General features: G+C 66.6%; 124 protein-coding genes (1 of these 124 only partly in view). 44 read left to right on the top strand and 80 right to left on the bottom strand.

Features of this window, described 5'->3' with window-relative positions; all coding sequences use genetic code 11:
* The 3 genes from recQ to VEA80_RS17185 all read left to right on the top strand — a co-directional run.
* Positions 1–1,601: the 3' portion of a DNA helicase RecQ gene (gene recQ, locus VEA80_RS17195; protein WP_325062007.1), read on the top strand. It extends 238 nt beyond the left edge of the window; 1,601 of the gene's 1,839 nt are visible here — the last part of the coding sequence; its start codon lies beyond the left edge, outside the window; the stop codon is at positions 1,599–1,601.
* 291 nt (positions 1,602–1,892) lie between these two features.
* A complete protein-coding gene (locus VEA80_RS17190) occupies positions 1,893–2,399 on the top strand; it encodes a hypothetical protein (RefSeq protein ID WP_325062006.1) in 507 nt (168 codons plus the stop codon).
* A 141-nt stretch (positions 2,400–2,540) separates the two neighbouring features.
* Positions 2,541–2,717: a hypothetical protein gene (locus tag VEA80_RS17185; protein WP_325062005.1), complete on the top strand. Its 177-nt coding sequence runs from the start codon at positions 2,541–2,543 to the stop codon at positions 2,715–2,717.
* A gap of 7 nt (positions 2,718–2,724) precedes the next feature.
* On the opposite strand, the gene VEA80_RS17180 is transcribed toward VEA80_RS17185, so the two are convergent.
* The 3 genes from VEA80_RS17180 to VEA80_RS17170 are packed head-to-tail and all read right to left on the bottom strand — an operon-like array spanning position 2,725 to position 5,326.
* Positions 2,725–4,014 (bottom strand): hypothetical protein, encoded by a 1,290-nt coding sequence (locus VEA80_RS17180; protein ID WP_325062004.1) that lies wholly within the window; start codon positions 4,012–4,014, stop codon positions 2,725–2,727.
* Complete coding sequence (locus tag VEA80_RS17175; RefSeq protein ID WP_325062003.1) at positions 4,011–5,147, bottom strand: OmpA family protein; 1,137 nt, start codon at positions 5,145–5,147, stop codon at positions 4,011–4,013. Before VEA80_RS17175 ends, VEA80_RS17180 begins: the two co-directional genes overlap by 4 nt.
* Positions 5,144–5,326: a hypothetical protein gene (locus VEA80_RS17170; RefSeq protein WP_325062002.1), complete on the bottom strand. Its 183-nt coding sequence runs from the start codon at positions 5,324–5,326 to the stop codon at positions 5,144–5,146. The genes VEA80_RS17175 and VEA80_RS17170 overlap by 4 nt, the downstream gene beginning before the upstream one ends.
* A gap of 108 nt (positions 5,327–5,434) precedes the next feature.
* Between VEA80_RS17170 and VEA80_RS17165 the strand changes: the two genes are divergently transcribed.
* Complete coding sequence (locus tag VEA80_RS17165) at positions 5,435–6,241, top strand: RNA methyltransferase (RefSeq protein WP_325062001.1); 807 nt, start codon at positions 5,435–5,437, stop codon at positions 6,239–6,241.
* Positions 6,222–7,130, top strand: coding sequence for a class I SAM-dependent methyltransferase (locus tag VEA80_RS17160; protein ID WP_325062000.1), 909 nt, complete (start codon positions 6,222–6,224; stop codon positions 7,128–7,130). Before VEA80_RS17165 ends, VEA80_RS17160 begins: the two co-directional genes overlap by 20 nt.
* 560 nt (positions 7,131–7,690) lie before the next feature.
* Here the strand turns inward: VEA80_RS17160 and VEA80_RS17155 are convergent.
* From VEA80_RS17155 to VEA80_RS17140, 4 genes are all read right to left on the bottom strand, one after another.
* The gene (locus VEA80_RS17155) at positions 7,691–11,035 is read right to left on the bottom strand and encodes an error-prone DNA polymerase (RefSeq protein ID WP_325061999.1); all 3,345 of its coding nucleotides are present in this window, start codon (positions 11,033–11,035) and stop codon (positions 7,691–7,693) included.
* Positions 11,036–11,109: 74 nt separating this feature from the next.
* A complete protein-coding gene (locus VEA80_RS17150; RefSeq protein WP_325061998.1) occupies positions 11,110–11,514 on the bottom strand; it encodes a four helix bundle protein in 405 nt (134 codons plus the stop codon).
* A complete protein-coding gene (locus VEA80_RS17145; RefSeq protein WP_325061997.1) occupies positions 11,511–13,058 on the bottom strand; it encodes a DNA polymerase Y family protein in 1,548 nt (515 codons plus the stop codon). The genes VEA80_RS17150 and VEA80_RS17145 overlap by 4 nt, the downstream gene beginning before the upstream one ends.
* Positions 12,964–13,722 carry a hypothetical protein gene (locus VEA80_RS17140; RefSeq protein WP_325061996.1) on the bottom strand — a complete coding sequence of 253 codons (759 nt, stop codon included), beginning with the start codon at positions 13,720–13,722 and terminating at the stop codon, positions 12,964–12,966. The genes VEA80_RS17145 and VEA80_RS17140 overlap by 95 nt, the downstream gene beginning before the upstream one ends.
* Before the next feature lie 48 nt (positions 13,723–13,770).
* Between VEA80_RS17140 and VEA80_RS17135 the strand changes: the two genes are divergently transcribed.
* Complete coding sequence (locus VEA80_RS17135; protein WP_325061995.1) at positions 13,771–14,313, top strand: methylated-DNA--[protein]-cysteine S-methyltransferase; 543 nt, start codon at positions 13,771–13,773, stop codon at positions 14,311–14,313.
* Between the two features lie 32 nt (positions 14,314–14,345).
* On the opposite strand, the gene VEA80_RS17130 is transcribed toward VEA80_RS17135, so the two are convergent.
* Positions 14,346–15,515, bottom strand: a complete 1,170-nt coding sequence (locus VEA80_RS17130) for a hypothetical protein (RefSeq protein WP_325061994.1) — start codon at positions 15,513–15,515, stop codon at positions 14,346–14,348.
* Positions 15,516–15,869: 354 nt separating this feature from the next.
* Here VEA80_RS17130 and VEA80_RS17125 point away from each other — a divergent pair, with 354 nt between their 5' ends.
* Together VEA80_RS17125 and VEA80_RS17120 are read left to right on the top strand one after the other, a co-directional pair.
* Positions 15,870–16,025, top strand: a complete 156-nt coding sequence (locus VEA80_RS17125; RefSeq protein ID WP_325061993.1) for a hypothetical protein — start codon at positions 15,870–15,872, stop codon at positions 16,023–16,025.
* 18 nt (positions 16,026–16,043) lie between these two features.
* Entirely contained in the window at positions 16,044–16,457 is a 414-nt protein-coding gene (locus tag VEA80_RS17120; RefSeq protein ID WP_325061992.1) for a DoxX family protein, read from the top strand.
* A 3-nt stretch (positions 16,458–16,460) separates the two neighbouring features.
* On the opposite strand, the gene VEA80_RS17115 is transcribed toward VEA80_RS17120, so the two are convergent.
* The 3 genes from VEA80_RS17115 to VEA80_RS17105 are packed head-to-tail and all read right to left on the bottom strand — an operon-like array spanning position 16,461 to position 19,184.
* The gene (locus VEA80_RS17115; RefSeq protein ID WP_325061991.1) at positions 16,461–17,696 is read right to left on the bottom strand and encodes an acyl-CoA dehydrogenase family protein; all 1,236 of its coding nucleotides are present in this window, start codon (positions 17,694–17,696) and stop codon (positions 16,461–16,463) included.
* A gap of 10 nt (positions 17,697–17,706) precedes the next feature.
* Positions 17,707–18,072 carry a hypothetical protein gene (locus VEA80_RS17110; RefSeq protein WP_325061990.1) on the bottom strand — a complete coding sequence of 122 codons (366 nt, stop codon included), beginning with the start codon at positions 18,070–18,072 and terminating at the stop codon, positions 17,707–17,709.
* Positions 18,069–19,184 (bottom strand): acyl-CoA dehydrogenase family protein, encoded by a 1,116-nt coding sequence (locus VEA80_RS17105; RefSeq protein ID WP_325061989.1) that lies wholly within the window; start codon positions 19,182–19,184, stop codon positions 18,069–18,071. The genes VEA80_RS17110 and VEA80_RS17105 overlap by 4 nt, the downstream gene beginning before the upstream one ends.
* Positions 19,185–19,326: 142 nt before the next feature.
* On the opposite strand from VEA80_RS17105, the gene VEA80_RS17100 reads away from it, so the two are divergent.
* From VEA80_RS17100 to VEA80_RS17090, 3 genes are all read left to right on the top strand, one after another.
* Entirely contained in the window at positions 19,327–19,896 is a 570-nt protein-coding gene (locus VEA80_RS17100) for a hypothetical protein (RefSeq protein WP_325061988.1), read from the top strand.
* Positions 19,897–19,955: 59 nt separating this feature from the next.
* Positions 19,956–22,559: an aminopeptidase N gene (pepN, locus tag VEA80_RS17095; RefSeq protein ID WP_325061987.1), complete on the top strand. Its 2,604-nt coding sequence runs from the start codon at positions 19,956–19,958 to the stop codon at positions 22,557–22,559.
* Positions 22,560–22,691: 132 nt separating this feature from the next.
* Positions 22,692–25,157 carry a PAS domain-containing sensor histidine kinase gene (locus VEA80_RS17090; RefSeq protein ID WP_325061986.1) on the top strand — a complete coding sequence of 822 codons (2,466 nt, stop codon included), beginning with the start codon at positions 22,692–22,694 and terminating at the stop codon, positions 25,155–25,157.
* 1 nt (position 25,158) lies between these two features.
* Here the strand turns inward: VEA80_RS17090 and VEA80_RS17085 are convergent, their stop codons facing one another.
* From VEA80_RS17085 to VEA80_RS16975, 23 genes are all read right to left on the bottom strand, one after another.
* Positions 25,159–25,767, bottom strand: coding sequence for a periplasmic heavy metal sensor (locus VEA80_RS17085; protein ID WP_325061985.1), 609 nt, complete (start codon positions 25,765–25,767; stop codon positions 25,159–25,161).
* A complete protein-coding gene (locus VEA80_RS17080; protein ID WP_325061984.1) occupies positions 25,764–26,165 on the bottom strand; it encodes a hypothetical protein in 402 nt (133 codons plus the stop codon). Before VEA80_RS17080 ends, VEA80_RS17085 begins: the two co-directional genes overlap by 4 nt.
* A gap of 16 nt (positions 26,166–26,181) precedes the next feature.
* A complete protein-coding gene (locus VEA80_RS17075) occupies positions 26,182–26,874 on the bottom strand; it encodes an RNA polymerase sigma factor (RefSeq protein WP_325061983.1) in 693 nt (230 codons plus the stop codon).
* A complete protein-coding gene (locus VEA80_RS17070) occupies positions 26,796–27,176 on the bottom strand; it encodes a hypothetical protein (RefSeq protein WP_325061982.1) in 381 nt (126 codons plus the stop codon). Before VEA80_RS17070 ends, VEA80_RS17075 begins: the two co-directional genes overlap by 79 nt.
* Positions 27,177–27,200: 24 nt before the next feature.
* On the bottom strand, positions 27,201–30,062 hold the full coding sequence (locus tag VEA80_RS17065; protein WP_325061981.1) for a bifunctional [glutamine synthetase] adenylyltransferase/[glutamine synthetase]-adenylyl-L-tyrosine phosphorylase: 2,862 nt from the start codon (positions 30,060–30,062) through the stop codon (positions 27,201–27,203).
* Position 30,063: 1 nt separating this feature from the next.
* Positions 30,064–31,455, bottom strand: coding sequence for a HAMP domain-containing sensor histidine kinase (locus tag VEA80_RS17060; RefSeq protein WP_325061980.1), 1,392 nt, complete (start codon positions 31,453–31,455; stop codon positions 30,064–30,066).
* On the bottom strand, positions 31,452–32,120 hold the full coding sequence (locus VEA80_RS17055; RefSeq protein ID WP_325061979.1) for a response regulator transcription factor: 669 nt from the start codon (positions 32,118–32,120) through the stop codon (positions 31,452–31,454). Before VEA80_RS17055 ends, VEA80_RS17060 begins: the two co-directional genes overlap by 4 nt.
* Positions 32,121–32,131: 11 nt before the next feature.
* The gene (locus VEA80_RS17050) at positions 32,132–33,643 is read right to left on the bottom strand and encodes a Do family serine endopeptidase (protein ID WP_325061978.1); all 1,512 of its coding nucleotides are present in this window, start codon (positions 33,641–33,643) and stop codon (positions 32,132–32,134) included.
* Positions 33,644–33,833: 190 nt separating this feature from the next.
* Positions 33,834–34,226 carry a cytochrome c-type biogenesis protein gene (locus tag VEA80_RS17045; RefSeq protein WP_325061977.1) on the bottom strand — a complete coding sequence of 131 codons (393 nt, stop codon included), beginning with the start codon at positions 34,224–34,226 and terminating at the stop codon, positions 33,834–33,836.
* Positions 34,223–36,154, bottom strand: a complete 1,932-nt coding sequence (locus VEA80_RS17040) for a heme lyase CcmF/NrfE family subunit (protein ID WP_325061976.1) — start codon at positions 36,152–36,154, stop codon at positions 34,223–34,225. Before VEA80_RS17040 ends, VEA80_RS17045 begins: the two co-directional genes overlap by 4 nt.
* 109 nt (positions 36,155–36,263) lie before the next feature.
* Complete coding sequence (gene ccmE, locus VEA80_RS17035) at positions 36,264–36,695, bottom strand: cytochrome c maturation protein CcmE (protein WP_325061975.1); 432 nt, start codon at positions 36,693–36,695, stop codon at positions 36,264–36,266.
* A 1-nt stretch (position 36,696) separates the two neighbouring features.
* A complete protein-coding gene (locus VEA80_RS17030; protein ID WP_325061974.1) occupies positions 36,697–37,365 on the bottom strand; it encodes a tetratricopeptide repeat protein in 669 nt (222 codons plus the stop codon).
* A 60-nt stretch (positions 37,366–37,425) separates the two neighbouring features.
* Positions 37,426–38,793: a sensor histidine kinase gene (locus VEA80_RS17025; protein WP_325061973.1), complete on the bottom strand. Its 1,368-nt coding sequence runs from the start codon at positions 38,791–38,793 to the stop codon at positions 37,426–37,428.
* A 197-nt stretch (positions 38,794–38,990) separates the two neighbouring features.
* Positions 38,991–39,662: a response regulator transcription factor gene (locus tag VEA80_RS17020; RefSeq protein WP_325061972.1), complete on the bottom strand. Its 672-nt coding sequence runs from the start codon at positions 39,660–39,662 to the stop codon at positions 38,991–38,993.
* A gap of 12 nt (positions 39,663–39,674) precedes the next feature.
* On the bottom strand, positions 39,675–39,980 hold the full coding sequence (locus VEA80_RS17015; protein WP_325061971.1) for a hypothetical protein: 306 nt from the start codon (positions 39,978–39,980) through the stop codon (positions 39,675–39,677).
* A 61-nt stretch (positions 39,981–40,041) separates the two neighbouring features.
* Complete coding sequence (locus tag VEA80_RS17010) at positions 40,042–40,950, bottom strand: DnaJ C-terminal domain-containing protein (RefSeq protein ID WP_325061970.1); 909 nt, start codon at positions 40,948–40,950, stop codon at positions 40,042–40,044.
* A gap of 96 nt (positions 40,951–41,046) precedes the next feature.
* Positions 41,047–41,700: a phage tail baseplate protein gene (locus VEA80_RS17005; protein ID WP_422665323.1), complete on the bottom strand. Its 654-nt coding sequence runs from the start codon at positions 41,698–41,700 to the stop codon at positions 41,047–41,049.
* On the bottom strand, positions 41,672–42,085 hold the full coding sequence (locus tag VEA80_RS17000) for an HK97 family phage prohead protease (RefSeq protein WP_325061968.1): 414 nt from the start codon (positions 42,083–42,085) through the stop codon (positions 41,672–41,674). Before VEA80_RS17000 ends, VEA80_RS17005 begins: the two co-directional genes overlap by 29 nt.
* The gene (locus VEA80_RS16995; RefSeq protein WP_325061967.1) at positions 42,082–42,312 is read right to left on the bottom strand and encodes a hypothetical protein; all 231 of its coding nucleotides are present in this window, start codon (positions 42,310–42,312) and stop codon (positions 42,082–42,084) included. Before VEA80_RS16995 ends, VEA80_RS17000 begins: the two co-directional genes overlap by 4 nt.
* Positions 42,309–43,457 carry a phage portal protein gene (locus tag VEA80_RS16990; RefSeq protein WP_325061966.1) on the bottom strand — a complete coding sequence of 383 codons (1,149 nt, stop codon included), beginning with the start codon at positions 43,455–43,457 and terminating at the stop codon, positions 42,309–42,311. Before VEA80_RS16990 ends, VEA80_RS16995 begins: the two co-directional genes overlap by 4 nt.
* 11 nt (positions 43,458–43,468) lie before the next feature.
* Complete coding sequence (locus VEA80_RS16985; protein WP_325061965.1) at positions 43,469–44,011, bottom strand: hypothetical protein; 543 nt, start codon at positions 44,009–44,011, stop codon at positions 43,469–43,471.
* The gene (locus VEA80_RS16980; RefSeq protein ID WP_325061964.1) at positions 44,008–44,706 is read right to left on the bottom strand and encodes a terminase large subunit domain-containing protein; all 699 of its coding nucleotides are present in this window, start codon (positions 44,704–44,706) and stop codon (positions 44,008–44,010) included. Before VEA80_RS16980 ends, VEA80_RS16985 begins: the two co-directional genes overlap by 4 nt.
* Positions 44,663–44,950, bottom strand: coding sequence for a hypothetical protein (locus tag VEA80_RS16975; RefSeq protein WP_325061963.1), 288 nt, complete (start codon positions 44,948–44,950; stop codon positions 44,663–44,665). Before VEA80_RS16975 ends, VEA80_RS16980 begins: the two co-directional genes overlap by 44 nt.
* Positions 44,951–45,152: 202 nt before the next feature.
* Here VEA80_RS16975 and VEA80_RS16970 point away from each other — a divergent pair, with 202 nt between their 5' ends.
* The 4 genes from VEA80_RS16970 (at position 45,153) to VEA80_RS16955 (ending at position 50,620) form a co-directional block, all read left to right on the top strand.
* On the top strand, positions 45,153–47,159 hold the full coding sequence (locus VEA80_RS16970) for a PBP1A family penicillin-binding protein (protein WP_325061962.1): 2,007 nt from the start codon (positions 45,153–45,155) through the stop codon (positions 47,157–47,159).
* 12 nt (positions 47,160–47,171) lie between these two features.
* Complete coding sequence (locus VEA80_RS16965) at positions 47,172–48,995, top strand: ABC-F family ATP-binding cassette domain-containing protein (RefSeq protein ID WP_325061961.1); 1,824 nt, start codon at positions 47,172–47,174, stop codon at positions 48,993–48,995.
* Between the two features lie 37 nt (positions 48,996–49,032).
* The gene (locus VEA80_RS16960) at positions 49,033–49,461 is read left to right on the top strand and encodes a hypothetical protein (RefSeq protein WP_325061960.1); all 429 of its coding nucleotides are present in this window, start codon (positions 49,033–49,035) and stop codon (positions 49,459–49,461) included.
* A gap of 67 nt (positions 49,462–49,528) precedes the next feature.
* Complete coding sequence (locus tag VEA80_RS16955) at positions 49,529–50,620, top strand: DUF2336 domain-containing protein (protein ID WP_325061959.1); 1,092 nt, start codon at positions 49,529–49,531, stop codon at positions 50,618–50,620.
* 58 nt (positions 50,621–50,678) lie between these two features.
* Here VEA80_RS16955 and VEA80_RS16950 read toward each other — a convergent pair whose 3' ends face one another.
* Together VEA80_RS16950 and VEA80_RS16945 are read right to left on the bottom strand one after the other, a co-directional pair.
* The gene (locus VEA80_RS16950; RefSeq protein ID WP_325061958.1) at positions 50,679–52,280 is read right to left on the bottom strand and encodes a peptide chain release factor 3; all 1,602 of its coding nucleotides are present in this window, start codon (positions 52,278–52,280) and stop codon (positions 50,679–50,681) included.
* 125 nt (positions 52,281–52,405) lie between these two features.
* Complete coding sequence (locus VEA80_RS16945; RefSeq protein ID WP_325061957.1) at positions 52,406–52,762, bottom strand: DUF1491 family protein; 357 nt, start codon at positions 52,760–52,762, stop codon at positions 52,406–52,408.
* 42 nt (positions 52,763–52,804) lie between these two features.
* On the opposite strand from VEA80_RS16945, the gene VEA80_RS16940 reads away from it, so the two are divergent.
* Positions 52,805–53,644: a hypothetical protein gene (locus VEA80_RS16940; protein ID WP_325061956.1), complete on the top strand. Its 840-nt coding sequence runs from the start codon at positions 52,805–52,807 to the stop codon at positions 53,642–53,644.
* Here VEA80_RS16940 and VEA80_RS16935 read toward each other — a convergent pair.
* Positions 53,628–54,797: a HAMP domain-containing sensor histidine kinase gene (locus tag VEA80_RS16935; RefSeq protein ID WP_325061955.1), complete on the bottom strand. Its 1,170-nt coding sequence runs from the start codon at positions 54,795–54,797 to the stop codon at positions 53,628–53,630. The two genes, VEA80_RS16940 and VEA80_RS16935, sit on opposite strands and share 17 nt — an antisense overlap.
* A gap of 160 nt (positions 54,798–54,957) precedes the next feature.
* Here VEA80_RS16935 and VEA80_RS16930 point away from each other — a divergent pair, with 160 nt between their 5' ends.
* Together VEA80_RS16930 and VEA80_RS16925 are read left to right on the top strand one after the other, a co-directional pair.
* Complete coding sequence (locus VEA80_RS16930) at positions 54,958–55,995, top strand: hypothetical protein (RefSeq protein WP_325061954.1); 1,038 nt, start codon at positions 54,958–54,960, stop codon at positions 55,993–55,995.
* Between the two features lie 77 nt (positions 55,996–56,072).
* Positions 56,073–56,504 (top strand): SufE family protein, encoded by a 432-nt coding sequence (locus VEA80_RS16925; protein ID WP_325061953.1) that lies wholly within the window; start codon positions 56,073–56,075, stop codon positions 56,502–56,504.
* Between the two features lie 68 nt (positions 56,505–56,572).
* Here VEA80_RS16925 and VEA80_RS16920 read toward each other — a convergent pair whose 3' ends face one another.
* Positions 56,573–57,310 (bottom strand): DUF6456 domain-containing protein, encoded by a 738-nt coding sequence (locus VEA80_RS16920; protein WP_325061952.1) that lies wholly within the window; start codon positions 57,308–57,310, stop codon positions 56,573–56,575.
* Positions 57,307–57,648: a helix-turn-helix domain-containing protein gene (locus tag VEA80_RS16915; RefSeq protein ID WP_325061951.1), complete on the bottom strand. Its 342-nt coding sequence runs from the start codon at positions 57,646–57,648 to the stop codon at positions 57,307–57,309. The genes VEA80_RS16920 and VEA80_RS16915 overlap by 4 nt, the downstream gene beginning before the upstream one ends.
* A gap of 145 nt (positions 57,649–57,793) precedes the next feature.
* Here VEA80_RS16915 and VEA80_RS16910 point away from each other — a divergent pair, with 145 nt between their 5' ends.
* From VEA80_RS16910 to VEA80_RS16895, 5 genes are all read left to right on the top strand, one after another.
* The gene (locus tag VEA80_RS16910; protein ID WP_325061950.1) at positions 57,794–58,741 is read left to right on the top strand and encodes an IS1595 family transposase; all 948 of its coding nucleotides are present in this window, start codon (positions 57,794–57,796) and stop codon (positions 58,739–58,741) included.
* A 268-nt stretch (positions 58,742–59,009) separates the two neighbouring features.
* Positions 59,010–59,252, top strand: coding sequence for an AbrB/MazE/SpoVT family DNA-binding domain-containing protein (locus tag VEA80_RS16905; protein ID WP_325061949.1), 243 nt, complete (start codon positions 59,010–59,012; stop codon positions 59,250–59,252).
* A 4-nt stretch (positions 59,253–59,256) separates the two neighbouring features.
* Positions 59,257–59,604: a type II toxin-antitoxin system PemK/MazF family toxin gene (locus tag VEA80_RS20500; protein ID WP_349257277.1), complete on the top strand. Its 348-nt coding sequence runs from the start codon at positions 59,257–59,259 to the stop codon at positions 59,602–59,604.
* A gap of 57 nt (positions 59,605–59,661) precedes the next feature.
* Positions 59,662–59,934, top strand: a complete 273-nt coding sequence (locus VEA80_RS16900; protein ID WP_325061948.1) for a hypothetical protein — start codon at positions 59,662–59,664, stop codon at positions 59,932–59,934.
* 147 nt (positions 59,935–60,081) lie between these two features.
* On the top strand, positions 60,082–60,723 hold the full coding sequence (locus tag VEA80_RS16895; protein WP_325061947.1) for a hypothetical protein: 642 nt from the start codon (positions 60,082–60,084) through the stop codon (positions 60,721–60,723).
* Positions 60,724–60,990: 267 nt separating this feature from the next.
* Here VEA80_RS16895 and VEA80_RS16890 read toward each other — a convergent pair whose 3' ends face one another.
* The 12 genes from VEA80_RS16890 to VEA80_RS16835 all read right to left on the bottom strand — a co-directional run bounded on the left by VEA80_RS16890 (position 60,991) and on the right by VEA80_RS16835 (position 69,973).
* Positions 60,991–61,395: a MucR family transcriptional regulator gene (locus VEA80_RS16890; RefSeq protein ID WP_325061946.1), complete on the bottom strand. Its 405-nt coding sequence runs from the start codon at positions 61,393–61,395 to the stop codon at positions 60,991–60,993.
* Positions 61,396–61,544: 149 nt separating this feature from the next.
* Positions 61,545–63,239 carry a proton-conducting transporter membrane subunit gene (locus tag VEA80_RS16885; RefSeq protein ID WP_325061945.1) on the bottom strand — a complete coding sequence of 565 codons (1,695 nt, stop codon included), beginning with the start codon at positions 63,237–63,239 and terminating at the stop codon, positions 61,545–61,547.
* The gene (locus VEA80_RS16880) at positions 63,232–63,465 is read right to left on the bottom strand and encodes a hypothetical protein (RefSeq protein WP_325061944.1); all 234 of its coding nucleotides are present in this window, start codon (positions 63,463–63,465) and stop codon (positions 63,232–63,234) included. The genes VEA80_RS16885 and VEA80_RS16880 overlap by 8 nt, the downstream gene beginning before the upstream one ends.
* Entirely contained in the window at positions 63,462–64,928 is a 1,467-nt protein-coding gene (locus VEA80_RS16875; protein WP_325061943.1) for a proton-conducting transporter membrane subunit, read from the bottom strand. Before VEA80_RS16875 ends, VEA80_RS16880 begins: the two co-directional genes overlap by 4 nt.
* On the bottom strand, positions 64,925–66,382 hold the full coding sequence (locus tag VEA80_RS16870) for a proton-conducting transporter membrane subunit (protein WP_325061942.1): 1,458 nt from the start codon (positions 66,380–66,382) through the stop codon (positions 64,925–64,927). The genes VEA80_RS16875 and VEA80_RS16870 overlap by 4 nt, the downstream gene beginning before the upstream one ends.
* Complete coding sequence (locus VEA80_RS16865) at positions 66,379–66,702, bottom strand: hypothetical protein (RefSeq protein WP_325061941.1); 324 nt, start codon at positions 66,700–66,702, stop codon at positions 66,379–66,381. Before VEA80_RS16865 ends, VEA80_RS16870 begins: the two co-directional genes overlap by 4 nt.
* Positions 66,702–67,088 carry a hypothetical protein gene (locus VEA80_RS16860; protein WP_325061940.1) on the bottom strand — a complete coding sequence of 129 codons (387 nt, stop codon included), beginning with the start codon at positions 67,086–67,088 and terminating at the stop codon, positions 66,702–66,704. The genes VEA80_RS16865 and VEA80_RS16860 overlap by 1 nt, the downstream gene beginning before the upstream one ends.
* The gene (locus VEA80_RS16855) at positions 67,085–67,570 is read right to left on the bottom strand and encodes a hypothetical protein (RefSeq protein WP_325061939.1); all 486 of its coding nucleotides are present in this window, start codon (positions 67,568–67,570) and stop codon (positions 67,085–67,087) included. The genes VEA80_RS16860 and VEA80_RS16855 overlap by 4 nt, the downstream gene beginning before the upstream one ends.
* Entirely contained in the window at positions 67,563–67,922 is a 360-nt protein-coding gene (gene mnhG, locus VEA80_RS16850) for a monovalent cation/H(+) antiporter subunit G (protein WP_325062094.1), read from the bottom strand. The genes VEA80_RS16855 and mnhG overlap by 8 nt, the downstream gene beginning before the upstream one ends.
* On the bottom strand, positions 67,922–68,209 hold the full coding sequence (locus tag VEA80_RS16845) for a hypothetical protein (RefSeq protein ID WP_325061938.1): 288 nt from the start codon (positions 68,207–68,209) through the stop codon (positions 67,922–67,924). The genes mnhG and VEA80_RS16845 overlap by 1 nt, the downstream gene beginning before the upstream one ends.
* A complete protein-coding gene (locus tag VEA80_RS16840) occupies positions 68,206–68,670 on the bottom strand; it encodes a Na+/H+ antiporter subunit E (RefSeq protein ID WP_325061937.1) in 465 nt (154 codons plus the stop codon). Before VEA80_RS16840 ends, VEA80_RS16845 begins: the two co-directional genes overlap by 4 nt.
* An 82-nt stretch (positions 68,671–68,752) precedes the next feature.
* On the bottom strand, positions 68,753–69,973 hold the full coding sequence (locus tag VEA80_RS16835; RefSeq protein WP_325061936.1) for a DUF2336 domain-containing protein: 1,221 nt from the start codon (positions 69,971–69,973) through the stop codon (positions 68,753–68,755).
* An 82-nt stretch (positions 69,974–70,055) separates the two neighbouring features.
* Here VEA80_RS16835 and VEA80_RS16830 point away from each other — a divergent pair, with 82 nt between their 5' ends.
* Positions 70,056–71,348 carry an MFS transporter gene (locus VEA80_RS16830; protein WP_325061935.1) on the top strand — a complete coding sequence of 431 codons (1,293 nt, stop codon included), beginning with the start codon at positions 70,056–70,058 and terminating at the stop codon, positions 71,346–71,348.
* Here the strand turns inward: VEA80_RS16830 and VEA80_RS16825 are convergent.
* From VEA80_RS16825 to VEA80_RS16795, 7 genes are all read right to left on the bottom strand, one after another.
* Positions 71,345–71,749: a hypothetical protein gene (locus VEA80_RS16825; protein ID WP_325061934.1), complete on the bottom strand. Its 405-nt coding sequence runs from the start codon at positions 71,747–71,749 to the stop codon at positions 71,345–71,347. The two genes, VEA80_RS16830 and VEA80_RS16825, sit on opposite strands and share 4 nt — an antisense overlap.
* Positions 71,750–71,848: 99 nt before the next feature.
* On the bottom strand, positions 71,849–72,445 hold the full coding sequence (locus VEA80_RS16820) for a TonB family protein (RefSeq protein WP_325061933.1): 597 nt from the start codon (positions 72,443–72,445) through the stop codon (positions 71,849–71,851).
* 140 nt (positions 72,446–72,585) lie between these two features.
* Entirely contained in the window at positions 72,586–73,053 is a 468-nt protein-coding gene (locus tag VEA80_RS16815; protein WP_325061932.1) for a biopolymer transporter ExbD, read from the bottom strand.
* Positions 73,054–73,409: 356 nt separating this feature from the next.
* Positions 73,410–74,003, bottom strand: coding sequence for an energy transducer TonB (locus VEA80_RS16810; protein ID WP_325061931.1), 594 nt, complete (start codon positions 74,001–74,003; stop codon positions 73,410–73,412).
* Positions 74,004–74,008: 5 nt separating this feature from the next.
* A complete protein-coding gene (locus VEA80_RS16805) occupies positions 74,009–74,488 on the bottom strand; it encodes a biopolymer transporter ExbD (RefSeq protein ID WP_325061930.1) in 480 nt (159 codons plus the stop codon).
* A 3-nt stretch (positions 74,489–74,491) separates the two neighbouring features.
* Positions 74,492–74,968 (bottom strand): biopolymer transporter ExbD, encoded by a 477-nt coding sequence (locus tag VEA80_RS16800; RefSeq protein WP_325061929.1) that lies wholly within the window; start codon positions 74,966–74,968, stop codon positions 74,492–74,494.
* A gap of 25 nt (positions 74,969–74,993) precedes the next feature.
* Positions 74,994–75,863, bottom strand: a complete 870-nt coding sequence (locus VEA80_RS16795; protein ID WP_325061928.1) for a MotA/TolQ/ExbB proton channel family protein — start codon at positions 75,861–75,863, stop codon at positions 74,994–74,996.
* A 403-nt stretch (positions 75,864–76,266) separates the two neighbouring features.
* Between VEA80_RS16795 and VEA80_RS16790 the strand changes: the two genes are divergently transcribed.
* Both VEA80_RS16790 and grxD read left to right on the top strand, forming a co-directional pair.
* Complete coding sequence (locus tag VEA80_RS16790) at positions 76,267–76,497, top strand: BolA family transcriptional regulator (protein WP_325061927.1); 231 nt, start codon at positions 76,267–76,269, stop codon at positions 76,495–76,497.
* A gap of 153 nt (positions 76,498–76,650) precedes the next feature.
* The gene (gene grxD / locus VEA80_RS16785; protein WP_325061926.1) at positions 76,651–76,977 is read left to right on the top strand and encodes a Grx4 family monothiol glutaredoxin; all 327 of its coding nucleotides are present in this window, start codon (positions 76,651–76,653) and stop codon (positions 76,975–76,977) included.
* 105 nt (positions 76,978–77,082) lie between these two features.
* Here the strand turns inward: grxD and VEA80_RS16780 are convergent, their stop codons facing one another.
* Entirely contained in the window at positions 77,083–78,069 is a 987-nt protein-coding gene (locus tag VEA80_RS16780; RefSeq protein WP_325061925.1) for a S1C family serine protease, read from the bottom strand.
* A gap of 338 nt (positions 78,070–78,407) precedes the next feature.
* Between VEA80_RS16780 and VEA80_RS16775 the strand changes: the two genes are divergently transcribed.
* From VEA80_RS16775 to VEA80_RS16765, 3 genes are read left to right on the top strand one after another with little or no spacing between them, the layout of a single operon-like run.
* Positions 78,408–79,046 (top strand): DUF502 domain-containing protein, encoded by a 639-nt coding sequence (locus VEA80_RS16775; RefSeq protein WP_325061924.1) that lies wholly within the window; start codon positions 78,408–78,410, stop codon positions 79,044–79,046.
* 58 nt (positions 79,047–79,104) lie between these two features.
* Positions 79,105–79,476: a TA system antitoxin ParD family protein gene (locus tag VEA80_RS16770; RefSeq protein ID WP_325061923.1), complete on the top strand. Its 372-nt coding sequence runs from the start codon at positions 79,105–79,107 to the stop codon at positions 79,474–79,476.
* Positions 79,473–80,069, top strand: coding sequence for a zeta toxin family protein (locus VEA80_RS16765; RefSeq protein WP_325061922.1), 597 nt, complete (start codon positions 79,473–79,475; stop codon positions 80,067–80,069). The genes VEA80_RS16770 and VEA80_RS16765 overlap by 4 nt, the downstream gene beginning before the upstream one ends.
* A gap of 19 nt (positions 80,070–80,088) precedes the next feature.
* Here VEA80_RS16765 and VEA80_RS16760 read toward each other — a convergent pair whose 3' ends face one another.
* The 5 genes from VEA80_RS16760 to VEA80_RS16740 form a co-directional block, all read right to left on the bottom strand.
* Complete coding sequence (locus VEA80_RS16760; RefSeq protein WP_325061921.1) at positions 80,089–80,913, bottom strand: polyphosphate kinase 2 family protein; 825 nt, start codon at positions 80,911–80,913, stop codon at positions 80,089–80,091.
* A gap of 254 nt (positions 80,914–81,167) precedes the next feature.
* Entirely contained in the window at positions 81,168–81,785 is a 618-nt protein-coding gene (rpsD, locus tag VEA80_RS16755) for a 30S ribosomal protein S4 (RefSeq protein ID WP_325061920.1), read from the bottom strand.
* A 209-nt stretch (positions 81,786–81,994) separates the two neighbouring features.
* On the bottom strand, positions 81,995–82,381 hold the full coding sequence (locus VEA80_RS16750) for a type II toxin-antitoxin system VapC family toxin (protein ID WP_325061919.1): 387 nt from the start codon (positions 82,379–82,381) through the stop codon (positions 81,995–81,997).
* Between the two features lie 26 nt (positions 82,382–82,407).
* Entirely contained in the window at positions 82,408–82,662 is a 255-nt protein-coding gene (locus tag VEA80_RS16745) for a type II toxin-antitoxin system Phd/YefM family antitoxin (RefSeq protein ID WP_325061918.1), read from the bottom strand.
* 46 nt (positions 82,663–82,708) lie between these two features.
* The gene (locus VEA80_RS16740; protein ID WP_325061917.1) at positions 82,709–83,596 is read right to left on the bottom strand and encodes a hypothetical protein; all 888 of its coding nucleotides are present in this window, start codon (positions 83,594–83,596) and stop codon (positions 82,709–82,711) included.
* Positions 83,597–83,741: 145 nt separating this feature from the next.
* On the opposite strand from VEA80_RS16740, the gene VEA80_RS16735 reads away from it, so the two are divergent.
* On the top strand, positions 83,742–84,227 hold the full coding sequence (locus VEA80_RS16735; protein ID WP_325061916.1) for a hypothetical protein: 486 nt from the start codon (positions 83,742–83,744) through the stop codon (positions 84,225–84,227).
* 2 nt (positions 84,228–84,229) lie between these two features.
* On the opposite strand, the gene bfr is transcribed toward VEA80_RS16735, so the two are convergent.
* Positions 84,230–84,718: a bacterioferritin gene (bfr, locus tag VEA80_RS16730; RefSeq protein ID WP_325061915.1), complete on the bottom strand. Its 489-nt coding sequence runs from the start codon at positions 84,716–84,718 to the stop codon at positions 84,230–84,232.
* 7 nt (positions 84,719–84,725) lie between these two features.
* Entirely contained in the window at positions 84,726–84,923 is a 198-nt protein-coding gene (locus tag VEA80_RS16725) for a (2Fe-2S)-binding protein (RefSeq protein WP_325061914.1), read from the bottom strand.
* Positions 84,924–85,167: 244 nt separating this feature from the next.
* Between VEA80_RS16725 and VEA80_RS16720 the strand changes: the two genes are divergently transcribed.
* Genes VEA80_RS16720 through VEA80_RS16710 form a run of 3 tightly spaced genes read left to right on the top strand, consistent with a single transcriptional unit; the run spans position 85,168 to position 87,177 of the window.
* The gene (locus tag VEA80_RS16720) at positions 85,168–85,932 is read left to right on the top strand and encodes a hypothetical protein (RefSeq protein WP_325061913.1); all 765 of its coding nucleotides are present in this window, start codon (positions 85,168–85,170) and stop codon (positions 85,930–85,932) included.
* On the top strand, positions 85,929–86,720 hold the full coding sequence (locus VEA80_RS16715; protein WP_325061912.1) for a glycosyltransferase family A protein: 792 nt from the start codon (positions 85,929–85,931) through the stop codon (positions 86,718–86,720). Before VEA80_RS16720 ends, VEA80_RS16715 begins: the two co-directional genes overlap by 4 nt.
* Positions 86,721–86,778: 58 nt before the next feature.
* On the top strand, positions 86,779–87,177 hold the full coding sequence (locus VEA80_RS16710; RefSeq protein WP_325061911.1) for a VOC family protein: 399 nt from the start codon (positions 86,779–86,781) through the stop codon (positions 87,175–87,177).
* Between the two features lie 6 nt (positions 87,178–87,183).
* Here VEA80_RS16710 and VEA80_RS16705 read toward each other — a convergent pair whose 3' ends face one another.
* Positions 87,184–87,573 (bottom strand): SRPBCC family protein, encoded by a 390-nt coding sequence (locus tag VEA80_RS16705; RefSeq protein ID WP_325061910.1) that lies wholly within the window; start codon positions 87,571–87,573, stop codon positions 87,184–87,186.
* A gap of 145 nt (positions 87,574–87,718) precedes the next feature.
* Here VEA80_RS16705 and rimO point away from each other — a divergent pair, with 145 nt between their 5' ends.
* A complete protein-coding gene (gene rimO / locus VEA80_RS16700; protein ID WP_325061909.1) occupies positions 87,719–89,041 on the top strand; it encodes a 30S ribosomal protein S12 methylthiotransferase RimO in 1,323 nt (440 codons plus the stop codon).
* A 13-nt stretch (positions 89,042–89,054) separates the two neighbouring features.
* On the opposite strand, the gene VEA80_RS16695 is transcribed toward rimO, so the two are convergent.
* A complete protein-coding gene (locus VEA80_RS16695) occupies positions 89,055–90,035 on the bottom strand; it encodes an ABC transporter substrate-binding protein (RefSeq protein ID WP_325061908.1) in 981 nt (326 codons plus the stop codon).
* A gap of 119 nt (positions 90,036–90,154) precedes the next feature.
* Complete coding sequence (locus VEA80_RS16690) at positions 90,155–90,523, bottom strand: VOC family protein (protein ID WP_325061907.1); 369 nt, start codon at positions 90,521–90,523, stop codon at positions 90,155–90,157.
* Between the two features lie 693 nt (positions 90,524–91,216).
* On the opposite strand from VEA80_RS16690, the gene VEA80_RS16685 reads away from it, so the two are divergent.
* The 5 genes from VEA80_RS16685 (at position 91,217) to VEA80_RS16665 (ending at position 94,818) form a co-directional block, all read left to right on the top strand.
* The gene (locus VEA80_RS16685) at positions 91,217–91,756 is read left to right on the top strand and encodes a hypothetical protein (protein ID WP_325061906.1); all 540 of its coding nucleotides are present in this window, start codon (positions 91,217–91,219) and stop codon (positions 91,754–91,756) included.
* Positions 91,753–92,121 carry a hypothetical protein gene (locus VEA80_RS16680; protein WP_325061905.1) on the top strand — a complete coding sequence of 123 codons (369 nt, stop codon included), beginning with the start codon at positions 91,753–91,755 and terminating at the stop codon, positions 92,119–92,121. Before VEA80_RS16685 ends, VEA80_RS16680 begins: the two co-directional genes overlap by 4 nt.
* An 82-nt stretch (positions 92,122–92,203) precedes the next feature.
* Positions 92,204–93,076, top strand: coding sequence for a class I SAM-dependent methyltransferase (locus VEA80_RS16675; RefSeq protein ID WP_325061904.1), 873 nt, complete (start codon positions 92,204–92,206; stop codon positions 93,074–93,076).
* Between the two features lie 597 nt (positions 93,077–93,673).
* The gene (locus VEA80_RS16670; protein WP_325061903.1) at positions 93,674–94,348 is read left to right on the top strand and encodes a hypothetical protein; all 675 of its coding nucleotides are present in this window, start codon (positions 93,674–93,676) and stop codon (positions 94,346–94,348) included.
* A 62-nt stretch (positions 94,349–94,410) separates the two neighbouring features.
* Positions 94,411–94,818: a four-helix bundle copper-binding protein gene (locus tag VEA80_RS16665; protein WP_325061902.1), complete on the top strand. Its 408-nt coding sequence runs from the start codon at positions 94,411–94,413 to the stop codon at positions 94,816–94,818.
* 10 nt (positions 94,819–94,828) lie between these two features.
* On the opposite strand, the gene VEA80_RS16660 is transcribed toward VEA80_RS16665, so the two are convergent.
* The 3 genes from VEA80_RS16660 to VEA80_RS16650 all read right to left on the bottom strand — a co-directional run bounded on the left by VEA80_RS16660 (position 94,829) and on the right by VEA80_RS16650 (position 97,138).
* On the bottom strand, positions 94,829–95,737 hold the full coding sequence (locus VEA80_RS16660) for a 2OG-Fe(II) oxygenase (protein ID WP_325061901.1): 909 nt from the start codon (positions 95,735–95,737) through the stop codon (positions 94,829–94,831).
* A gap of 9 nt (positions 95,738–95,746) precedes the next feature.
* Positions 95,747–96,283 carry a DUF6882 domain-containing protein gene (locus VEA80_RS16655; RefSeq protein WP_325061900.1) on the bottom strand — a complete coding sequence of 179 codons (537 nt, stop codon included), beginning with the start codon at positions 96,281–96,283 and terminating at the stop codon, positions 95,747–95,749.
* Between the two features lie 69 nt (positions 96,284–96,352).
* Positions 96,353–97,138, bottom strand: a complete 786-nt coding sequence (locus VEA80_RS16650) for an RNA methyltransferase (protein WP_325061899.1) — start codon at positions 97,136–97,138, stop codon at positions 96,353–96,355.
* A 20-nt stretch (positions 97,139–97,158) separates the two neighbouring features.
* On the opposite strand from VEA80_RS16650, the gene VEA80_RS16645 reads away from it, so the two are divergent.
* The 4 genes from VEA80_RS16645 (at position 97,159) to VEA80_RS16630 (ending at position 99,777) form a co-directional block, all read left to right on the top strand.
* Complete coding sequence (locus VEA80_RS16645; protein WP_325061898.1) at positions 97,159–97,536, top strand: hypothetical protein; 378 nt, start codon at positions 97,159–97,161, stop codon at positions 97,534–97,536.
* Positions 97,537–97,609: 73 nt separating this feature from the next.
* Positions 97,610–98,827, top strand: coding sequence for an NADP-dependent isocitrate dehydrogenase (locus tag VEA80_RS16640; RefSeq protein WP_325061897.1), 1,218 nt, complete (start codon positions 97,610–97,612; stop codon positions 98,825–98,827).
* 2 nt (positions 98,828–98,829) lie between these two features.
* Positions 98,830–99,246, top strand: coding sequence for a hypothetical protein (locus VEA80_RS16635; RefSeq protein ID WP_325061896.1), 417 nt, complete (start codon positions 98,830–98,832; stop codon positions 99,244–99,246).
* Positions 99,247–99,333: 87 nt separating this feature from the next.
* Positions 99,334–99,777, top strand: coding sequence for a GNAT family N-acetyltransferase (locus tag VEA80_RS16630; protein WP_325061895.1), 444 nt, complete (start codon positions 99,334–99,336; stop codon positions 99,775–99,777).
* A gap of 306 nt (positions 99,778–100,083) precedes the next feature.
* On the opposite strand, the gene VEA80_RS16625 is transcribed toward VEA80_RS16630, so the two are convergent.
* The 8 genes from VEA80_RS16625 to recA all read right to left on the bottom strand — a co-directional run bounded on the left by VEA80_RS16625 (position 100,084) and on the right by recA (position 107,952).
* Positions 100,084–100,965, bottom strand: coding sequence for a crotonase/enoyl-CoA hydratase family protein (locus VEA80_RS16625; RefSeq protein ID WP_325061894.1), 882 nt, complete (start codon positions 100,963–100,965; stop codon positions 100,084–100,086).
* Positions 100,966–101,050: 85 nt separating this feature from the next.
* Entirely contained in the window at positions 101,051–101,392 is a 342-nt protein-coding gene (locus VEA80_RS16620) for a hypothetical protein (protein WP_325061893.1), read from the bottom strand.
* A gap of 77 nt (positions 101,393–101,469) precedes the next feature.
* Positions 101,470–102,573, bottom strand: coding sequence for a sensor histidine kinase (locus VEA80_RS16615; protein WP_325061892.1), 1,104 nt, complete (start codon positions 102,571–102,573; stop codon positions 101,470–101,472).
* Positions 102,574–102,725: 152 nt separating this feature from the next.
* A complete protein-coding gene (locus tag VEA80_RS16610; protein WP_325061891.1) occupies positions 102,726–103,241 on the bottom strand; it encodes a GNAT family N-acetyltransferase in 516 nt (171 codons plus the stop codon).
* Positions 103,238–105,910, bottom strand: a complete 2,673-nt coding sequence (alaS, locus tag VEA80_RS16605; protein ID WP_349257280.1) for an alanine--tRNA ligase — start codon at positions 105,908–105,910, stop codon at positions 103,238–103,240. Before alaS ends, VEA80_RS16610 begins: the two co-directional genes overlap by 4 nt.
* Before the next feature lie 114 nt (positions 105,911–106,024).
* On the bottom strand, positions 106,025–106,450 hold the full coding sequence (locus VEA80_RS16600) for a VOC family protein (protein ID WP_325061889.1): 426 nt from the start codon (positions 106,448–106,450) through the stop codon (positions 106,025–106,027).
* Between the two features lie 4 nt (positions 106,451–106,454).
* On the bottom strand, positions 106,455–106,709 hold the full coding sequence (locus VEA80_RS16595) for a hypothetical protein (protein ID WP_325061888.1): 255 nt from the start codon (positions 106,707–106,709) through the stop codon (positions 106,455–106,457).
* Positions 106,710–106,869: 160 nt separating this feature from the next.
* The gene (gene recA / locus VEA80_RS16590) at positions 106,870–107,952 is read right to left on the bottom strand and encodes a recombinase RecA (protein WP_349257276.1); all 1,083 of its coding nucleotides are present in this window, start codon (positions 107,950–107,952) and stop codon (positions 106,870–106,872) included.
* A gap of 250 nt (positions 107,953–108,202) precedes the next feature.
* Here recA and VEA80_RS16585 point away from each other — a divergent pair, with 250 nt between their 5' ends.
* Positions 108,203–108,445 (top strand): hypothetical protein, encoded by a 243-nt coding sequence (locus VEA80_RS16585; RefSeq protein WP_325061887.1) that lies wholly within the window; start codon positions 108,203–108,205, stop codon positions 108,443–108,445.
* The last annotated feature ends 67 nt before the right edge of the window (positions 108,446–108,512 follow it).

Here is a 108,512-nt window from a genome sequence, read left to right as displayed (position 1 = left end):
CGCTCCGCGCCGCCGGCGTCGCCGCCGCTCGGCTCGATTCAACGCTCGACCGCGAGGCGCGCCACAATTGGCTCTCCGCCGCGCGCGAAGGCCAACTCGACCTCCTCTACGTTTCGCCGGAAGGGCTGATGGCGGGCGGCATGCTCGACTTTCTGCAGCAATGCCCGATCGCTTTGATCGCCATCGACGAAGCGCACTGCGTCAGCCAATGGGGTCACGACTTCCGGCCCGACTACCGCGCCCTCGGCGCGCTTGCGGACCGTTTCCCCAATACGCCGCGCATGGCGGTGACCGCGACGGCGGACCTCAAAACCCAAGCCGACATCCGCACCCAGCTGCGACTTGAACACGCCAAGAGCTTCATCGCTTCGTTCGACCGCCCGAATCTCGTGCTCGCCGCGGAGCGCAAGCCGGCGAAGACGCAAGATCGCATTCTCGACCTGGTCCGGGCGCGGCGCGGCAAGTCCGGCATCGTCTATGCGGCGACGCGCGACAATGTCGAGAAGACGGCCGAGAACCTGCAGCGCGCGAACATCCCCGCGCTCGCCTACCACGCCGGCCTCGACGCATCGCTTCGCGCCGAACGCCAGCACCGCTTTCAGGAAGAAGACGACGTCGTCATGGTCGCCACCATCGCCTTCGGCATGGGCGTCGACAAACCCGACGTGCGCTACGTCATCCACGCGGATTCGCCGAAGAGCATCGAAGCCTATTGGCAGGAAGTGGGCCGCGGCGGCCGCGACGGCGAAACCGCCGAAGGCTTCTGCATCTACAGCGCCGCCGATCTGCGGCGCGCCATCATGTTCGCCAACCAGTCGAACGCCGGCGAGCAAGTGCGCGCCGTGCAGATCAAGAAGGCGCGCCAGCTCTTCGCCTATCTCGACGGCCTCACCTGCCGCCGCGCCGGCGTGCGGCGCTATTTCGGCGAAGAGAACGCAGAACCGTGCGGCGTCTGCGACATCTGCACCGATCCGCCGGTCTCGATCGACGCCACCGAAATGGCGGCGAAAGCTATCTCGGCCGTGATGCGGATGGATCAGCGCTTCGGGCGTGGACGCGTGGTGAACCATTTGCTCGGCAAGGCGGCCGATCAGCTCGACGAGCAATATTCATCACGCACCACATTCGGCATCGGCGCCGATCAGCACGAGAGCGTCTGGCGCAACGTGATCGAGCATTTGTTGTTCGAAGGCGTGCTGAGCGAGGGCGACGGTGAGCGGCCGACGCTCTCCGTCGGCGACGACGAGGCGGTGCGCGCGATCTTCCGCAAGGAGCGCGTGATCCGCATGCGCGAAGCAGCGAAATCGACGCGCCGCAGCAAGGAAGAGCGGCGCGCCTCACGCGACGCGAAGAGCGCCGCCAAGCGGGATTTCCAAGGCGAAGAGGCCAAATTGTTCGAGGCGCTCCGCGCCTGGCGGCGCGAAACCGCGCACGCGAACGGCGTGCCGCCCTACGTCATCTTCCACGACGCCACCCTCGCCGCCATCGTCCGCGCCAAACCCGCCGACATGCCCGCGCTCGCCCGCGTCCCCGGCATCGGCGAAGCCAAACTGAAACGCCACGGCGCCGAACTGCTCGCGGTCGTGATCGCGGGGTGTTGACTGGACGCGCGCACCGGTAACGCGAGTTAGAGGCTTCGTCATTCCGGGGCTCAGCGCAGCTGAGAACGAACCCAGGGGCAACCAGCACAGCTCGTAGCCGTTGATTCCGGATCGCGCTCCGTGCGTCCGGAATCACGTACGTGCAGCGCCAACGCGTGCGGATGCGCTCCCAAGAGGAGGATAACACTCTCCTCTATCCATGCGTTTTCTCGCGCAAGCGCTTGAATTCAAACGAGCGGCGCAAAATCAATCCGACCGCGCCCTGGGCGCCGTATAATGGCGCCCATGCACATGTCCAAACGCCATCTCTCGCTTCATCGCCGCGCCAGGCTCATTGCCTGGGCGCTGGCGATGCTGACGTGGATGGCGCAAGTGCTGTTCGCCGACGCGCCGTTCACGCAGCGCCACGCGCGTCGGCGCGGCCCGCGCATGTCGCTCGCCGGGCTCACCCACATGGTCCGGCAGCTGATCATCGTGCGCGCCGCCGATCTCGCGCGCCAGAGGCCCAAGAGCCGTTTCAACTTTCACTATCGCGGCTACGACCGCACGCCTCGCGCCGTCATCCGCGCCGTGATCGGGGCGCGCGTGCGGCGGATGCTGAAGCGCGATGATCTTGCCGCCCGCATCGGCGTGCTGATCCATGCGCTAAATCACCTCGACCAGTACGCGTCGATCGTCGCCAGGCGCCTGCGCCGGCGCCTTACCCGGCTTTGGCCGATCCTCGCCGCGCCGGCGGCGTTCGCGGTTCAACTTATCGAACCCGCGTGCGCCGTCGCCGCCTTCGACGACAGCTCCTGATCTTGCGGTACGCACGTCCGCAAAACTCACCCTCAACGCCGCGCCGAACCCGTTCGTCCGCGGGCGCCGGCGCATGCCTGACGCAAACCGTAAGTTGACGCCGCCCTCGCCGCCCTCAACTCTCTCGCCAGGAGGAACCGCATGAGCCAAACGAGCCAGACCGTGAACGCCCTGCGCGAACGCGCCGAGCGCGAGATCGCGCTCGCCAAGGCGACGGGATCGAAGGCGACCGCCAGTCCCGATTACAGCAAAGTCTTCATTACCCGCCGCGACGGCACGCGCGAGACCGTGCGCATCACCCCGCCCGCTTTGCACTGAGCGCGGTTCAGGCTTCTTCGCTTTCGAACATGCGCCGCGCCGCGGCCGGGCCATCGCGGGCGAGATCGTCCGCCTGCTCGCGCCACTCTTCCCGCTCGATCCGTCCTTGCAAACGCAGATACTGATCGATCCAAGCGACGTGCTCGGCGGTCCAGGCCGCGATCTGATCGTAGTGATAGACGCCGAGCGCATAGAGCGTCGTCTGCTGCATCAGGCTGATGCTGTCGATCAGCGTCAGATCGTCCGGCGCGCCATTGCGCGCTGACGCGAGCACCGGCGGTTTCACGCGCCGCTGCGGCGCCGGCGCCGGCGCCGCAGGCGGGGGCGGTTCTGGCGCCGGTTCGGCTAGGGCTTCTGGCGCTTCGACCGGCGCCGCGATCATCTCCGCCGCCGGCGCGGCGGCGGCGCGTTCTTCGAGATGGCGCACGCGCGCTTCGAGATAACGCGCGCGCCATTTCCACAGGTCGGGATCGGGTCCCGCTTCTCGCGCCGGCGCCGACACTGGTTCGGCCTGCGCCGCCTGGGTTTGAAGATGCGCCACGCGCCGCTCGAGATAAAGCAGCCGCCAACGCAACAGCACGTCGACATCGACATCCGAAGCGAACGGCTCCGCTTCCGGTTCGGCCGCCGCTGCAGCCGGCGCAGCGCGCGCGCGCAACTCCTGCTCCAGATAAGCCGCCCGCGCCGCCGCTTCCCGCGCCCGCCACTCCGGCAGCGGCGAAGGCGCCAGCGGTTCAGCGACAGGCGCCTGGACGATAGGCGCCGGCGCGACATGGTTCGGCTGCGCTTCGAGATAACGCACGCGCTGTTCGAAATAGCGGAGGCGCCAGGCGAGCAGCGCGCCATCCTCCTCCTCCACCGGCTCGGCGTCCGCCTCGATCGCCGCGGCGCGCTCCGCCTCGTGCGCGGCCGCGAGTTCGCGCAGACGCGCCAACTCCTCGGCGTCCGCCTCGCGCCGCTCCGCCAGCCGCCGCAGTTCGGCCGCCTCGCCGCTGACTTCGTCGACCCGCGCCCGCGCGTTCTCGAGCGCGTGTTCGAGTTCGGCGATGCGGCTTTCGCGGATGCGGGCGAGACTGTCGGCCGCTTCGGCGCGCGCGCGCTCGGCCTCCAGATCGGCGGCCGCACTGTCGTCGCCCGCGGCGAGGCGCCCGAGATCGCGCACCAGCCGATCCCGTTCGCGCCGCAGCGCCAGCCGTTCCGGCGCGCCCCGCTGCGCGGCATAAATCCAGCCGGCCACGCCGGCCGAGAGCGCTGTCAGGAACAGCCAGATCGACAATTGCCCGATCAGATAGATCATGTCGGCGCTCCGCTGACGTAGAACTCGATCCGCCGGTTGATCGCCTGCCCGGTCGGCGTCGCATTGCTGACCCGCGGATTGTCCGGCCCATAGCCGCGCGCCGAGAGCCGCGCCTCCGCCACGCCCTGCGAGGCGAGATAATTGGCGACCGCGTCGGCGCGCGCGCGCGATAGCTCCATGTTCATCTCGCGCGCGCCCTGGTTGTCGGTGTGTCCCGCAACCTCGATCGCAAAGCGATCGCAGCGCAGCGCCACCGAGGCGAGCGAATCGAGCACGCGCCGGCTCGACGGATCGATGGTCGCCGAATTTGGTGCGAAATTGATGACGTTGCGCTCCATCAAGCGGTCAAACGCTCGCTCGCACGTTTCCGCATCGCCCGTGGCAAGATTGAGTCCTTGCAATTCCGGGTGTTCGACATCGAGCCCATCGATCGTCACGGCAAGCCGCGAACGGAACGGCGCCGGCGGCTCTTCGAACGCCGCGCGCAGCGCTTCGACGCTTTGCGGGTCGCCGTCGCCGATAAAGGCGATCTGTGTGTCGACGATGCGCACTTCGCCGGCGCTGAGCCGCGCGAGCATGCGCACGGAATCGCGCGCAACTTGCGCGAACGTGTGCGACGGCGCCCCGCCGGCGACGCGCATCTCGTTCACCGGATCGGCGTTAGTGAATACCGCGCGCGCGACCTGAACGAGATCGGCGCGCACGTTCTCGCTCGGCACGGCGCCCGAGAGCACGATACGGTTTCCATCGCGCCGCGCCGACCAGACATAAGGCCGCTCGATCGGCCCGACCGCCACGCCCGACGCATCGACGCTGGTGACCCCGCCCGCCCAAGCGCCGCCCGCGCCGGCCGCCGTCAGCGCCGCGCGCCGCGCCGCTTCGATGTCAGCTTCGCTCTCGACCATGCCGCGCAGGATCGCGCGCTGGCCGTCCATCTCGATGTCGAGCCCTGGAAAACCCGCATTCGTCAACGCGGCCGCCACGCGCTCTTCCAGCACGTGCGGCATGCGCCAGACCGAGCCGTCATGCGGCGCGGCCAAGCCCAGCACCATCGCAATGAAAGCGCAGCTGCCCGCGATCAGCAGGGCGATCGGCAGCCGTTCGTCGGTTTCAGGTTCCGGATAGTCCATCATGGGCCGCGGGCGCGCCGCACCTGAGCGTCGGTCAACAGATGGCGCAGTTCGTCGTTCTCGCGCTCCTCGGCCTTGGCGCGGGCGCCGGAAATCATGGCGAACGCGCGCCAGCCGACGGCGAAGCCGATCAGGCCGGCCGCGATGAACAGGATCACCTCCGACAAGAACAGGCCGATCATCTTTCCCGCGCCGCGTGCGCCCCTCAACCGCTTTAACGCCCTTCTAATGGCTCAAGAACTAGGCGAAAACCCGAAACACCCGCCAAGGCGAACGCGCGAAAGAGACGAATGGCGCACCAGATCACCAGCGCGTCCAATCCGCTGATCAAGACGCTGAAGAGCCTGCACATGAAGAAAGGCCGCGCCGAGAGCGGGCTCTTTCTGGCCGAAGGCGCGCGCCTTGCCGTCGAGGCGGCCGATCTCGGCGTCTGGCCGGAGATCCTGCTGTTCTCCCCAGCGGCGATGGCGCGCGAGCAGGTTCGCGCATTGATCGACGAGGCTGAGCGGCGGCGGGTGCGGACGATCGAGACCAACGAGACGCTGCTCGCCCAGATCAGCAAACGCGACAATCCGCAGACGGTGATCGGCGCCTACAAGCCGCACCTCGCGCCGCTGGAGTCGATCGAAGGCGAGACCGTCGTCGCTCTCGAGGGCGTCCGCGATCCCGGCAATCTCGGGACCATCCTGCGCACGGCCGATTCCACCGGCGCGGCCGGCGTCGTGCTGGTCGGCGAAGGCTGCGACCCGTTTTCGGTCGAAGCCGTGCGCGCCAGCATGGGCTCGCTATTTGCCGTCAAGCTCGCGCGCGCCTCCTTCGACGAGTTGGTGCGGCACAAGAAAGCCCGTGGCGCGGAGATGTTCGGCCTCTCGCTGAAAGGCGGGCCGCTCGACCCCGGAACGCCGGCGCCGGCGAAAGCGGTCGTGCTGATGGGCAACGAGCAATCCGGCTTGCCGGACTATATGGAAGCGGCCTGCGATCAATTGGTGAAGCTGCCGATGCGCGGGCGCGCCGACAGTTTGAATTTGGCGATCGCGACGGGCGTGATGCTTTACGATCTATGGCGGAGACGCGGATATGACGGCGCGCGCGCCTGAGATTTTGATCGCCGACGATTGGCGCGACTACACGCTGCTCGACAGCGGCAATGGCGGCAAGCTCGAGCAAGTTGGCCCCTATCGTTTCGTGCGTCCAGAGCCGCAAGCGCTGTGGGCGCCGGCCTTGCCCGCGCGCGCGTGGGACAGCGCCGATGCGATCTTCACCGGCTCGGGCGGCGAAGACGATGAAGGCGGCCGCTGGCGCTTCAATCGCGAGCTGCCGCAAAGCTGGACGCTGCAATGGGACGATCTGTCGTTCCTCTCGCGCCCGACGCCGTTTCGGCACCTCGCCTTCTTTCCCGAGCACTCGGTGCATTGGCGCTATGCGCGCGATTGCTTGAAGGCGCATCGCGGCGGCCAGCCTGAAGTGCTGAACCTGTTCGGCTACACCGGGCTTGCTTCGCTCGCCTGCGCCAAGGCCGGTGCGAAGGTGACGCACGTCGACGCGTCGAAGAAAGCGATCGGCTTGGCGCGCGACAACCAGCGCGAGGCCGACTTGGAGACCGCGCCGATCCGCTGGATCGCCGACGATGCGTTGGCCTTCGTCAAACGCGAAATCCGCCGCGGCCGGCGCTATGACGGCGTCATCCTCGATCCGCCAAAATTCGGCCGCGGCCCGAATGGCGAGACGTGGCGGCTGGAGGAGAACCTCCCCGAACTGCTCGACGCCTGCCAGACCTTGCTGCGCACCGATCCCAACGATCGCGCCAGCGCTAAAGGCTTCATGATCGCAACGGTCTACGCGGTGCGCCTCTCCTACCTCGCACTCGCGCAAACGGCGCAGCAGATGTTTAGCGACGGCGAATGGCAGACCGGCGAAATGGCGCTGCCGCACGCGGGACGTGATCTGCTGCTGCCGACGGCGATTTTCGCGCGCTGGCGCGGCTAGCGTTCGTGCCGAGTAGGATGTCCGATTTTTTGCCGGAGCGGAGACGAGGCCACTTGCTCACTGCCCGCATGTGGATATCGTTAGCGCCATGAATAGAGTAGCGATTATCGCGCTGAGCACACTCGCGTTGTCCACTCCCGCTTTCGCTGAGAAGACCACGAGCGCTTCGGACAGCGTGTGTTACCTGCGCTCGTCCTTTACTCCCTCGGACGATCCATCCTCGCTGAGTATCGATATCATGCGAGCCAGCGCAGGTGACCAAAGATCAATGCAAGGTCTCGTTTACTCAGCGCTAGGCGACATGTTGCGGCAAGGTACGATTTCGCCCGAAGCAATTGCCCTTCAGGTCAATGGCCCGTGCAGCGTAGCACTTCCCAGAGTTCGCGAGCGTCTGTCTGCACTGGCGTTGGAACACGCCAACACGGTGGGCGGCCATCAGCTTGTCGAAGCCAACGCAAATTGGTTGGAAATTTCCCGCCCCGAATTCGATCGAATAAATCCGACGCCTGTGCCCGCGCCTCGATAGGAATGTCCGCTTCGGGCCGACAGCAAACCTCTCCTCAATGAAAATTCCGCCCCTTCGGCATCACGTTCGCGGCGGCTGATGAGACATCCAAATTGATCCGCACATTGCGCGGGTGACGCTGGCGCGCATCCTCGGCGCCGCCGCGGCGCGGTTCGTCGGTAGGCCCCGCGGGGTCGATTCCCGCGCCGGATGCTGAAAGATTGGCCAGCAGCGGCGTCCAGTCGTGCACGCGCTCGGCGACGATGTGGATCACGTCGCCCTCCTTTTGCACGGGGCCGTCGACCGCCACCAAACGCCCGCCCAGAACTTCGCGGCGATATTGCTCGAACAATTTTGGCCAGACGATAATGTTGGAAATCCAGCTCTCGTCCTCCAGCGTCATGAAAATGACGCCGGACGCCGTGCCGGGCCGCTGACGCACAAGCACAAGTCCAGCCACACGCACGCGATCTCCGCTGCGCACATGTTTCAGATCCTCCGCCTTGATAGCGCCGCGCGCGGTCAGTTCGTCGCGGATCAAGGCGGCCGGGTGGGTTTTCAAAGACAAGCCAAGCGTTCGATAATCTTCCACGATGTGTTCGCCCAACAGCATCGGCGGAAGATCGAAATCCGGCTCGGTCGCTCTGGAGTCCTGAACCGCAAAAAGCGGCAAATCCTCTTGCCCGCCCGTACGATTGAGTGCGCGCACAATCCAAAGCGCCTCACGCCGATCGAGCCCCAGCGACCGGAACGCATCGAGATCGGCGAGACGTTCGATCGTGGAAACCGGGAGATCGCTACGCAGCCAGACATCTCGGATGGAGTCGTAGCCGGGACCACGTCGCGCCACGAGTTGCTTCAGCTCCTCCTCCCTCAGTCCCCGCGCTTGCCGAAAGCCGAGGCGCATTGCCATGACGCTACGAATGTCGCGCTGCATTTCCGCATGACGAAAATGCAGCCGCTCCGATGCTGCGGGCCCCGGCTCGAGCACATTGTCCCAATCCGAGTGGTTGATATCGATCGGACGAACCTCGACGCCGTGCTCGACAGCATCGCGCACGATCTGCGCCGGCGCGTAAAATCCCATTGGTTGGGCGTTGAGCAGCGCGGCCGCGAAGACGTCCGGGTAATAACACTTCAGCCAGGACGAAGCATAGACGAGGATCGCAAAGCTCGCCGCGTGGCTTTCCGGAAAGCCGTATTCGCCAAAGCCTTCGATTTGCGCGAACGAGGCTTCGGCGAACTCGCGCTCGTAGCCATTGGCGATCATGCCATCGATGCACTTGGCCTTGAGTGTGCCGATCGTCCCCACCCGCTTGAACGTCGCCATCGCGCGGCGGAGCTTGTCCGCCTCCGGCGGAGTAAAGCCGGCGGCCACGATTGCAATTTGCATGGCTTGCTCTTGGAAAAGCGGGACGCCGAGCGTGCGTTTCAGCACCTCCCAAAGCTCCGGCTTCGGCGCCGCAGCTTTCTCCAGCCCTTGTCTGCGCTTGAGATAAGGATGCACCATGCCGCCCTGGATCGGCCCCGGACGCACGATCGCGACTTCAATCACCAAATCGTAGAAATCTTTCGGCTTGAGCCTCGGCAGCATCGACATTTGCGCGCGGCTCTCGACCTGGAACACGCCGATAGAATCGGCGCGATGCAGCATCGCATAGACGCGTTCATCGTTGGTTTCGGTTGAATCGAGCGCGATGATCCTGTCGTCCGGATAGTGCTTTTTGCACAGATCGAACGCCTTCTTCAGGCAAGTCAGCATGCCTAATCCGAGCAGATCGACTTTGAGAATGCCGAGATCCTCCAGGTCGTCCTTATTCCATTCGACGACGGTGCGGTCGTCCATGGCTGCATTCTGGATCGGCACGACATCATGAAGTTTCTCGCGCGTGATCACGAAGCCGCCGACATGCTGCGAGAGGTGGCGCGGAAATCCTTGCAGCTGATTGGAAAGCTCGATGCATTGAACGAGGCGCTTATCGCTGAGGTCGAAACCATGCTCGCGCAGATCGCGCGCTTCCACGCCGCGCGACCACCAATGCAGCATCTTGGCCATGCCGCCGATGCTGTCTTCCGAATAGCCGAACGCTTTGGCGACTTCGCGCACGGCGCTGCGGCCGCGATAGCAGATCAGCGTCGCCGCGAGGCCCGCGCGATCGCGGCCGTACTTCTTGTAAACGTACTGGATCACCTCTTCGCGGCGCTCGTGTTCGAAATCGACGTCGATATCCGGCGGCTCGCCCCGTTCCTCCGAGACGAAACGATCGAAGAGAAGATCATTGTTGGCGGGATTGACCGCCGTGACGCCAAGACAATAGCAAATCGCGGAGTTCGCCGCCGAACCGCGCCCTTGGCAGAGGATCGGCTCCTTCGGATTGCCGTCTTTGTCGAATGGAGAGCGGGCGAAATCGACGATATCGGCCACCGTCAAAAAGTAAGGGGCGTAACGCATGCGGCCGACAATGCCGAGTTCGCGCTCGAGCGAGGCGCGCACCTTTTCCGGTATGCCGTCCGGATACCGCTTCCGCGCCCCCGCCCAGGCGCGCGCCACTAAAGCCTGCTGCGGATCGGCAAAGCCTTCGGAGGTTTCCTCCGGATATTCGTAGCGCAGCTGATCCATCGAAAACGTAACGCCATCTAGAAAGCGGATGCTCTCGGCCACTGCTTCCGGCGCATCTTGGTAAAGCCGCTCGATCTCTTGCGGCGGCTTCAGCTGGCGTTCGGCGTTTTTTGCGAGCAGATCGCCGGCGTCGTCGAGCTTCTTCTTTTCGCGGATGCAGGTGACGACGTCGAGCAAGGGACGGCGGTCGCCGTGGTGCATCAACGGTTGGGTGGTGGCGAGGAGACGCGCGCCGGCTTCGCCTGCAAGCGCTTTGAGCTGACGGATGCGGCGGCGATCTTCACCGTCGAATTGGAACGGCGCGGCGAGCCACGCTTCGCCCGTCGCGTTACGGATGTCTCGGAGATAGGGCCTTATTGCGTCCGGTTCGTCACCGAGCGCGAATTTCGGGACGAGGATCGTCTGCAATCCTTCTGCATGCGCGAGATAATCGGCGAAATCGAGCCAGCATTCGCCTTTCGGCGCGCGACGGTTGCCGATCGTGAGCAACCGCGTGAGATTGGAATAGGCGGCGCGATCTTTGGGATATACGATCAGATCAGGCGCGCCATCGCGGAATGCGAGCCGCGCGCCAACGATCACGCGGATCGCCGCGCCCCTCTCTTCGCGGATCGATTTCGCTTTCACGTGCGCGCGCACCACGCCCGCGAGCGTGTTGCGATCTGCAACGCCGATCCCGGCAAGCCCGATCGCCGCCGCCTGCTCCACCATCTCCTCCGGATGCGAGCCGCTGCGGAGGAAGGAGAAGTTCGTGGTGACGCAGAGTTCGGCGAAGCTCATGCGCGCGCTCCTTCGGAGCGCGCGCATGAGCGGAAGCCAGAAATCAGAAGACAGAAGTCAGAAGCGGGCATTGCTTACTTCCAACTATCCGACAGCGCTCGGAGCATTTTGGCGATTTCTACGTACTCACGCTTCCATTTCACGCCCTCCTGCTCGGTGAGACAGCCAAGATCCCACGCGTAGTGGGCCCATACCTGCATTTCGTCACATGAGCCGACTGCCATTCTGAGAAAGCGCCTGAATTCCGCACCTGAACCGCGCTGACGGCCGAAGCCTTCGGCAATATTGGCGCAGACGGATTTGCTTGCTCTGCGCACTTGATCCGCGAGTGCGAATTGCTCCATCTGTGGCCAACCCAGCGATGCTCGATGGACATCGAGCGATATTGCGTAGGCACGCTGGAACACGCGCAAGTCTTCGAAGGATTTGACGGGCGCGCCGTCTGACTTCTGATTTCTGTCGTCTGATTTCTGAATCATGCAAACAACCCGTGCACGAACCAGCGCGGCGTTTCTTCGCTCTCGCCGTAGAAGCCTTCGCGATAGAGCCAGTAGCGGCGGCCTTCCTTGTCTTCGACGCGGTAGTAATCGCGCGTCGGCAGACCGCCGAGCCAATCGCCGCTGATGCGCTCCGGTCCTTCCGCGCGCGCCACTTCGCGCAGCACGCGCCGCCAGCGGAAGCGGATCGGCGGGCCGTCCGGGACGGTGGCTAGCGTTTCGATCGGCTGCGGGCGCGTGAACAAGGTGAGCGGCCGGCGCATGACGCCGTCGCGCGGAGCGCGTGCTCCCCCGCTCCCCCTCGCGGGAGGATTGGAAAGCGCCGCGCACCAGGCGCCGGCTTTGTCCGGCTGATGCGTGTCGTTGAATTTCGGGCGCAGCACGCGGTGGGCGCCTAGACGCACGCTCAGCACGTCGACAAGCGAAGCGATCTTGTCTTCGTCCGCCTCCGCATCCTCCACGGCCGCCAGCGTGCGCGCCGCGCCTTCGATGCGTTCGAGTTGAACCACATCGAGCCGCGCCGCTTCGATGCCGAATTCGGCGTCGAGGTTCTCCGCCGCCCGATCGAGCTTCTCACGGAAGAGCCGGAGGAGCGGCTTCATTTCGCGCTCGGGCCGGCTGACGCCGATCTCGATCACACGGTCGCGGCCGTCGACGCCGAACAGATGCAAAGCCGCGCGCCGCGCGCCGGCGCCGCGACGGTCTAGCTTCGCGATCACGTCGCCGCAGAGGTGTTCAGTCGCGATCAGAATGGTCTCGACATTGAACAGCGGCTCCAGGAAACGCCGCAGCGCAAACACCGGCGGCGCCGGCCGACGCGGGCTCAAAGCTTCCGGCGCGCGGCCGAGCGCCTGGTCGAGCCGCAGCATCGCCCGTTCGCCGGCGCGCGCGGTGAAAGAAGAACGCGGCGCGGATAGGAGCGAGCCGATCGTCTTCAGCCCAAGCCGGCGCAGCAGTGCGGCGGACTCCTCTTGCAGACGCAACGCCTCCACAGGCAGCGGCGCCAACGTCTGCACGAGATCCGCCGACGCGCGAGCGACCCGGCTGTGGCGCGCCAGCGCCCAGGCGGCGCCCGGCGTCGGCGCGAGTGCGGCGCGGGCGGCGAAGCCTTGGGCGGCGAGACGGGTGACGATCTGGTCACGCAACGCCGCTTCGCTGCCGAACAGATGCGCGCAGCCGGTGATGTCGAGAAACAAACCGTCAGGCGCATCGACGACGACGATCGGGGTGAAGCGCTCGCACCAAGCGGCGATGTTGTCGAGCGTGCGCGCGTCTTCTTCGGGCTCGGCTTCGATCGCCGCCAAATGCGGCTGCATCGCCCGCGCATCGGCAAGCGACATCGCGAGCTTCAGCCCCAGCGCGGACGCGCGCGCGTCGACGCCCGTCAGCAGAAAGGCGTTCGCCTCCTTGGCATAGACCGCGAGCGGCTTGTTATCGGGCGCGCGCCCGGATCGGATCAGCCGGTCCGTCGAAAGACGCGGCAGAACGATCGCGAGCCACGTCGCGCTCTCTGAAAGCGCGGGCATGAGCGTTCCATTCGATGGTGAAGCGGGCCCCCGCCGGCCCCGCGCGGTTGCGTATGAGTTCGAGCTTATAGGCCGGTGGCCCGAGTTCGCGCTCTTCCGCTTCGCTCGGCGCCGGCGAAACGCGCCAGCGCGTCCAGGCCGCGCTCGCGTCCGCAAGCGGGCGCACCAGCAGGCATTTCGAGCCGTTGCGTTCGGCGAACAGCAAGAGCCGGCGCGTGGCTTTGAGATCGAGCGGCTTGCCGCGCGCCCCGAGCGCGCAGACGACGACGGCGCCGCGGGCCGAGAGCGCCTGCTCGGCCGCCCACAGACATTCCTCGCGCTTGCCGGCGCGGACGACGATGAGCCCGGCCGGATCGAGCCCGAATTGCGCAAGGCCGGGCGGGTAAGGCGCGCCGTCCTCGGCGAACACGCCCTCTTCGCCGGCCCAGATCGTGCCCGACTTGCCGGCCCAGGCGGCGGCGAGGCAGAGCGCAAAGCCGATCGCAGCCGGCTCGGCCCCTGGGTCCGCCGGCCCCAGCTCATGCAACGGCTGGCTGGCCATGGCGGCGAGATGAGCGGAAAACAGAGCCGCGCCAGCCGCTTGCCAACCTGTCTCCGGGGCGGCGCCGAAGTTGCCGGTAACGACTTGCGCCGGCGGAAGCGGAGGGACTAGACGCGGAGTCATGTTCTCTTTATGTTCTAGTCACTAGAGTCGGCCCGTTCAAGAGGCGCTATGCACGCTTACACCCTGTTCGACACCGCCATCGGCAGCTGCGGCATCGCCTGGGGGCCGCGCGGGGTGATCGGCGTGCAGCTGCCGGAGAAGAGCCAAAGCGCCACGCGCACGCGGCTGATGCGCCATTGCCCGAACGCCGACGAGGTCGAGCCGCCGAAAGCCATCGCCCGCGCGATCGAAGACATCGCGGCGCTGCTGCGCGGCGAAAAGAGATCGCTGCGCACCATTACGCTCGACATGAGCCGCACGCCCGCCTTTAACGCCCGCGTCTATGAAACCGCGCGCGCCATCGCCCCGGGCCGGACGCGCACCTATGGCGAGATCGCCCGCGCCATCGGCGACCCGAGCGCGGCGCGAGCCGTCGGCCAGGCGCTCGGGCGCAATCCGTTCGCGATCGTCGTGCCGTGCCATCGCGTCGTCGGCGCGAACATGAAGCTGGTCGGTTTTTCCGCCAATGGCGGCATCGCGACAAAGCTGAAGATGCTGGAGATCGAAGGCTGGCGCGCGGAAGAACAGATGCTGTTCGAGGAACTGATTTAGGGAGCGCCGGTCAACGGGCGCTCCCCTCCGCGTCATTGCCAGGTTGCGTACGTCAGCGCCAAGGTCCCGCCGCTGCCGAACGAGCCGGGCATGAGGCTGGTGATGCGCATTTCGCCGACGCGGCCGTCGCTGGTCAGATAGCATGCGTGCTGGCCCGCCGCGGGAACGGCGACAGCGGTCGCGACATAGTTCGCGGACAGGCGCTGCGCGTAACACGCCGCATAGCCGCGCGCGGCGCTGCCGCCGAGCCAAATTTTCGCGTTGCCGCGCGGCGCGAGCTGATACACTCCGCCGGTGCGCGCGAAGGCGAAATCGCCGCCGGTTGCAACGATCGAGCCGACGTCAAACTCGAACGCCTGGTTCAGCGCCGCAGTCAGCGCGCCGCTGCGATGGACGGGTTGATTGGCGCCATCCGGATCGGCGTCGAGCGCGGGACCTTCGCCGCCGTCATCGACGCGGGTGATGCGGAATGTGAACTCATAGGTGGTCAGACTATCGCGTGACTCCCGCGCTGTCTGCACGAGGCAGCGGCAGTTCGGATCGAGACGCTGTAGGATGTCCGAGACCTCGTATGCGAACTCATGACGAAACAGGATGTCGTTTTCGCCGGACTCGCCCTCGTCGGGACATCTCGCCAAATCTCCGCCCGTTCCATCGGCGTTTGAACCGCAAATGGTAAAACCGTGGGGAGGTAGCTCTGTGTCGTCGTCCCAAAGGGTGACCGAAAACCGCACCGGGCCCCGTGCGCCCTGGGGCGCGCAGACCCAACGGCCGTTCTCCTCGCCATCGGGATCGACGGCTGGCCAGATGCAGCTCTGATGAGCATCGAATTCCCTGAGATCGCCGGTGTTTACGTCCTCAAAATTGCGCGTCATCAGACGGCGATCGCTGGTCACGAAGGTCGCGAAGACCTCGTCGGACGTGCCCGGAATGTCGCGCCCGCTTTCGTCCACCGCTTTGAAACTCATCGCCTCAACGATGAAGCGCGGATAGCGGATCACGTCCTGTTCGCGGCCGACATTGGTGACCCCCTCGCGCAATGGCCGCGTTCTTGGTCGCGGGCGCGCCGGCGGTTCCGTTTGATATTCGCGTACGACGGGCGCCTGGTTGGCTTGCGCAAGCGCGGCGCCGCTGAGGGAAAAAGCGGTGGTGCTTAGCAGCGCGGCGAAAATCGTCGATGCAGTGCTGTGAAGACGGGCCATTGCGACCTCCAGGTTCGCGGACAAACCGGACGAAACCGAATTTTCAGAATACGCCCGGCCGGCCCCCAGCGCGATGACGCCAGTCACGCCCGCCGCGCGCCGAAAGATGCCGGGAACATTCTCACGCCAAGCGGCATTGCTCCCGCGCCCTGAAAAAACACGCGCAAGAGCCATGACCGGCTTCGTCGACAAGTATTGAAATGCTGGCCACCCAGAACTCCGATTTCCGCCGCGTGCTCTCCACTGGAGCCAGGTCAAGACATCGGGTCGGAAGTGCACGAGGACCACGACCAATTCTTCCCAAAGCGGCCGCAGCGCGGGTCGTCATTGACGGCGAGCGCACCGAGGTAAAGGATGATGACGGGATCATCGTTCCGCCCAGCGCGGAACACTACACAACCGCTCAGGCTCCACACGCCTTACGGCCCGCCCGAGTACGAAGACGGCGTCGTCGCCGCAGACAAGGACGCTGTCGAGCAAGAGCATTTCGACGGCCGCACGACAGAATAATTTCCGGGAGCAGCGCCGATGTTCGAGGGTCTCAGCAAATATTCCAACAACGCGCTCGGCGTTCTGCGCATCGTCAGCGGCCTCATCTTTGCCGAACACGGCACGCAAAAATTTCTGAGCTTCCCCGCCGGGGACGCCGCCGGCGCTGGATTGGCGCTGGCGAGTCCCGGCCACTATGCCGGGATCGTCGAACTCCTCGCTGGTTTCTTGATCACGATCGGACTGTTCACGCGACCAGCCGCCTTCCTCGCTTCCGGAACAATGGCTGTCGCCTACTGGATGGTCCACGCGCCGCAAAACTTCTTCCCCGTGAACAACGGCGGCGACGCGGCCATTCTCTACTGCTTCGTCTTCCTGCTGTTCGTCTTCACCGGCCCAGGCGCATGGAGTCTGGATGCCGCGATCAGCAAGCGCAAAGGAGCGCCAGCTTAACCCTCAGCTCCCTGTTGGCAGATCCTTGAACGCCACACCTTTATCCACCCGCACGTCTTGCGGCAGGCCGAGCACGCGTTCGGCGATGATGTTCTTCAGGATCTCGTCGGTGCCGCCGGCGATCCTGAGGCCCGGGGCGAACATGTAGCTCTGGTGGAAGGCGCCTTCGAGCGGGGCGAGATCGGGGTCATTGATGACGCCGTAATGATCCTGCGCCTCGATCGCGGTGTTGGCGATGTCCATCATCTGGTTGGCGTTGATCACCTTGCCGATCGAGCTTTCCGGACCGGGCGTCTGGCCCTTCGACAGCGCTGTCATGGTGCGAAATTTCGCCAGCTTGTAGCCTTCGGCGCGCACGATCCAATCCGCCAGCTTCTGGCGGAAGGCTTCGTCCTTGATCAGCGCCCCCTCGCCAGTTGGCGCATTGATGCTGCGCGCGAAGTCGAAGATCTCCTTGTAGTCGGGCCCGTAGGAGCCGCCGACGGCGAGGCGCTCATTCATCAGCGTCACCAGCGCGACGTTCCAGCCCATGCCCGGCTCGCCCAGCCGGCTTTTGTCGGGGATGCGCACGTCGGTGAAGTAGACTTCGTTGAACTCGCGCCCGCCATTGGCCTGGTGGATCGGGCGCACGTCGACGCCCTTGGCCTTCATGTCGACGATGAACATGGTGAGGCCCTTATGCTTCTCCACGTCCGGGTTCGTGCGCACGAGCAGGATGCCGAAGTCGGAGAATTGCGCCCCCGTCGTCCAGACCTTCTGCCCGTTGACGATCCAGTCGTCGCCGTCGCGCACGGCTTTCGTTTTCGAAGCCGCGACGTCCGAGCCGGCGCTTGGTTCGGAGAAGAGCTGGCACCATAGCTCTTCGCCGCGCAGCGCCTTGGCGACGTAGCGGTCCTTGGTGGCCTCATCGCTGAAGGCGATCACCGTCGGCACGCACATGCCGAGCCCGATCGAAAACGGGGCCGATGGCGCATCGAACTTCGCTTCCTCCTGGTTGAAGATGACGGCGTAGATCGGCGGCAAGCCGCGCCCGCCCTGCTCCTGGGCCCAGGTAATGCCGGCGAAACCGGCTTCCGCCTTCTTGCGCTGATACTCTTTCGCTGCCTTCAGATATTCGGCCGGCGACAGCTTGCGCGACATCCGCTCGCTCTCGGCGCTCTTCGGCTTCACGTTAGCTTCGAGAAACGCGCGCGCTTCAGCGCGGAATTTGGCTTCCTCCGGCGTATCGTTGAAATCCATCGTCATTTCCTCAATGCGTGTTTTTGAACGGCAGCGTCACGCTGCCGACGAAGCCTGCGATCGCGACAAGCAGCGTCAGACCGACGAATACGTTGAGCCGATTGAACGCTGCGCCGGGTCCCATCAAAACGGGTCCGACCACCTTGTCGAAAAAGCTGATATAGATGACGCCGACGCTGAAGCCCCAGGCGCCGGCGAACAGCGCTCGCCGAGCAAACGTCTCGTTCGTCAGCAACGCGCCAGTGGCGATGAGCGCAAGGCCGACGAGAATGTCGTCGATCCACCACGCCCAGGCGCGCTCGCCCCACGAGCGGAAGAGTTCGCCGCCGATGATGACGACGCCCAACACAATTGCGAGCGCGCGCAACGCTTTCACGCCGCGTTCCTCTGCTCCAGCCGCTTCACCAACTTTTCCTTCCACACCGCGGGGGCGCCCGCTTGCAGCGCGAGCAGCTTGGCGCGGCGGAAGAAGAGGTGGCAGTCGACTTCCCAAGTGAAGCCCATGCCGCCGTGCGTCTGGATGTTTTCCTTGGCGCAGAAATAATAGGCGTCGCTCGCCGCCGCGCGCGCGGCGGCGGCGGCGAACGGCAGCTCCGCCGCCTCGGTCGAAAGCGCCCAGGCGCCGTAATAGGCGTTCGAACGCGCCACCTCGATGTTCACGTACATATCGGCGAGCTTGTGCTTGATCGCCTGGAACGAGCCGATCGGACGCGAGAAGGCGTAGCGGCTCTTGGCGTACTCGGTCGCCATTTCGAGGCACGCCTGGCTGCCGCCGACTTGCTCGAACGCGAGCAGCACCGCGGCGCGGTCGAGCACGGCTTCCGCCAGATCCCAACCTTGGCCTGAGGCGCCGAGGCGTTCGGCCTTGGCGTTCTTAAACTCGAGCTTCGCATGGCCGCGCGAGGGATCGAGCGTCTTCAGCGTCGTGCGCATGACGCCGGGCTGATTGAGATCGACCAACGCCAGCGAGACGCCCGCGCCCTCCTTCGCGACGACAACTGCCCAGTCGGCGCAGTCGCCGTCCGTCACGGGAATCTTGGCGCCGTTCAGGGACGCGCCGTCGAACTTCGTCTGGATCGACGCCGCCGTCGGCGCGCCCGGACCCTCCGACAAAGCGAAGCAGCCGATCGTCTCGCCACCTGCGACTTTCGATAGGTGCGCCGCCTTCTGCGCGCCGTTACCAGCGAGCATCAAAGCTTCGGCGAAGAAGTAAACCGTGGATGAAAACGGGATCGGCGCGACGGCGCGGCCGACCTCTTCCGCCAAAACGCAGAGCTCCAGCCGGCCGAGCCCCAATCCGCCGTGCTCCTCTGGGATCGCCGCGCCCAGCCAGCCCATTTCGGCGACGGCGCGCCACAAATCCCTATCGTGGGATTTCGCCGCGTCATCCAGCACGCCGCGCGTCGCCTTCGTTCCCGCCTTCTCGGAGAGAAACTTGCGCGCCTGATCCTTCAGGCTCTTCTGGTCATCGGAAAAATCGAAATTCAACGCCGTCCTCCCGGCTTATGGTTGGCGCCACCTTAACGCGGCGGGCGGAGGACGCGAAAGACTGTCTTGGCGTCAACGCCTCTTCACGAAGGCTAAAGCGAGATGCGGTAGCCTCGCCGCTCGAAATTCGGGGTGCAAGTCCATGGCGAAGGCGGTCTTCCATAAGGGCCAGCGCGTCTACGTGAAGCCGGTGGCGACGTGGGCGGTGATCGAAAGCGTGAACCCGCAATGGGTCAAGGGCGTCGAGGAGCCGCTGCGCATCACCTATGACACCGGCCTCGGCCGCGACTTCCAGGCCCACGAACTGGCCGCCGAAGACCGCGAGCCGGAAAAGCCGGATCTGATCGAGATCGAGAATTGGCGCGTGTTGCGCGCAGTGAACCGCCTCTCCGCCGATGCGCGCGATCCGCGCCACCCGCATCCGGGCACGTTTCCGGTCGTCGTGACCGACGAGAAGGATTGGGGCGGCTGGCGCGTGCCGATGGCCGAGTACGACCGCGACCCGAACCGCGTGGAACACCAGGCGCGCGTCATCGCCAATGCGCTGCGCCTGATGCGCGTCGCGCGTGAGCTGATCGAGTTCGCGCAGGACAATCCGCACGAAACGCCGGGCCAGATGCTCGATCTCGCGAAACAGGCCGAAATGGTGCTGGCGGCGATCTACCACCAAGGCGCGCCGCGCGGCGAGACGGCGTTCGTCGCAGCTGAATAACGCGCATTGATTTTGCGCGGCTCGCGGCGCATGTCAGGGCTTCAGCCGGAGCCCAAAGTATGCGCGACGCCGAAACCGTCACTGTCCGTCTCGCCGACTATCAGCCGCCCGCTTATCTGATTGACGAGATCGCGCTCGTCTTCTCGCTCGAGCCGGAACAGACGCTGGTCGCCGCGAGCAGCCATGTTCGGCGTACGAGCGATGCGAGCGCGCCGCTCGAACTGAACGGCGAACGGCTCGAACTGCAGAGCGTCGCTATCGATGGCGAGCTGCTCGACCAGTCGCGCTACAGTGTCGAACCCGGCAAGCTCGTCATCCTCGATCCGCCAGCGTCGTTCAGGCTCGATATCGTCACCCGCATCTCGCCGGCGACGAACACGCACCTCGAAGGGCTCTATATGTCGGGCGGCCGCTTCTGCACGCAGTGCGAGGCGGAGGGCTTCCGCGCCATCACCTATTATCTCGACCGCCCGGACGTGCTGGCGCGTTTCGCCGTGCGCATCGAAGCCGACAAGACCGCCTACCCGACCCTGCTCGCTAACGGCAATCTGGTCGAAAGCGGCGATATGGAGGGCGGGCGCCACTTCGCCGTCTGGGTCGATCCCCACCCGAAGCCGGCTTATCTCTTCGCGCTCTGCGCCGGCAAATACGAGTCGATCCACGACAGCTTCAGCACCAGAAGCGGCCGCAATGTGGCGCTCGGCATCTATGTCGATCCGGGCGATTCAGCGCGTGCGCGCTACGCCATGGATGCGCTGAAGCGGGCGATGAAGTGGGACGAGGAAGCGTTCCAACGCGAGTACGATCTCGACGTCTTCAACATCGTCGCCGTGCGCGATTTCAATTTCGGCGCGATGGAGAACAAGGGCCTCAACATCTTCAATTCGTCGCTGATCCTGGCCGACGCCGAAACCGCGACCGACGCCGACTTCGAAGCGATCGAGGCGGTGGTCGGCCACGAATATTTCCACAACTGGACCGGCAACCGCATCACCTGCCGCGATTGGTTCCAGCTCTGCCTGAAGGAAGGCCTCACCGTCTATCGCGAGCAGGAATTCAGCGCCGATCAGCGTTCGCGTCCGGTACAGCGGATCAAGGACGTGAAACGCCTGCGCGGACGCCAGTTCGGCGAAGACGCCGGCCCGCTCGCGCACCCGGTGCGGCCGTCGAGCTATCAGAAAATCGACAATTTCTACACCGCCACCGTCTACGAAAAAGGCGGCGAAGTGATCCGCATGCTGAAGCGCATCATCGGCGCGGACGCATTCGACCGCGGCATGCAGCTCTATTTCGAGCGCCGCGACGGCACGGCTTCGACAGTGGAAGATTTCGTCGGCTGCTTCGAGGAAGCCGCCGGCCGCAAGCTCGACGACTTCATGCGCTGGTACGAACAGGCCGGCACGCCGGCGCTCCAAGTGCGCGGCGTCTATGACGCGAAAGCGAAAGCGTACGAGCTGAGCGTCAGCCAGCGCACGCCGCCGACGCCCGGACAGAGCGTGAAACAGCCCGCGCCGATCCCGCTCGAGATCGGCTTCATCGCTCCGGACGGCGCGATCATCGCGTCGAAACTCGAGGGCGACACGATCTCGCGCATCAAGCATCACGTCGTACTCGACGAAGCCGACACGAAGCTGCGCTTCAGCGACGTCACCGAAGAACCGATCCCCTCGGTGCTGCGCGGCTTCTCCGCGCCGGTGACGCTGGACGACGGACTCAGTGTGGATCAGCGCCTCGCGCAAATGGCGCACGATCCGGACGCCTTCACGCGCTGGGAAGCCGGCCAAAGCATCGCCCGCGCCATCCTGCTGGGCGAAGCCAAGGACGCCGCGCCCGCGCTGGCGAGGGCGCTCGGCCGCGAACTGGACCGCGCGCAGGAGGATCCCGCCTTCGCCGCGTTGGCGCTGCGGCTGCCCGACTTGAACGAATTGATCCTCGCCTCGCCGGCGCCGGATCCCGAGCAGCTCTACGCCGCGCGCGAAAAGCTTCGCAGCACTGTCGCGGAAACGTTGCGCGAACGGCTCGAGCCCATCGCCCGCGCGCCGAGCGAAACGCCGTTTTCACCGGGCGCCGAGGCCGCCGGCCGCCGCGCGCTCAAAGCTGCGGCGCTCGATCTGCTCGCGTCGCTTGGGCCCCAACAGACTGAGACGTTCACCGCGGCCTTCGACCAGGCCCACAGCATGACCGAGACGATTGCTGCATTGGAGGCGCTCGGCGCCTCGGGGAGCCAAAGCTTCGACGATGCGCTGAGCCGCTTCTACGACCGCTGGAAAGAGAACCCGCTCGTCATCGACAAGTGGTTCGCGGTGCAGGCCTCCTCGCCGCGCGGCGATGCGCTCGCGCGCGCGGAGCGGCTACGGCAGCATCCCGACTTCAATCTCAAAAACCCGAACCGGGTCCGTTCGCTCGCCGCGGCGTTCGCGATGCGCAACCCGCGCGCCTTCCACGCCGCCGACGGCGGCGGCTATCGCTTCCTTGCCGCGCTGGCCGAACAGATCGATCCGCTGAACCCGGCGCTCGCGGCGCGGTTACTCACACCTTTCGAATCGTGGAAACGATTCGACGCCGGTCGTCAAGCGCACGCGAAAGCGGCGCTGGAACAACTCGCGAGGCTGCCGAACCTGTCGAAGAACACACGCGAAATGGTCGAACGCACGCTCGCCTGAGTCTTTTCGGCGACACTTCGCAGCCGTGCGCGGGCATAAGTCGTGCGCGCGGCTCGACAGGGCGTTTACTCCCTCGTTACGATTTAGCTCATTCGAGATTCCGAACGGCGATTCGGGGCGGCCGGGGAAATCGTGTCGAACACTGCTGCATACGACGAACCCGGCGCCGCCGGGCCTGCGTCGCAGGATAAATCCGGCCGGCCGTTCATGGCTTTGGTCGCCGTGTTCGTGCTCGCCTTCGCCGCCGCGACCGGCGCGCAGATCAAGTCGCACATCGACGATGCGGCGGGCACGACCGCCGCGGCGCAAGCTTCGACCGCGGGGCTGATCGCCGAGCGGGTGAACGCCAATCTCGCGATCGCGGTCGGCGCGACATCCGGCGCGGCCGAACTTGCGCGCGCCGGCGGCAGCGATCTCGCGTCGCTCGCCAACGCCGCCGCGCATGCCTCGCCCGCGACCGCGGCGGCGGTGATTGGGCCAAGCGGCGCCATCGAAGCCATCACCAATCCGGAACTGTCCGCCGTTGCGACCGCGGCCGCCAACGCCGCGGGCGATGAGCCGCTTTGGGCCGGCGCCCCCGACATGGGCGAACTGGCGACCGCGCCGACGATCGTGCGCCGCCTCGGCGACCGGCGTATCGTCACAATCATCGATTCGGCGCGGCTGCTGCCGGAGCTCAACGCCAACGCCCGCGTGCTGATCGCCTCGCCGTCGGGCGAGATCTTCTACGCTTCGCCGGCGCTGCAGTCGGCCGGCGTGCGGGCGCAGCAGCAGGTGCTCGCCGCCACGCGGAGCAATCGCGCCGGCGCGCTGATCGACGACGGCGCCGGCTCGACCTGGGTGGCGGCCGAAGCGACCGCGCAGATCGGCGGCTTCCGCATCATGGCCGCTTCGCCGGCGCCAAGCTCGCTGGCGCTGCTGCTCGGCGCGCTGCTGCAATATGCGCTGGTGGCGGCGACGCCGCTGGCGGCGATGGGCGTGCTCTATCTGCTCATGCGTCAGAACGCGCAACGCGCGCGGCTCGCCGAAGCCGAAGCGGTGCGCGCCGAAGCGCATTTCCGCATCGCCGCCGATGGGGCGAAAGTCGGCGTGCTCGAATGGCGTCCGGGCGCGGACGAAGTGCAGCTCTCCGAACAGGCCGCCCGTCTGCTCGGCGCGCCGCGCGACACCATCAGCCTGCGCGACTTGCTGGAACTGGTCGTCAACGAGGACCGCTTCGGCGTCGACGAGGAATTCCGCCGCGCCCGCATGTCCGGCCTGCTCGACGCCCGTTTCCGCGTGACGCGGAGCGGCGGTCTTGCCTGGATCGAAGCGCGCGGCGCTGCGGTCGAGGACGCGAGCGGCCGCGCCGAGACGCGGCTTTTCGCGACCGTCATCGACGCCACCCAGCGCCACGAGGCCGAAGCGCGCGTGACGCGCCTCGAGCGCCAGCTGCGCGCGGCGATCGAGAACTTCTCCGGCCCGTTCGCGCTCTGGGATGCGAGGAAGCGTCTGCTGCTCTGGAACCAGAGCTTCGCCCGGGCCTTCAAGCTCGGCCCGGAAATCCTGCGCCCGCGCGCGTCCTACGAAGCGATCGCGGCGGCGGCGACGGCGGCGATTCGGCGCGAAAAGCACGACCCGACCAATCCGGACGTGCGCGTAATCGAACTCACGACGGGCGACTGGCTGCACATCGTCGAGCGCCGCGCCGCCGATGGCGGCGTCATCACAGTCGGCGTCGACATCACGCCGCTGAAGCGTAAGGAAGAAGAGCTGGCCCGCAACGAGCGGCGCCTCTCCGACGCGCTGACGCGCGCCGAAAGCCAGGAATACCGGATCAAGGCGCTGGCGCGCGAAGCGCACGAGGAGCGGCAAAAGGCCGAAGAAGCCAGCCGCGCCAAGTCGACTTTCCTCGCCAATATGAGCCACGAACTCCGGACGCCGCTCAACGCGGTGATCGGTTTCTCCGAGATCATGGCGAAGGAACTATTCGGCGCCATAGGCAACGATCAATACAAGCAATACGCCACCGACATTTTCGACAGTGGCAATCACCTGCTCGAACTGATCAACGACATTCTCGACATGGCCAAGATCGAGGCCGGCAAGCTGACGCTCAGCCCGCGCCCGCTCGATCCCAGCGTCGCCATCGAGCAGGCAGTGCGCCTCACCAAGCGCAAGGCGGAGGAGAAGGGTCTCTCCGTCGTCGTCGACGCCGAGGATCTGCCGGAGATCGAGGCCGACCATCGCGCGGTGAAGCAGATCTTGCTGAACCTCCTCTCCAACGCGGTGAAGTTCACCGATCAGGGCGCCATCATGGTGCACGCCCGCGCCAATGCGCAGACGCTGACGCTGCGCGTTGTCGACACCGGCTGCGGCATCCCGCCCGAACACCTGCCGCGCCTCGCGCGCCCGTTCGAGCAGGTCGAAGCCGAACTCACGCGCAACAATCACGGCACCGGCCTTGGCCTTGCGCTCACCAAGTCGCTGGCGGAGATGCACGGCGGCAAGCTCTCGATTCAGTCGGAAGTCGGCCGCGGCACCATCGTCACCATCACGCTGCCGCGCACGTTCGGCGGCCAGCGCGAACTGGCGCCGGAAGCCACCGCCGCAGAGTAGATCAGGGCGTCTGCCGCTCTTGCCGGCGCTGCTCGCGACGTTCGCGCCAACGCTCCCGCCGTTCCTCGCGCCGCTCGCGGATCGTCTCGCGGTCGACAGCCGGCGCGTCCGCGGGTCGTGCGCCGTCTTCAGCCGGCGCAAGGGATCGACGCGACGCCGCCGGCGCGCGGCGGAGCGCGGCCAAAGCGTGACGACGTTGCTCGGGGGAAAGCTCGCCGAAGGCGCGCGCCATGTTGTCGTGAAAGACGCCGACAGCCTGCTGATCCGCCGCGCGCAGCCGCGCGAACGCCGCCCGCACGCGCTCCACGTCATACGGCTCCTCGGCCGCCGCCGCGAACGCGTCCCGCCGCGCCTGCATCGCCGCGCGGCGGGCGGCGCGCGAGTCGTCCCAGCTTTCCGCCAACTCGGCACGCACCTTCGCGCGCGCGTCCTCCGGCAACGCCGCGACGAACGCGCGCGGCCCGGGCATCCGGTCGACAACAGCGCCCGGCGCTTGCCGCTCGAGCCGCACGCCTGCCGCGAGACCGCCCGCGACGGCGCCGATCACCAACAGGTTCGCCGCCACCGAAAGGAACAGCAGCGTGCGCCAGGGAAATCGCCGTTCGCTCATCCCTCTTCTCCGGACAGATCGACCGGCGCTTCGAACGCCATGGCGAAATACGCCTCGTCCGCGTCGGTCGCGACCGGCGCGAACCGACCGCCGCCATAGCCGATCACCACGCCGAGCAACGCACAAGCGGCGAGCGCCCAGCTAGCGCGGGCGCCGAAGCCCTGCGCCGGCCGGGGCGCCTGCGCGAGCACCCGCGCCGACAAGTCGGCAAGATCGCCTCTGGCGGCTGGCGCCGAAGACAGCGCCGCGTCCAGCGCGCCGGCGTCGCGCAGCCCAGCGGCGAGCGCGGCGGCGTGCTCTTCGGCGAACCGTTCACCAGCGACGCGCTCGGTGGCCGGCCAGCGCGCGAAATCCGCGCCGTACGCCTCCAGCAATTGTTCGAACCGAGCCCGGTCCATTGCCTATCCTTCCACTTCACCCGCGCGGCGCGCCGCCGGCTTCTCCGATCAAATCCTGGACGACGTCGGCAAGCGCCGCCTTCAGAGCGCGCCTGCCGCGCGCGAGAAGGGACTCGAGCGCTTCAACGCTGATTTCCAGCATTTCCGCCGCCGCTATGTTGCTGAGTTCCTGATAGTGCACCAGCACGATGGCCGCCCGCTGCCGCTCCGGCAGCTGCGACAACGCCGCCTCGACCTTCGCCGCGCGCTGTTGCGCCAGCCACGCTTCGCTCGCCAGGGGCGCAGGATCGGCGACCATCAAGCCGGCGTCGGGATCGGCCCTCTCGCGCCGGCGGCGCAAACGATCGTAGCAAAGATTGAGCGCGACCCGATGCATCCAGGTCTCGAACTTGGCCGCCCCGGGCTTCCAGCGAGGCGCCTCGCGCCAGACGCGCAGAAACACCTCCTGCGCCACGTCCTCGGCCTCCGCCGCATCGCTGAGCATGCGGCGCGCCAGCGCCACCATGCGCGGCAGGTGCCGGCGCACGAGCGCTTCGGCGGCGCGGCTGTCGCCCGCCCCGGCTTTCCGGACGTACTCTGCGTCCGGGTCGAACATGCGCCCCTCGGCCTCCTCGTCTCGCCGAGACTTGCTTAGCCTCCATTCGCCCGCGCGCGAACACTTTCCAGCTCGGCCGCGCTCACGACGCCGTCCCGATCCCGGTCGAGCCACGCAAAAGCGCGGTAAGGCTGCGCCATGACTTCCGCCCGGCTCGCCTGTCCGTCGCGATTGGCGTCCGCCCAAAACAGACCGCGCTCGATTCGCGCCGGCGCGGCGATGCGTTCGGCGCGGCTGAGAAGACCGTTTCCATCGTCATCGAGACGCGTGAAATACGCCGCCCGTGCGGCTTCCGCCTCGGCGCGGCTGATGGCGCCGTCGCCATTTGCGTCCATCCGCCGCCATCGGTCCTGCGCCCATGCGGGCGTGGCGGTCAGCAGGACCGCCGCTGCAACGAGAATTGCACGTTTTGGCACGTCGATTGCTCCGCTTTTGGAGCTTCAACGGCGCAGCGGCTGCGATCCGTCGCCAAGCGGGCCGATAATCTGCACGAAGGCGGCCCGCACGTCCGCCTGCACCTTTCGCACCTTGGCCTCCAGCGCCTCGAAGTCAGCGGCGCCGGCCAAAGCCGCCAGCCGCGGCGGCAGCGGCGGCGGCGCGTCGGCAGCATCGAACTCGCCGCCAATGCAAATGCGCAGCAGGTGCTGCAGATCGCTCCACAGCTTCCAAGCCGCGCCGAGGCGATCGGCGAGCGCCGGGTCGATCTTGCCTGCGGCCGACAGGCGCTGCAGCGCTTCGCCGGTGTTCGGCGACAAGGCGCCGGGCGCTTCGGCGGCATGAGCCAGTTGCAACGCCTGGGCGATGAACTCGATGTCGACGAAGCCGCCGGGCGCGAGCTTCAGATCCCAGATCGAGCGCGCGCTGCGTTCGCGCTCCATGCGCGCGCGCATGTCGGCGACTTCGGCGAGGACTGTCGCACCATCGCGCGGCTTGGCGAGCGTCGCGCCGGCGATCTCCGCGACTTTTCGCCCAAGCGCCGGATCGCCGGCGACGGCGCGGAGCCGCGTCAACGCCTGCAGCTCCCAGGTCCAGGCCTCTTCGTCGTAATAGCGCGCGAAGGAGGACAGTCGCACGGCCACGGGGCCCTTCGAGCCCGAAGGCCGAAGCTTGGTGTCGATCTCGTACAGCTCGCCTTCTTCTGTCGGCGCCGAGAGCGCGCTGATCAGGCGCTGGGTCACGCGCGCATAGAATTCCCCCGCGGTCGCATGCTCGGCCGCCGCCTCGTAGACCAGCATCAGATCGAGATCGGAGCCTTCGGCCAGTTCACGGCCGCCGAACTTGCCGAGCGCGAGCACGGTGAACGCGCCCGGCTGGGCGCCGTCGCGCCGCTCCACTTCCGCCAGCGCCGCATCCGCCATCGCGGCGACACAGGCTTCAGCGAGGTCCGCGTGCGCGGCGCCGGCTTCGGCCGCATTGGCTTGTCCCTCCAGCACCTGCACGTCGATGCGGAACGCTTCTTCACGCTGAAAACGCCGCGCCGCGTTCAAACGCTGTTCGAACGTTTCGGCGATGGAGAGCCGTTCCGCGAGTTCGGCGCGATATGCGCCCGGCGCATCCTGCGCCAGCGGCGCGGCGAAACGCGGCTCGATCAGCGCGTCGAGCAAGGCGGGGCGGCGCGCCAGATTGTCGGCAAGGCGCGGCGCCACGCTGAGGATGCGCGCGAGCAGATCGAGCAGCGCCGGCCGCGCGTCGAGCAGCGCCAACACCTGCACGCCGGCGGAAAGACCGGCGAAGAACGATGCGAAACGCACGAAGGCCTGGTCTGCGTCGCCTGCGCCGGCGAGGGCGCGCAGCAGCCTCGGCGTCAGCCGCGTCAACAATTCGCGCGCCCGTTCGGACCGCATCGCGCGGATGCGGCCGTGGTGCCAGCCGCGAACGGTCTGGCTCACGAACGCCGCCTGCTTGAAGCCGAGCTGCTCGATCGTGCGCAGCGTTTCCGGATGATCCTCGACGCCGGTGAAGATCAAGCTGCCGAGCGGATCGGCGAGGCTCTCGCCGCGACCGAACAATTGGTGATCGATGTCGGACACGATTTTGCGGCGCTCGACCAGAGCGGCGTCGAACGCGGCGAGATCGGGAAAGCCCGCGAGCGCTGCGACGCGCGCACGTGTCTCCGGATCGGGGGGCACGCGATGGGTCTGCGCGTCCTCCAGCATCTGGATGCGGTGTTCGATCTCGCGGAAGAAGATGTACGCCTCGCACAACGCCGAGCGCGCGTTCTCCGAGATCGCGCCGGCCGCGGCGAGCGCGTCGAGCGCGGCCAACGTGCGCTGCTCCCGCAGACGCCTGTTGCGGCCGCCCAGGATGAGCTGCTGCGTCTGCGCGAACAGTTCGATGTCGCGGATGCCGCCGCGCCCGAGCTTCACGTCGAACACAGGATCGCCGAGTTCGGCGCTCTTGTGCGCCGAGAGGATCTGCCGCTTGATCGAGTGCACGTCCTCGACCGCGGCGAAGTCCAGATGCTTGCGCCAGATGAACGGTTCGAGCGAGGCCAGAAACGCGCCGCCGCACACGCGATCACCGGCCGCTGCGCGCGCCTTGATGAACGCGGCTCGCTCCCAATTCTGGCCGAGCGTCTGATAATAGTGCTCCGCCGAGGCGATCGATACGGCGACGGGGGTCGAGCCCGGATCTGGCCTGAGGCGCAGATCGGTGCGGAAGACGTAGCCGTCGACCGTCACCTCTTCGAGTGCACGCACGATCGGCGCAACGAGGCGCACGGCCGCGACGCGCGGCTCGCGCGCGTTAGCTTCCGCCAAGCGTGCGGAGTCGAAGAACACCGAAAAATCGATGTCGCTCGAATAATTGAGTTCGCCAGCGCCCATCTTGCCCATGGCGATCAGCGTGAAGCCGGGGATCGGGCCTTCTTCGGCGGTTGCTGCAGCGGGCTCAATGTCGCCGCGCCTGACGCTCTCGCGCACGCCGAGCGAGAGCGCGGCGCGCAACGCGGCGTCGGCGAAATCGGTCAGAGCGCCGGTGACGCGCGGCAGCGGCCACTGGCGCGAAAGATCAGCAAGCGCAGTCGCCAAATGCACCGCATCCTTTGTCCGGCGCAGCGTGCGCATCGCCTCTTCGAGCGGCGGCGGATCGGCGGCGATGGCGTCAGCCGTTCGCAGCGCGTCGCCGAACAGGCGCTCGGCCCAATCGGCGCCCGCGTTTTCGAGAAGATCGGGTCGACGCTCGGTCAGCCGCTTCAGGTAAGGTGCGTTCTCGACCGCAGACGCTGCAGCGTCAGACCACGGACTGCCCGTGAACGCCGCCGGCGCGGCGCGGCGCGCGAGGGCGGGGCCGACGTCTTGCATCTCAAGCCGCCGCCGGCAGCACGAGCGCAGCGCCGAGGCCCTTGCCTTCGCCATTGCTCAAGCCGTCGCGCAGGTGAAGCCCGCCTTTGTGCAGACGCGCCACCGCGGCGACCAAGCTGAGGCCCAGGCCCGCACCGGGCGAAGAGCGCGCGCTTTCGAGACGCACGAAACGTTCCAACACGCGGTCGCGATCCGCCGGCGGGATGCCCGGGCCGTCGTCGAGCACGGCAATCTCGATGCGGCCATCGGCGCGGCGCACGGCGGAGAGATCGATATGTCCGCCTTCGGGCGTGTATTTCAGCGCGTTCTCGACCAGGTTCGACACCGCCTGCGTGAAGAGGCCCGGTTCGCCGTTCACAACGAGACCGGGCGCGACTTCGCCGCGCAAGGTGCGGCCCTGCTCTTCGGCGGCGGGCTCGTAGAACTCGACCAGCTCCTGCAGCACCTCGCTTGCGTCGATGCGCTCGAACCGCCAGTTCGGATTGCTCTCCACGCGCGCGAGCTTCAGCACCGCCGCGAACATGTCGAGCAGATTGTCGGCTTCCTCGAGCGCCTTGCGCAACGCTTCGCGGTCGTTGCGGCTGTCCTCCGGCGCTTCGAGCGCAGCTTCGAGCTTCTGCCGGAACCGCGTCAGCGGCGAGCGCAGATCGTGTGCGATCGCATCGCCCGCCGTGCGCGAGACGATCATCAGCCGCTCCAGCCGGTCGAGCATGGCGTTGATGGCTTCGGCCAGCTCGTCGAACTCGTCGCCCTCGCCGCGCACCGGCGCGCGGCGTTTGAGATCGCCGCCCATCACGTCGCGCGCGGTGTTGGCGAGCGCTTCGACGCGACGCGAGGCGAACCACGAGGCGGTGAGCCCGCTAGCGACGGAGAGGATCACGCCGAGGATCGCCACGGTCCACAAAACGCGGGTGATGCGGCCGGTGATGACGGCGCTGTCGCCAAGGTCGCGCGCGACCAAGAGGATCGGACCGTTGAGCAGGCGGCCGACTTGGCCGCGCGCGCGCGAACGCTGCGGCGAGCCTTCGCTGTTCGTGGTCTCGAAACTGAAATCGACCCGCTGCACCGCCTCGCCAGGCAGCGCCGGCAGTTGCGGAAAATCACCGGTGATGACGGCGCCGTTCGCTTCCGCCAACACGTAGAGCAGCGGCCCTTGGCTGGCCGAGCGCTCCACCACTTCCTGGTTCAGCCGGCGGATGCCGCCTTCAGCATAGGCGCGTTCGAGCGCGGCGTATTCTTGGTCCGCCAGAATGTCGGAATCCGCCACCAGCTGGCCGATGGTGGCGAAATAGACGTAGACGAGCAGCGCCACGACGAACAGCAACACGACGCCGGCCTGCGCCAGCGCAAGCCGGAACGTCGTGGTGCGAAGGAGCGCGAGGCTTGGCCTCATGCCTCCAGTCGATAACCCGATCCTCGGACCGTGTGCAGCAGGGATTGTGCAAAATCGCGGTCGATCTTCGAACGCAGGCGCGAGATGTGCACGTCGATCACGTTCGTTTGCGGATCGAAATGATAATCCCAGACGTTCTCGAGCAGCATCTTGCGCGTCACCGTCTGACCGGAATTGCGCATCAGATACTCCAGCAGCCGGAACTCACGCGGCTGCAGGTCGAGCTTTTTGCCGTTCCGCTTCACGGTGCGGGCGAGCAGATCCATTTCGAGATCGCCGACCTGAAGCCGCGTCTGCACGTCGCGGTCGCGCCCGTGCCAAAGCGCGCGCACGCGCGCGAGCAGCTCGCGCGTCGAGAACGGCTTGCCGAGATAGTCGTTGGCGCCGGCGTTGAGTCCTTCGACGCGGTGATCCTCGTCGTGCAGCGCCGAAAGGATCAGCACCGGCGTCGACACGCCTTGCTCGCGCAATTCCCGCACGACCGAGACGCCGAGCTTCTTCGGCAGCATCCGGTCGAGCACGATCACATCGTAGCCGCCGTTCGCCGCCATCGAATGGCCCTGCTCTCCGTCGCGCGCGATCTCGACTTCATGTTCATCCGCCGCCAACGAGGCGCGCAGGTTCTCCGCCATGTCGGCGTCGTCCTCCACCAAGAGCACGCGCATGCCGTCCCTCCTCAACGTTCTGCGACATCCACCGCAACGAAGCCCCGCCCGCCCCGAGTTGCAACCTGCAGCAGAATCGGCCGGTCGGCGCGCTGCGCCGCCTGAGCCGCATTGCTCAATTCCTGCACCGTGCGCAGCGCGCGCTGATCCGCTTGCAGGATCGCGTCGCCGACGCCGATGCCCTTTTGCGCCGCATCGCTGGTCGGCTCGACCGCGGTGACGACCAGACCCGCATCGTTCGCGGCAAGGCCGAGCCGCGTGCGGTCTTCCGCCGTCATCGGCCGCACTGAAAGCCCGAGCGAGCTCTGCGCCACGCCCGCGCCGCCGCTTTCGGGCGGCGTTTCTGGCGTTGCGCTCGGCGGCGGATTGGCGGCCGCGAGTTGCTGTTCGCTCGGACGCTCCTGCAGACGCATATTCAACGTGCGGCGCTGGCCATTACGCAGCACTTCTATGCGCGAATTGTTGCCGATCGGCGTCGCGCCCACGCGCTGGGTGAGATCGCGGCTGTCTTCGATGCGCTCACCGTTGAAAGTCAGGATGACATCGCCCTGCTGAATGCCGGCGCGCGCCGCGGGGCCGTCCGGAACCACCGTCGCGACGAGGGCGCCGCGCGGCTCATCGAGGCCGAGGCTGCGGGCGATGTCTCGATCGAGCGGTTGGATCGAGACGCCGATCCAGCCACGCGTCACACGGCCGCTTTCCAGCAGCTGCTGCACGATCTGGTTTGCGGTGTTGGCCGGAATGGCGAAGCCGATGCCGACATTGCCGCCGGTGGGCGAGAAGATCAGCGTGTTCACGCCGATCACGTTGCCATTGATATCGAAGGTCGGGCCGCCCGAGTTGCCGCGATTGATCGGCGCGTCGATCTGCATGTAGTCGACATAGGCCGACGTGCCGGCGTCGCGGCGCCCGATCGCCGAAACGATGCCCGCCGTCGCGGTGCCTTCAAGGCCGAACGGGTTGCCGACGGCGACGACCCAATCGCCGACGCGCACGTGGCGCGCATCGTCGAAGCGCACGAACGGGAAGCGGCCGGTGCGTTCGGTCACGCGGATCACGGCGATGTCGGTGGCTTCATCCGAGCCGACCAGTTCCGCCTGTAGCTCCCGGCCGTCGCTGGTGCGCACGGTGATTTCCTCGGCGCCTTCGATCACGTGGTGGTTGGTGACGATGGTGCCGTTCTGATCGATGAAGAAGCCGGAGCCGAGCGAGGTCGGCGCGGGGCCGGGACGGCCGGGCTGGCCGCGGAAGAATTCCTCGAAGCCGGGCGGCAGCCCTTCGGGCAGCTGCTGTTGCACCGAGCCCGGACGCTGGCGCACCGAGATCGAGACTACCGCCGGGCTCACCCGCTCGATCAGGTTGGCGAAGCTCATCGGCGCGCCGGATGGCGGCGCGACGGCGCCCGGATTGATTTCCTGGGCGCTCGTCATCGGCGCCAGAGCGAAACCGGTGAACAGAGCCAGCGCGGCGCCGCTGGCGATGGCGGTGCGGCGGAGGTACTTCATCGAAACTGCGTCAGTCATTGAGACCCTCGGAGACCCTGTGATTGGAAGCTGAGCCCGGCTGCGTTGCAAGCCCTTAAGATAATGAGCGCTGGGGGCCGGTTAAGGACCGTTTGGGGCGAAGTTGCGATTAATTGGGCCGGCGGCGGACGGCTTTTTTGCGGCGGTTCCCTGTCGGTTCCGACCAAACGACAGCGCGGCGCGACGGGTCCTAGCGTTCGCTCTCTTCCGGCTGAAGTCCGGCGCCGGCGCGGGTGCGGTCCCGAGCGGCGAAAATAGTCAGAAGTCCAATCAGCAACAGCGCCAGCGGTGCGAGCCAGAGCGCCCAGGTGCGGGCGTCCCACGGCGGACGGAACAAGACGAAGTCGCCATACCGTTGGCGGAAGTAGTCACGGATCTCGGCGTCGCTGTCGCCAGCCACGATCCGCTCGCGGACCAGCCGTCGCATATCCACAGCAATATCGGCGGTCGATTGCGCGATCGGCTCGTTCTCGCACTGGACGCAGCGGATCTCGGCGTCGAGCGCGCGGGCGCGCGCCTCCTGCGCCGGGTCGCCAAGAACGGCGGGCGCGGCGGCGGCGACCAGCATGGCGAGCAGGCTCATGGCCCCACCTTTCGCCGCCGCGCCAGCGCGATCAAGCTCAGCACGCCGCCGAGCGCCATCATGATGCCGCCGAGGAAGATCAGGTAGACGAGCGGATTGTGATAAAGCCGGACCGACCAGGCGCCCGGCGTATCGCGCACGGCTTCGCCGAGCGCGACGTAGAGATCGCCGTCGATGCGGCCGAGAATGCCGACTTCCGTCGTCGGCATCGGCGAGGTCGGAAAGAAGCGCCTTTCGGCCGAGAGCAGCTGCGAAGCCCCCCGGCGGTCGACGCGGAAGCTGGCGCGATTGGCCGAATAGTTGGGGCCTTCGATCTGGCCGACTTCGAGCAGCGTCACGCGCCCGCCCGCGAACGCGACGCCCTCGCCGGGCCGCAGCGCGACCGCGCGCTCGCTGCGAAACGAAGTTTCAGCGATCGCCCCGATGGTAAGCACGCCAGCGCCGATATGCGCCAAGCTCATCGACCACACCGCGAGCGGCAACAGCGCGAGTTTCGCGCTCACGTGTCCCTCGCCGCGCTGCAGCCGCGTCCAAAGATAGATGAGGCCGCCGGCGACCAGCCAAACGCCGAGCGCCAGTCCGATCGCCGGCGCTGCACGCCAGTTCGAGAGCGCAAGCGCGGCGATGAGCGTGACTGCTGCAAGGATCGCCGCCGGCGCGAGCTTCATCAAAGCCGCGCGCATGTCGCCGACGCGCCAAGTCAGCATTGGCCCTAGCGGGAGCAGCAAGAAGAGGACGCCGATCAGCGGCGCGACCGTCGCGTTGAAGAACGGGGGGCCGACTGAAATGAGACCGCCGCCCGCGGCTTCGACGATGAGCGGATAGAGCGTGCCGATCAGCACGACGCCCGCGGCAACGGCAAGCCCGAAATTATTCCAGACCAGCATGCTCTCGCGGCTGACGGCGGCGAAGCCCGAAGGCTGCCGCAGCTTCGGCGCGCGCCAAGCGTACATGCCAAAGCCTATGCCGAGCGCGATGAACAGCAGCACCAGCATGGCGATGCCGCGCGTCGGATCGACCGCGAAGGCGTGCACCGACGTGAGCACGCCCGAGCGCACCAGGAACGTGCCGAGAATGGCGAGGCCGAAGCCCATGATCGCGAGCAGAATGGTCCAACTCGCCAGCGAGCCGCGCCGCTCGGTGACGATGGCCGAGTGCACGAGCGCGGCGGCGACCAGCCACGGCATGAAGCTCGCGTTCTCGACTGGATCCCAGAACCACCAGCCGCCCCAACCGAGTTCGTAATAGGCCCAGTACGAACCGACGGCGATGCCGGTGGTCAGGAACGTCCACGCCGCGAGTGTCCAGGGCCGGAGCGCACGGGCCCAGGCTTGATCGGCGCGACCGCTGATCAACGCCGCGATCGCCAGCGAAAACGGCACGCTCAAGCCGACATAACCGAGATAAAGCAGCGGCGGATGCGCCACGAGCGCGGGATCCTGCAGCAGCGGGTTCAGCCCGGAGCCGATCATGGGCGCGGGATCGAGCCGCGCGAATGGGGGCGAGAGGAACAGCGTGTAGATCAGCGCGCCCGCCGTCACGAGCCCCTGCACGCCGACAGCGCGCGACCAGAGCGCCAAGCTCTGACGCCCCCGCGTCGAGGCCAAAATGGCGCCGAACAGCGCCGACACCGTGCACCACAGCAGCATCGAGCCTTCGTGGTTTCCCCACGCGCCGGCGATCTTATAGATCAGCGGTTTGTCGATGTGCGAGTTCGCCGAAACCACGGCGACCGAGAAGTCCGACTGCACGAAAAGCGCGATGAGGCATGCGAACGCGAAGGCGCAGAGCGCCGCCGCCGCTTGCGCGATTGCCGCCGTCGCCTCCGCGCGCGAGTCGCGTCGCGAGGCCATCAACCCCATCACGCCCTGCGCCAGGCTGAGCGCCAACGCCAGCGACGCCGCGAACGCGCCGATCTCTGCGATCATGGCGCGCAAGCGCCATGATCGGAAACCAGAAGCCAGAAGTCAGAAGGCAGAAGGCTTACGCGCGGCTCGGCCGCGCGATTCTGATTTCTGATTTCTGATTTCCGACTTCTCATTGCCCTTTCCATTCGCCGCGCTCCTTCAGCGCCTCGGCGACTTCGCGCGGCATGTAGGTTTCGTCGTGCTTGGCGAGCACGCGCTCGGCCTCGAACGCCGCGCCCGGCGCCCATGTGCCTTCGGCGACCACGCCTTGGCCTTCGCGGAAGAGGTCGGGCAGAAGCCCGTCATAGCGCACTTCGACCTGCGTCACGCCGTCGGTGACGGCGAAGCGATTGGCGCCGGTATCGTCGCGCCGCAATGTGCCCTCGACCACGAGCCCGCCCAGGCGCACGCGCTGGTTCGGCTCCGCCTTCTCCGCCAGCTCGGACGGCGCGACGAAATACACAACGGAATCGCGCAGGCCCGCGAACGTCAGCGTGGCGGCAAGCACCAGCACGGCGCCTGCGGCGCCGATCATCATCAGGCGTTGATCCCGGCGCCGCACGTCAGCCTCCCTGGCTCATTTGCCGCGCCATTTCGCGGCGCGGATCGTCCGGCGCCATGCGCTGAAGCGCCTCACCCCAGAGCCGGCGCGCGTCGGTTTCGCGGTTCTGCTCCATCGCCGCCATCGCCTGATAGATCCATGGCACGGGATCGTCGCTGATCTCGCCGGCCTGCACGAAATACGCCTGCGCCTCCGGCGTGACGCGTCCCTCGATCGCGACCAAAGCCCGGCCCATGCCGAGCAACGCTTCGACCGATTGCGGTTCGAGGCGAAGCGCGCGATCGAACTCGAGCGCCGCCTCGCGCCCGCGTCCCATCGACAGCAGCACTTTCGCAGCCTCGACATGAGGCACGGCGTCCTGCGGGTTCTCGCGCGAAAGATGCAGCCAGACAGCGAGATATTCCTCGCGCGTGATCGGCGGCGGCGTCGGGCTCTGTAGCCCGGCCAGCAGGGTTTCGAGCCGCTGCGCATACGCTGCGCCCGGCAGCTCGGGCCGGCCGATGGCGAGATAGACGCCAAGGCCTGCGATCGTCACCGCAAAGCAGGCCAACAGCGCCGGCCGCGCCGAACTCGCGCCGCCGCCCGCGCGGCGGTAGGCGCGCAGCACCCAGAACGCCGCGCCGGCCGCAAGCGCGGCGCCCGTGAGCAGCACTATAACAGCGGTCCACACCGTGAGGTCCCTAGCCTCGTTTGCAGCGCGGCGAAATCCGTTCGGACGCCGCAGGAGGCGCTAGTCGGTAGCAGGTAGGCGAAGCCGCGCTTTGAGCCCGCCCAATTCCCCGCGCTCGAACAGCAGTTCCCCCGCATAAAGATCGACCGTCTCTTTCAGGATCGAGAGGCCCAGCCCCTGTCCGGGCGCCGCCTCGTCGAGCCGCGCGCCGCGGGCCATGGCGCGGGCGATGTCGGCCTCGGACAGGCCCGGGCCATCGTCTTCGACAACGATCTCGAACAACCCGTTGCTTTCGAACGACGGCAACAGCCGCACCACCACCTGGCTCATGCCGTACTTGCAGGCATTGTCGATCAGATTGGCGGCCATTTCGAGCAGGTCTTCGCGCTCGCCGCGGAAGGTGACATCGGCTTCGGCCTCGATGGAAATGTCGATCGGCTTCTGCGCGTCGTACTTCTGCTCCATCATGAAGACGAGATCTTCGAGGTTCTGTAGCACCGGCGTCCGGTGCGCGATGGTCGCGTCCTGCGCATCGGCGCGGGCGGCGACGCGGGCGCGGCGGAGCTGGCGCTCGACGAAGCTTTCCATTTCGTCGATGGAGGCCTTCATCACCGCGTCCTGCTCGCCGGCGTGGGCGGCGTTCTTGAGCACCGCGATCGGCGTTTTCAAAGCATGCGCCAGATTGCCGACATGGCGGCGCGCCCGCTCGACCACTTCGCGGTTGTGATCCACCAGCGCATTCAGCTCCTGCGTCACCGGCAACAGTTCGGCCGGATATTCCCCGGCCAGACGTTCGGCGTCGCCGCGACGCACGCTGGCGATGTCGCGCCGCAATTCGCTGAGCGGCTCGAGGCCGATCCTGATCTGCAGCAGCGTCACCGCCGCCACCATCAGCGCGCAGAACGCGACGAACACGGCGAAGGCGAGCCCGACGAGGTTCGCCGCCGGCGCCAGAATGGAACGCGGCTCGACGCCGACGAGGAAGAGATAACGCCCCTCCAGTTCGGGAATCTCCACCACTTGCGCGATCACGCGCAGCGGCTCGTCGTCAGGGCCGTTGATGGTGAGGAAGCGGGGTTCAGGCGCCGCATTCGGCGCTGTGACGGATGCGAGCGTGCGCGGATCGAGTTCGATGCCGACATCGAACAGCGAGGGCGAGATCACCTGCACCAAAGCGGTGCCGTCGTCGTTGATGCGCGCGATCTGATAATAGCGGCCGCTCAGCGGCTGCAGATAGCGCGGATCGTACGGCAGATCGCGCAACACCAGCTCGCCGGTGAGCCCCGGCCCCGCATTGCCGATGAGATTGGTGGAGACCGACTGGATTTCCGGATCGATCAGCAGGCGCAGCATCTGCCGGTTGAACTGCTCGTGCGCGATGATGCCAACGGCGACGAGCCCGAACACGCTGACGGCGGCGATCGTCACCAGCCGCGCCGCGAGCGAGCGGCGGATCAGCTGCCGAAAGCGATCGAAGACGCCAACTGCTCCTCCGCTTGCGGGGGAGCTGTCAGCACGCGCAGCGTGATGACTGAGGGGGGCAGCGCTGCCATCGGCCGGACTTTCCCCCACCCCTCGCTCCGCTCGGACCTCCCCCGCGAGCGGGGGAGGAGTTGGGGCTCTGCTCACTGCTGGTCCGCGGGATCGACCAGCCGGTAGCCCAAGCCCTTTTCGGTGATGATGCGGTCCGAGCCGATCTTGCGACGCAGGATGCCGATGAACACTTCGATCGTGTTCGAATCCCGCTCGTGGTCCTGGCTGTAGATCTTCTCGGTCAGCTCCGCGCGCGAGACGATGCGGCCGGCGTGGTGCATCAGATAGTCGAGCACCTTGTATTGATAGGCCGTCAGCTTCACCGGCACGCCGTTCACCGTGACCTGCCCGGTCGCCGAGTTCAGCGAGAGATCGCCGACCTCCAGCACCGAGGATTGGTGTTCCGTCTGCCGCCGCACATTGGCGCGGACGCGCGCCAGCAGCTCGGCCATGTGGAACGGCTTGGTCACGTAATCATTGGCGCCGAGATCGAGGCCTTCGACCTTTTCGCTCCAGCGGTCGCGCGCCGAAAGGATCAGCACAGGCATCGACCGGCCTTCCTTGCGCCAAGCCTTCAGCACGGAGAGCCCGTCGACCTTGGGCAGGCCGAGATCAAGGATGGCCAGATCGTACGGCTCGGTCTCGCCAAGGAACTGGCCGTCCTCGCCGTTGTCGGCCGTGTCGACCGTGTAACCCGCATCGGCGAGCGCCCCGGAGAGCTGCTCGCGCAGGTTCTTATCGTCTTCGACCACCAAAACCCGCATGCGCGACCTTCCTTAACGTGCCGCGTCCACACGGAAATCCCGTACCTGGCCATCCGGCATACGCCAGCGGATCAGATAGACAGGGCGGCCCCCGTCCTCAAGGCGGGCCGAAATCAGGTCGCCGCCAAAGCGGGACCGAAGTTCCTCGACCACCTCGCGCAGCGGGCGGATGTCCGCGTTGCCGCGCTGCTGGGCCGGCATGATGAAATTGGGCTGGATCGTGAAGGCGTGCGCGCGCGGGTTCGCCTGCGCCGCTTCCGCGGCGGCGGCGGAACCGGCGAGCAGCACCGCAGAGAGGAGGAGAGACTTCGCCCACATCACGCGGAGGGGTTTACCTAGGCGCCACTGAACGTGCCCTGAATGTAACAGTCGCTTCGGCTTAACCACCCGGACGCGGCGGCGTGTAGTCCCGCTTCGGCCATTTCTTCACGAACTTCTTCAAGTCTTCGTCCGGCGTCTCCGGCAGCACCACCTGCAGCCGCACGAACTGATCGCCGTGGCCGGCGACGCCTTTACCCTTGAGCCGCAGCGTCTTGCCCGTGTTCGAGCCGGCTGGAATGGTCAGCGTCACCGGCCCCGTCGGCGTCGGCGCTTGGACCTTGCCGCCCTCGACCGCCTCCGTCAGCGAGACGTTGAGGTCCATGTGGATGTCCTGGCCTTCGCGCCGGAAGAAGGCGTGCGGCTTCACGTTGAGTTCGACCAGCGCATCGCCCGCCGGCCCGCCTTGCACGCCCGGCCCGCCCTGATTCTTCAGCCGCAGCACTTGGCCGGTCTCCACGCCCGCCGGAATGGCGACATCGAGCGTGCGGCCTTCGGCCAGCGAGATGCGTTTGCGCGCGCCGTTCACCGCGTCGAGAAATTCCACCTCCAATGTGAAGCGGATGTCGCGCCCGCGCATGCGGGTGTAGCCGCGGCTCGAGCCGAAGCCCGGCCCGAATAGGTCGGAGAAGATGTCGCCGAGATCGAACGGATCGGCGCCAGCGCCGCCGCCGCCTGGCCCGGCGCCCGCGCCGGCATGCGCGCGCGCGCCTTGCCTCGGCCGCGAGCCGTACGCCATCCGCTCATTGCCGTCGGCGTCGATCTCGCCGCGGTCAAAGCGCGTTTTGGTGGTGGGATCGGAGAGCAGGTTGAACGCCGCCGTCGCCTTCTTGAAGCGCTCTTCCGCCGCCTTGTCGCCGGGGCGCACGTCCGGGTGCAGCTCCTTGGCGAGCTGGCGATAGGCGCGGCGGATGTCGTCGGCGGTGGCCGAGCGGCTGACGCCGAGGGTCGCGTAAGGGTCCCAACTCACGATGTCAGACTGGCTCCGGCCTTTTGCGGATTTGCGGCAGCGTCGACCCGGTCCCGCGATGGAATCAGATCGGCACGGCCATTCTGGCCCGCCCGACTATAATGTTATGGTTAACTCGCTGTTCAACCCTATGGCGCCGCCATCGCCGATTTGCGCGACCCGGAAGCGCAACGAACTGGGCAAACCGCCGAAATCGGCGGTCTGATCGGCGGCGGAATAGACATAAGCCGGCGCGCCGACCGTGACCGTCCGCACCACCTCATCGCCATCGAGCAGCTCGAGGCGATAGGATTCGGCGCCCGCGCCCAGCGGCGGCTCGGCCGCGCCCCAGCTGTCGCCGCCGACCCGGGCGCAGCGGACCCAAGCGATCTCGACATCGCCGCCGCCCGTGCGTCGCGCCCGCAGATGCGCCGGCGCCCACGCCCGCGCGGCGGCGTTTGGGAGCGTCACGCTCGCCGTCGCCGCACGCGGATCGGCGGCGAGCTTTCCCGCCGGCGGCGCGGCGACGGCAAGCTCCTCGTTCCACTCGTGCGCGCCGATCTCCATCCGCGCGAGCCGCTGATCGAGCGCGACGATGCGCGCGCCGGCCGGATGCGGCGTCCTCATCGCGTGCGCCGAGCCTAGCCTACCGCGCAACATCCCGGAGAGTTCGTATTCGTTCGGCGCAACCAGCACGCAACTGCGGGCCTGCACGATCTCCCACTTCTCACGTTTTTCTCCTCTAAGCGGCGCGAGCCAAGTCTCGCGCAAAGTTGAGCCGCGCCAGCGGCTGCATCGGATGCGCCACGATGGACACTTCCAGAAGTTCGATCTCGCTCAGCACGCGCACGCCGCCGGCGCGATGCGCGACCAGCGGCACGAAGCCGATCGAGAGGCCGTCGACGCCGCGCGCCAACGCCTGCTTCGTTCGCGCTGCGCCCGGCAGATCGTCGCGGACCTCGCCGCGCAGCCAGAGCCCGCGGCCGTCCTCGCGGACATCGCTCCAAGAGCCGGCGAGCAGCCGCGGCTCGTGCTCCAGCAGCAGCGGCAGCGGCTCGGATCGGCGCTGCAAGCTCGCCGCGAACGCGCCGGCGCGGACGATGTCGCGCATCTGATCTTCGACGCCGAACAGAGCGGCGTAGCCTTCGACGATCACTGCTGGTCCAGCCGCTCTTCGATGCGCGCCAAGGCGCGCCGCGCTTCCGCCAGTTGTTCTTCCAGCCGCGCCAGGCGCACGGCCACTTCGGGCTGCGTCGCCACCGCGCGCTCGACCTCCTCCAAGCGCGCGGCGGCGCGGCCGGCCCAGATCAAGCCGCCCGCCGTCTGCAGGAAGAGCGCCAGAATGAGCGCGAAGGTGATGCGGGGATCGATGTTCAGCTTCATGTGCGCTCGGGCTCCTCCACGCCGGCGAGGCGGCGCTTCTCGTTCGTGTCCAGAAAATCCGCCGCGCCGATGCGCGCCCACAGCGCCTCGCGCTCGATCGCGAGCGCCGGCACGGCGTCGAGATCGACGCCCACCGCCGCTGGCCCAGCTTCCGGCCAGCGCTCGGCGAGCCAGGCTTCGACGCCGCGCGCCGCCTTCAGCGCCAGCGGCAAAGCCGTCTGCCGCCAGAAGGCGAGATTGGCTTCGCGATAGTTCGAGTAGGTGTTGTCGCCCGGAATGCCGAGCAGCATCGGCGGCACGCCGAACGCGAGCGCGATCTCACGCGCCGCCGCAAAGCGCGCTTCGATGAAATCCATGTCGGTGGGCGACAGCGACATCGGCCGCCATTCGAGCCCGCCTTCCAGCAGCATCGGCCGGCCCGCGTTCACGGCGCCCGCGTGCATCTCCATCAGCTCGGCCTTCAGCCGTCTGAACTGCTCCTCGTTCAAACGGTCGGCGCCGCCGAAGCCGCTGAACACGAGCGCGCCGCTCGGCCGCGCCGCATTGTCGATCAGCGCCTTGTTCCAGGCGCCGCCGGCGTTGTGGATGTCGATGGCGTAGCCCGCCGCCTCCATCGGCGAGAGCCCGTACCAATCGTCGCTCGGATTGAAGAGCTTGAGGTGCAGGATCGGGGCTTCGCCCGTCACCGGATCGCGCTCGAACCGGCGCACCTGCGCGCCGACGCGATGCTCCCAGCCCACGGGCCAGCCGTCCGCGCCCGGCACGACGCTCATGCGATCCGGCCGCAGCACGTAAATTTCGGAGGGCGCCGCTTCGCCGATGCTGGCCGCCTCCAGGTACGCGTTTCCGCTCACCTGCAGATGACCGTAGAACGCCTCCAGCAATTCGACGCCGCTCTGCTCCGGATTGGGCCGCGCGAGCAGCCGCGCCAACGGGTGATCGCCGGGGCCGACCTTGAGCGGCGCGCTCGCCGCCGCTTCGGCGATCATCCGTACGCAGCGATAGGCGACGGCATTGCGCCCGTAACCCTCGCGCGCGAACGCGCTCGGATCGCGCATCGGCCACGCTGGTCGGCTCGGCGTGTGCCAGGCCATGAGTTTTCGCTCCGCGCCGAAGCTGCGGAGTTTGCGTATCCAGTCGAACATGATCCCTTCCGCTAAAGCGCGCGAATGCGCGGACCTTCTCTGCCGAGCAGCAAGTCCGTCAGCGCCCACACCAAGGCGTCGACCCGGTCTGGGCTGGTCCTGCACTCGCCCGCGCCGAACGCGCACATCTCGTCTTCCAACTCCGGAAAAGCGGCTGCGTGCGTCACCTTTCCCTGCGCATAGAATGCAGCGATCGGCTCGGCCCGCGCGCTCTTGCCGACGCTCGCGTGCACCAGCTTCACCGCGCAGTGAGGCGCGGCCGTCTGCAGCACCGCGCGCACCATCTCGCCGCCATTGTTCGCTTCGGCGACGATCGCATTGGCGCCCAAACTCTCCGCCAGCGCGATCGCCTTCGCCGCCCATTCGTGCGGCTGCGCGCCGCGCACGGTTGCGTCGGCAAGCACCACGGCGCGGCGATTGAACCCCTCGCCCCCGCACCCCGCGGCGACGATCCCGCACGCGGCGTTGCCGACCCCGCCCATGGCCGGCGGATCGACCGCGACGACGATACGATCCAGCCGGATGTCGACCGGCCGTCGCGCCGCTTCGATCACCGCGCGCTCCACAACGCGCCGTCCAAATCCTCGATCAACTCGCCCAACAATTCCTGCCGATGCTGCGCCGTGCCGCCCCATCTCTGGTTCAGCGCGGCGATAAAATCCTGCGCAACATTGTGCGCGTTCTCCCAGGTCGACGAGCATGTGATCAACGTGTCCGGCGCCGCGATCAGCCGCTTCAGCGCCCTGATCGGCCGCGGCGTCGTCGTCACCATCATGCGCGGCCGCTCGCCCAGGCGCAGCCCGTGCTCAAGCGTCGCAAGCGTCTCCTCCGAATGCGCCCAGAAGCACAACTCGTCGCACCAGGCCGTATCGAACTGCGGCCCGCGCAAGCTCTCGGGGTCCTCCGCCGACAAGGCGAACGCCTGCGCCCCGTTCGGCCAGAGGACCCGCCTGCGGCTGGCTTCGTAGCGCGGCCGATCGCGCCCCAGCGCCCGCAAGCCAGACTGGCCCTCGATCATCACCTCGCGCACGTCATGGAAGGTCGGCCCCACCAGCGCGATGCGGCCGGAGCTTCCTTCCCGCGCCCGCGCCGCCACCCATTCGGCGCCGGCGCGCGTCTTGCCCGCGCCGCGCCCGCCCATGAACAGCCACGTGCGCCAATCCCCCGGCGGCGGAAGCTGCTGCTCTCTTCCCCAGAACGACCACTCAGTCTTGAGTTCGGTCCGCTGCGATTTGCTCGAGGACCTCAAGAGGCGCTCCTGCACTGTCGGCGGCAGCGAGGCGACGAATCCGGCCAAGGAGTTCGGCGATCTGACTTTCCTCATCTTCCTCCGGACGTTGCGCCTGGTTGGCGGCGTACTCCGCCACGTCCCGCTCTGCGCGGAGGATGGCGCTCACGGCCTTGGCGTAACGCTCCGCCTCCGCCGCCTCGCCTAGTCTCAACCGCTCTTGCGCCTCGGCCAGCAGGCCGCGCAGGGTCTCGGCGGCGCTCATCGCCCCGGCCTCCTTTTCGATCTGATTTTCCGACGATGCCTGAACACTACCACGAGTCCGGCGCGGTCGGATTGATTTTTCGGAAGTCGCTCGAATCCCTACATGTTTTGCTGGAAAAGCAGGGATACGCGGGCGCTCTATCCGCGTTCTCCGGCCAGAATTCGGCCATACGCCTGTTCCAGATACCCGTTCGGAGACCCCTTTGTCCGAAAAGAACGATTTTCAGCGTCACGTCGACTGGGCGCGCCTGCGCGCCGCGGCGGCGCAAAAGCAGCTGGACGACCTGCTGCGCGACCGCTCGCGCTGGAATTGGCGCACCGCCGCCAGCCTCGCCGCGGGCGGGGCGCTCTTCATGGTGCTCGCGGTGTGGGTATGGATCTACTGGGGCCTGCCCCGGGTGCCGGACGCGGACGCGCTCTGGGCGCTCAACCGCCAAGAGTCGGTGATGTTCGTCGACAGCGAAGGCGACATCCTCGGCAATCGCGGCGCCTATTACGGCCGCCGCGCCAATCTCGCCGATCTGCCCGACTACGTGCCGCAGGCTTTCCTCGCGATCGAGGACCGGCGCTTCTACGAGCATGGCGGCGTCGACCGCATGGCGGTGCTGCGCGCCGTGTTCGCCAACTTGCGCGCAGGCGAAACGGTGCAGGGCGGCTCCACCATCTCGCAGCAGCTCGCGCGCAACCTCTTCCTCACGCGCCGCCAGACCATCAACCGCAAGCTGCGCGAGATGGTGCTGGCCTCGCGCATCGAACGGCGCCTCACCAAGGACGAGATTCTCGAACTCTACCTCAACCGCGTTTATCTCGGCGAACAGGCTTACGGCATCGACGCGGCCGCGCGCCGCTATTTCGGCAAGCCCGCATCCGAGCTGACATTGGCCGAAGCAGCGATGCTGGCGGGCCTTCCCAAGGCGCCGTCCGATCTTTCGCCGTCTTCGCACTTCGAGGCCGCGACCGCGCGTCAGCACGTCGTGCTGGAGGCGATGGTCGCCGCCGGCTTCATCACGCCGGAGCAGCGCGATGAAGCGCGCGCCGAGGAGATCGAGGTGGCCGACCGCCCCGCGGTCGAGCGTTCGCTCGGCTACGCCTTCGATCTCGCCGTCGAACAGGCGCGCGCGCAGATCGGCGAGAACGCGCCAGACCTCGTCATCCAGCTCACCATCGACCGCGACGTGCAGCGCTCGGCGTCGGAGTCGATCCGCCGCCGGCTCGGCAACCGCGCCTTCGGCCGCCGGCCGCTGCAGGCCTCCTACATGGCCGTCGACCGCGAAGGCCGCATCGTCGCCCTCGTCGGCGGCACCGACTACAACACCTCGAAATTCAACCGCGTCACCCAAGCCGAACGTCAGCCCGGCTCCACGTTCAAGACCTTCGTCTACACCGCGGCGCTGGAATCCGGTCTCGACACCGAAGACGTGCGCTACGACGAGCCGATCGTCATCGACGGCTGGCGTCCGCGCAATTACGACGAGGGCCATCGCGGCGCGGTGACGCTGCGCACCGCCTTCGCGCTCTCGATCAACACCGTCGCCGCCGACGTCGCCAACCAGATCGGGCCCGAACGCGTCGCCGGCGTGGCCCGACGTCTCGGTGTGCGCAACATGCCTGAGCGCGGCGAGTTCGTGCCGCCCTCGATCGCGCTCGGTTCGATCGAAACGACGCTGTGGGACATGACGACCGGCTTCGCCACGTTCATGAACAACGGTTACCGCATCGAGCCCTACATCGTCGCCCGCGTCACCAATTCAGCCGGCCAGGAGCTCTACGTCCGCCCGCCCTATCAGGGCCAACGCGTGCTGAACGAAGACATCGTCGCGCGCATGAACTCGATGATGGGCGCGGTGGTGCTGCGCGGCACCGGCACGGGCGCGCGTTTGGGCGACCGCGACGTCGCCGGCAAGACCGGCACCAGCTCCGATTGGCGCGACGCCTGGTTCGTCGGCTACACCGCCGACTACACCGCCGGCGTCTGGGTCGGCCACGACGACTTCACTTCGATGGGCCGCACCACCGGCGGCACGCTGCCGGCGCAGATCTGGGCCGACACCATGCGCGTCGCCCACCAGGGCGTGGAGAGCCACCCGCTGCCCGGATACGAGCAGCCGGTGAAGTCGCCGGAAGAAGTCGAGATGGCGTCCTTCTTCGACAGCCTCGCCGAAGCATTTGGCGAGTCGCCGATCGAAGAACTCACCGAGATCTTCCAGTAGGCGCAACGCACCATGGCGGGACCAGCGCTGGCGCACGTCCAGGGGCTGAGGCTCAGCCTCGGCGCCGCGCCTTTGTTCGACGGCGCGGAATTCGTCCTGCACAAGGGCGAACGCTGCGCCTTCGTCGGCGCCAACGGCGCCGGCAAGTCGACCTTGATGCGCATGCTCGCGGGCTTCGTCGAACCTGACGCAGGCGACATCGCCTTCGCGTCCGGCGCCCGGGTGGCCTGGGCGCCGCAGGAAGACAGTTTCGAAGGCTTCGAGACGCTGCGCGATTATGCGAGCGCGCCTTCCGTCGCGCTGCCTGCAAGCGCCGCGCCGACGCCCGCTTACGCGGCCGAGGCGACGCTCGAAGCGTTCGGACTCGATCCCGATCGCGCGCCCGGCCGCATGTCCGGCGGCCAGATGCGGCGCGCCACGCTGGCGCGCGCCTTCGCCGCCGAGGCCGACATCCTGTTGCTCGACGAGCCCACCAACCATCTCGACATCACCGCCATCGAGGATCTCGAGCGGCGCCTCCAGAGCTTCCGCGGCGCCGCCCTCATCATCAGCCACGACCGCCGCTTCCTCGAACGCGTCTCCACCGCGACGCTGTGGCTGCGCCAGCGCCGGTTGGCGAAGCTCGATCGCGGTTTCGCGCAGTTCGAACAATGGGCCGAGGCGCTCGAACTGGAGGAGGCGCGCGCCTTCGCCCGTCTCGAGACCCAGCTGAAGACCGAAGAGCATTGGCTGCAGCGCGGCGTCACCGCGCGCCGCTCGCGCAACGAAGGCCGGCGCCGGAAACTGATGGCGATGCGCGCCGAACGCCGCGACCGCAAGGCGCTCTCCTCGCAACAGACCGCAGCGCTCCAGGCCGAGCGCGGCGGCGAGTCCGGCCGCCTCGTGATCGAGGCGAAGAACATCTCGAAAAGCTATGGTGGTAAGCCGCTCATCGCAAATCTTTCGCTCCGCATCATGCGCGGCGATCGCGTCGGCGTGGTCGGCGCCAACGGCGCCGGTAAGACGACGCTGCTGGAAATCCTGTTGCAGCGCCGCGATCCCGATCAAGGCGCGGTGCGCATGGGTGAGAACCTCGAGATCGCTTACGTCGATCAGTCGCGCGCCATCATCGACGAGAACGAGACGCTCTGGCGGACGCTCGCGCCGCAGGGCGGCGACCAGATCATCGTGCGCGGCAAACCGCGCCACGTCGCCGCCTACGCCAAGGACTTCCTGTTCGGCCCCGAGCAATTGCGCCAGCCGGTGTCGGCGCTCTCCGGCGGCGAGCGCAATCGTCTGGCCCTCGCCGTAGCGCTCGCCAAGCCCGCCAACCTACTCGTGCTAGACGAGCCCACCAACGATCTCGACATGGACACGCTCGATGCGCTCGAAGAGATGCTCGCGGCCTATGACGGCACCGTCATCCTCGTCAGCCACGACCGCGCCTTTCTCGATGGCGTCGCAACGCAAGTGATCGGCCCAGTCGGCGCCGGCAAATGGGTGGAGACGCCCGGCGGCTGGGCCGACTTCGAACGCGAGTACGGCGGCGTCTCAGCGTTGAAGCGCCAGCAGCCGCAGAAGCCGCCGCCCGCGGCGCCGCCGCCAAAGAAACAGAGCAAGCTCAGCTACAAAGATGAGCGCCGCAGCCTCGAACTCGACGCGCTGATGCCGAAGCTGGCGCAGGAAATCGAGACGCTCGAACACCAGCTCGCCGATCCCGGCATCTTCGCCCGTGACGCCGCCGCGTTCGACAAGATCGCCCGCCGCCTCGAAGCCGCCCGCGCCGAGCATGCCGCGGCCGAGGCCGAATGGCTGGACATCGAATTGAAGCGCGAGGCGCTTTCGGCCGAGGAGTGAATCCTCTGTTAACCGGATCGCACGACGATCCCGCGCCATGCGCATCCTCCTCGCAACGCTTCTGCTCAGTATCGCCGCCGCCCCCGCACACGCCGCCGGCGCTTACGCCTCCCGCGCCGCGGCGGACGCCGCCGCCTGCGCCCGCCTGTGCGCGGAGGACGGCCTCTGCATGCTCTGGAGCTACACGCCGCAGAACCAGTGCGAACTGCGCGCGACCGCGCCGGCCGCGCCGCCCGCGGGCGTCGTCGGCTTCAGCACGCGCGCGCCCCAGGCGCTGCGTCAATCTTTCGTCAACCCATCGCCAACGCCAGCAAGTGCGGCGCCTCTTGCTTCGGTCGCGACGCCGGAAACGCCGGCGCTTCCCGAAACCACGGCGCGCACCCAAGAAGAGGCCGACTCCGACCTCCTCGGCGGCCCCGAGCCGCAGTCGGCTGCGCTTCGTCCGCGCCTGGACCTGCGAAATTGAGGCGGCGGCAAGGTTTGTTTACGGGCGGCGCATAAGCTCCCGCGCCAGATTAAGGAGCCGCCAGGCCATGTCCCACGGCCGTTTCGCGAAACTGGTTGAACTTGCAAAGCTCTCCGACAGCGAGCGCCGGCGCGATCTCTTGCGCGAAGTCACCGACCTCTTCTTCGAGACCTCGAAAACACGCAACGCGCGCGAGTCCGCACTGTTCGACGAGGTCCTGCAGATGGTCGCCGCCGAGATGCAGGACGAAGTGCTGGCCGAACTCTCGGCCACATTCTGCGACGCCGCCGACGCGCCAGTCGGTCTGCTGCGCGACCTCGCCAATCACTCCTTCGAGATCGCCGGGCCGATCCTGCGCCGCAGCAAGGTCCTCGACGAGCAGACCCTGGTGCAGGTCGTCAACTACCAGAGCCAGGCTCACATCAAGGCCGTCGCCCAGCGCGAGGACGTCAGCGAGACGCTCTCCGACGCGATCGTGAAATTCGGCGACGACCACGCGCTCGACGCGCTGCTCCGCAACGACGGCGCAAAAATGAGCCGGGCCGGCATGGAAACCGCCGTCGACCGCGCCCGCCGCAACGCCATGCTGCACGAAGGCGTCGTCACCCGCGCCGACATGCCGCTCGATCTTCTGAACGAAATGTATTTCGTGGTCGAAACCCGGCTGCGCAACCAGATCATGGAGCGCAACGCCGGCGTCGATCCGGCGACGCTCGACGCCGCCTTGAACAAGGCGCGCGACCGCATGAAGAAGTCCGCCGTCGACCTCAGCGCCGAAGCCAAAAACGCGATGGCGTTCATCCAATCGAAGAAGAACGCCGGCGAACTCAGCGCGCGTCTCCTGGTTTCGCTCTGGCGCGAAGCCAAGCAGGCCTACTTCCTCTACGGCCTCGCCGAGCTCACCCATGTCGACCACCAGACCGTCGCCGCGCTCTTAGAGCGAGGCGACATCGAGGGGCTCGCCATGATCTGCCGCGCCGCCAACATCGAGCGCCCGCTCTTCGTCACCATGGCCGTGCTGATCGGCGGCGGCGACGCCGCGATGGCCCGGGCCGAAGAGTTCGGCAAAATGTACAACGCCGTCCCCGTCGAAGCCGCCCAACGCGCCGTCCGCTTCTTCAAAGTGCGCAAGAACGCCGAAGACACACGCGCGGCTTAGAAGAACCGCGGGCCTTCAGGCCCGCATTCAGATAGGCCGTGCGCAGCGACGGTGCATCCTAAGCCGCCCGCTCCTTCACGGCGCTGAACCGCACTTTCGGGTTCTTGTCCTGCACATAGCCGATCTCCCAGGCGCTCTTGCCCAGGAACACCGGCGCGTTGTCGACATCTTCCGCCATCTGCGCGGCCGATTTCTCGACGAACGCCTCCAAATCGGCGCGGCTCTCTGCGCTCACCCAGCGCGCCGCTTGGTACGGCGAGGTTTCGAAGATCACTTCGAGCCCGTATTCGGCCTTCATCCGTTCGTCCAAAACGTCGAACTGCAGCGCGCCCACCGCGCCCACGACGAGATCGCCGCCATGCACCGGCTTGAACACTTGCGTCACGCCCTCTTCGCCGAGCGACTCCAGCGCCTTGCGCAAATGCTTCTGCTTCAGCGGGTCCTTCACCCGCACCCGCTTCAGAATTTCCGGCGCAAAATTCGGAATGCCCTGAAACACGACATCGCCGCTCTGCGACAGCGAATCCCCGACGCGCAAGCCGCCATGGCTCGGAATGCCGATCACGTCGCCCGGAAACGCTTCGTCAGCGATCTCGCGCTCCTGGGCCATGAACATCATCGGATTGTGGACGTTGAAGCCCTTTCCCGCCGCCGTCTTCAGCGTCATGCCGCGCTGGAAGCGCCCGGACGAGATGCGGAAGAAGCCGACGCGGTCGCGGTGCTTGGGATCCATATTCGCCTGGATCTTGAATACAAAGCCGGTCACCTCGTTGCGAGACGGCGCGACTTCGGTCTCCGCGCCCTTCACCACAGCCTTCTGCGCGTGCGGCGATGGCGCGTGCGCCCGCAAGCCCGCCAGCAGTTCGAGCACGCCGAAGCGGCGCAACGCCGAGCCGAAATAGACCGGCGTCAAATGTCCTTCGCGGAACGCGGCGAGATCGAACTTCGGCAGCCCTTCGCGCGCCAGTTCCGCCGTTTCCTCCAGCTCCGCGCGCACGTCGTCGGCGACGCCGAGCAGAAAATCGTTGCCGCTGCGCTTTTGCCGTTCTTCGCTGGCGAAGCCCTGCTCGCCCGCTTCCAAGCGCCGGAACGGCACGAACTCGTCCGTCGTCAGATCGAGCATGCCGGCAAAACGCTGCCCCGAAGCGGCGGGCCAATACATCGGCGCCGTATCCATCGCGAGCTTCGAATGAATTTCGTCCAGCAACGCGAACGGGTCCTGCGCTTCGCGGTCCATTTTGTTGATGAAGGTGGTGATCGGAATGTCGCGCAGACGGCAGACTTCGAACAGCTTCAATGTCTGCGGCTCGATGCCCTTGGCCGCATCGAGCACCATGATTGCCGAATCCGCCGCCGTCAGCGTCCGATAAGTGTCTTCCGAGAAGTCTTCGTGCCCTGGCGTGTCGAGCAGATTGAACACGCACCCCGCGTGCTCGAACATCATCACCGAGGACGACACCGAGATGCCGCGCTCGCGCTCGATCTTCATCCAGTCGGACTTCGTCCGCCGCGCCTGCCCCCGCGCCGCCACCGCGCCCGCCAAGTGGATCGCGCCGCCCGCAAGCAGCAGACTCTCCGTCAAGGTCGTCTTGCCCGCATCCGGGTGCGAGATAATCGCGAACGTTCTGCGGCGCGCGGCCTCGGTAGCGGGGTCGGACATTTCAGGTGTCGGGTTCAGACTTGAGGTGTCAGGGACGGATCGGTCCGGCGTGTTAGCAGGCCGCAAGCGCAGGTGGCGAGGGAGATAGGTGCGACATCTGCCCCTGACACCTGAAACCTGGCGCCTCAACCCACATCCACCGGCTCCAGCAAAAAATGCCGCCCACGCCGGTCCTCCACCTCTATGACCCACAAATCCGGGTCTTTCTCCGTCCGTCTACGGATCGCGGCATCCACCTCCGCCTCGTCATCGCCCAGCGTCCCGGCCGAGAGATCGAGCCAAATCCGTTCCCCCTCGCCGTTCCGCGCCGGCGCATAGAGCCGCGCGCGCCGATCCAGCGTCGCTACCTTGACCAACACCGCCCCCGCGTCCGCGTCGCCCTTCTTCACCACCGCTGCGAACGCGCCGGCGATCTGAGCGCGGCGGATCAGCGCGCTGGCCCAGAAATCCGTCTTCAATTCGTCCACCGGCGCGGCCTCCATTCACCGGAACGCAACCACGTTCTCTTAACCTGTTAGGCGCGCATGCGCTTGCTTCTTCTCACCGTCGCGCTTTTGGCCGTTCCGGCCTCCGCCGCCGCCCAAAGCGGCCCGAACGCGCGCGAAGCCTATGTCGAGCGCCGCGGCCTGCTCGAAGCCGACGCGCAATGCCGCCTGCTCTCACCCTCCATCCGCGACGCGCTTCAGGTCAGCGCCGCGCAGACCCGCGGCGCCTTGTTGCGCGCCGGCTGGTCGAACGCACAGATGCGAGAGTTGGAAAACGCCGTCGTCACCGCAGCGCGCCAGCGTGCTTGCAACGATCAGCGGACCGCCGCTTCGGTCGGCTCCGTCAGCCGCATTGTCGCGCAATGGGTGAACGCGGGCTCAATGGAGTTTCCCGGCTGGGAGCGGCTCTGGATCGCCCGCCGCATCAGCGAGGGCTGGCGCCTGAGCCAAGCCATCGAGGGGCCGACGCCGGCGATCTTCGGCGTGCGCCAAGCCGGCGGCGCTCAACGCCTCACCCTCGCCGTGCCGATCTCGGGCAACGCCGCGGCGCCTGCGTCCGCCCGGCTCATCCTGCGCGATCGCGCCCAGCCCCGTTCGGAAGTGAGCCTCAATCAGCGGGTGGCGCGCGGCCTCGAAGCCGGCGCGCCGCCGCCCGGCGTTTCGGTAATGGCGCCCTCGACCCGAAGTATCGAGCGCCTCGGCGGCGGCCGCAGCCAAGCGCTGTTCATCTTCCCCGACAGCGCCTTCCGCGATCTGATAGCGCTCGATCCGCGTGAAACCGTCGTCATCGAACTGCAGACCGGCCGCGCCACCCAGCGCCTTCTGGTCGAAGTCGGCGACGTCGACGCCGCCCGCGCCTTCCTCACGATCCGCCGCTGACCAGCACCGGCAACGTCACGCGCACCAAAGCGCCGCCGCCCGGCGCATCATGAAAGCTCAAACTCCCGCCATGCAGCGCCGCCAGCGCGCGCACCAGCGACAAGCCCAGTCCCGTCCCCTCCGCGCGCGCGCCGCCTGAGCCGCGCTCATAGGCCTGCCCGAGCGTTGCGCGCTCCGCTTCCGGTATGCCGGGGCCGCTGTCGATCGTCTCCAGCACGATGACGCCGTCGCGCACCGCCGCGGCCACCATCACGCGGCCGTCTTCGGGCGTGAACTTGATCGCATTGCTGACGGTGTTGATCAGGATTCGCTTCAGCGCCCGCGCATCCGCATGCGCCAGCAGCGGCGCCTCCGGCGTCACCATACTCAGCGCGATGCGCTTCTTCTCGGCGCTGTCTGCCGAGAGCCGCACCACCTCCTCAACCACGCCGCGCACGTCGAAGGTCTCGAGCTCGAGGTCGAACCGCCCCGCCTCGATCTTGGAGAGATCGAGCAGGTCGTTCACCAGCCCGAGCAGATGCGTGCCGCTGCGCCGGATCAGCCCCGCATACTCGACATAGCGCGCGCCGACTTCGCCGAAGATCTGGCGTTCGATCATTTCCGCAAAGCCCAGAATGTGCGTCAGCGGTGTCCGCAATTCGTGCGAGACTTCGGCGACCCGCCGCTCCATCGCGCCTTCGCGCGCCGCCGCCGGCATCGCTTGCGCAATCGCCATCAGCCCCGCCGCAAAGGCGATCGACACCGCCGCCAGCGCTTCGGCGAATCCGCCGAGCGCGGCCTCCTCCTCCACCAGCGCCAGCGCCGCGGCGAGCGCATATCCCAAAGCGGCCGCAGCGCCGGCTTCCGGCGCCCAGCGCCGGCCGAGCGCCAACGCCATCGCCGGCGCGAGGATCAGCATCGCCGCGAGCGGCGATCCGGCGCCGCCGGAACCTGCCGCGAGTCCCACGCCGGAGATTAACCAGACGGCAACCATTGCCGTATCGACGGGTTTTCTCCCGAGGTAAGGCAGCATGATGAAGCCAGCCAAAGCCGGCGCCAAAGCGAGCGCCACTGCGCCGCCGAGCAGCCTCATTTCGGCGCCGGTTATCCACGACAAAGCTGCAGCGACCGTGACGCCCGCCAGCCAAAACCAAAACGCCAACGCCAAACGCAAGCGTGGCGCTGCTTTTGCAGGCTTCGTTACTGCTGATTTCGTTGACACCGTCACTCGGCCCGCGAGTAAAAGAGTTCTTAACGCGCTGGGGGACACGATGCCCGCTTCGAGTCGCGGTCGAAAGCGGACTCACCATTCTAGTTCAGAGGGAGTAGAGCCGATGCGGACCCTTGCGGCCTGGACAACCACTGCGGCAGTCGCCCTTCTCGGCGGCGCAGCCCACGCGCAAACCCCGTCGCAGAACACCGATCTGCAGACGGCCATCACTGCTTACGCGGCCTATCACAGCGATGTCTCCGAGCTGCGCGCCAACACGCCCAGCAACGCCAATGCGCTGGAGACCGCGCTCGATCGCGTCGGTCGTCACAACCGCGATGCGCTGACCCGCGGCTGGATCGCCTACGGCGCCCAAACCGCCGCGCAATCGCCGGCCTTCGTGCAAGGCGTACGCGACGCCGCCGCCTATTACGGCCGCGACGCCGTCATCTGGGCCGTCACGGTCGATCCGTCCTACGCGCGCGGTCTGCGCGGCGGCCAGGAAGCGACCCGCATGCTGCTCGAATCCGCGCAAGCGGACTCGCAGCGCATCATCAGCGTCGCCGACCGCTATCAAGAACTCGCCTATTCGATCCAGCGTCAGCGTTGGGCCAACGCCGTCGCGCCGGGTCAGAACGCGCGTGTGCAGCGCATCCGCAGTCTCGGCCGCGAAGGCGCGCCGGCGGAAGCGCTGCCCTCCAGCGTCGCCCCGCGCCTCACCGTGGCGACGCTCAGCGTGCAACCCGCCAACGATCCGACCGCCTATGGCGGGCGCCGCTTCTGGGACTCGGTGCGCGGCGGCGACCAGGTCGTCGAAGTCGCCTCGACGCCGGCGGTGGCGACTCGCGCCAACGTCACCCGCGCCGAAGCGCTCGACCGCATGGCCGCGGTCGCCGCGCTGCAAGCGCTCGACGCGATCGACACCAACCAGAGCGCCGTCACGCGCCTCATCAGCGATCCGCGCTCGCGCGATTGCATCGAGATGGCGCAGCTGCAGCTCTATCAATGCATGTCGGCGGCGCGCTTCCGTTATGAGAACGCGTTCTGCCTCGGCCAGCACGGCCTGCGCGACATCGGCACCTGCATCGGCGCCGTCGGCCAGCCCGACGCGCAAGCGATGACGCCGATCCCCGCCGCAGCGCGCGGCGGCGGCCGCGACTAAAGCGTCTTGGACCGCCGGCGAGCAACATCGGCGGTCCAAGCCTTGCTCTCGCGCCTTCAAAGGCGCATCTCCGGCCCATGGCCGCGATAGACGACACCATCGCCGAAATCGCCGACGACTTCGCGCTCCTGCCCGACTGGGAGGAGCGCATCGCGCATGTGATCGAACTCGCGCGCGAACTCGAGCCGCTGCCCGAGCATGCGCGCGTCGAAGCCAACAAGGTCCGCGGTTGCGCCAGTCAGGTCTGGCTCGTTTCCGAGCGCCGCCCCGAAGCGCCGGAAAAGCTCTATTTCCGCGGCGATTCCGACGCCCATCTCGTGCGCGGCGAAGTCGCCATGCTGATGCGCATCTTCTCCGGCCGCACGCCGCAAGAAATCCTCTCGGTCGATCCGCGCGCCGTGTTCGAACGCCTCGGCCTCCAGGACGCCCTCACCCAGCAACGCTCCAACGGTCTCTTCGCCATGATGAAGCGCATGCAGGACGAGGCGAAGAAGGCAGTAGGTGAGTAGGGCAGTAAGGGAGTAGGGGAATAGAAACGGCGTGTGCGATACGCGCTCCCCCCTACTGCCCTACTCCCTTACTCCCCTAACCCCCGCGCCATCTGCGCCAGCCCGATCTTAAGCACCAATTTCCCCGACCGCGCCGGCCAGCCCTCGGCGCGCTCCAGCGCTTCGAGCCCGTCCTCGTGCAGACACACGCGCTCGACCACGCGCCGCAGCGGCGCCGCCAGCGCGTCCAGCGCTTCGCCGACGCGCCGCCGCGCATCGCAGCGCGCCGCCATCGCCCGCTCCTGCGCGTTGCTGACGCCGCGCGCGCCCGCGCCCATCGGCGGCGCCGACCAGTCGGAGCCGCGCACCAGTCCCGCTTGGCTCGCGTCCCAGTCGGCGCGCAAGCGCCGCGCCGCCTCGAGTTCGGCCTCGCTCAGCCACGGCAGATCTTGCGCATCGCGCAAAGCCGCGAGCCTGCGCAGCACGTCGCCGCGCCTGACGCCCCGCACCTTGCGCTCGTCGCCGTCGCGATCGATCACCGTGCGCGGTTCGATTGGCGCGTGCTGGATCAGATACGCCTCGTCCTCGCGCGCCAGCGAGCGGGCGACGCGCGCCTTGCCGGCTTCGCTCAACACATAAGCGCCGTCGCCGCGCTGCTCGATCGCGCCGCACGCTTCGAGATCGCGCACCTCAACCGGCGCAAGCCGCACGATCGGACGGCGCCTGCGATCGCCGCCCGGATAAACGCCATAGTTCTCGCCCGCCGGCGCCAGCACCGCCGCCGATGACGCGAGCCGCGCCAGCGCCTCGTCGACCGCCGCCGTCATAGCGTCCTCGCTGTCGGCTGCGGCGCGCGCCGCATCATCGCTTCGAGCCCGCTGATCCAGCGGTCGAAGCGCGGCTCTTCGCGGCGGTCTTCGATGATGTGGCACGCATGCGCCACGGTCGAACGGTCGCGGTCGAACGCGTTAGCGACACGGGTCAGGCTGATCTCGAACCCGACATAGCAGAGGTACATCGCCACCTGCCGCGCGAACGACGCCCGGGCCGAACCCCGCTTCGGCCGCAAGATCTCTTCAGCCGGCACCCCGCAGCCATAGCTCGCGACATGCGCCGCCAGCTCCGCGCCGGCCATGTCGGCCAGACGCCTTTCCGAAACTTCCATCCTTCAGCACTCCAACGCAGCGATCCCATGCCGATCCAGAGGATACGGCCGCCGCAGCGCTGTAGGATAGATTTTTTCCTAATTTGCGGATTTTTTTCCTATTTATATACTTGACGCCACAAGCTTGAATAGCTAGATTACCGCCATGAAGTTCGACGCCCCCCAGTTCCGCTCCGAAGCCGAAGCCCGCAAGTATATCGAAGCCCTGCGTTGGCCGGGCGGTCGGGTTTGCCCGAAGTGCGGCTCGATCGGCTCTGAATACGAGACGAAGCGTGAGGGCCGCTACCGCTGCGGCGCGAAGGAATGCCGCAAGGACTTCACCGTCATGACCGGCACGGTGATGGAAGCCAGCCACGTCAAACTGACGGTGTGGCTGATGGCCTTCTACCTGATGGCGTCGAGCAAGAAAGGCATGTCCGCCCATCAGCTCCACCGCACGTTGGACGTGACCTACAAAACCGCGTGGTTTCTTGCGCATCGCATCCGCGCCGCGATGGCGAACGGCGGTCTGACCGGCCCGCTGGGCGGCCCCGGCCAAATCGTTGAAGCCGACGAAACCTACTTCGGCAAAGTCGAAAACCCGCGCACCGTCAGCACGACCGGCCGCGCGTTCGTGAAGCGCGGTTCTGGCCCGGCCAACAAGCGCGCCGTTGTGGCCTTGATCGAACGTGGCGGCCAAGCCCGCGTCTTTCACGTTGCCGAAGCCAACCGCGAAACGGTCGAAAAGATCGTCCGCGAAAACGTCCATCCCAAATCCCGTCTCCACTCTGACGAAAGCCGCCTCTACACGAAGGTCGGTGCCGAACTCGGATCACACGAAACGGTCAAGCACAGCGCCGGCGAATACGCGCGCGGCGACGTTCACACGAACTCGGCCGAAGGCTTCTTCGGCGTGTTCAAGAAGGGCATGACCGGCGTTTATCAGCATTGCGCCGAGAAGCACCTGCACCGCTATGTTGGCGAATACGAGTTTCGCCACAACACCCGCACGAAGCTTGGCTTCACCGACGCCATGCGCGCGCAACGCGCCGTTGAAGGCATCGAAGGCAAGCGCCTGACCTATCGGCGGACTAACGGGGCCGCCGTCGCCTGAATACACGCTGGCGCGCATTAAGCGCGCAGCGCGCGGGCGCAAGGCGCTCATGCGTAGGCTTCGTGCAAAAGCGAAGCGCCTCAAGGGCGCGACGGAGCGTTCGGCGAACCTCGACTTATTCGAGGATTAGGGGCGTTGCTCTCTTGCGACATCACCGACTTTTGACAGACGGTAACCATAGAAAGGATTTGGAAAGGAGAAACCTTTGGGGTATATACAATGTTATTACGGCCTAGCGTTGCGGGGAATCGGGCCGTAGGAGGTGTATATGCAGACCTTCGTTTTCCGGTCAGGCAACAGTCTAGCTGTTCGCCTGCCGAAGCACGTTGTCGAAGCTGTGCGGCTTAGCGAAGGAGCATCGGTCAATCTCTTTGTGGAGGATGAAACTCTCTGTATTCGCCCAGCGCGAAAGAAGTTCAAGTTGGCCGACCTGCTCGCATCGCATAACCCGACAGACGGCAATCACGCCGAAACAGACTGGGGCGAGCCGGTAGGCAAAGAAGAGTGGTGAACACTTGCCAGCCTACCAGCCCGACCGTGGTCATTTCGTCTTTGTGAACTTCACCCCTCAGGCGGGGACGGAGCAGGCCGGTCAACGGCCTGCTCTGGTGCTTTCACCAAAGGACTTCAACATCAGGACAGGCCTATGCATGGTCTGCCCCGTGACCAGTAAGGGCAAAGGAAGTGCGTTTGAGGTTGCCGTCCCGGCAACAGCAAAAGTGACTGGCTTCATCCTTAGTGACCAATTGCGCTCGGTCGACTGGATCGCGCGTGACATGAGGTACCACAGTGACTGCCCCCAAGACACGATGTGGGAAGTCCTGGGGAGGATCGAAGCAATTCTCGCAATTGATTGCAGCTGATTTCCGAACACTACTGAGTCGATCGGATCGTCTGATCGAGTTCTGGAACGGCAAACGATGGCATTCTTTCTCGTTTCTTATGACGCACACAAGGTGCGTGATTATAGCCGCTTCTACGAAGCGGCAGAAAAGAACAACGGCGTTGCGCTGCTCGAAAGCCTATGGGGTTTCGAGTTTAACAGCACAGCTGCACAAGTCCGCGATTGGGCGAAGTCGCTCTTCGACGCAGACGATTCAGTCGTAGTGATTGAACTAAAGCCTGGATCAGGCTGGGGCACGTCCAAAGCGGCGGAAGCCGCCGCGTGGCTGAAGGCGAAAATCTCCCCCTAGGTGGACTCGTCGGCGCCGTCTTCTTTACGTTGGGCCGGCGCCGGCGGCACCTTACGGCCCTGGATTGGCGGTGTTTTGAACGCGCCGCGCAACGCTTCCTCAGCGCGCCGCTTCGTTTCTTCTTCGCTGAATTGATCAGAGGACCTTTTGTCAGACGACATGCCGCAACCCTATCGCAAAAAAATTCTCACACTTGCAGGCATCGACATGGGCCCCATGGCCGTATTGAAACGGCATGAACCAGCGCTTGGAATTGCCGCGGTTGCCGCCGCGTGGGGCAATGTAGAGCGCTCCATGGAATTCTTGACGTTGGTGATGCTCGGAGTCGATGCAAAGATCGGCCACGCCATCTACAGCGCCCTGATAGGTAGCGCCGCCCAGAAGGCAGCGTTCAACGCCATCGCGAAACTCAAACTCACAGGAGATGAGCAAACGCACTTGGCCGAGCTGCTTGCTGAGTTCGCAGCGCGCGGCGGGGAGCGGAACCGCGTGGTTCATGGCGTTTGGGCCGCGCTTCCTGATGTGCCGGATGGTTTAGTGTTATTGGACATGGACGCGCACCTGCCGACCCTCGTTGCGTTTGAGGCCGGAGAAAGAACATCCGACGACGCCCAAGAGATGAAAGGCAAGCATCTCGTCTATAAGGCCCGAGATTTCCAAGACGTCTTGGATCGGATGCTGACGCTCCAAAATCGCTTATTCATTTTCGGCGTACTCATCAGAAACCGAGGGATCATCAAGCGTGCGAAGAATAATGAGGGCGATGGCGGCAGCGTCGATGGCACCTAGGTTTGCCTCATAGCCGTTACTGGTGGTGAACCAGTTTCGCAGGCAGGCCTCCACTGCGGTTTGCGCCCTCGCGCGCTTAGGGTCCGACCAGCTACACTTAGCCGAGTGTCAAGCGTTCGCTAGGAATAGCTACCTACCCTCGCACCACAAGCCGTATTAAATTTCGCGCAGGATTCCATAGCCTTGCGAATATGCTTACGGTGTGACCGGCGCTAAGTGTTTGATTTTAGGGTGTGTGGCGCGAAGTATATAAATATGATTTTTTTCCTAGCCACCCTTGCGCGACTGGCCCAAGCCCATGCGCTTGGCCAGGTTCGAGCGTTCCTTGGCGTAGTTCGGGGCGACCATCGGATAGTCGTGCGGCAGGCCCCACTTGGCCCGGTACTCGTCCGGATTCATGCCGTAGCGAGTGCGCAGGTGGCGCTTCAAGGATTTGAATTTCTTACCGTCTTCGAGACAGATGATGTAATCCGGGGTGATCGACTTCTTCACCGACACCGCCGGCTCCAGGGCCGGCTCGTGCGCCGTCCCCTTGGAATCCGAAATCTCGAGCAGGGCCGAATGCACCGTCCGGATCAGCGCTGGGATCTCCTGTGGGGCGACTTGGTTCGCCGACACGAAGGCCGAAACGATCTCCGCAGCCATTCCCACGAGGTCCTGCTGCTTTTCCATCGTACTCTCATCGGCTTCAAATACTAAAGCGCCACAGTATAGATGGCGGACTGGGTAATGCCAAGCCGGAGCCTAGACTAATAGTGGATTTGCCTTAGCCATATTTGTCTAAGGGCGAGCGATTACTAACACTATACCTGAAGGTGCGCTCACCTGAAGAGCAACATGAGCAACAGGAAGGCGCCGATGGCAAGGAACTGCGCCGCCGCGGCGCTGCGTGCGGGGGCGAAGGGGCGATCCCACAGCTGCGACAGCCGGTCGAACATGCGCATGGCGCCATAGCCCGCGCGCGCCGCCCCGGCCTGCCATGCGCCGTAGGCGCGCAACAACAGCACGCCCGCCCAGCGGCCGGCGCCCGCCACAGGCCCGCGATAGAAGGCGTCGACATCGAGTGTGCGCGACGGCAACGCCGCCGGCGCCAAGCCAACGCCGCGCGATGCGAGATAAGCGACGCCCGCCGCGCCGATCAGCGCGAGCTGCGGCGCGAGCCTCTCGATCTCGTACGGCTGAAACGCGAGTTCTGTCGGCATCAACGCGTAGAGCCATTGCGGCGCGACACCGATCGAGAAGCACAAGAACGTCGCCAGCGACGCGCCGAGCATCATCGGAAACGGCGACTCCCGGAACGGACGCGGCGCCGTCGCGCGATGCGCTTCGAGCGTCGGCCGCAGCGCAAGCACGACGAACAGCACCGCGGACGTTAGCGCGACCAGCAGCCAGAGCCAGCGCAGCTCCCACCGCGCCATCGCATCGAGCGCCACGGTTTGCGTCGCATAGAGCGCAAAGCCCGGAACCGCCGAACACGCAAGCGCCGCGGCAAGGTGCAGGAACGACGTGATCGGCATCGCCCGCGCAACGCCTTTCATTTCGCTCAGCCGCCGCACGCCGCCGCGCTCGAGCAGCGCGCCTAGAACCATCTGCAGCGCCGCGAAGCCGAGCAACGCCGCGAACGCATGTCCCTCGGCGGCGGCGAGGGAAAGCCGCGACCCTTCGCCGATCAGGGCGACGCAGACGCCCGTCTGCGCCGTCAGCGCGTAGGCCGCGGCGCGGCGCAAGTCGTCCGTGATCACCGCGAACACCAGCCCCACCACGATCATCGCCCCGCCGATCGGCGCCAGCAGCGGCTCGGCCGGAAACAGCCGCGCCAACGCGTAAACGCCGAGCATCGTGCTGAACGCGGTGAGCGCCGCCCCGCCCGCCGCCGACGCATGCGACACGACATCCTTCAGCCAGACATGTGCGAACGGCGCGCCAATGCGCAGCAACAGCGCCGCAAAGATGCAGGCGCCTGAAATGCTGCCGGCGTCGAGGCGCACGAACTTCGAGATGCCGGCGGTCGCGGTGAGATGCAGCGCCACGCCAATCAAGAAGAGCAATCCCTCGAGCCCGTGCCAGATCAGCAGCCTGACGCCGGCGAAGCGCGCGCCGTCCAGCGGCGAGGCGAACACGATCCACGCCGCCGCCAATCCGGAGAGCGCGACTGCGGCCACCAGAAACACCAGATCGCCGACGAACAGCGCCGACACCGCCCCGCCGGCCAGCATCAGGATCGCGGCGTCCTCGTAGCGGTTGCGCCGCGCGCCGGTGTAGATCGCGATCGCGATCAGCAGGATCAGCATGACGATGCCGAAGATGCGGTTGAGCGCGTCGAGGTCGAGTGGGACGGTCTCGACGCCCATTTGACGCATCGTCGCCGCCGCGCCGAATTCGTTGCCCAGCACCAGCCACAGGGCCGCCAGCGCCGCGAGCGCCATGATCGGCGCGCGCGCGATGCGCGGCGCGGCGAGCACGATGAGACCGGCCAGGATCGGCACGAAGCCCGGGTTGAGGGTGAACTCAAACATCGCCGTCCCGCTTGCCGAACACGAGGTGCGCGAGCCGGGCGACGAGCGCGCACGCGATCGCCGCGCCGGCGCCGATGATCGCCGAAGCGCCGGGCTGGGCGCCGATCCAGAAGCCGCCCGGCGCGCGCGCGCTAAAATCGAACGCGAGCCCCACGCCCAGAGCCGTCAGGCAAAACAACAGCGCAAGACCAGCGACGCCGCCGCGCGGAGGGGGCGCTTTGCTCATTGTCCGTCGCTCCAGATCGGCGCCAGGAACGACGACAACGGGTCCGCCAGCACCAGCAGCCACAGCGTCGCCGCGGCCGAGAGGATCACCGGCGCGGCAAGAAGTATCGAGGCGCCGTCGGGCCGCTTGAACGCGTCGGTCGGCGCCTTGCCCGCGAGCGTGTTGGCCGCGAGCGGCGCCAGGTGCGCGAACGTGAGCACCGCCGCCGCACCGACGAGCGCGGCCGCCCAGACAAGCCCCGCCCCCGCCGCGGCCGTGATCAGCCAGAGCTTGGCCCACGCGCCCGAAAACGGCGGCATGCCGATCATGCTCGCCGACGCGAGCGCGAAGCCCGCGAACGTCCACGGCATCACCCGGCCGAGGCCGGCATAGTCGGCGACTGTCCGCCGCGCCGTGATCGCTCCGGTCGTGCCGACCGCCATCGTCAGCGTCGCCGCCGAACAGGCGAACGCGACGATCTGCAGCGCCGCCGCAAACAGTCCCATCGGCAGCGCGACCAGCGCGCCCACCGCCACCGCGAGCGACTGCGCGATGCACGAATAAGCCAGCCGTTCGCGCACGTCCTGGCGCGACAGCGCAATCAGCGCCGCCACGCACATGCCAACGCCCGCAAGCAAGATCAGGCCGTAGGCGGCGAAGCGCGCGGTCGCGAGCGCCGGCCCGAACACGAAGGCGGCGATCTTGATCAGCCCCACGCCGCCAGCTGGCAGGATCGCCACGCCCTGGATCGTCACCAGCGCCGGATCTGGCGCGCGGCTCGAAGCCGGCAGCCATCGGTGCAGCGGCGGCATCGCCGCCATCGCCAGCCCCAGCACGAACAGCACCAAGAGGATGTTCGCCGTCAGCGCGTCGACACGGCCGGCCAGAACGCCGCCCGGCTGGAAATCGAGCGCGCCGGCGATCGCGTAGGTCCAGATCATCGCTGGCAGGAACAACCCCATCGACGCCGTCAGCAGCGTCGCGAGAAACGTGCGCCCTGCCCGCCGCGCTTCTTCGTCGCCCCGATGCGCCACCAGCGGAAACACGCACAATGTCAGCGCCTGGTAGGCGACGAAGAACGTGAACAGATTGGCGGAGAACGCCACCGCCATCGTCGCGCCTGACGCCAGCGCCATGAACGCCATCAGCCGCGCCGGCGCTTTCTCCTGCGTCGCGCGCACGACGCCGGCGGAGTGTGCGGCGTGCAGGAACCCCAATCCGCCGATCGTCGCCGCCACCAACGCCCCGAGCGGCTCCACCACGAAGGCGAGCGCGACGTTCGGCAAAGGCTGCGCCAGCGCGATGCGCACTGTCTCTCCATCGGCCGCCGCGCCGACGAGACGCGCCGCGCAGATCGCCGTCGCCAGCGCAAAGCCGATGTGCACGACGTCGCGAAGGCCGGGCGGCTTCTGCAGCGCGAGCACGAACAGCGCCTGCAGCACCGGCGCGACCAGCACGCCGAAGAGGGCGAACGACGCGCTCATGCGGCCGCGCCCAGAATCTGCGCCGCCGCCGCGTCGGCTGCATCGAGCAGAAGCCCGGGCGCGACGCCGAGCGCCGTCATCACGATAGCCGCGAGCAGCAGCGGCGCCGCGGCGAAGCGCCAGGCGCCGGCGCCGCCGAGATAGATTTCGCCGGCGCGCCGGAAATAGAGCCGCTCGATCAGGCGCCCGCCGTAGAACACGCCGGCGAGCGAAGCGAAGATCACCGCGCCCGCGGCCCACCACCAGCCGGCGCCGACGCCCGCTTCCACGAGACGCCAGCGGCCGAGGAAGCCCAGCGTCAACGGCGCGCCCATCAGGCTGATCGCGCCCGCCATCATCGCCGCGCCCGCGAGCGGCGCGCGTCGGCCCAATCCATCCAATCCCTCGAGCGTGCGCACGCCGCCGGCCGCCGCGCCGCCGAACAGCGCAAGCGCCGTCGCCGCCAAAGCCGTCAGCTGCACCAACGCCGCGGCGACGCCGGCCGGCGATCCCAGCGCCACGCAAAGCAGCACGCCGCCGGCTTGAGCCGCGCCCGCGTACGCAGCGAGCCGGCGCACATTGGTCGCGCCCACCGCTTGCAGCGAGCCGATGACGACGCTCGCCCCGCCGAGAACGGCGAGCGCGATGGAAACGCCCTCGCCGATCGCCGGCGCCTGAACGAAATACGCCGCGACCCGCACCAGCACCGTCAGCGCGCCGACGACAGCCGCAGCGCCGACGATCATGGCGGCGGCGCCGTTAGCGCGGCTGAAGCCGGCCCCGAGCCAATCGTGCAGCGGCGCAACGCCCGCTTTCAAAGCAAGGCTCAAGACGATCAGCCCGGCGCCCAACGCGGCGGCGTCCGCCGCCTCGATGTGCGCCTCCGCGATCGCGGGCAGATCAAGCGTGCCGGCGCTGCGATGGATCAGTGCTGCGCCGACGAGAAACAACGCCGCGCCGACGCCGCCGGCGCTCAGCATTCTCAGCGCGCCGTTGAGCGCGCCGCGCTCGGCGCTCAGCGCCAGCAGCGCCGCGGCCGCAAGCCAGGCGGTCTCCGCCGCGACGAAAACGCCGATCAAATCGCGCGCCGCGAGCGCGCCGATCCACGCCGTCTGCACCGCAAGCCCAAGCGCCGTCGCCACCGACGCTGTTCGCCGCTCGAAATCGCCGAGCTGCGCGCCGGCGGCCAAGAGAGCCAGCACGCCCGTCAAACTCACCAGCGCGGCGCCGAACACGCTGACGCCATCCGTCTCGAGCGCAACGCCTTCGAGCAGAAACGCGAACGCGCCGCCGCCTGCCAACAGCCTCCACGCCAGGTCGAACGCGAACACCGCGCTCACCAACGCGCCGGCGCAAGCGATGAACCAGCTCAGCCGCGGCGGCGACAACATCGCCAGCGCCGCCGCGCCGAACGCGACGCTCACCATCAGCAACGGCGCATGCGCGCGCGCCAGCTCCACATAGGCGCCGATCACGGCGTCGGCTCCGCAGTCTCGTCCGCGCTGTCGGCTCGATCGAGCTCCGGCGCCTCGACCGCGCCGTAGCTTTCCTGAAGCCGCACGGCAAGCGCCGCGCCGAACGCGACGTGCGCGAACAGCACCGCCGCGCCCGCGATCGAGAGCGCCGCTGGCGCCCCCAGCGCCGCCAACGCCGAGAGCGCGCCGAGCGCCGCGACGACACCGCCGGCGATACGCTTCAGCGCATTGTCGCTCACCCACGCCGCCGCCGCGCCGCCGATCAGCAGCGCCAGCGAGAGGCCGAACGCGATGCGCAGGATCAGGACGTCAGCCGCCATCACCCCTCCACATCGCCCAAAGCCGCGGCGCGTCCGAACAGCACCGCCACGATCAGCGACGCGCCCGCCGCGCTCGAAGCGAACAGCCCCGCCTCCATCGCCATCGGCGCATAAATCCATTCCGGCGCGCCCGCCGCCGCGAGAGTTGCGATGAGCCCGAGCGCGAGAATCCAGCGCATCACGAGCGGCGGAAACGCCGCCATGAACGCGGCTGCGCCGAACACGAGCGCGTGCAGCGCGAGCGCCAGCGCGAACGCGAGCGCCGCGATTAGCCCGACGCCCTCGCCGGGCGCGCGCGCTGTCACCAGCGTCAGCGCAAACAGCGCCAGCAGCGGCGTGAACGTGCGCGCCGCCCGTGCGACGACGATCTGCGCGCTGGGCCTCACAGCTCGCGCTCCTTGTTGGCGCGCAGCGCGCCGCGTTCGCCGAAGCCGAGCAAGCCCACGCACGCCGCCGCCGCCACGAACAGCAGCGGCGCGAGCCAGAACGCTGCGCCTTCGAGCCGCAGCGGAGCAGCCGGCGCAGCGGGGCCGAGATCCGGCGCCGCCATCGCCAGCATCGCCGCGGCGAACAAAGCCGCCAGCAGCGCCAGCCAAGGCGGCGCCTTGCGGAGCGTCTTCGCCGCCGGCGCGCTCAAAAGCATGGCGCTCAGCATCAACAGCGGCGCCCACACCGCGACGACGAGCGCAATCACAACCGCGCCATCGCCGCCGCCCAAGCTCAGCACCGCCGCAGCCGCCAGCGCGCCGGCTGCGGCCAAGTACATGCACGCCGCGATCAGCGCCCGCGCCGTCAACGCCGCGAGCGCCGCCGCCAATGCGCCGGCGAGCAGAACCAGAGCGAAGCCGTGCAGCGCCAGCTCAGTCATGCGTCCGCTCCGCACGCGCGCCCGGCCGCGGCGCCGCGTACTTGCCGGCGATGGGGGCAACGCCGCCCGCGTGCGCGGCGCTGCCGGCGAGGTGCGCGAACACCGGCCCCAGCGCGACGATCAAAAGCGCCAGCAAGACGAGCCGCCCCGCCATCGCGAGATCAGGCGCCATCACCGCCAAGCCGAACACGACCAACGCCGCGCCGGGCCCGTCCGACGCCGTCGCCGCATGCAGGCGCGTGTAGACGTCGGGAAACCGCAACAGCCCAAGCCCGCCGCCGAACACAAAAATAAGCCCGATGAACGCAATGACCGCGCCCGCCGCCTCGCGCACCAGCGTCAGCGTCTCCATCACGCGTCCTCCCCGGTCCGCGCCAGCGGCGCCTGGAACGTGCGCGCGCGAAACACCTTCATCACTGCCGTCGTCAGCACCAAGGCGGCGAACACGAGCGCAAACGCCGCGTCCAGCCACGCGCTCTCTCCCATCGCGACCGCGACCGCAGCGCAGATCAGCGCCACGCGGATCAGCACCATCCTCGCCGCCAAGGCGCGATCGTGCAGCGTCGGGCCGGAGAAAAGACGCGGCGCCGCCAGCGCCAGCGCAACGCCCGCGCCGATGGCGATCGCCAGCGCGCTCATCGCCCCTCCTGCGCGCCGACGATGCGTTCGAGCTCACCCAATGCGCTGGCGTCGACGCCCTCTTCATCGAGCACATGGACGAGAAAGCCGTCGCTGTCGGTCTCGACGACGACCATGCCCGGCGCCGAGCTCAACACGTTGGCGAACGCCGCGCGCGCGGCGCCGCCGCCGCGGCTTTTGATCCGCACCAGCGCAGGCCGCAAAGTGACGTCGGCCGAGATCGCCGCGCGCAACGTCGCCAGCGCGCCGCCGAACACCACCGGCAAACGCGACAGAGTCACAAGCGCCGCCCTGGGCGCGCGTGCGAAGCTCGCGCCGGCGCCGCCCGCGCGCGCCGCCAGTAAAGTGCACGCCAGCGCCGCGCCCGCGGCGGCCGCGATATCCACAAGGTTAGGCGCGCCCGCGGTCGCCACGAACCAGATCAGCGTGAGTCCCAGCAGCATGGCTGCGGCGTGAAGCATCCATCCGCCTCCCCGCGCCGTCGCGCGCGCGTTCAGCCTTAGCCTCGCGGCCCGGGATTCGCCAGCGCGGCGGCGCGCTTGCTCAGACGTTGCGGTTGAACAACAGCGCGGCGTTCCGCCGCGCGAGCGGCAGCTCCAGCGCGTCGTCGTCGAAACTCACGCGTTCGAGATTGGCCGCGTCGGCGGTGAACGACCAGTTCCAGTAACGCAGCACCGTCTGCGCCTTCGCTGTCGCCAAAGTGTCGAATACGTAAACCGCGCGTCCGAGCGGATTGTTGGTGGCGTCCGGATCGCCGGCGGGACGGCGCAGCGCACGCCAGAACGCCAACATCAGCGGCCGCTTCAAGCCGACCGCTTTACAGAACACGCCGATGGCCTCCCCGCCGGGATCGGCGAAGATCTGCGAGGCGGTGGTCGGCTTAATCCCGGCCAGATGCGCAATCTCGTGAACCAGCGCGCGGTCGACGCCTCGCTCGGCCGCCGCCAACGCGCCTTCGAGTGAGCCGTACGGGCTCTGCGCCGCCGCCGCGCGATTGCGCTGGCGCCGTTCGATCACCTGCAGCGTCTTGCGCGTATCGGCGTCGGACCAGCCTTCCGCCGCGGCCAGTTTGAACACGTCGCCAAGTTCCTGGATCAGCACGTTCCTGTCGACAGCGAAACGACGCAGAATTTGCAAGCGCGCCTCGAAGCTCGCCCACCAGAACAGCACCAGCGCCTGCGTCGGCCGAATCTCGGTGCGCGAGACCAGAAGCGACGGCAGCGACGCGGCCTGACGCGAGCGGGCGACGACGAGATCGACGCCCTGGGTCGACAGCCGCGTCCCCTGATTGCGCAGCACCGCTTCGATCGTCGGCGTGTCGCCGGTCTGGATCAGCGCGTCGGTCACCGTCTCGCTGAGATGGCGCCGGCGCGCGATCGCGATCCAGTGCGCGGACACGCCGGCGCGCACAGTCGCCACCAGATCGGAATCGTCGAAGCCGGCCCCTGCCTCCAGCAACGGCAGCGCGACGTTAATCTCGTCCCGCGCCAGGTACCGCAGCAGCCCCTTCGGCGCGTCGGTCACCCGGGCCAGCCCTTGGGCGCAGCGTCGGCGCAGCTCGATATTGCTCGTGCGCAACAGCCCGACCAGGATGTCCGCCGCCAGCTGGCGCTCGTAGGCGGGGAGCCGGCTTTCCGGCCACGAAACGATCTCGCAGAGCCGCGCCACCAGCGCGCCCCGCGCCTGCGGCGCATGCGGCTCGCTCAGCTCCAGCGGCGCCGGCGGATCGGCGGCGTCAAGCCGAGGTTGATTCGTGAGCGCCATATCGCCCAAGGTCAGCACGCGCCGCGTTAAGCTCTCGTCAACGGGAGCGCGTGTGAACGTGGCGGGGCTTCAAGGCGGGCGGATGAGTTCTGAGCAAAAGCCACAGCGCGGAAACCTGCTCGGCTTCGTGCCCGAGCTCAGCCTCTATTATCTGCTCGTCGCGCTCTACTTCTTCGCCTTCGGGATGCAGTTCGTGCTGTTCCCGTCGCTGGTGGCGTTCTTTCTCGATGCGACGCCCGAGGGCGTCGGCCTCGCCCAATCCGCGCTCTCGGCGCCGCTCTTTTGCTTGCTTCTCTTCGGCGGCCTGTTGGCGGAGCGCTCGCAAGCGGGGCCCACGCTCGCCAAGCTCCACCTCATCTTCGCCTTCGCCTCGATCGCGCTCGCTGGCGTCGTCGCCGCAGGCTACCTGACCTACGAGACGCTGATCGCCTACGCGATGCTGGTTGGCGCGTGCGCCGCCTTCATGATGCCGGTGCGCGACGCGGCGTTGAACGGCGTCGTCCTGCGCGAGACAGCGCGCGGCCGCTACACGCCGATCGCCACCGCCGCCGCCGCCACCACGGCCGTGCAAATCGGCGCGCAGATCGCCGGCATCCTCGTCGCGCGCCTCGCCGGCGCGACCCCGGCGCCTTACCTCGCGCTGCAGGCGATCGTCCTGAGCTTCGGCGCCGCCATATCGCTGGGCTTGCAAGATCCGAAGCCTACCGGCCACGAACGCACGCTCAAGGGCGCGATCCGTGACCTGCGCGAAGGCATCGCCTACTCCTTCCGCAACCCGATCATGTCGCCGATGCTGATCTCGGCGCTCTATGTCGGCGTGTTCGTCGTCGGCTCGTTCCAGGTGCTGTTTCCGCTGATCGTGCGCGATCATTACGGCGGCACGGATCAGGCGCAACAAGGGCAGCTCGGCGCGTTGTTCGCCGTGTTCTGGGGCGCGTCCTTCGTCTCGGCGGTGATCCTCAGCCGCCTCAAACCGCTGAAGCATCCCGGCCGGGCGTTGATCGTCTCGCACCTCGTCAGCGCCGTGATGCTGTTCACCTTCGCATTCGACAAGAGCTTCCCGGCGTTCATCGCCGTGGTGTCGCTGTGGGGGCTCGCCGCCGGCGTCGCCATTTCGATGAGCCGCACCATCACCCAGGGCGCGGCCGAGCCGCGCTATCTCGGGCGCGTGCTCGCCGTCTACTCGATGGGTTTCATGGGCGGGGCGCCGATCGGCTCGGCCATCATGGGCTTCGCCGCCAGCGAACTCGACCCGCGCACAGCAGCGCTAATCCCCGCCGGGGGATTAGCGCTGGCCGCTTTGGCTTTGGCTTTGACGACGCCGATCTGGCGCTATGCGCAAGACCACGCGCCGGAAGTCGCCCTCGGCGATTAGTCGTCGCGGCGGCTGACGCCGAGCGCCGAGCGGCGCTCGCGCGTGTCGGCGGTTTCGCCGCGGCCGTTGAACTCGGTGACTTCCGTATTCCACGCCGACAGCGTCTGCGACGCGCTCTGGGCCGATGCATTGTACGCCGCGACGGCCGCTTCGAGCTGCGCGCGCAGCGCCGCGATGTCGGTCTGGCAGGCGGCGCGCTTGGTCTCGATCGCGGCGCGCCAGGTTTCGACGCTCTGGCTCGTGGTGTTCATCTGCGCGCGCGTCGCGTTCGCGCCGTCCACCAACGTCGGCGCGGCGTCGAAATTGGCGCAGCTGGCCGGGATAGCCGGCGTCGCGGTTTGCGCCATCGCCGGCGTGGCGAGCAGCAGGGCCGCAGCGGCGGCGCCGATCATCAGCTTCATAAAGTCCATCTCCTGTCCCAGTGCCGGACGTATCCCCTCGCCCGGCATGTGCTTTTCAATCGCGGCCAAAATGCGGTTGGCCGGGGCGGCCTTATAGGGTCATTGCAGGCGGAAGGGGATCACCATCCGGTGACGAGCTGCAATTGCCGTCCCGTCGCGGGTGGCCGGAACCATCTGATAGTCGCGCGAGATGCGAAGCGCCGCCTGGGCGAATCCCCAATTGGCAGGCGTCTCGGACACGACGTCGCAATGGAGCGCCCCGCCCGTGTCGACGAGGCAGTTCAGCGTGACGCTGCCCTCGACGCCGCGCTCGAGCGCACGCGTCGGATAGTAGCGGGCTAGGTCGCGCGGCCTACGCACCCATTCGGGATCAATCACGGTCGGCGGCCCCGCGCCGGCGCCCTCGCCGACCGGAAAGACCGTCAGCTCCGGCAGCGTCTGCAGATCGCTGACCAAACGCTCGAACGAGAAATCGCCGAGTGGCGCAAGCGGCTGCACTTCCTCGAGCTGGCGCGGCGTATCGTCGACCGGCGGAGGCGGCGGCGGCACGAAGACCTCGAACGGCCCCGGCTCCGGCGGCAGCGTCACGATCTCCTGCCGCACCAATGTCATCGTAAACGCGGCGATCACCGCCGCGCCGAGCAATGCCGACGATGCGACGAACGACGTCGCGCGCACTCCAAGCGCTTGCGCCATGATGCTTCCTCCCTATCGCGCATCGATCGTTCGCCGATGCTTGAGAGAAGCGTGCGCGCGCGGCTCTCGTGCGGCAATTCACACGCGCGAGAGCGCCATCACGCTTGCGAGAGAAGAGTTTACGCGTTGCAAACGCAAGTTCACGCGGCGCTCTGCGCAAACACGCCGACTTTCGCGAAGCCTGCTTGTTTCAGCTCATCCAGCACCGCGACCACTGCGCCATACGCAACGCCCTGATCGCGCGCCCGCACCGCAACGTGCGCTTCGGCGAACACATCTTCTTCCGTCAGCACGGAATCGACCGCCAATCCGCGCGCCATCACCGTCGCCGACACGTCCGCCAAGGCGATCTCCTCCTCGCCAATGAAGATGCGATAGCCGTCTGCGGACGCATCGACATCGATGATCGTCGGCGGGATGATCACCTCGACCGGCACGGGCCGCGTCGGCAATTGCAGCTGCAGATCGACCGTCGGCTTCGGCGCCGTGACCATGAAGATGATCAACAGCACCAGCAGCACGTCGATGAACGGAATGACGTTCGGCTCCGCCGCCGGCGCCAGATCGCGCGCACGCTTGCGCAGCGCAAAAGCTGCAGCTGTCGTCATGATGAGCCTCCCTCGCGCGATCGTTCGCGTCTCGCGAAAGGCTGCGCCCGAAGCAGCCGCGCGATCCACTCACGTGCGCTTGAGCGCAATCACGTCTCCGGGAGTGGGCGAAGCCGGCAAATCGGCAAGTCGGCAAATCGGCAGGTCGGCAAGTAGGCAAGTCGGCAATCGGCAATGGCGATTGGCAGAGATCGTTTCGCCCCGCACGTCCCCTTGGCGATTTCACAGATTTACGACTTGCCGATCTGCCGATCTGCCGACTTGCCGACCTGCCGGCTTGCCGATTTGCCGAAACAAACAAAAACCGCGGGACGCTTTCGCATCCCGCGGCTTCTGTTGTTCAGGACCAGCCCGGATCAGCCGGCGGTGCGCCAGACGATCGTGCGGCGGATGCGGCCGCCCGACGTGGGCGCCCCATCGACCGTCGCCGGCGCGAGCCGGAAGTGACGCGCCACGCGGAGCGACGCTTCACCGAAGCCCCAGCCTTGCGGGTCTTCCGAAGTGACCGTGCAGTTGATCCGGCCGCTCGCGTCGACGATGCAGTCGAGCTGCACGCGCCCTTCCTGGCCGCGCTCGAGCGCGCGGGGCGGATAGTAGCGCTCGTAGTCGCGCGCGTTCGGCTGTTCGAGCCAACGGACGCCGGTGAGCACCGAAGGCGTCGGCGGCGCCGGCGGCGGATCGACGGCGACCGGGATCGGCGTCGGCGTCGGCGGAGCCGAAAGGTCCGGCGGCGGCACACGCTGTTCAGGCGGGGGCGGCGGCGGCGGACGATCCGGCGGCGGCGGCGGCGGTGGCGGCGGCTTTTCCTTCTGTTCGATTTCGACTTTGACCGCGTCTTGGTCTTCGAACAGATCGGTGATCGCGCTGAAGCGTTGGGTCAGCGCCATCCACACCAGCAAGGTGCAGATGAGGGCCGCCACGCCCATGGAGAGGAGACGAAGGCCAACCATAGTGCTTACCCTTCGCTCGCTAGCTCAGCGAAGATGCCCACCTTGGCGAAGCCTTCTTCCTGCAGCTGACTCATGACGCTGACGACGTTCCCGTAGGCCGTGCTCTGGTCAGCGCGGACGAAGATGCGGGCTTCCGCATAGACATCCTCCTGATTGAGCGCCGGATTGTTGCGTACCGCATGCTGCCAGGTCGCTTCTCCCAACGTGGACAGTGTCACCACTTCCTCGTCGACATAAACCGCGAGACCGGCTGAGGTTTCACGGATGCCGACGACGGTCGGGTTGAGCCCCTCCAGCCGGATCGGAACCGGGTTCGGCGGCGGCAGATCGACCCGGATATCGACGGTCGGGATCGGCGCCGTCACCATGAAGATGATTAGCAGCACGAGCAGAATGTCGATGAACGGGATGACGTTCGGATCGGAATTCGGCGGCATTTCCCGCCGTTTTCCGCCGCCGCCGCTAGCGGCTACTTTCGCTCCCATGGCCTACCTCCGCCGATCTTCGGCGACGAGGCCGATCTTGGTGAAGCCCTTGTCCTGCAGACGGTTCATCACCCGCACCACGTTGCGATACTCGAGGTTCTGGTCGGCGCGGATGTAGATGCGCTGATCCTTGATCTCGTAATCGTCGTTGGCGATCAGCGGTGAGTTGATCTTCACCGCATCGTACGTGCGTTCGCCGAGTTCGCCGATCGGCACGAGATCGTTCATGACGTACGTCTCGATGCCGCCCGGGCCTTGGCTGACCGAGATCCAGGTCGGCCGTGGCGGCCGCTTGGAGGGCTCGATCTTCGAGGTCGGCATATCGACCTCGATATCGACGCTGGAGATCGGCGCGGCGATCATGAAGATGATCAGCAGCACGAGCATGACGTCGATGAACGGGATCACGTTCGGATCCGCGGTCACCTCGGCACGATTGCGCTTACCGCCGCCGCCCCCGGTGGATACTTTAGCGCCCATTGGGCTGCCTCCAATCGGTTAGAGCTCAACCAGCGCGGCGGTCCATGTCGCGCGAAACCAGCGCGATGAACTCAGCAGCGAAGTCGTCGAGCTTCTGACCTTGCTTGGAGATTTGCTTGGCGGCGAAGTTGTAGATCAGCACCGCCGGGATAGCGGCGGCGAGACCGGCGGCGGTCGCGAGCAGAGCGCCGGCGATGCCAGGCGCGACGACCGCGAGCGAGGTGGTTTGCGTCTTCGCGATGCCGACGAACGCCACCATGATGCCCCACACCGTGCCGAACAGACCGATGAACGGCGCGTTCGCGCCGATCGAGGCCAAGAACGTCATCGACGAGCCGAGGTCGTCGAGGTGCTCGTTCTGACGGGTCGACATCGCCGAGGAAACGCGCTGCATCGTGTGGTCGCGGGCGTCGCGCATCGTGTAGAGGCCGAGGTCCTGGGTGCGGCGGACTTCCGCCATGCCGGCGTCGAACATGGACTTGATGCCCGAGTTCGGCAGCTTGCGGACGATCGCTTCCGCTTCTTCGACCGAGTTGGCCTTGCGGAACGCGGCGAGGAAGTCCTTGGTTTGCTTCGCCGCCTTGCGCATGACGTAGATCTTCTCGAACAGCAGCGCGACGGCGTACACGGCGCAGAGGCCGAGAATGATCATGACGCCCAGCTCGACCGCGTTCAGTTCGCGGACCAGCTCCATCAGGCTCACTTCCGAGTGGCCGGCCGCTTCTTGCTGCGCCGCCTCACCGGCTTGGCGCGCAGCTTCGCGATCGGCGGCGCTGACGGCCGGTGCGGCCGGAGTCGCCGGCGGCGTCGCGCCCGGAGCGGGCGTCGCGCCCGGTTGAGCCGCAGGAGCGGCGCCTTGCTGCGCGAACGTCAGCAGCGAATTCATCAACGTCATGGTCTGCCCTTCTGCCTGCCCTGTTCTCGGCTCGCCGACACGCGCTGTGCGCCGCGAAACCGCGGGTTGTAAAAACTCTCTGTACTTAGTGGCGATCGGAAGCGGCTGACCGAGGTCCGGCCCATCACGCATCCTCCCACCGACACCGACGGATCGCCGCTTCGCGGTCTTTGTTCCGACGGTTGGAACGCCTAGCCTAAATTTTAGGAAACGAAGTGCTTGTCAACGTCTCCCACGCAGTAAGCGATCCGGACGGATCGCCTGCCCCCGATCGTGCGTACTGCACTGATGGTGACCGGGGCGGCAATCAAAACTTTCGTGATCGTCATCCGTTCCTCTACGGCGCCTTGACTATGCTACCGCGTCTGGCGCAGCGCGCTGGTCACGAAAACAGGAGCAGCCCATGGCGATGGCCGCCGAAGAGCTCGAAGCCTTGCTGCGGCAGGCTTTTTCCGATGCCGACATTCGCATCGAGGATCTCGCCGGCGATGGCGACCACTATCGCGCCGTGATCCGCTCTGCCGCTTTCGCGGGCAAATCCCGCGTGGCGCAGCATCAAATGGTTTACGCCGCCTTGAAGGGCCGCATGGGCGGCGAACTCCATGCTCTAGCGCTCGACACCGGACCCAAGTGAGGGACTAGGGGCTCGGGACTGGGGACTAGGGAGTTGTGCGGCACAACCGCGCTCCCGTTCTCTCGTCCCTCACCTAGTCCCGAGCCCCTAGTCCCGAGCCCCTAGCCCTCTCGCCGCATTGCAACCGCCCCCACGCGCGCCTATCTCCGCGCCATGTCCGATCCCATCGAAACCATCCGCCGCACCGTCTCGGAAAACGACGTCGTCCTGTTCATGAAGGGCACGGCGGACCAGCCGCAGTGCGGCTTCTCCAACCAGGTCGTGCGCATCCTCGACCACATGGGCGTCGACTATAAGGACGTGAACGTCCTCGCCGACGAAGGCGTCCGCCAAGGCGTCAAGGATTTCGCCAACTGGCCGACCATCCCGCAGCTCTACGTCAAGGGCGAGTTCATCGGCGGCTGCGACATCGTCCGCGAGATGTTCCAGACCGGCGAGCTCAAGACGCTGCTCGACGAAAAGCTCGGCGCGACGGCTTAGGGCCGCTTTGGCCCGCGTCTCCTTCGACAAGCTCCTGCTGACGCTCGCAAGCGCGAAAATGGCGTCACCCTGAGCCTGTCGAAGGGCGACGCCACGCACCGAAGTTCAGGCGGACTTCAGCTCATCCGGCCGCTCGGTAACGACGAGATTCATCTTCACCACCGCGCCATTGCGCAGCACGTCCAGCGCAACCTTCCGTCCGATCCGCTCGCGTGTCAGCAGCTTGTGCACAGCATCCACCGTCGGCGTCGCCGCCCCATCGAGCTTCAGCACGACATCTCCAACTTCCAGCTTCGCCGCATCCGCCGGTCCGCCGCTCGACACCGCCACCACCAGCACGCCGCTCTCGACATCGAGCCCGAGCCTTCGCACCAAAGCGCGCGACAATTCCTGCGACTGCCCGGCGATGCCGAACCAGCCGCGCGCCACGCGCCCGTCGCGCATCAGATCGGGAATGATCGATTTCGCCGTATTGCTCGGCACTGCAAAGCACAGCCCCTGCGCGCCGCCGATGATCGCGGTATTGATGCCGACCACGGCGCCCTCCGCGTCCACCAGCGCGCCGCCCGAATTGCCGGGGTTCAAAGCCGCATCCGTCTGAATCACATCTTCGATCAGCCGTCCGCTTTCGCCGCGCAGCGTGCGCCGCAAAGCCGAAATCACGCCCACCGTCACCGTCGCCTGCAGGCCCAGCGGGTTGCCGATCGCAATCGACAATTCGCCCACTTTCAGCGCATCGGAATCGCCGAGTTCGGCGGTGTGATGGCCGCGCCCGTTCAAGCGCAGCAGCGCCAAATCCGTATCCGGATCGGTGCCGACGATCTCCGCCGCAACGACGCTGCCGTCGTGCAGCACGCCTTCGACGCGCCCCGCGCCGCGCACGACGTGATTGTTGGTGAGCGCATAGCCGTCCGGCGAGATGATCACGCCCGATCCCGCGCCGTCATAGAGATCGCGCATGCGACTGGTGCGCCGCACTCCGATCACCGCCGGGCCGATCTCGTCGACCACCCGAACCACTGTTTGCGAAAACCCGTCCCGCGGTCCACGCCGCCGCGGCGCCGAGACGAACGTCTGCTTGCGACCGAACATGGCGAGCAACTTAGGAACACCGCGACGTTTGCGCCAGATCGGGCTCGGTGATCGGTTATCGGTTTTCGGTATTAGGGCGCGCGCTGCACCCATCCCCGGATTGGCGCGCAGCGCCAAGTCAGGGGTCCATAAACACGACTGTGCAAAAGGATGTCCGGATCACGACGCGCTTTTCACGCTGAACGTTGTATCTATGGATCCCAGGCTCGCCGCTTCGCCGCGCCCCCGAGAATGGGTGAGTTTCCTCTTCCCCAATCCCGACAACCGATCCCCGATAACCGATAACCGAGCCCCTAGTCCCTAGTCCCCAGTCCCCACCCCCGCTAAACCCGCGCCCAATGGATTCTCCCTCCCCAATCCGCCGCTTCCTCGCCTGGCTCCGAAATTCCTTCCTCACCGGCGTTGCGCTGGTGCTGCCGTTCGTCGTCACGGTTGCGGTCATCTGGCTGTTCGTCAGCTTTATCGACAACAACGTCGAGCCGCTCGTCCCGAACACGCTGTCCTTCCTGAAGACATTCCCAGGCGGCGGCCTTCTGCTCGCGCTCGTGACGCTGACCCTCGTCGGCGCGCTCGCCGGCAATCTCGTCGGCCGCTGGATCGTCGAGACCGGCGACAAGGTCATCGCCAACCTGCCGCTGGTGCGCTCGATCTATGGCGGCGCCAAGCAAGTGTTCAAACAGGTCGCCGCGCCCGAACGCACCTCGTTCCAGCAAGCCGTGCTGGTCGAATTTCCGCTGCCCGGCTCCTACGCCATCGGCTTCATCACCAACGAGAACACCGCCGAAATCGTCAGCGATATCGGCGCGGAGCTCATCGCCGTCTACGTGCCGCAAGCGCCGATCCCGACCTCCGGCTTCCTGCTCTACCTGCCCCGCACCGCCTTCAAGCCGCTCTCGATCAGTCCCGACGAAGCGCTAAAGCGCGTCATCTCCCTCGGCATCATCCGCAAGGAAGACGGCCTGCCGGCGGGCAAGTAGCCGCCTCGGCCTTGAATTTCCGCGTTTCGGGTGGCATATTGCCACCAAGGAGACGGCCATGGCCCAGTCGATCAAAATTTCCGACGCGGACATGGAGATCATCCGCAAGGAGGCGGACCGCGCCAGCCGCTCCATCGCCGGACAAGTGGCGCACTGGATGCGGATCGGCCGCTCGATCGAGCGCGCGCCGGAGTTCAGCCATGCCCGCATCCGCCAGGCGCTCGACGGCAAACGCAGCCCCGACGCGCTGAGCGGCGAAGAACAGATCGTCTATGCCGACGAAGTGCTGTTTGCAGCCTCGGCCGAGACCCCTGAGCAAGCGGCCTTCTTCGAAGAGCGCCGGCAGTCCGGACGCGGCGTCGGCGCGAACGCGGACGGCGCCATTGTCCGGCAGTCGAAGCGAAAGCAGCCTAAGCGCAAATCGGCGTGACGGCGCCTGCGCCGCGGCCGACGCTGTTTCTCATCGCCGGCCCGAACGGCGCCGGCAAAACCACCTTCTACGAAACGGTGCTGAAGCAGCGCGTGCAAGCGCCGTTCATCAACGCCGACATCATTCAGCGTGACGAACTGAAGACGACTTCGTTGAAGGCCGCCTACAAGGCCGCCGAGATCGCCGAGGATCGACGGCGCGAACTGATCGCCGCCGGGCAGAGCTTCGTCACCGAAACCGTCTTCTCGCATCCGTCGAAGCTGGCGATGCTCCAGCGGGCGCGCGAAGCCGGCTTTCGGCTCGTCGTCTTTCACCTTCAGCTCAGTTCGCCAGACCTGTCCGTCGCGCGCGTCGAAGCCCGCGTTGAAGAAGGCGGGCATGCCGTCCCGGCGCAGAAAGTCAGAGAGCGGTTCGAGCGCAATCAAGCTCTGATCAAGGCCGCCGTGCTGCTGGCCGACCGCGGCGCCGTCTATGACGCTTCGGCGCTGAACAAGCCGCCCCGCCTACTCGCGCAATCGACCCTGGGGCATCTCGACATCGTCGCCCAGAACCTGCCCGCCTGGTTCGAACGGATCTATGGCGGCAAGTCATGAGCGCCGCACACTTGGCGCCTCAAACGATTTCGAAATCCTCCGCCTTCCAGTCCATCGCCGGATAGCGCGGATCCATCTCTTCCAGCGTCCCGCGCACGATCGAGGCGACAATCGCGTTGCGCCGCCACTTCTTGTCCGCGGGCACGACACGCCACGGCGCATGCGCGGTCGAACACCGATCCAGCATCGTCTCGTAGGCGGCCTGAAACTCCTCCCAGCGCGCGCGATCATCGAGATCGCCCGGATTGAACTTCCAGTGCTTGTTCGGATCGTCCAGCCGCTCCTGCAGCCGCTCGCGCTGCTCGTCCTTCGAGATGTGCAGCATGAATTTCAGGATGGTCACGCCGTTCTCGGTCAAATGCTTCTCGAACGCGTTGATCTGTTCGTAGCGCCGCTCGATCACGTCGGCCGGCGCCAGCCCCTTCACCTTGACCACCAGCACGTCCTCGTAGTGCGAGCGGTTGAAGATGCCGATCATCCCCGTGCGCGGCGCCGCCTGATGCACGCGCCAGAGATAATCGTGCCGCAGCTCGAGCTCGTTCGGCTTGCCGAACGCCTTCACGTTGACGCCGAGCGGTCCGCACGCATTGAACACGCCGCGCACCGTCCCGTCCTTCCCCGACGTGTCGATCCCCTGCAAAATGACGAGCAGCGCGCGCTTCTGCTCCGCATAAAGCCGATCCTGCAGCGCATCGATCGCCTCGGCATGCTCCTTCACCAGCGCCTTGGCTTCGGCTTTGACAGGAAAGAGGTTGGCGCACCGCGTATCGCGTTTCGACAGCAACGAGGCTTGGCCGGGTTCGACGCGCACTTCGGCGTCGAGCTTTTTCCAATCGGAGGTCATGCACGCATTGGCGACGGCTAGCGCGCAATAGGCAAATGGAATCGCGCCGACATAACTGCTCCCCCGCGTGCGGGGAGCTGTCAGCGCGCGAAAGCGCGATGACTGAGGGGGCACGGCGCCTTAGCGGACCGTCCCCCTCCGGCTCGCTCCGCTCGCCACCTCCCCCGCTCGCGGGGGAGGATTTGTCCGAGCCAAAGCAAAGGCCGGCGCGTTTCCGCGCCGGCCCCTATTGCCTATTGCCGACTGCCTACTGCTTACGACGCGTAGTACTCGACCACCAAATTCGGCTCCATTTGCACCGGATACGGCACGTCTGAGAGCACCGGCACGCGCTGGTAGCGCGCAGCCATCGCCTTGGCGTCGACCTCGATATAGTCTGGCGTGTCGCGCTCGCCGCTTTGCAGCGCCTCGAGCACCATCGCCATCGTCTTGGCCTTGTCGCGCAGCTCGATCACGTCGCCGACCTTCACCAGGTACGAGGCGATGGTCACGCGCCGGCCGTTCACCTTGACGTGGCCATGGTTCACGATCTGACGCGCCGCGAACGGCGTCGGCGCGAACTTCGCGCGGTACACCACCGCATCGAGCCGGCTCTCCAGCAGACCGACCAGGTTTTCAGCCGTGTTGCCCTTGCGGCGCGCGGCTTCTTCGTAGGTCTTGCGGAACTGCTTTTCGGTGATGTTGCCGTAATAGAGGCGCAGCTTCTGCTTCGCCACGAGCTGCAGGCCGAAGTCGGAGGTCTTGCCCTTGCGGCGCTGGCCGTGCTGGCCCGGGCCGTACTGACGCTTGTTCACCGGCGACTTCGGACGGCCCCAGAGGTTCTGGCCGAAACGGCGGTCGGATTTGTATTTGGCTTGGATACGCTTCGTCATGCGCTGATCGCGCCTTCTTCCGATGACGGGGCCCGGCTGCCTCACAATGAGGCCGCGACTTCCCTGGCGGTTCGCCCGTCGTCCAGTATGGTCCGCGCCCGGAACGAGCCGGCCGCTGGAAAGCGGGGCTTTTGGCGGAAGCGCCAACCAAAGTCAAACGGCCCAAGGACCGCGGACGTCCCCGTCCGCCTGCACGGCAGGCAGACAGCCTAGCTGATGACCCGGAGACCCGTGACTCTCGTAAGGTCCCGGTCATGCGTCACCAACGCGTGAGCGTTGATGGCGAGTGCGCTCGCAACCTGTATGGCGTCCGGCAATTTCAGCTTTAGCGGCCCGCGCAGACGCGCCGCGCCTTCGGCCAAGTCGGCGTCCAATTCCACCACCCGCCAGGACTCGAGCACCGCGCGATAACGGCGCGCGCGCTCATCATCACGACGCTTGAAAGGCCCAGAAAGCACTTCGGCGATTGTGATGGTCGTCACGGCTAAGGTGACACCGCCTGCTGCCTGAAGGGCAAAAACGGGCTCGAAACGCTCAGCGAAGCCCGGCGTGTCTTCGAACCAGTAAATGATTGGCGCGCTGTCGAGCAGCAGCAATGCCCCAGCTGGGAGATCGGAAAGGTCTATCGCTCCCATTCATCCCGCATTTCGTCGATTGTTTTCGCCGGGTCCGGCCCCCAAAGACCGCGGCCTGACCCTCTGAGCGGGAGCAGGCTCATTTGCTTGGTCGTCTGCTTGAATTCCTCGATTGGCACGAGCGCAGCGACAGGCTTGCCGTGCTTGGTGATCACGGTCGTCTCACCGCGCTCGGCGGCCTCCAACAGGCTGGGAAGCTGATTGCGCGCTTCCTCCGCGCCCTTCTTCACAATCTCTGCCATGCCAGACCGTACAGCCCCGTACGGTTCTCGTCAAGAAGTGATCTGTTTAGTGCTCAATCACGAGGTGCTCTGGCGGAGGCGGCACGGGCTCGTACTCCGGGGGCAGCACCCGCAGCAGCACCTGGTCGTAACCGATCTTCCAGCCGGCCGAAGTCAGCACCCAAATTCGGCAGTAATACCCCGCGCCGCCCTCCCAGCGCGCTTCACCCAAAGTGAACACCATGTCGCCCGCCGCTCCGGCTTCCGCCACGGACGGCGGCGAATACCGAATAGCGCCCGCGCCCGCGAGCTGCGCCGCCGCTTCCGGCGTGTTCGCGCTCGGCTGATCGTCGCGATTCATCCGGCCCTGTGGGGCCATCGCCGCCGCGAACGCCGCGCCTGCATCCCGCGCCGCCGCTTCGGCGAACTCGGCTTCGCGCCGCCGCACCGCCTCGGTCGCCGCTTCGGCCGAGCCCGCGCCCCGCGCGCCGAGCGCCAGCTGCGTCACCTCCCCCGTCGGGTTCACGACGGTCGGCGTCCTCTGATTGGTGCCGCCGTCATAGATCCACTTCCACGATCCGTCGGCCCCGCGCCGCCACACCGTGAAATACTGCCCGAACGCGGCGCCGCCGCCATTGTAGGGCCCGGTGGTGAAGCCGAAATCGCCGCCGCGCGAAATGCCGGCGAAGTCCGGCCCCCAGGTCAAAGAGGTGTCGCCGCGATTGGCCGGATCGATCCCGGACAAGGACTCGTGCGCGTTCTCCGGCGCCCGCGCCAACACGATCGCATCGTCGGTCGAATGCGCCAGGAACGCCTCGACCCAACCGGTGCGCCCGGCCTCCGCCGCGAACGCGCGCTCGGCCGCGATCACCGGCGCAGCGTCGGGCGCAGTGTCGGCTTGCGAAGAACAGGCGCCGAGCATGGCGATGGCGAACAGGAAGGACAGAACACGCATGCGATGAAGCCGCCCGCCGGCGCGGCGCGTGTCAAGCGCCGGGCGTTTGGTTAGCAGCGATTTGCGGCCAGCGCCGCCTGCAGCAGCTTTAACCGTTCTTCAACTGCGCCTGAGGTCAGGTTACCGGTCCCAGGAGTGGACTTCAGTGCCGGTCGTTCTGCGACACAGCCCCGAGCTTGACCTGAACGTCGTCGAATATCACGGCGCGATGACGCTTGCGGAGTTGAAGGCGCTCGCCGCCTTCCAAGCGCAAAATCCGGTGCATCTGCAGCGTGACGCCCTCACCATCGTGCTGCCCGACGCCGATTTCGGCGCCGTAGATCTCGATGCGCTCGACGCCCTGTTTGCCCGCTATCGCGCCATGTTCGCGCCGCTCGCTTTCCAGTTTCTGCGCCGCTCGGCCTGGCTCTGCTTCAGTGAAAACGCAAGAGCGCACGTCGATTACTGGGTCAACGGCCGCGACACCCGCTCCAGCATGTCGAGCGCAGTGCGCAGTTTCGACAGCTTCGCCGAAGCCGCCGATTGGCTGGTGCTGACGAAAGAAGAAGCGGCGCTGCTCGAGAGCCGCGAAAGCTTCGAGGAAGTTGTCCGCTACGAAATCCCGATCCGCCTCGTCCGCGCCGCGCTCTAGCGTCAGTCGCCCGGCGCGCTGTCGAGTTCGTATTGGCTCTGCAGATAATTCTGCAGCCCCATCTCGTTCAAATTCTTCAGCTGCGTCTCGAGGAAATCGATGTGATCCTCGGTGTCGTCGAGCAATTCGGTCAGCAGATCGCGCGTCACGTAGTCCTGCTTCGTCTCGGCGAGAGCGACGCCCTCTTTGATCGCTTGATGGCCGCTGCGCTCGGCGTTCAAATCCGCCTGCAGCCGCTCCGGCACCGCCTCGCCGATCTGCAGCTTGTTCAGGTTTTGAAGGTTCGGGAATCCTTCCAGCAACAGGATCCGGTTTATGATCCGGTCCGCGTGTTTCATCTCTTCGATGGATTCGTCGTACGTCTTTTTGCCGAGCTTGCCGTAGCCGTCGCTCTGATACATCCGCGCGTGCAGGAAGTACTGGTTTATCGAGGTCAGCTCGTTGGTCAGAATCTTGTTGAGCTGCTTGATGACGTCCGCATCGCCCTTCATCGCGCGCTTACTCCGCCGCGACGAGGCTCCGGGGCTTTCCGGCCATCCCGCCGCATGAAATGCCGTCGGCGATCTCGGGCAGGCAGCGGCCGCAGCAGGGCTCGCAGCCATGATGGGCGAGCACGTCCTCCGGACCCTGCGCGCCGGCCGCGATGGCTTCGTCCACCTCGGCCCGAGTCACGCCGTTACAGTTGCACACGTACATCCGGCACTTCTCTGAAATCAAACGCGAAACCGGCGACTGCTTCGCAGCCGCACGAATAACTAGCGCGGGAACCACGGTCCTGCAAGTCATTCGCAGCAGCAACAGTGCCGCAGGTCACGCGCGCGCGCCTTGATCCAAGTCAAGCGGGCTGCAAGGGGGCTGCGATCTGGCGCAACTGGGTTCCAACCAGCGCTTTCGGCTTTGAGGCGAGGCTGCGATAAGAGTTCGCCTGGGGGGACCAGCAATGCCGTTTGACGGAACACGGAAGGCTGCGCTGATCATGGCGCACCCCGGCCACGAAACCCTGCTCCATCATTGGCTCGAGACCGAGCGCCCCACCGTGTTCGCGCTCACGGACGGGTCCGGCGGCGCCGGCCGCTCGCGTCTCGATTGCAGCCGCGAGCTGATCGAAGGCGCCGGCGCCAGCTGTGGCGGCGCGTTCGGATGGGCGCCCGACCGCCTCTGGTATCAGGCGGTCTTGAACCACCACGCCGCACCCTTCCTCGACGCGCTCGCCAGCATCGAAGCCGAGTGCGCCGCCTGCGATGTCGCGACGCTGGTCTGTGATCCGGTCGAGCTGTTCAATCCGATCCACGATCTCGCCAACGCGCTGACGCATGCGCTGGCGGCGCGGCTCGAGCGCCGCTACGGGCGATCGGTCGGCGTGTCGATCTATCCGATCGAGGACGCAAGCCGCTTCCGCCGCGACGCACGCCGCCTTCCGCTCGACACCGCGGCGGCGGCGCGCAAGCGCGCGGCGATCAGACGCTACACGCCGCTCGCGCATGAGTATCCGCGCTACGAGAACCTCGCCACGCAGGACCATGAAATCCTGGCGCCGGACGCGCCCGCCTTTGCGTGGCCGCCGGTTCTGCAGGAGGTCCCGTATTACGAGCGCTTCGGCCAAGCGCGCCTCGCGGAACGCCGCTACGACGCGCTCATCACCTATGCCGATCACGTGCGCCCGCTCGCACTCGAAATCCTGCAAGCGGCCTTGGTGGCGGCATGAGAGTCGCCGCGGCCATGGTGGTGCGAAACGAGCGGCCCTATCTGGGCAATTGCCTGCGCCACCTGATCGATAACGGGATCGACTTTTACATCATCGACAACGCATCGACCGACGAGACGCGCGCGCTGCTCGCGGCCGATCCGTTTCGCCGCGCGCTCATTGGTGTCGAGACCTATCCATTCGACGGCGCCTTCGATTGGAAAGGGCTCGTGCAGGTGCGCGAGCGCGCCGCCGGCCGGCTCGACGCCGATTGGGTGCTGTTCGTTTCCGCCGACGAGATGATGCACTCCTATCGTGCCGGAGAACGCCTGTGCGACGCCATCGCGCGCATCGGCCGTGAAGGCTGGGACGCTATCGACTTCAACGAGTTCGTCTTCCTGCCGATCGAGCGCGATTACGCGCCAGATGCGCAGGGCTTCCCCGATCTTCGTCACTATTATTTCTTCGAGCCGCACAAGCCGCGCCTGATGCGGGCGCGCCGCGCCGATCTTCCCGTGTCGCACGTCGAAGCCGCGGGGCATTTCTTCGCCGGCGAGTTCAAGCTCGCGCCCGAGACGTTCGCCCTGCGGCACTACATCGTCCGCAACCAGGATCACGCCTATCGCAAGTACCAAGAGCGCGTGTTCAAGGCGGACGAGTTGTCGGCCGGCTGGCACGCCAACCGCCACCAGCAGGAACGAACTGCGTTCGCGTTTCCGGACACGCGGCTGCTCCATCGCCTCGGCCACCCCGCCGATCGCGCGCTCGATCGCGCGCGCCCGCACGACAAGCACTATTGGCAATGGTGACCGCGGGCGGCCGCGCCCTATGTCCCACCTTGGCCTCGAGCCTTTGGTGGAGACTGCAATGGCCAAATCCGTCAGCCCGTTCCTGATGTTCCAAGGCGCCAAGGCCGAAGCAGCGATCAACTTTTATGTCTCGCTCTTCCCCGCCGCCAAGATCGAACAGCTCGACCGCTTCGTCACCGGCGAGCCAGGGCCCGAGGGCACAGTTAAGCGCGCGGTGATCAGCATCACAGGCCAGCGCGTGATGGTCCACGACAGCTTCGTCAAACACGCGTTCGACTTCACGCCCTCGTTCTCGTTCTTCATCGAATGCGACAGCGAAGAAGAACTCCGCCGCCTCGCCGCCGCCCTGCTCGAGGGCGGCAACGAATACATGCCGATCGCCAGCTACGGCTGGAGCAAGCTCTTCACCTGGGTCGGCGACCGCTTCGGCGTCACCTGGCAGCTCAATCTCAGCTGAGCGCCCTCAACCGAGCGTCGTCCGCATCGCCGCCGCGCCCGCTTCCATCATCGGCTCGATCACCGCGGCGGCGGCGTCGGGGAGAATGTCCGCGATCCAGACGATGCGGGCGCCCGCGCCGTCCTCGAACACTTGGAACGACGCATTGTGGTGGCTGAGCCGCTCGCTGCCGGTCACCGCATAGACCAGCCGCCGCGCCGGCTCGTCCATCGTCACCAGCCGCTCGGTGGCGACGAGGCCGTTCGCGAACGTCACCACCCGCGCCCCCTCTTCGAGCCGGGTGTCGGTGACGAACCCGCGCGCCAACTTGGCATGCACCGCGCCGAAATCCCGGAACGCCGCCCACACCTCTGCGGCCGGCCGGTTGACACGCAGCTCTTTGCGGATCGTGGCCATGGCTCACCTCCTTGCCACCCCAATTTCGCCGGAAGCGGACGTTAGGCCTCGCCGCTTCCGGACGTCCTCATTTTTCAGGCGCCGGCTTGGGATAAGCGGACTGCTGCGCTACAAGCCCGCGCTTCACGGCAACACGGGAACAGACATGGCCGCCAAGGCCCCCACCATCGGCGTGGTCAGCCTCGGCTGCCCCAAGGCGCTCGTCGACAGCGAGCGCATCATCACGCGCCTGCGCTCCGAGGGCTACCAGCTCTCCGGCAGCTACGAAGGCGCCGACCTCGTCGTCGTCAACACCTGCGGCTTCCTCGACAGCGCCAAGGCCGAAAGCCTCGAGGCTATCGGCGAAGCCATCAGCGAGAACGGCAAGGTCATCGTCACCGGCTGCCTCGGCAAGGAAGAGTCGCTGATCCGCGACACGCATCCCAAAGTGCTCGAAGTCACCGGCCCGCACCAATACGAAGCCGTCGTCGGCGCCGTGCACACGCATCTGCCGAAGCTGCACGATCCCAAGATCGACCTCGTGCCCGAAGGCGGCTTCCGCCTCACCCCGCGCCACTACGCCTATTTGAAAATTTCCGAAGGCTGCAACAATCGCTGCACCTTCTGCATCATCCCGAGCATCCGCGGCGACCTCGTCTCGCGCCCCGCCAACGCGGTGCTGAAGGAAGCCGAGCAGCTAGTGAAAGCCGGCGTCAAAGAACTGCTCGTCATCAGCCAAGACACGTCGGCCTACGGCGTCGACGTCAAATACGCCGAAAGCAAATGGAAGGACCGCCAGGTCCGCGCCAAATTCTACGATCTCTGCAAAGAGCTCGGCGACTTGGGCGCCTGGGTGCGCCTGCATTACGTCTATCCCTACCCGCACGTCGACGAAGTCGTCGGGCTCATGGCCGAAGGCAAAATTCTTCCCTATCTCGACATCCCGTTCCAGCACGCTTCGCCGAACGTGCTCAAAGCCATGCGCCGCCCCGCGAACCAAGACAAAGTCCTCGACCGCATCAAAAAGTGGCGCAGCATCTGCCCCGATCTCACCATCCGCTCGAGCTTCATCGTCGGCTTCCCCGGCGAAACCGAAGAGGATTTCGAAACCCTGCTCGATTTCATCGAAGAAGCCGAGATCGACCGCGCCGGCGTGTTCAAATACGAGAACGTCGAAGGCGCCCCCTCACGCGATCTCCCCGGCCATGTCGATCAAGACGACATCGACGAACGCTACGACCGCTTCATGGAAGTGCAAACCGAACTCGCGCACGCCCGCGGCCAGCAGATGATCGGCAAAACCGTCGACGCCATCTGCGACGGCTGGGACGAAGACGCCGAAGCCTACGCCTTCCGCACCAAAGCCGACGCCCCGGAAATCGACGGCGTCGTCTATGTCGACAGCGGCGAGGAAATCGCCGAAGGCACAATCACGCAGCTCGAAATACTCGCCGCCGAAGGTCACGAACTGGTCGGAAAGCTGCGCTGACGGCGCAAGCCTATTACAGCACGCGGTCCGCCTCCGCGAGGAGAGCTTGGGGCAACGTGAGAGGCAAGGCCCGAGCGGCGCTGGAATTGATCGTCAGGTAATAGCGGGAGGGATGCGTGATCGGCAGATCGCCTGGGCTGGCGCCGCGCAATATCTCGTCCACATAGCGCGCAGCCGCTCGAAACTGCTCTTCCAGATTCGGCGCCCACGCCATGAGGCCGCCCGCTTCAGCGAATAGCGTCGCTTGATACATCGCCGGCAGACGGTTCTGCGCCGCAAAGTCGACGATGCGCTGCCGGTTGCCGAGCGACAGGCCGCCTTGAAAATTCAACAATCCATCCATGCTGTCGCTCAGCATTGAAGCGAATGCGTTCTGAAAGTCGCTGACCGACGTGACCCGATAAGCTCTCACGGCGACACCGAGCGCCTCCGCCGTTTGCTCCGCCTCCGCCAACTGGGTTTCGTGTCCGCCCGTCCCCGGCGTCGTCGAGAGCAAGGCAATCCGTCGAAGTTCGGGCGCCGCGCGCTTCAGCAAAGTCATACGTCGCCGGGTTAGGCCGGGCGGAAGCTCATCCATCCCCGTCACGGCGCCGCCGGGTCGTTCGAGGCTCTGCGCAAAGCCATTGCTCACCATGCCCGGACAGGTCGCGATCACCATCCGCGCAGTCGGATTCGCATCGCGGACCGCGAGCGCCGCGGGCAGCGCCGCCGCTACGATCAATTCCAGGTTCAGACGCACGAGTTCCGCTGCTTGGGGCGCCGAGTCGCCCGCGCTCAGACGCACTTCGATGACGATATTCTCGCCTTCGACATAGCCCAGCCTGCTCAGTTCACTCTTGAATGCAGCGACTAACTGCGGGTAACCCGCGCCAACCAGCAGACCAATGCGGCGAACGCGCGATGCTGAATCCCGGTGCGCGCACGACGTCATCGAAAGTGCGCCGACAGCGGCGAAGTTCACGACAAATGAACGTCTGTCCCGCTTGGCGTCCATCTTTTCCTCTGCCTTCGGCAGTAGCAGCACGCCGCATCCGGGTCACGGAGAATGTCTGATTTGAACCGGATGAAGAGCGGGCTGGCCATGTTCACCGCCGCCTGCCGCAGCAACGCTGCTCACTCTTTCTGTTTGAACTCGAACAACTCGACGAGATTGCCCGACGGGTCTTCAAGCAGAAGGGCGCGTCCGGCGCCGCCTTCGCTAAGCTCGCCGCGGAAATTTGCTCCCGCCTTACGGAGCCGGTCGATCAGCCCATCCAAATCCTTGGTTATGATCATGAAGCGGTTCCAGCCGCCGGGCTCCGGATCGCCGCCCGCCTGGCCGCCGCTTCCGGCGCCGGGCGCGCTGAGATAGAGCGTCAAGTCATCGCGATCGAGCGCCGCGAACTTTCCCGGATTATGCATGCGGATTTCGAAGTCGAGATGTTCTTGATAGAACCCGACAGCTTTGTCGACGTCGGCAACAATGTATCGAACGGAAGCCATCTATCTCTCCGCAAGCCGATGCCGCCCACTCGGAAGTATAGGGCGGTCCCACTGCGCCGGAAGGGTTCGGTGGTGAAGGCGCGCGCGGGGCCGCGTGGGGGAGCTATGGGTTCTCCCACTGAAGTCCAAGAGCCTGTAACGTGTCCCTCATGGCCTACGTCATTCCGCACAATCACAAGCGTGACCTTCGCGCAGCGCTAGAACGTGCTGGGTGGGATGTTGAGGTGATGGACGCGCCTACCGAAGCTTGGTGGATGCATGAGCTTTGGCGCGTACGTTCCAAATTTCGACCAGTCGGCGTCGAAACACACATCGCCTTTGTTGGTGGACCAGATGGCGTTGGAGAGCCTCATCCCGGAGCAAGCCACGTCACCGTTGGACCAGTCCCTGCCTCATGGCAGAACTCGGAAGCCATCCCAAGTTCTCAGCTATCCAACAATTGGCCGCGGGCGCTGACGAAGTTGATCGAGGAGTTGTCGGCGGTGCGAAACACAGCACTCGGCGAATGATCCAACTGGGCCCAGAAGCGAACCGCCCAGGCTGACCTCCGTGGGCAAGAGCCCTCACGCGTTGCGCTGGCTGCGAAGACTGATCCAACCATGCGCTACGTGATGCTCCTCTCGCCGGAAGCGGGTTTTGAGCACGCGCGACAAATGGTTGGCTGGTCGCTATTGGTCACGGCTGGAGGTGCCTATGCGCAAGCAAGGGGGGTGGGCGTTCGGCGTAAGCGCATTGGCGTGTGTGGCCCCGGGCGTCGCACACGCAGACTTGGTCTGGCCCGCTCTGTACGCTGAACAACGCTTGCTCAGTCTGCCCGTAATCGCCGCAGGGCTTCTGATCGAGATTTCCGTGTTGCGCCTCTGCTTCTCCATGCAGTGGAATGCGGCGCTCAAGGCCGGCGTTTTGGCAAACGCGGTGTCAGCGGCCATAGGCTTCTTCCTGATTCCGCTCGCCGGAATAGCATGGGAGGTCTTTCCGGGGCAGTTTATCAACGCAGCTTTCGATATGGGGACATTCAACCCGCTCGCGTGGATCGCAACCTTTGTGCTAGCGACGCTGGTAACCACCGCGATCGAACTAGTCGTGCTGTGGAAATTGGCACTGCCCAGAAGCCGTCGCCTGCTTCTCATTTGGTGCATCGCTAACGCTGCGACTGTTGCGATTGCTTTTCTTAGTCTCGCGTCGACGCCCATGCGAGACATTCCCCTATTTGATCTTTGGCCTTTTGAATGAAGCCCCACCCGTGCCCACCGTCACATCCGCCTGCGCCGCAACACCCCTACATCCCGCTCATGATCGGCGTGTTCGTCACCTTCACCTTTCCCGGCCGCTTCGACGCCTCGGCGCTGCGCACGATCGCGCAGGAGGTGCGCGCGCGTTTCGAAGCCATGCCCGGGCTGCGTTCCGAAGCCTTCACGCTGAACGAAGCGCAGCGGCAAGCGGTCAACTTCTACATCTGGAACGATGAAGCCGCCGCGCGCGCCTTCTTCACACCCGAGTTCGCCAACCGCATCGCCCTGCTCTACGGCGCCCAGCCCGCCATCACCTTCGTCGAGGTCGCCGAACTCGTCGACAACGCCGCGCTGCGGCCGAGCTAGCGCCGCTTCGCCGAATGTAACCGGCGCGACGCCACACCCGTATCGAGCTGTGCTAGAGCAAGGTCGACCGATGGAGGCGCTTATGGCCGAGAACTCCAACGACATCCCGATCGAAGCCTGGAACACAATTCTGTTCGACAAGTTCGTGCGCTTCCGCCGCGTGCTGACGGCGGGGCTCGAGGAGCACGGCGAGGCAGCGCTGGCCCGCGCCGCATACCGCGCCGGCGCGCGCGTGCTCGATGTCGGCTGCGGCTTCGGCGACACCACGCTCGCAATCGCCGGCATGGTCGGTCCCGGCGGCGCGGCGGTCGGCGTCGACTGCGCCGAGAATTTCATCGCCGTCGCGACCAAGGAAGCCGCCGAAGCCGGCGCCGCCAACGCCGCCTATTTCGTCGCCGACGTGCAGACGGAAAATCTCCACGGTCCTTACGATCACGCCTTCGCCCGCTTCGGCACCATGTTCTTCAACATGCCCGGCGCGGCGCTGCGCAACATCGCCCGCGCGCTGAAGCCTGGCGGCGATTTCACCATGGTCGTCTGGCGCAAGCGCGAAGACAATCCGTGGGTGCACGACGCCGAACAGATCGTGCGCGAGATGGTGCCCGTGGTCGCGCACGAGGACACGACGGAAGTCCATTGCGGCCCGGGCCCGTTCTCGATGGCGGGCGCCGACATGGTGAGCGACATGATGGCCGCCGCCGGCTTCCGCCGCATCGGCTTTGAGCGCCACGATTGCGACATCTGCATCGGTGCCGACATGGACGAAGCGGTCGCGTTCGCGATGGCGCTTGGGCCCGCCGGCGAAATCATCCGCCTCGCCGGCGCAGAAGGCGAGCGCCTCGCGCCGAAAGTCTCGGAGGCCTTGCGCATGCTGTTCGCCAAACGCCGGCGCAGCGACGGCTCGATCTGGGCCGGCTCCTCGAGTTGGATCGTCCGCGGCGAAATCCCGCGCTGAGGCGCACGCCGATAGTTACGTCTTCATCGGCGTCGACCTCGATCCAACGCGTCCGTCATTGGCGCAAGACTTGGCGAGGCTCAGGGCTCGCGCACCGCCAGCCCCTTGAACCGAGCATAGTCTCGATCCAGCGTGACCCAGATGCAGCCTCACACGATCGCGAGCGCGGTGAACCAAGCGTCCCTGACGGCGCCGCCTTTGGTCGAGGTCGCGCGCCGGATCATCCCTCGAGCAGATCGGTTCTGATCAGATCCACACCTGGCAGCGCGCCGCCGCCGGCCTTCGAAACTGGAATCCTGATGCGCCTGCGGGTTGTCGGCCGCGCAAGCTCGTTGCGCACTGCGTCTTCGATCAACGCAGTCAGCGAACGGCCCTGCTCGGCGGCCTATCGTTTGGCGAGTTCCAGAAGTTCGCCACGGAGGCGCACGGTCGTCCTCATCGCGCCAGAATGCGCTCCTGCCATATGTGTGTCGATAGCGGCCGGTGTTGGATAGAGCCCTGCTCTATCCCCGCCTTTTCCTGCGCCAAGCCGCTGAAATCCTTGGCGTCGCAGCAAAATCAATCCGACCGCGCCAGAGGCGGGTTATACTCGGCCTCATGAACGTCATCGCTGATCCCACCAACCTCGCCCCGCTTTGGGCCCGCGTCCGCGCCATCTTCGCCCGCGCTGCGGGCGCGCTCGGCGGCGCCGCGACCATCGCCGCGCACACGACGCTGGCGCGCCGCCGGCGGCGCGAGATTGTCGGTTGGATCGCGCTGCTCGAACATCTCGTGCGCAAGCTCCTCTTCGCTGAAGCCGCGCGCGTCCCGCGCGAACCTGAACCAAGTCGGAGCGCGGGCCTTCAGGCCGGCCCTTCGACATCACCCGCCGCCCAAGCCTCGGTGCAACCGCGCAGCCGCCGCACCATCGATCCCACTGCGCCCAAGACGTGGCCCGTGCGCTTCTCGTACGCGCCGCCGCGCGATCCGGCCGGCGCGCGCGAAGCGCGATCGCCGCGCCTGCAGGCGCGCGCGCCGAACAAAGAAGAAAGGCCGCTCCGGCTCGCCCGCCGCTTCGAAGCGCTTCGGCGCGTGCTGCAAAACCCGCAGCCTTACGCGCTCCGGCTCGCACACCGCTTGCGCCGCCTCGCGCGCCGTCTCCCCGAAACGCTGATGCGCTACGCCCTCGCGCCGGCGCGCACCAATTGGGTCGACCCCGCCGATCCGCTCGCTGGCCTCCATTGTTCCGGCGCCGCTTTGGCCGGCGGGGCGGCGCATTCCGATACGAGCTGACGCGGAACGCAGAGCGCGCCTTGTCCGTTGCCCGCGCATCCCGCCAGTCGAGGAGGCGCCCCATGCAAGTTCATCAGATGATTTCCACGCATCCGTCCGTCCGCGGCAGCACCAACGACGTGCTGATCCGCGCGATCGAGCACATGCTCGAATGCGCGCAGATCTGCCAGTCGTGCGCCGACGCGTGCCTGGCCGAGGACACGGTCAAGGATCTGCGCCAGTGCATCCGCACCGATCTCGACTGCGCCGACATTTGCGCGACGACCGCTCGCCTCGCCGCCCGCCGCACCGGCACGAACGAACAGCTGATCGTCGAAGCGCTGCGTCTGTGCGAACGCGCCTGCGCGCTCTGCGCCGAAGAGTGCGAGAAGCACGCCAAGATGCACGAGCACTGCCGCATCTGCGCCGAAACCTGCCGCGCCTGCGAAGCCGCCTGCCGCGAAGCCGGGCCGAGCATCACCGCGCACTAGGCGCGGCGCCTCACCCCGGCAGCTGCGGCTTGTCGCGGATGAATTGCGAGAGCAGCCACTTCTCGCCGCGCGTCGGCGGCGCGCCTTCGTGTTCCGTCAGCGGATCGGGCGCGCCGTGTTCATCTACGTTGTAGAAGAACAGCGCCCCGCCCGCCGCTGGCTTGAATTTGCGATCGAGCTTCAGGAAGCGCGTTTCGCCCCCCTCGAACGCATCGTTGAGATAAACCAAAAACGTCAGCGGCCGCTGCCCCATCTCGGCGATCTCCGCATCGAGCTGCGGCGACGGCTGCAGAAAATCGTAGTGCGGCCCGAACGTCTGCCCCGGCAAATAGCGGAATACGCTCGTGCGCTCCAAATGCGAAACCGGCACGCCCATGGTCGCCGCGATCCGCTCGCGGATCAGCAACAGCGGCAGATCGAGATCGAGCAGCCCGAATGTCGCGACCGAATTGCTGCGAATATCGCTCTCAGCCGCGCGGCCCGAGATCGGATCGTAAACCAGCGCGCTCGCCTGCAACGGCGCCGCCCGCGCGATCAGGTAGTCGCAAAGCTCCGGCTCGAGAAAGCCTTCGCTCTGCCCAATGCGCGGCCCATCGTCGGGCCAACGCCGCCACCTGGGCTCGGTCCACGCCTCGACATCGATCCCGCCGCCGGATTCGAACGACACGCCGAGCGCCTCGAACTGACCGCGCGCGCCGGCGTGCCCCTTGCCCGCCGCAACCGCCAGCCACGCGAAAGCGTCCGGCCAGCTTTGCGCGCGCCCGTAACCAGCGCCGGCGATCGTCGCCGCGAGCGCCATCGCCTCCGCATGCCCCGCGCGCGCCAGCGCCTCCACCTCTTCGGCGACATACTCCTCGTTGATCCGCGCATCCTTGCGCAGCAACGCGACAATGCTTTGGAACTGCTGCTCGGCGTCCATCGCGCTACGTTACTTCCGCACCTTCGGCTCGCCCAGCGTCATGAAGATCACCGGCCCCTCCGTCGACGCGCGATAGACGCCGTGCGCGCCGTTCACCTTCATGGCGAGCGCCGTCATCTGCCAGGCTTCCTTCTCGTCCAGCTTCAGCGCCCGCGTCGTCAGCTCCTCGAGCCCATGCTTGTCGCCGAACCAGCGCGTCCGCTCGGCGTCGTTGCGCAGCCGTTGCTGCACCATCGGATGATCCCAGCCCCAGCGGAACATGTTGGTGCGCGGATTCCAGGCGCCGATGATCTGCACCGGCGCCGTCACCAGCGCCCCGTCCTTGCGGTCGAACTGAATGATGCCGGCGTTCTGGTCGACCTGCCACGGCGCGGTTTCCAGCTTCAGCTTGCGCGCCAGCCAGCGCTGCCGGTTCAAGAGATCGATCCAGCTCTCGGCCCAGAAGCGGTCGACGTCGACATGCTCGCCGCCCCACGGCACGAGCGCCCGCGATTGCGGGCGCTGCGGCGCATTCGGCTCAGGCGCTCGTCGCTTCTGTTTGAGCATAAGCTCCCCGGTTCCCCGTGCGGCCCTGTGTGGATAACCAATTTCCCCAGCCTCGGGAAAGCGGAATTCCTACAGGTCCTCGCGCTTGCGTCCACCGCGGCCCACCGTGAGCGCCTTGATCACGCCGCGCATGGTGCGGACCTCCTGCTCGGTCAGCCGCGCCCGCAGGAACGGCGCGCGCAGGTTGCGCTTCATCAGCGGCGCCTTGTCCGGCGGATGGAAAAACCGCCCGCGATCAAGCTCTTCCTCCAAATGCAGGAACATCGCCTCGAGCTCCGCTTGGCTCGCCGGCGGCGTGTCGGGCGTGCTGAACCAAACCGGCGTCTGCGCCTGCTGCCGCGCTTCGGCGAAAGCGTACGCAAACACCGTCACCGCGTTCGCCAGGTTGAGCGAGGCGAAGCCAGGATTGACCGGCAAAGTCAGGATCGCGTCCGCCTTGGCGATCTCGTCCGATTCCATTCCGGCCGCCTCTGGCCCAAACATCACCACCGGCCGCTCGCCCGCCGCGATCGCGTCCTTGAGCTTTTCCGCCGCCTCGCGCGGCCCCCACACGGGCTTTTCCATCCCACGCGGCCGCGCCGTCGCCGCGACCACCAAAGTCGCGTCCGCCAGCGCGTCCTCCAGCTTCCACTCCACTTTCGCCCGCTTCAGCACATGGTCGGCGCCGACCGCGACCACCTCCGCTTTGGGGTTCGGCCACCTGTCCCGCGGCGCGACAAGCCGGAGCGAGACCAAGCCAAAATTCAACATCGCACGCGCAACCGCGCCGATGTTTTCCCCCATCTGGGGCCGCACCAGGCAGATCGCCGGCCATTCCTCCTCGATCGGCGGCGGCATGTTTCGTGCGCGGGTCATCTCAGGATCGATCAAAAGCCATGGCGGCAAACGTCAAATCGCATCGAAGCCCGCGCCGCAAGCGCGGGAGATGGTGGGCGTACTTCGCCCGCCGCTTCTTTGCACTCGCGATCACCGTCGCTGCGCTCGCCGCCGCCAGCTGGTTCGCCCCGATGCTGCGCCCGCCGGCCGAGCCGCCGCTGCTGCCGGAACTGGTCGAAACGCGCGCCGCCGAAACCGGCCTCGAGCCCCTGCTTCTGGAAGTCGACATCGCCCTCGACCTCGCCGGCCCGCCCGCGCCGCCGCGCCGCGCCCGCGCGCGCGCCGTACCGCTCGACGCCGCCGCCCAACCGCAGGACCCCGGCTACGAAATTCTCTCCGCCGCCGAACTCGCGCGGATCAGCCAGGCCCGAGACTAAGCCGCATTTGCGCGAGCCCCCCGAGCTGCTACCACGCGCGTCGAATTTCTCCGAACGCGAAAGGCAAGCGGCGATGGCCAAGATCAAGGTGGACAACCCGGTCGTTGAACTCGACGGCGACGAGATGACCCGGATCATCTGGGCGCTGATCAAGGATCGCCTGATCCACCCCTATCTCGACATCGACCTCAAATACTTCGACCTCGGCGTCGAAAGCCGCGACGCCACCGAAGACAAGATTACGGTCGATGCGGCCAACGCGATCAAGCAATACGGCGTGGGCGTCAAATGCGCGACCATCACGCCCGACGAAGCGCGGGTGAAGGAATTCGGCCTGAAGAAAATGTGGAAGTCGCCCAACGGCACGATCCGCAACATCCTCGGCGGCGTCATCTTCCGCGAGCCGATCATCTGCAAGAACGTGCCGCGCCTTGTGCCCGGCTGGACCCAGCCCATCGTCGTCGGCCGTCACGCCTTCGGCGACCAGTACCGCGCCACCGACTTCCTCTTCCCCGGCGAAGGCACGCTGACGATCAAGTTCGTCGGCGAGGACGGGCAAACCATCGAGCACGAAGTGTTCAAGGCGCCGGGCGCCGGCGTCGCCATGGCGATGTACAACTTGGATGAGAGCATCAAGGAATTCGCCCGCTCGTCGTTCATGTATGGCCTCATGAAGAACTGGCCGGTCTATCTCTCGACCAAGAACACGATCCTCAAAGCCTATGACGGCCGCTTCAAGGACATCTTCCAGGCCATCTACGACGCCGAGTTCAAGACCGAGTTCGAAAAACGCAAGCTCACCTACGAGCACCGCCTGATCGACGACATGGTCGCCTCGGCCCTGAAGTGGTCCGGCGGTTTCGTCTGGGCCTGCAAGAATTACGACGGCGACGTCCAATCCGACACGGTCGCGCAAGGCTTCGGCTCGCTCGGCCTCATGACGTCCGTGCTGCTGACGCCCGACGGCAAGACCATGGAAGCCGAAGCCGCGCACGGCACCGTCACCCGCCACTATCGCCAGCACCAGAAAGGCGAGCCGACCAGCACCAACTCGGTCGCCTCGATCTTCGCCTGGACGCGCGGCCTCGCCCATCGCGGCAAGCTCGACAACAATCAGAAGCTGATCGACTACGCGCTGCTGTTGGAAAAGATCACCGTCGACACCGTCGAGGCGGGCCAGATGACCAAGGACCTCGCCCTCCTCGTCGGCGACAAGCAATCCTGGCTCACCACCGAAGGCTTCCTCGACGCCGTCGGCGACAATCTCGACAAGGCCATGGCCAAGGTCTGAGCATGACCAAGCGCCGCTCCTCGCTCACCGGCAGCTGGAGCGGCGCCTATCGCTACCCGCGCGACGCCGGACCGGAAACCGTGTTCAACGTTCAGATCGAAGAGGTCGGCGGCGCCTTCACCGGCGCGATGCAGGAGCCGAACACCTTCGCGCCGAGCGCCGCCCCGGTTCTGACGGCCGAGATCGAAGGCGTGCGCACCGGGCTCTCGCTCGCCTTCACCAAATTCTATGACGGCAGCGGCGGCGTGACCCACGCCGTCCGCTACGAAGGCGCCGCCGACGCCGAGTTGATGCGCATCGAAGGGACGTGGCGCATACCGCACGCCGGCTCGGGCACATTCTTCATGGTCCGCGACGACGACGGCGCGGCGGCCGAAGCCGAAGAAGAAGCCAAAGTCGAAATCGGTCTGCGCCGCTAATCGCCGGAACAACGCCTCACGGACGATTGACGCGGACGCTCGCTGGTTTTCGCGCTATAGTATGCGCCGCTGCGCGCTGGGACTCCGATGGCCTTCACGATCCGCGAACTGCTGAAGGAAGACCGCCCGGGCTGGGAGAACCTCTGGGGCGGCTACCTCGATTTCTACGAAGCGCCGATGGAGCCGGTGGTCATCGAGGTGACGTGGTCGCGTTTGCTCGACCCGGAAGAGCCGATGATGGCGCTGGTCGCGGTCGACACCGGCACGCACGACCTGATCGGCCTCGTGCATTGCGTCTTCCATCGCGGCACCTGGGCGATCGGCGATTTCTGCTATCTGGAAGACCTGTTCGTCGCGCCGAACGCGCGCAACCAGGGGGTCGGCCGGGCGCTGATCGAAGCGGTCTACAATCGCGCCGACGCCAAGAAGTGTGAGCGCGTCTATTGGCTGACGCACGAAACCAACACCACCGCGCGCGCCCTCTACGACCAAATCGCGCGGCGCAGCGGGTTCATCCAGTACCGGCGCTGATAGACTCTAGAGATCATTCTGCGCTCTGCTTGACGCAACAACGGCCCATCCCCGGAGGCTCGCGAAGCGAGCATTCCGGGGCCCATAAACACGACTGCCGGTGTTCAATACTAAAGCCCTGGTGTTTATGGGTCCCGGGCTCGACGCTTCGCGTCGCCCCGGGAGTAGGTGAAAGCAACGCCGTCGTTTCGAACTGATTGCAACGCGCTAAAATCCCGCGCGACGTATTCCACAGAAATCAATCCGACAGCCGCGGCGCGGGCTTATCATGCCTGCATGCAGACACGCGATCTCACCCAACCCGAACTACTCCCGAAACGGCGGCGTCTTGCGCCATGGGAATGGCTGCGGCAGATCGCGGCTGACTTTGTCCGGATAGACTGGCGCACGCTTCTCCAGAAAGCTCGTCACGCCTTCCTTCGCATCACCCGAGCGGCCGCGCATCACCATCAGCCGGCTCTCGAGCCGGTGCGCCTCCATCGGGTGCTCGGCGTCGAGCATGTCGAGCATCATCCGCCGCGCCAGCGCGACCGAAACAGGCGAAGTGTGCTCGACGATCTCGCGCGCCAGCGCATACGCCGCCGGCATGAGCTCCTCCGGCTTGTGCAGCGAGCGCACCAAACCGCGCGCGCAGGCTTCCTCGGTATGGAAGACGCGCCCCGTCGTCACCCACTCCATCGCCGCCGAAATGCCGACGAGGCGCGGCAGGAAATAGGACGACAGCGTCTCCGGCACGATGCCGCGCCGCGCGAACACGAAGCCCATCTTCGCGCCTTCGACCGCGAGGCGGACATCCATCGGCAGCGTCATCGTCGCGCCGACGCCCACGGCATGTCCGTTGATCGCCGCTATGACCGGCTTCAAACTTTCATAGATGCGCAACCCCACCGTCCCGCCGCCGTCCCGCTCGATCTCCGGATCGAACTCAGCCTCGCCGCGGCCGGCCGCCCGCCGCTGCTCGTAATCGAACGTTGCCCCGCCGCCGCTCAGATCCGCCCCGGCGCAGAACGCCTTGCCGGCGCCGGTGACGACGACGACTCGCACGTCATCGTTCGCATCGGTCTCGTCGAACGCGGCGATCATCTCGCGCGCCATCCGATCGGTGAACGCGTTCATCCGGTCGGGACGGTGAAGCGTCAGCGTGGCGATCCCGTTGGCGACGTCGAGTTTGATCGTTTCGTATGCCATACGAAGGCAGTAGGGCAGTACGGCAATAAGGCAATAGGGAGCCCTCGCGTAACCTACTGCCCTACTGCCCTACTGCCGTACTGCGCTAAAGGCGCAGCAGCTCCACTTCCGCCGCCTGGTACGGATCAAGCCGGTAGACCAGCTGCCGGTGGATCGCCACCAGCGAACCGGCGCCCCAATCCTCGATCAGCTCGGCGTCGTCCTTCTCGCGCGCCTGCCATTGCGAGCCGTCCTCGCAGATCAGCACTTTGCCCTGCGCCAGCACCGCATCGATGGTCGACACTGCGCCCGATTGCACGCCGGCGCCCAAACCGACTCGGAACACGGAGAGAATCGCATCACGCTGCTGCTGGTTGAGGCGGTCCCACTGCAACCGCGCGAAAAGCTCTGGCCCGAGAAAAGCGGCCAGCGCGTCGTTCTGAGTCATCCCGGCGTCCCCACAACCGAATCGAGTCGTCCAAAAACGACTGATTTGGTTTCCGAGATGTTACTCGGCCGATCCGGTCAAAGCGGGACTTCAAAACTGCATCGCAAGCCCTCCGGTGCGAACTGCACCGCAGCCGCGCCCTTCGCGCCGCCCAGGGCCCGGTCGATCAAGGTCGTGCCGAAGCCGGCCTTACTCGGCGGCGAAACCGGCGGTCCGCCGAATTCTTCCCAGCGAAATCGAATGCGAGTCCGTTCGTGATCGGTGAATTCCCAAGCGATGCGCACGCCGCCATCCGCATTGGAGAGCGCGCCGTACTTTATAGCGTTGGTTGCAAGTTCGTGCAGCGCGAGCGCCAGCACGAGCGAATTGTCGGCGCCGACGGAAGCGTCCACGCCCGACCGGTTCAGCCGCTGGAGATTTTCGAACGGCGCCAGCGCCCTTGCGACCACATCGGCGACCGCGATGCGGTCCCAATCCTTTGTCGTCAGCAAATCCAGCGCCTTGCCGAGAGCGCCAAGCCTGGAGCTGAAGCGCTCGTGCGCTTCCCGGTTCGCGCCGGGAAAGGATTGAGCGGCGATGCCCTGGATCGTCGCCACCGCGTTCTTGTAGCGGTGCTTCACCTCGCCGAGCAGCATCTCCAGCTTGGCTTCGGCGCTCTTGCGCTGCTCGATTTCCTGCTGCGCCTCGCGATGAAGATGCGCGTTGTCGATGGCGATGGCCGCATGCGCGGCGATGCCGACTATGAACGCCTCGCACTCGGCGTCGAACATGGCGCGCTCTTCATGCGCAAAGAAGAGGCCGCCCAGCACCTTTCGCGATCGCGAGACGACTGGCACCGCCAAATAGCTAACAACTGGCAAATGACCTTCCGGCATGCCGCTATAGGGCGGATTCTGGCCGTAGCGGGGATCGGCGCGGATATCGTCCGAGCGCACGACGCCGGCGCCGCGGAAGGTCGGCTCGAAGATCGCCGTGTTGCGCGGCAGGCTGAAATGTTCGAACGCCTCGCGCGGCGCGCCCGAGAGCGTATAGAGCTGATAGCTTTCGCCGCGCTCGTTTTCGATATTGTAGAAGAACGCGCCAAATTGCGCGCCGCAAGCTTCGGTCGCCACATCGGTCACGGTTTGAACGACGCGCTCGAGGTCGAGATCGCTTGCGATCAGTTGCGCAAGCCCATGCAAGCGCTCGCAGCGCTGCAACGCGTCGTACCGATTCCTGCGTGGCTTATGTCGAACGTCGCTTGGCATAACCGCGTAGGTTACGTCCGCGGACGGCGCATGGTTCCTACGGGGAACGAAACCGTGTTCGAACCGTTAGCTCGATCTCGAAGGGCTCACAGCGTAAGCCGCCATATTAAATCGCGGTCGGCGGTTTCGCCGACCATGAAGTCCCACTCGCCGTGATCTTTGAATCCGAAGCGGCGATAGAAACGCTGCGCCCGTTCGTTGTTTTCCCAGACGCTGAGATACAGCGCCGAGGCGCCTTTGCCGCGCGCCCAGGCGATCGCATCTTCCATCAGCGCCGCCGCCACGCCGGCGCCCTTGACGCTTTCGTCGACGTAGAGCCGGTGCAGTTCGAGCCCGCCCGCGTCGTCGACCGGCATCGCCAGCACGCCCATCATGCAATAGCCGACGATCTCGCCCTCGCGCAGCGCCAGGCGATAGCGCACTTCGGGATCGGCGATTTCGCTGCGCTGAATCTCCGCGCCGTAGTTCTTTGTCAGATACACATCGAGATCGCGCGGCGGATACGCAAGATGCCCAAACGTCGCCACCCACGATCCGCGCGCGAACGCGGCGAGCGCTTCGGCGTCCGCCGCATTCGCATCGCGATAGACGATCCCGCTCACGCTGCGAGCGCGCCTTGGAGCGCGGCGCGGATCGCTTCAAGCGCTTTGCCCGCTTCGCCGCCATTGGGGCCGCCGCCCTGGGCCATGTCGGGCCGGCCGCCGCCGCCCTGGCCGCCGACGGCGGCGACGCCCGCCTTCACCAGATCGACAGCGTTGACCTTGCCCTTCAAGTCGTCCGTCACGCCGACCGCGAGCGCCGCCTTGCCGTCCTCGACGCCGATATACGCGATAACGCCGGAGCCGATCGATTTCTTGCCTTCGTCGACCAGCCCGCGCAGCTCCTTCGCCGGCACGCCTTCCAACACGCGCGCCAGTACGGCAACGCCCGCCACCTGCTCCGGCCCCGCCGGCGCGGCCTGTCCGCCGCCGCCGGCGAGCGCGAGCTTCTTCTTGGTTTCGTTCAGCTCGCGTTCGAGTTTGCGGCGCTCTTCGGCCAGCTGCGCCACGCGGTCGGTGACTTCGGCGAGCGGCGACTTCAAATTCGACGCGATCGCCTTCGCCAGCGCCGCCTGCGCCTTCAGGTGCGCCAGCGCCGCCGCGCCCGTCGCCGCTTCGATGCGGCGGACGCCGGCGGCGACACCGCCTTCGGAGAGGATCGCGAACACGGCGATATCGCCCGTACGCTTCACGTGCGTGCCGCCGCAGAGCTCGACCGAGTATGGCTTGCCGTTGCGCGACAGCGCATCGCCGAGCCTGAGCACGCGCACGGCGTCGCCATACTTCTCGCCGAACAGCGCGAGCGCCCCCTCTTCGATCGCTTTCGCCGGCGCCATCTCCTTGATCACGCCTTCGGCGTTCTGGCGGATGACGGCGTTCACTTCGTCTTCGACACGGCCGATCTCGTCGGCGCTCATGGCTTGGCCGTGACTGAAGTCGAACCTGAAATAGTCCGCCTCGACGAGCGAGCCCTTCTGCGTCACGTGCGGGCCGAGCACGTTGCGCAGCGCTGCGTGCAGCAAGTGCGTCGCCGAATGGTTGGCGCGGATCTTCGTCCGCCGCTCGTGATCGATCTCGAGCGCCGCCTTGTCGCCGACCTTCACCGAACCTCTCGTCAGTTTGCCGACATGCGCGTGCAGCGCGCCGGCTTGCTTCAGCGTGTCCTCGACGACGAATTCGGCGCCATTCGCAAACTTGATCATTCCACGGTCGCCGGCTTGACCGCCGCTTTCGGCGTAGAACGGCGTGCGGTCGAACACGAGCGCGGCTTGGGCGCCGTCGCGCAGGTCGTGCTGCTCGACGCCGCCGGTGACAATCGCGGCGAGCTTGCCGTCGCCGGCTTCGGCGCCATAGCCGAGGAATTCGTTGCCGGTGGTGCGTTCGAGGATCGAGTGCCAGATCGCCGGATTGTCGGCGCCGTCCGCGCCCTTCCAACTGGCCGCGCCGGCCTCCTTCTGCTCCTGCATCGCCCGATCGTATTCGGCGACATCCACTTCGAGCCCACGCCCGCGCAAGATGTCCTGCGTCAGATCGAGCGGAAAGCCGAACGTGTCATAGAGCTTGAACGCCGTCCGGCCGGAGAGTTTCTGGCCCTGCTTGAGGTCGCCAAGTTCATCGTCGAGCAAGCGCAATCCGTTCGCCAGCGTGCGGCGGAAGCGCTCTTCCTCGTCGCGCAATTGCGCTTCGATCACAGGCTGCGCCCGGCGCAGTTCGGGATAAGCCTCGCCCATTTCCGCGATCAAAGTCGGCGCCAGGCGATACATCAGCGGCTCTTTGGCGCCGAGAATATGCGCATGCCGCATCGCCCGGCGCATGATCCGGCGCAGCACGTAGCCGCGGCCTTCGTTCGACGGCGAGACGCCGTCGGCGATGAGGAAGCACGACGAACGCAAGTGATCGGCGATCACATTGTGGCTCGGCGCCTTGTCGCCTTCCGCTTTGGTCTTGGTCAGCTCTTCCGACGCCTTTTTCAGCGTGCGGAAGAGATCGGTTTCGAACACCGAGTCCACGCCCTGCAGCACGCAGGCCATGCGTTCGAGCCCCATACCGGTGTCGATCGACGGCTTCGGCAGTTTCTCGCGCGGGCGATCGTCGCCGAACTGCTCGTATTGCATGAACACGAGGTTCCAGAATTCAAGGAAGCGGTCGCCGTCCTCTTCCGTCGATCCCGGCGGCCCGCCCCAGATGTGATCGCCGCGGTCGATGAAGATTTCCGAGCACGGCCCGCAAGGCCCCGTATCGCCCATCGACCAGAAATTGTCCGCGGTGGCGATGCGGATGATCTTGTCGTCGCTGAAGCCGGCGATTTTCTTCCAGAGCGACGCCGCTTCATCGTCGTCGTGATAGACGGTGACGAGCAGCTTCTCTTTCGGGAGGCCGAGATCCTTGGTGATCAGCGTCCAGGCCGCGTCGATCGCGCCTTCCTTGAAATAGTCGCCGAACGAGAAGTTGCCGAGCATCTCGAAGAAGGTGAGGTGGCGGGCGGTGTAGCCGACATTGTCGAGGTCGTTGTGCTTGCCGCCGGCGCGGACGCACTTCTGCGAAGTGGCCGCGCGCGGGTACGGCGGCTTTGCGGCGCCGGTGAAATAGTTCTTGAACTGCACCATGCCGGCATTGGTGAAGAGCAAAGTCGGGTCGTCCTGCGGCACGAGCGAGGACGAGCCCGGCAGCTCATGGCCGCGGGCGCGGAAAAACGCGAGAAACTGCTTTCGAATGTTGTTGACGCTGGTCATGCCGTCCAAGCCGATGCCTTGTTTGCGCTTGGTATAGGTAGTGCGGTGCACAACGCCAAGCGCCGCGCCGCCACACGGCCGGCGCCGGCGAGCAGCCGCCGTTCCCGGCGCCCGTTACGGCGGCACGGTCAGCGCACCCTCCGGCGAGAGCGGGAAGTGCGGATTCCAGGCGACTTCCCAAAGGTGCCCGTCCGGATCGGCGAAATAGCCCGAGCGCCCACCCCAGACCGCGTCATGCGCCGGCTTCACCACCGCCGCGCCGGCTGCCGCGGCCTCGGCGATCACCGCATCGACCTCGTCCTTCTCGCGCACATTGTGGGCGATGGCGATGGCGCGGAAACCCTCGCCCGCCGCCGCTACGCCCGCATCGCAAGCGAGGCTCTCACGCGGAAACAGGCAGAGCGCCACCGCACCCGCCTGCAAAAAGACAACCTCTTCGCCGCCGACGGAAGACGCCTTGAAGCCGAGCGCCGTATAGAACGCCTTGGCGCGCTTCAGATCGCCAACACCAAGCGTGATGAGTGAAACCCGCGGCTCCACGAGGTCAAACCGGGATCAACAAACGGACGAGGATGGCGATGTTCATCGCCACAACCGCGCCAATCATCCACGAGTGCAGGTCGAGCTTGGCTTCAATTCGCATGAATCGCTCGTCGACCTTGAGAAACCGGTCGCTGATCCGATCGAACCGCTCATCGAAGTGCCCGTCCGCGCGGGCGAGCGCCTCTGCCGCCTTACGCGCCTTCTCATCGTCAGCGCCGGCGGACTTGAACGCTTCGAACACGTCGTAGTTCAGCATCGCCATGCCGCCCATTGAACACCAAACCCGCGGCGCTCGTAAGACGCCTTGTCTTATATAATCCGCCGGCCGGCCCGAGAACGGACCAGGGCATGGGGTCGGGTCGGCAACCGTCCCCGGGCCAGCCGGCGAAACTGGTCAGCTCCGAAGAACCGATGCCTTACTCACCCTCAGCCGCGTCCTTGGCCTCATCGTCGGTCGGCGGCGAATACATCGCATCGGCCACGGCGTTGGCCTTGCCGCGGATGCGGTCCTCGATCTCGAGCGCGACGGCCCGGTTCTCCTTGAGGAACCGGCGCGCCGCTTCCTTGCCTTGGCCGATCTTCTGCGAGCCGTAGGCGTACCAGGCGCCCGACTTGTCGATCACGCCGGCCTTGACGCCGAGCTCGATCAGTTCGCCCGTTTTCGAGACGCCCTCGCCGTAGATGATGTCGAACGAGACCTGCTTGAACGGCGGCGCCACTTTGTTCTTGACCACCTTCACGCGCGTCTCCGAGCCGATCACCTCGTCGCGTTCCTTGATCTGGCCGGTGCGGCGGATGTCGAGGCGCACGGAGGCGTAGAACTTCAGCGCGTTGCCGCCCGTCGTCGTCTCTGGATTGCCGTACATCACCCCGATCTTCATCCGGATCTGGTTGATGAAGATGACGAGCGTCTTCGACTTGTTGATCGAGGCGGTCAGCTTGCGCAGCGCTTGGCTCATGAGCCGCGCCTGCAGCCCCGGCAGGCTGTCGCCCATCTCGCCTTCGATTTCGGCGCGCGGCGTCAGCGCCGCGACCGAGTCCACCACCAAGACGTCGATCGCGCCGGAGCGGACCAAAGTGTCGGTGATCTCGAGCGCCTGTTCGCCGGTGTCCGGCTGCGAAACCAGCAGGTCGTCGAGATCGACGCCGAGCTTTCTTGCATAAATCGGATCGAGCGCGTGTTCGGCGTCGACGAACGCGCAGACGCCGCCGGACTTCTGCGCTTCGGCGATGCAGTGCAGCGCCAGAGTCGTCTTGCCCGAGCTTTCCGGGCCGTAGATTTCAACGATACGGCCCTTCGGCAGGCCGCCGATGCCGAGCGCGATATCGAGCGAGAGGGAGCCGGTGGAGATCGCCTCGATCTCCATCGCCGGCTTTTCGCCCAGACGCATCACCGAGCCTTTGCCAAAGGCCTGATCGATCTGCTTCAGGGCGGCGGCCAAAGCCTTCTGCTTGTCCGTTTCCACTGCGTCCTCAACAAGCTTCAGCTTGGTAGCCATGGTTTCCGCCTCCCTTAGGCCCTGAGTCCAGGGCTCGCGCCACCGGCCTCGGCACTGCATCGATCAGGAATCGAATGTACCGCCTTTGTTCTCGGAACGCAAGCAGAACATCGGCTCTGGATGGGATGTTCGGGATTGGGGATTGGGTGGAGCTAAATGGTGTGGCGCGGCGCCTGCATGCCCCAATCCCTATTCCCTAATGCTGCAAGCCGTCGTTTAATTGCGGAGGGGAAACGGAGAGGATCGGGCCATGGCTTCGACCTTAGCGCCACTGCCGCCGCGCAACGGCTATCCGGCCACGCTGGAAGCGGTGACCTCGTTCCGCGTGAAGACCGCCGCCCTCTCCCGTCCCGCCGGCCTGATCCAGAAGCCGAACCCGGACATGGTGCTGGTTACCGCGCCCGACGGCGGCGTCGTGGTGTATCCGCCGAGCGAGAAGCTGGTGATTTTGGCGGGACGGCGGGCGGAGCGCAGCGCCGCCACGTCCGCGTGAAGCACGGCGCAATCCTCACCTGCCCCTTCGCATAGACGCGCGCCATCCTTGTTGATCCTCGCGGATC

The organism is Vitreimonas sp., assembly GCF_035627415.1.
GTDB lineage: Bacteria > Pseudomonadota > Alphaproteobacteria > Caulobacterales > Aquidulcibacteraceae > Vitreimonas.
This window is presented reverse-complemented; position numbering and strand designations above follow the sequence as displayed.

What these genes read in the sequence shown, in the direction of transcription:
- VEA80_RS17190 (WP_325062006.1), top strand. Translation starts at nt 1,893, where the DNA reads ATGTCCAAACGCCATCTCTCGCTTCATCGCCGCGCCAGGCTCATTGCC.
- VEA80_RS17185 (WP_325062005.1), top strand. Translation starts at nt 2,541, where the DNA reads ATGAGCCAAACGAGCCAGACCGTGAACGCCCTGCGCGAACGCGCCGAG.
- VEA80_RS17180 (WP_325062004.1), bottom strand. Translation starts at nt 4,014, where the DNA reads ATGATCTATCTGATCGGGCAATTGTCGATCTGGCTGTTCCTGACAGCG.
- VEA80_RS17175 (WP_325062003.1), bottom strand. Translation starts at nt 5,147, where the DNA reads ATGATGGACTATCCGGAACCTGAAACCGACGAACGGCTGCCGATCGCC.
- VEA80_RS17170 (WP_325062002.1), bottom strand. Translation starts at nt 5,326, where the DNA reads ATGATCGGCCTGTTCTTGTCGGAGGTGATCCTGTTCATCGCGGCCGGC.
- VEA80_RS17165 (WP_325062001.1), top strand. Translation starts at nt 5,435, where the DNA reads ATGGCGCACCAGATCACCAGCGCGTCCAATCCGCTGATCAAGACGCTG.
- VEA80_RS17160 (WP_325062000.1), top strand. Translation starts at nt 6,222, where the DNA reads ATGACGGCGCGCGCGCCTGAGATTTTGATCGCCGACGATTGGCGCGAC.
- VEA80_RS17155 (WP_325061999.1), bottom strand. Translation starts at nt 11,035, where the DNA reads ATGAGCTTCGCCGAACTCTGCGTCACCACGAACTTCTCCTTCCTCCGC.
- VEA80_RS17150 (WP_325061998.1), bottom strand. Translation starts at nt 11,514, where the DNA reads ATGATTCAGAAATCAGACGACAGAAATCAGAAGTCAGACGGCGCGCCC.
- VEA80_RS17145 (WP_325061997.1), bottom strand. Translation starts at nt 13,058, where the DNA reads ATGCCCGCGCTTTCAGAGAGCGCGACGTGGCTCGCGATCGTTCTGCCG.
- VEA80_RS17140 (WP_325061996.1), bottom strand. Translation starts at nt 13,722, where the DNA reads ATGACTCCGCGTCTAGTCCCTCCGCTTCCGCCGGCGCAAGTCGTTACC.
- VEA80_RS17135 (WP_325061995.1), top strand. Translation starts at nt 13,771, where the DNA reads ATGCACGCTTACACCCTGTTCGACACCGCCATCGGCAGCTGCGGCATC.
- VEA80_RS17130 (WP_325061994.1), bottom strand. Translation starts at nt 15,515, where the DNA reads ATGGCCCGTCTTCACAGCACTGCATCGACGATTTTCGCCGCGCTGCTA.
- VEA80_RS17125 (WP_325061993.1), top strand. Translation starts at nt 15,870, where the DNA reads ATGATGACGGGATCATCGTTCCGCCCAGCGCGGAACACTACACAACCG.
- VEA80_RS17120 (WP_325061992.1), top strand. Translation starts at nt 16,044, where the DNA reads ATGTTCGAGGGTCTCAGCAAATATTCCAACAACGCGCTCGGCGTTCTG.
- VEA80_RS17115 (WP_325061991.1), bottom strand. Translation starts at nt 17,696, where the DNA reads ATGGATTTCAACGATACGCCGGAGGAAGCCAAATTCCGCGCTGAAGCG.
- VEA80_RS17100 (WP_325061988.1), top strand. Translation starts at nt 19,327, where the DNA reads ATGGCGAAGGCGGTCTTCCATAAGGGCCAGCGCGTCTACGTGAAGCCG.
- pepN (WP_325061987.1), top strand. Translation starts at nt 19,956, where the DNA reads ATGCGCGACGCCGAAACCGTCACTGTCCGTCTCGCCGACTATCAGCCG.
- VEA80_RS17085 (WP_325061985.1), bottom strand. Translation starts at nt 25,767, where the DNA reads ATGAGCGAACGGCGATTTCCCTGGCGCACGCTGCTGTTCCTTTCGGTG.
- VEA80_RS17080 (WP_325061984.1), bottom strand. Translation starts at nt 26,165, where the DNA reads ATGGACCGGGCTCGGTTCGAACAATTGCTGGAGGCGTACGGCGCGGAT.
- VEA80_RS17065 (WP_325061981.1), bottom strand. Translation starts at nt 30,062, where the DNA reads ATGCAAGACGTCGGCCCCGCCCTCGCGCGCCGCGCCGCGCCGGCGGCG.
- VEA80_RS17060 (WP_325061980.1), bottom strand. Translation starts at nt 31,455, where the DNA reads ATGAGGCCAAGCCTCGCGCTCCTTCGCACCACGACGTTCCGGCTTGCG.
- VEA80_RS17055 (WP_325061979.1), bottom strand. Translation starts at nt 32,120, where the DNA reads ATGCGCGTGCTCTTGGTGGAGGACGACGCCGACATGGCGGAGAACCTG.
- VEA80_RS17050 (WP_325061978.1), bottom strand. Translation starts at nt 33,643, where the DNA reads ATGACTGACGCAGTTTCGATGAAGTACCTCCGCCGCACCGCCATCGCC.
- VEA80_RS17045 (WP_325061977.1), bottom strand. Translation starts at nt 34,226, where the DNA reads ATGAGCCTGCTCGCCATGCTGGTCGCCGCCGCCGCGCCCGCCGTTCTT.
- VEA80_RS17040 (WP_325061976.1), bottom strand. Translation starts at nt 36,154, where the DNA reads ATGATCGCAGAGATCGGCGCGTTCGCGGCGTCGCTGGCGTTGGCGCTC.
- VEA80_RS17020 (WP_325061972.1), bottom strand. Translation starts at nt 39,662, where the DNA reads ATGCGGGTTTTGGTGGTCGAAGACGATAAGAACCTGCGCGAGCAGCTC.
- VEA80_RS17015 (WP_325061971.1), bottom strand. Translation starts at nt 39,980, where the DNA reads ATGTGGGCGAAGTCTCTCCTCCTCTCTGCGGTGCTGCTCGCCGGTTCC.
- VEA80_RS16995 (WP_325061967.1), bottom strand. Translation starts at nt 42,312, where the DNA reads ATGAAGCTGAACATCGATCCCCGCATCACCTTCGCGCTCATTCTGGCG.
- VEA80_RS16990 (WP_325061966.1), bottom strand. Translation starts at nt 43,457, where the DNA reads ATGTTCGACTGGATACGCAAACTCCGCAGCTTCGGCGCGGAGCGAAAA.
- VEA80_RS16975 (WP_325061963.1), bottom strand. Translation starts at nt 44,950, where the DNA reads ATGAGCGCCGCCGAGACCCTGCGCGGCCTGCTGGCCGAGGCGCAAGAG.
- VEA80_RS16965 (WP_325061961.1), top strand. Translation starts at nt 47,172, where the DNA reads ATGGCGGGACCAGCGCTGGCGCACGTCCAGGGGCTGAGGCTCAGCCTC.
- VEA80_RS16960 (WP_325061960.1), top strand. Translation starts at nt 49,033, where the DNA reads ATGCGCATCCTCCTCGCAACGCTTCTGCTCAGTATCGCCGCCGCCCCC.
- VEA80_RS16955 (WP_325061959.1), top strand. Translation starts at nt 49,529, where the DNA reads ATGTCCCACGGCCGTTTCGCGAAACTGGTTGAACTTGCAAAGCTCTCC.
- VEA80_RS16950 (WP_325061958.1), bottom strand. Translation starts at nt 52,280, where the DNA reads ATGTCCGACCCCGCTACCGAGGCCGCGCGCCGCAGAACGTTCGCGATT.
- VEA80_RS16945 (WP_325061957.1), bottom strand. Translation starts at nt 52,762, where the DNA reads ATGGAGGCCGCGCCGGTGGACGAATTGAAGACGGATTTCTGGGCCAGC.
- VEA80_RS16940 (WP_325061956.1), top strand. Translation starts at nt 52,805, where the DNA reads ATGCGCTTGCTTCTTCTCACCGTCGCGCTTTTGGCCGTTCCGGCCTCC.
- VEA80_RS16930 (WP_325061954.1), top strand. Translation starts at nt 54,958, where the DNA reads ATGCGGACCCTTGCGGCCTGGACAACCACTGCGGCAGTCGCCCTTCTC.
- VEA80_RS16925 (WP_325061953.1), top strand. Translation starts at nt 56,073, where the DNA reads ATGGCCGCGATAGACGACACCATCGCCGAAATCGCCGACGACTTCGCG.
- VEA80_RS16920 (WP_325061952.1), bottom strand. Translation starts at nt 57,310, where the DNA reads ATGACGGCGGCGGTCGACGAGGCGCTGGCGCGGCTCGCGTCATCGGCG.
- VEA80_RS16915 (WP_325061951.1), bottom strand. Translation starts at nt 57,648, where the DNA reads ATGGAAGTTTCGGAAAGGCGTCTGGCCGACATGGCCGGCGCGGAGCTG.
- VEA80_RS16910 (WP_325061950.1), top strand. Translation starts at nt 57,794, where the DNA reads ATGAAGTTCGACGCCCCCCAGTTCCGCTCCGAAGCCGAAGCCCGCAAG.
- VEA80_RS16905 (WP_325061949.1), top strand. Translation starts at nt 59,010, where the DNA reads ATGCAGACCTTCGTTTTCCGGTCAGGCAACAGTCTAGCTGTTCGCCTG.
- VEA80_RS16900 (WP_325061948.1), top strand. Translation starts at nt 59,662, where the DNA reads ATGGCATTCTTTCTCGTTTCTTATGACGCACACAAGGTGCGTGATTAT.
- VEA80_RS16890 (WP_325061946.1), bottom strand. Translation starts at nt 61,395, where the DNA reads ATGGAAAAGCAGCAGGACCTCGTGGGAATGGCTGCGGAGATCGTTTCG.
- VEA80_RS16885 (WP_325061945.1), bottom strand. Translation starts at nt 63,239, where the DNA reads ATGTTTGAGTTCACCCTCAACCCGGGCTTCGTGCCGATCCTGGCCGGT.
- VEA80_RS16880 (WP_325061944.1), bottom strand. Translation starts at nt 63,465, where the DNA reads ATGAGCAAAGCGCCCCCTCCGCGCGGCGGCGTCGCTGGTCTTGCGCTG.
- VEA80_RS16875 (WP_325061943.1), bottom strand. Translation starts at nt 64,928, where the DNA reads ATGAGCGCGTCGTTCGCCCTCTTCGGCGTGCTGGTCGCGCCGGTGCTG.
- VEA80_RS16865 (WP_325061941.1), bottom strand. Translation starts at nt 66,702, where the DNA reads ATGGCGGCTGACGTCCTGATCCTGCGCATCGCGTTCGGCCTCTCGCTG.
- VEA80_RS16855 (WP_325061939.1), bottom strand. Translation starts at nt 67,570, where the DNA reads ATGACTGAGCTGGCGCTGCACGGCTTCGCTCTGGTTCTGCTCGCCGGC.
- mnhG (WP_325062094.1), bottom strand. Translation starts at nt 67,922, where the DNA reads ATGGAGACGCTGACGCTGGTGCGCGAGGCGGCGGGCGCGGTCATTGCG.
- VEA80_RS16845 (WP_325061938.1), bottom strand. Translation starts at nt 68,209, where the DNA reads ATGAGCGCGCTGGCGATCGCCATCGGCGCGGGCGTTGCGCTGGCGCTG.
- VEA80_RS16840 (WP_325061937.1), bottom strand. Translation starts at nt 68,670, where the DNA reads ATGCTTCACGCCGCAGCCATGCTGCTGGGACTCACGCTGATCTGGTTC.
- VEA80_RS16835 (WP_325061936.1), bottom strand. Translation starts at nt 69,973, where the DNA reads ATGGCGCTCACGAATCAACCTCGGCTTGACGCCGCCGATCCGCCGGCG.
- VEA80_RS16830 (WP_325061935.1), top strand. Translation starts at nt 70,056, where the DNA reads ATGAGTTCTGAGCAAAAGCCACAGCGCGGAAACCTGCTCGGCTTCGTG.
- VEA80_RS16825 (WP_325061934.1), bottom strand. Translation starts at nt 71,749, where the DNA reads ATGAAGCTGATGATCGGCGCCGCCGCTGCGGCCCTGCTGCTCGCCACG.
- VEA80_RS16820 (WP_325061933.1), bottom strand. Translation starts at nt 72,445, where the DNA reads ATGGCGCAAGCGCTTGGAGTGCGCGCGACGTCGTTCGTCGCATCGTCG.
- VEA80_RS16815 (WP_325061932.1), bottom strand. Translation starts at nt 73,053, where the DNA reads ATGACGACAGCTGCAGCTTTTGCGCTGCGCAAGCGTGCGCGCGATCTG.
- VEA80_RS16810 (WP_325061931.1), bottom strand. Translation starts at nt 74,003, where the DNA reads ATGGTTGGCCTTCGTCTCCTCTCCATGGGCGTGGCGGCCCTCATCTGC.
- VEA80_RS16805 (WP_325061930.1), bottom strand. Translation starts at nt 74,488, where the DNA reads ATGGGAGCGAAAGTAGCCGCTAGCGGCGGCGGCGGAAAACGGCGGGAA.
- VEA80_RS16800 (WP_325061929.1), bottom strand. Translation starts at nt 74,968, where the DNA reads ATGGGCGCTAAAGTATCCACCGGGGGCGGCGGCGGTAAGCGCAATCGT.
- VEA80_RS16795 (WP_325061928.1), bottom strand. Translation starts at nt 75,863, where the DNA reads ATGACGTTGATGAATTCGCTGCTGACGTTCGCGCAGCAAGGCGCCGCT.
- VEA80_RS16790 (WP_325061927.1), top strand. Translation starts at nt 76,267, where the DNA reads ATGGCGATGGCCGCCGAAGAGCTCGAAGCCTTGCTGCGGCAGGCTTTT.
- grxD (WP_325061926.1), top strand. Translation starts at nt 76,651, where the DNA reads ATGTCCGATCCCATCGAAACCATCCGCCGCACCGTCTCGGAAAACGAC.
- VEA80_RS16780 (WP_325061925.1), bottom strand. Translation starts at nt 78,069, where the DNA reads ATGTTCGGTCGCAAGCAGACGTTCGTCTCGGCGCCGCGGCGGCGTGGA.
- VEA80_RS16775 (WP_325061924.1), top strand. Translation starts at nt 78,408, where the DNA reads ATGGATTCTCCCTCCCCAATCCGCCGCTTCCTCGCCTGGCTCCGAAAT.
- VEA80_RS16770 (WP_325061923.1), top strand. Translation starts at nt 79,105, where the DNA reads ATGGCCCAGTCGATCAAAATTTCCGACGCGGACATGGAGATCATCCGC.
- VEA80_RS16760 (WP_325061921.1), bottom strand. Translation starts at nt 80,913, where the DNA reads ATGACCTCCGATTGGAAAAAGCTCGACGCCGAAGTGCGCGTCGAACCC.
- rpsD (WP_325061920.1), bottom strand. Translation starts at nt 81,785, where the DNA reads ATGACGAAGCGTATCCAAGCCAAATACAAATCCGACCGCCGTTTCGGC.
- VEA80_RS16745 (WP_325061918.1), bottom strand. Translation starts at nt 82,662, where the DNA reads ATGGCAGAGATTGTGAAGAAGGGCGCGGAGGAAGCGCGCAATCAGCTT.
- VEA80_RS16740 (WP_325061917.1), bottom strand. Translation starts at nt 83,596, where the DNA reads ATGCGTGTTCTGTCCTTCCTGTTCGCCATCGCCATGCTCGGCGCCTGT.
- bfr (WP_325061915.1), bottom strand. Translation starts at nt 84,718, where the DNA reads ATGAAGGGCGATGCGGACGTCATCAAGCAGCTCAACAAGATTCTGACC.
- VEA80_RS16725 (WP_325061914.1), bottom strand. Translation starts at nt 84,923, where the DNA reads ATGTACGTGTGCAACTGTAACGGCGTGACTCGGGCCGAGGTGGACGAA.
- VEA80_RS16720 (WP_325061913.1), top strand. Translation starts at nt 85,168, where the DNA reads ATGCCGTTTGACGGAACACGGAAGGCTGCGCTGATCATGGCGCACCCC.
- VEA80_RS16715 (WP_325061912.1), top strand. Translation starts at nt 85,929, where the DNA reads ATGAGAGTCGCCGCGGCCATGGTGGTGCGAAACGAGCGGCCCTATCTG.
- VEA80_RS16710 (WP_325061911.1), top strand. Translation starts at nt 86,779, where the DNA reads ATGGCCAAATCCGTCAGCCCGTTCCTGATGTTCCAAGGCGCCAAGGCC.
- VEA80_RS16705 (WP_325061910.1), bottom strand. Translation starts at nt 87,573, where the DNA reads ATGGCCACGATCCGCAAAGAGCTGCGTGTCAACCGGCCGGCCGCAGAG.
- rimO (WP_325061909.1), top strand. Translation starts at nt 87,719, where the DNA reads ATGGCCGCCAAGGCCCCCACCATCGGCGTGGTCAGCCTCGGCTGCCCC.
- VEA80_RS16695 (WP_325061908.1), bottom strand. Translation starts at nt 90,035, where the DNA reads ATGGACGCCAAGCGGGACAGACGTTCATTTGTCGTGAACTTCGCCGCT.
- VEA80_RS16690 (WP_325061907.1), bottom strand. Translation starts at nt 90,523, where the DNA reads ATGGCTTCCGTTCGATACATTGTTGCCGACGTCGACAAAGCTGTCGGG.
- VEA80_RS16685 (WP_325061906.1), top strand. Translation starts at nt 91,217, where the DNA reads ATGCGCAAGCAAGGGGGGTGGGCGTTCGGCGTAAGCGCATTGGCGTGT.
- VEA80_RS16680 (WP_325061905.1), top strand. Translation starts at nt 91,753, where the DNA reads ATGAAGCCCCACCCGTGCCCACCGTCACATCCGCCTGCGCCGCAACAC.
- VEA80_RS16675 (WP_325061904.1), top strand. Translation starts at nt 92,204, where the DNA reads ATGGCCGAGAACTCCAACGACATCCCGATCGAAGCCTGGAACACAATT.
- VEA80_RS16670 (WP_325061903.1), top strand. Translation starts at nt 93,674, where the DNA reads ATGAACGTCATCGCTGATCCCACCAACCTCGCCCCGCTTTGGGCCCGC.
- VEA80_RS16665 (WP_325061902.1), top strand. Translation starts at nt 94,411, where the DNA reads ATGCAAGTTCATCAGATGATTTCCACGCATCCGTCCGTCCGCGGCAGC.
- VEA80_RS16660 (WP_325061901.1), bottom strand. Translation starts at nt 95,737, where the DNA reads ATGGACGCCGAGCAGCAGTTCCAAAGCATTGTCGCGTTGCTGCGCAAG.
- VEA80_RS16655 (WP_325061900.1), bottom strand. Translation starts at nt 96,283, where the DNA reads ATGCTCAAACAGAAGCGACGAGCGCCTGAGCCGAATGCGCCGCAGCGC.
- VEA80_RS16650 (WP_325061899.1), bottom strand. Translation starts at nt 97,138, where the DNA reads ATGACCCGCGCACGAAACATGCCGCCGCCGATCGAGGAGGAATGGCCG.
- VEA80_RS16645 (WP_325061898.1), top strand. Translation starts at nt 97,159, where the DNA reads ATGGCGGCAAACGTCAAATCGCATCGAAGCCCGCGCCGCAAGCGCGGG.
- VEA80_RS16640 (WP_325061897.1), top strand. Translation starts at nt 97,610, where the DNA reads ATGGCCAAGATCAAGGTGGACAACCCGGTCGTTGAACTCGACGGCGAC.
- VEA80_RS16635 (WP_325061896.1), top strand. Translation starts at nt 98,830, where the DNA reads ATGACCAAGCGCCGCTCCTCGCTCACCGGCAGCTGGAGCGGCGCCTAT.
- VEA80_RS16630 (WP_325061895.1), top strand. Translation starts at nt 99,334, where the DNA reads ATGGCCTTCACGATCCGCGAACTGCTGAAGGAAGACCGCCCGGGCTGG.
- VEA80_RS16625 (WP_325061894.1), bottom strand. Translation starts at nt 100,965, where the DNA reads ATGGCATACGAAACGATCAAACTCGACGTCGCCAACGGGATCGCCACG.
- VEA80_RS16620 (WP_325061893.1), bottom strand. Translation starts at nt 101,392, where the DNA reads ATGACTCAGAACGACGCGCTGGCCGCTTTTCTCGGGCCAGAGCTTTTC.
- alaS (WP_349257280.1), bottom strand. Translation starts at nt 105,910, where the DNA reads ATGACCAGCGTCAACAACATTCGAAAGCAGTTTCTCGCGTTTTTCCGC.
- VEA80_RS16595 (WP_325061888.1), bottom strand. Translation starts at nt 106,709, where the DNA reads ATGCTGAACTACGACGTGTTCGAAGCGTTCAAGTCCGCCGGCGCTGAC.
- recA (WP_349257276.1), bottom strand. Translation starts at nt 107,952, where the DNA reads ATGGCTACCAAGCTGAAGCTTGTTGAGGACGCAGTGGAAACGGACAAG.
- VEA80_RS16585 (WP_325061887.1), top strand. Translation starts at nt 108,203, where the DNA reads ATGGCTTCGACCTTAGCGCCACTGCCGCCGCGCAACGGCTATCCGGCC.